This window comes from Actinoplanes palleronii (assembly GCF_016862315.1).
In the GTDB taxonomy this organism is placed as follows: domain Bacteria; phylum Actinomycetota; class Actinomycetes; order Mycobacteriales; family Micromonosporaceae; genus Actinoplanes; species Actinoplanes palleronii.
In genome coordinates, this window is the sequence record NZ_BOMS01000051.1 from 56769 (window position 1) to 170754 (window position 113986).

Annotated in this window: 104 protein-coding genes, 1 tRNA gene and 1 pseudogene (2 of these 106 only partly in view); 67 read left to right on the forward strand and 39 right to left on the reverse strand. The window is 70.6% G+C overall.

Going from position 1 to position 113986, the window contains the following annotated elements; genetic code table 11:
• The 14 genes from Apa02nite_RS18800 to Apa02nite_RS18865 all read left to right on the forward strand — a co-directional run.
• Positions 1 to 553: the 3' portion of an NADH-quinone oxidoreductase subunit C gene (locus tag Apa02nite_RS18800; RefSeq protein ID WP_203826156.1), read on the forward strand. Its footprint begins 143 nt before the window's first position; 553 of the gene's 696 nt are visible here — the last part of the coding sequence; the start codon falls outside the window, past its left edge; it ends in the stop codon at positions 551 to 553.
• Positions 550 to 1875, forward strand: a complete 1326-nt coding sequence (locus tag Apa02nite_RS18805; protein WP_203826157.1) for an NADH-quinone oxidoreductase subunit D — start codon at positions 550 to 552, stop codon at positions 1873 to 1875. The genes Apa02nite_RS18800 and Apa02nite_RS18805 overlap by 4 nt, the downstream gene beginning before the upstream one ends.
• Positions 1875 to 2957, forward strand: a complete 1083-nt coding sequence (gene nuoE, locus Apa02nite_RS18810) for an NADH-quinone oxidoreductase subunit NuoE (RefSeq protein ID WP_203826158.1) — start codon at positions 1875 to 1877, stop codon at positions 2955 to 2957. Before Apa02nite_RS18805 ends, nuoE begins: the two co-directional genes overlap by 1 nt.
• A complete protein-coding gene (gene nuoF / locus Apa02nite_RS18815; protein WP_067687815.1) occupies positions 2954 to 4270 on the forward strand; it encodes an NADH-quinone oxidoreductase subunit NuoF in 1317 nt (438 codons plus the stop codon). Before nuoE ends, nuoF begins: the two co-directional genes overlap by 4 nt.
• A complete protein-coding gene (locus Apa02nite_RS18820) occupies positions 4270 to 6765 on the forward strand; it encodes an NADH-quinone oxidoreductase subunit G (RefSeq protein ID WP_203826159.1) in 2496 nt (831 codons plus the stop codon). The genes nuoF and Apa02nite_RS18820 overlap by 1 nt, the downstream gene beginning before the upstream one ends.
• Positions 6762 to 8129 carry an NADH-quinone oxidoreductase subunit NuoH gene (gene nuoH / locus Apa02nite_RS18825; RefSeq protein ID WP_067687819.1) on the forward strand — a complete coding sequence of 456 codons (1368 nt, stop codon included), beginning with the start codon at positions 6762 to 6764 and terminating at the stop codon, positions 8127 to 8129. Before Apa02nite_RS18820 ends, nuoH begins: the two co-directional genes overlap by 4 nt.
• A gap of 1 nt (position 8130) precedes the next feature.
• Positions 8131 to 8712 carry an NADH-quinone oxidoreductase subunit NuoI gene (gene nuoI / locus Apa02nite_RS18830; protein ID WP_083971120.1) on the forward strand — a complete coding sequence of 194 codons (582 nt, stop codon included), beginning with the start codon at positions 8131 to 8133 and terminating at the stop codon, positions 8710 to 8712.
• The gene (locus Apa02nite_RS18835) at positions 8709 to 9452 is read left to right on the forward strand and encodes an NADH-quinone oxidoreductase subunit J (protein ID WP_067687822.1); all 744 of its coding nucleotides are present in this window, start codon (positions 8709 to 8711) and stop codon (positions 9450 to 9452) included. Before nuoI ends, Apa02nite_RS18835 begins: the two co-directional genes overlap by 4 nt.
• On the forward strand, positions 9449 to 9748 hold the full coding sequence (gene nuoK, locus Apa02nite_RS18840; protein WP_067687823.1) for an NADH-quinone oxidoreductase subunit NuoK: 300 nt from the start codon (positions 9449 to 9451) through the stop codon (positions 9746 to 9748). Before Apa02nite_RS18835 ends, nuoK begins: the two co-directional genes overlap by 4 nt.
• A gap of 10 nt (positions 9749 to 9758) precedes the next feature.
• Positions 9759 to 11687: an NADH-quinone oxidoreductase subunit L gene (gene nuoL, locus Apa02nite_RS18845; RefSeq protein ID WP_203826160.1), complete on the forward strand. Its 1929-nt coding sequence runs from the start codon at positions 9759 to 9761 to the stop codon at positions 11685 to 11687.
• Positions 11684 to 13225, forward strand: coding sequence for an NADH-quinone oxidoreductase subunit M (locus Apa02nite_RS18850; protein WP_203826161.1), 1542 nt, complete (start codon positions 11684 to 11686; stop codon positions 13223 to 13225). The genes nuoL and Apa02nite_RS18850 overlap by 4 nt, the downstream gene beginning before the upstream one ends.
• 2 nt (positions 13226 to 13227) lie before the next feature.
• The gene (gene nuoN / locus Apa02nite_RS18855) at positions 13228 to 14760 is read left to right on the forward strand and encodes an NADH-quinone oxidoreductase subunit NuoN (protein WP_067687832.1); all 1533 of its coding nucleotides are present in this window, start codon (positions 13228 to 13230) and stop codon (positions 14758 to 14760) included.
• Positions 14761 to 14856: 96 nt separating this feature from the next.
• Positions 14857 to 15783, forward strand: coding sequence for a pyridoxamine 5'-phosphate oxidase family protein (locus tag Apa02nite_RS18860; RefSeq protein ID WP_203826162.1), 927 nt, complete (start codon positions 14857 to 14859; stop codon positions 15781 to 15783).
• Positions 15784 to 15907: 124 nt separating this feature from the next.
• The gene (locus Apa02nite_RS18865; protein ID WP_198170707.1) at positions 15908 to 16867 is read left to right on the forward strand and encodes a polyprenyl synthetase family protein; all 960 of its coding nucleotides are present in this window, start codon (positions 15908 to 15910) and stop codon (positions 16865 to 16867) included.
• Here the strand turns inward: Apa02nite_RS18865 and Apa02nite_RS18870 are convergent.
• Positions 16864 to 18045 carry an MFS transporter gene (locus tag Apa02nite_RS18870; RefSeq protein ID WP_203826163.1) on the reverse strand — a complete coding sequence of 394 codons (1182 nt, stop codon included), beginning with the start codon at positions 18043 to 18045 and terminating at the stop codon, positions 16864 to 16866. The two genes, Apa02nite_RS18865 and Apa02nite_RS18870, sit on opposite strands and share 4 nt — an antisense overlap.
• Before the next feature lie 153 nt (positions 18046 to 18198).
• On the opposite strand from Apa02nite_RS18870, the gene Apa02nite_RS18875 reads away from it, so the two are divergent.
• The gene (locus Apa02nite_RS18875; protein WP_067687838.1) at positions 18199 to 18993 is read left to right on the forward strand and encodes an IclR family transcriptional regulator; all 795 of its coding nucleotides are present in this window, start codon (positions 18199 to 18201) and stop codon (positions 18991 to 18993) included.
• Between the two features lie 152 nt (positions 18994 to 19145).
• Positions 19146 to 19241 (forward strand): annotated as a pseudogene (locus Apa02nite_RS52360) (zf-HC2 domain-containing protein); the annotation flags it as partial.
• 547 nt (positions 19242 to 19788) lie between these two features.
• Here Apa02nite_RS52360 and rarD read toward each other — a convergent pair.
• The 3 genes from rarD to Apa02nite_RS18895 form a co-directional block, all read right to left on the reverse strand.
• A complete protein-coding gene (rarD, locus tag Apa02nite_RS18885; RefSeq protein ID WP_203826165.1) occupies positions 19789 to 20718 on the reverse strand; it encodes an EamA family transporter RarD in 930 nt (309 codons plus the stop codon).
• A gap of 118 nt (positions 20719 to 20836) precedes the next feature.
• Positions 20837 to 21217 carry a phage holin family protein gene (locus Apa02nite_RS18890; protein ID WP_203826166.1) on the reverse strand — a complete coding sequence of 127 codons (381 nt, stop codon included), beginning with the start codon at positions 21215 to 21217 and terminating at the stop codon, positions 20837 to 20839.
• A gap of 92 nt (positions 21218 to 21309) precedes the next feature.
• Positions 21310 to 23385 (reverse strand): type VII secretion protein EccE, encoded by a 2076-nt coding sequence (locus Apa02nite_RS18895; protein WP_203826167.1) that lies wholly within the window; start codon positions 23383 to 23385, stop codon positions 21310 to 21312.
• Positions 23386 to 23668: 283 nt separating this feature from the next.
• Between Apa02nite_RS18895 and Apa02nite_RS18900 the strand changes: the two genes are divergently transcribed.
• From Apa02nite_RS18900 to Apa02nite_RS18920, 4 genes are all read left to right on the forward strand, one after another.
• Positions 23669 to 23986 (forward strand): WXG100 family type VII secretion target, encoded by a 318-nt coding sequence (locus Apa02nite_RS18900; RefSeq protein WP_067687848.1) that lies wholly within the window; start codon positions 23669 to 23671, stop codon positions 23984 to 23986.
• Positions 23987 to 24005: 19 nt separating this feature from the next.
• Positions 24006 to 24299, forward strand: coding sequence for a WXG100 family type VII secretion target (locus Apa02nite_RS18905; RefSeq protein WP_067687850.1), 294 nt, complete (start codon positions 24006 to 24008; stop codon positions 24297 to 24299).
• Positions 24300 to 24640: 341 nt separating this feature from the next.
• Complete coding sequence (locus Apa02nite_RS52550) at positions 24641 to 28009, forward strand: SseB family protein (RefSeq protein WP_239164395.1); 3369 nt, start codon at positions 24641 to 24643, stop codon at positions 28007 to 28009.
• On the forward strand, positions 28006 to 28371 hold the full coding sequence (locus tag Apa02nite_RS18920) for a UCP033725 family protein (RefSeq protein WP_067687853.1): 366 nt from the start codon (positions 28006 to 28008) through the stop codon (positions 28369 to 28371). Before Apa02nite_RS52550 ends, Apa02nite_RS18920 begins: the two co-directional genes overlap by 4 nt.
• Here Apa02nite_RS18920 and Apa02nite_RS18925 read toward each other — a convergent pair whose 3' ends face one another.
• The 4 genes from Apa02nite_RS18925 to acs form a co-directional block, all read right to left on the reverse strand.
• Entirely contained in the window at positions 28372 to 29286 is a 915-nt protein-coding gene (locus tag Apa02nite_RS18925) for an alpha/beta fold hydrolase (protein ID WP_203826168.1), read from the reverse strand. It abuts the gene before it with no gap.
• Positions 29287 to 29346: 60 nt separating this feature from the next.
• Positions 29347 to 29847 carry a hypothetical protein gene (locus Apa02nite_RS18930; RefSeq protein WP_239164396.1) on the reverse strand — a complete coding sequence of 167 codons (501 nt, stop codon included), beginning with the start codon at positions 29845 to 29847 and terminating at the stop codon, positions 29347 to 29349.
• A gap of 134 nt (positions 29848 to 29981) precedes the next feature.
• The gene (locus Apa02nite_RS18935; RefSeq protein WP_373872997.1) at positions 29982 to 32375 is read right to left on the reverse strand and encodes an immune inhibitor A domain-containing protein; all 2394 of its coding nucleotides are present in this window, start codon (positions 32373 to 32375) and stop codon (positions 29982 to 29984) included.
• Between the two features lie 248 nt (positions 32376 to 32623).
• Positions 32624 to 34609 carry an acetate--CoA ligase gene (gene acs, locus Apa02nite_RS18940; protein ID WP_203826169.1) on the reverse strand — a complete coding sequence of 662 codons (1986 nt, stop codon included), beginning with the start codon at positions 34607 to 34609 and terminating at the stop codon, positions 32624 to 32626.
• Between the two features lie 213 nt (positions 34610 to 34822).
• Here acs and Apa02nite_RS18945 point away from each other — a divergent pair, with 213 nt between their 5' ends.
• Both Apa02nite_RS18945 and Apa02nite_RS18950 read left to right on the forward strand, forming a co-directional pair.
• On the forward strand, positions 34823 to 35554 hold the full coding sequence (locus Apa02nite_RS18945; RefSeq protein ID WP_373872981.1) for a Fic family protein: 732 nt from the start codon (positions 34823 to 34825) through the stop codon (positions 35552 to 35554).
• Between the two features lie 33 nt (positions 35555 to 35587).
• Positions 35588 to 36070, forward strand: a complete 483-nt coding sequence (locus tag Apa02nite_RS18950; RefSeq protein WP_203826171.1) for a PH domain-containing protein — start codon at positions 35588 to 35590, stop codon at positions 36068 to 36070.
• Positions 36071 to 36573: 503 nt separating this feature from the next.
• Here Apa02nite_RS18950 and Apa02nite_RS18955 read toward each other — a convergent pair.
• Both Apa02nite_RS18955 and Apa02nite_RS18960 read right to left on the reverse strand, forming a co-directional pair.
• Positions 36574 to 37377, reverse strand: coding sequence for an HAD family hydrolase (locus Apa02nite_RS18955; protein WP_067687863.1), 804 nt, complete (start codon positions 37375 to 37377; stop codon positions 36574 to 36576).
• Positions 37378 to 37712: 335 nt separating this feature from the next.
• Entirely contained in the window at positions 37713 to 38078 is a 366-nt protein-coding gene (locus tag Apa02nite_RS18960) for an STAS domain-containing protein (protein ID WP_203826172.1), read from the reverse strand.
• A gap of 200 nt (positions 38079 to 38278) precedes the next feature.
• On the opposite strand from Apa02nite_RS18960, the gene ssd reads away from it, so the two are divergent.
• The 7 genes from ssd (at position 38279) to Apa02nite_RS18995 (ending at position 43196) form a co-directional block, all read left to right on the forward strand.
• On the forward strand, positions 38279 to 39349 hold the full coding sequence (ssd, locus tag Apa02nite_RS18965) for a septum site-determining protein Ssd (protein WP_203826173.1): 1071 nt from the start codon (positions 38279 to 38281) through the stop codon (positions 39347 to 39349).
• On the forward strand, positions 39346 to 40506 hold the full coding sequence (locus tag Apa02nite_RS18970) for a TadA family conjugal transfer-associated ATPase (RefSeq protein ID WP_203826174.1): 1161 nt from the start codon (positions 39346 to 39348) through the stop codon (positions 40504 to 40506). Before ssd ends, Apa02nite_RS18970 begins: the two co-directional genes overlap by 4 nt.
• Entirely contained in the window at positions 40503 to 41288 is a 786-nt protein-coding gene (locus Apa02nite_RS18975; RefSeq protein ID WP_239164397.1) for a hypothetical protein, read from the forward strand. The genes Apa02nite_RS18970 and Apa02nite_RS18975 overlap by 4 nt, the downstream gene beginning before the upstream one ends.
• Before the next feature lie 79 nt (positions 41289 to 41367).
• Positions 41368 to 42102 carry a type II secretion system F family protein gene (locus Apa02nite_RS18980; RefSeq protein ID WP_373872998.1) on the forward strand — a complete coding sequence of 245 codons (735 nt, stop codon included), beginning with the start codon at positions 41368 to 41370 and terminating at the stop codon, positions 42100 to 42102.
• 77 nt (positions 42103 to 42179) lie between these two features.
• Complete coding sequence (locus Apa02nite_RS18985) at positions 42180 to 42335, forward strand: DUF4244 domain-containing protein (protein WP_275412495.1); 156 nt, start codon at positions 42180 to 42182, stop codon at positions 42333 to 42335.
• 13 nt (positions 42336 to 42348) lie between these two features.
• On the forward strand, positions 42349 to 42723 hold the full coding sequence (locus Apa02nite_RS18990) for a TadE family type IV pilus minor pilin (RefSeq protein WP_373872982.1): 375 nt from the start codon (positions 42349 to 42351) through the stop codon (positions 42721 to 42723).
• A complete protein-coding gene (locus tag Apa02nite_RS18995; RefSeq protein ID WP_203826176.1) occupies positions 42720 to 43196 on the forward strand; it encodes an Rv3654c family TadE-like protein in 477 nt (158 codons plus the stop codon). The genes Apa02nite_RS18990 and Apa02nite_RS18995 overlap by 4 nt, the downstream gene beginning before the upstream one ends.
• 185 nt (positions 43197 to 43381) lie before the next feature.
• Here Apa02nite_RS18995 and sftH read toward each other — a convergent pair whose 3' ends face one another.
• Positions 43382 to 45805, reverse strand: a complete 2424-nt coding sequence (gene sftH, locus Apa02nite_RS19000) for a DEAD/DEAH box helicase (RefSeq protein WP_373872983.1) — start codon at positions 45803 to 45805, stop codon at positions 43382 to 43384.
• Between the two features lie 148 nt (positions 45806 to 45953).
• Between sftH and Apa02nite_RS19005 the strand changes: the two genes are divergently transcribed.
• From Apa02nite_RS19005 to topA, 6 genes are all read left to right on the forward strand, one after another.
• Positions 45954 to 46310, forward strand: coding sequence for an STAS domain-containing protein (locus tag Apa02nite_RS19005; protein ID WP_067693084.1), 357 nt, complete (start codon positions 45954 to 45956; stop codon positions 46308 to 46310).
• Positions 46307 to 46747, forward strand: coding sequence for an ATP-binding protein (locus tag Apa02nite_RS19010; RefSeq protein ID WP_067693086.1), 441 nt, complete (start codon positions 46307 to 46309; stop codon positions 46745 to 46747). Before Apa02nite_RS19005 ends, Apa02nite_RS19010 begins: the two co-directional genes overlap by 4 nt.
• A gap of 401 nt (positions 46748 to 47148) precedes the next feature.
• Complete coding sequence (locus tag Apa02nite_RS19015) at positions 47149 to 49578, forward strand: sodium-translocating pyrophosphatase (protein ID WP_203826178.1); 2430 nt, start codon at positions 47149 to 47151, stop codon at positions 49576 to 49578.
• Positions 49579 to 49705: 127 nt separating this feature from the next.
• Complete coding sequence (locus Apa02nite_RS19020) at positions 49706 to 50236, forward strand: hypothetical protein (protein ID WP_083971480.1); 531 nt, start codon at positions 49706 to 49708, stop codon at positions 50234 to 50236.
• Positions 50233 to 50985: a hypothetical protein gene (locus Apa02nite_RS19025; protein WP_157441474.1), complete on the forward strand. Its 753-nt coding sequence runs from the start codon at positions 50233 to 50235 to the stop codon at positions 50983 to 50985. Before Apa02nite_RS19020 ends, Apa02nite_RS19025 begins: the two co-directional genes overlap by 4 nt.
• A gap of 201 nt (positions 50986 to 51186) precedes the next feature.
• The gene (topA, locus tag Apa02nite_RS19030; protein WP_203826179.1) at positions 51187 to 54015 is read left to right on the forward strand and encodes a type I DNA topoisomerase; all 2829 of its coding nucleotides are present in this window, start codon (positions 51187 to 51189) and stop codon (positions 54013 to 54015) included.
• Here topA and Apa02nite_RS19035 read toward each other — a convergent pair whose 3' ends face one another.
• Complete coding sequence (locus tag Apa02nite_RS19035) at positions 54016 to 55311, reverse strand: D-arabinono-1,4-lactone oxidase (protein ID WP_203826180.1); 1296 nt, start codon at positions 55309 to 55311, stop codon at positions 54016 to 54018.
• Positions 55312 to 55476: 165 nt separating this feature from the next.
• Between Apa02nite_RS19035 and Apa02nite_RS19040 the strand changes: the two genes are divergently transcribed.
• Positions 55477 to 56106 carry a TetR/AcrR family transcriptional regulator gene (locus tag Apa02nite_RS19040; RefSeq protein ID WP_203826181.1) on the forward strand — a complete coding sequence of 210 codons (630 nt, stop codon included), beginning with the start codon at positions 55477 to 55479 and terminating at the stop codon, positions 56104 to 56106.
• A 25-nt stretch (positions 56107 to 56131) separates the two neighbouring features.
• Here the strand turns inward: Apa02nite_RS19040 and Apa02nite_RS19045 are convergent, their stop codons facing one another.
• On the reverse strand, positions 56132 to 57337 hold the full coding sequence (locus tag Apa02nite_RS19045) for an amino acid deaminase/aldolase (RefSeq protein WP_203826182.1): 1206 nt from the start codon (positions 57335 to 57337) through the stop codon (positions 56132 to 56134).
• 197 nt (positions 57338 to 57534) lie between these two features.
• Here Apa02nite_RS19045 and tmk point away from each other — a divergent pair, with 197 nt between their 5' ends.
• On the forward strand, positions 57535 to 59556 hold the full coding sequence (gene tmk, locus Apa02nite_RS19050) for a dTMP kinase (RefSeq protein ID WP_239164398.1): 2022 nt from the start codon (positions 57535 to 57537) through the stop codon (positions 59554 to 59556).
• Here the strand turns inward: tmk and Apa02nite_RS19055 are convergent.
• Positions 59546 to 60790 (reverse strand): SGNH/GDSL hydrolase family protein, encoded by a 1245-nt coding sequence (locus tag Apa02nite_RS19055; RefSeq protein WP_203826183.1) that lies wholly within the window; start codon positions 60788 to 60790, stop codon positions 59546 to 59548. The genes tmk and Apa02nite_RS19055 overlap by 11 nt on opposite strands.
• Before the next feature lie 196 nt (positions 60791 to 60986).
• On the opposite strand from Apa02nite_RS19055, the gene Apa02nite_RS19060 reads away from it, so the two are divergent.
• Positions 60987 to 62036 (forward strand): endo-1,4-beta-xylanase, encoded by a 1050-nt coding sequence (locus tag Apa02nite_RS19060; protein ID WP_067693108.1) that lies wholly within the window; start codon positions 60987 to 60989, stop codon positions 62034 to 62036.
• 60 nt (positions 62037 to 62096) lie between these two features.
• Here Apa02nite_RS19060 and Apa02nite_RS19065 read toward each other — a convergent pair whose 3' ends face one another.
• The gene (locus Apa02nite_RS19065) at positions 62097 to 63296 is read right to left on the reverse strand and encodes a DNA polymerase III subunit delta' (RefSeq protein WP_203826184.1); all 1200 of its coding nucleotides are present in this window, start codon (positions 63294 to 63296) and stop codon (positions 62097 to 62099) included.
• Between the two features lie 200 nt (positions 63297 to 63496).
• Here Apa02nite_RS19065 and Apa02nite_RS19070 point away from each other — a divergent pair, with 200 nt between their 5' ends.
• From Apa02nite_RS19070 to Apa02nite_RS19085, 4 genes are read left to right on the forward strand one after another with little or no spacing between them, the layout of a single operon-like run.
• Positions 63497 to 63823, forward strand: coding sequence for a YbaB/EbfC family nucleoid-associated protein (locus Apa02nite_RS19070; protein WP_067693115.1), 327 nt, complete (start codon positions 63497 to 63499; stop codon positions 63821 to 63823).
• Between the two features lie 41 nt (positions 63824 to 63864).
• A complete protein-coding gene (locus Apa02nite_RS19075) occupies positions 63865 to 64161 on the forward strand; it encodes a type VII secretion target (RefSeq protein WP_203826185.1) in 297 nt (98 codons plus the stop codon).
• On the forward strand, positions 64161 to 64772 hold the full coding sequence (locus Apa02nite_RS19080; protein WP_203826186.1) for a hypothetical protein: 612 nt from the start codon (positions 64161 to 64163) through the stop codon (positions 64770 to 64772). Before Apa02nite_RS19075 ends, Apa02nite_RS19080 begins: the two co-directional genes overlap by 1 nt.
• A 52-nt stretch (positions 64773 to 64824) precedes the next feature.
• A complete protein-coding gene (locus Apa02nite_RS19085; RefSeq protein WP_203826187.1) occupies positions 64825 to 65352 on the forward strand; it encodes a pyridoxamine 5'-phosphate oxidase family protein in 528 nt (175 codons plus the stop codon).
• 256 nt (positions 65353 to 65608) lie between these two features.
• Here Apa02nite_RS19085 and Apa02nite_RS19090 read toward each other — a convergent pair whose 3' ends face one another.
• The gene (locus tag Apa02nite_RS19090) at positions 65609 to 67036 is read right to left on the reverse strand and encodes a hypothetical protein (RefSeq protein ID WP_203826188.1); all 1428 of its coding nucleotides are present in this window, start codon (positions 67034 to 67036) and stop codon (positions 65609 to 65611) included.
• A gap of 157 nt (positions 67037 to 67193) precedes the next feature.
• On the opposite strand from Apa02nite_RS19090, the gene Apa02nite_RS19095 reads away from it, so the two are divergent.
• Positions 67194 to 68036 carry a PSP1 domain-containing protein gene (locus Apa02nite_RS19095; protein WP_067693130.1) on the forward strand — a complete coding sequence of 281 codons (843 nt, stop codon included), beginning with the start codon at positions 67194 to 67196 and terminating at the stop codon, positions 68034 to 68036.
• A 131-nt stretch (positions 68037 to 68167) separates the two neighbouring features.
• Here the strand turns inward: Apa02nite_RS19095 and Apa02nite_RS19100 are convergent, their stop codons facing one another.
• Positions 68168 to 69961, reverse strand: coding sequence for a metallophosphoesterase family protein (locus tag Apa02nite_RS19100; protein ID WP_373872985.1), 1794 nt, complete (start codon positions 69959 to 69961; stop codon positions 68168 to 68170).
• Positions 69962 to 70029: 68 nt separating this feature from the next.
• Between Apa02nite_RS19100 and Apa02nite_RS19105 the strand changes: the two genes are divergently transcribed.
• The 3 genes from Apa02nite_RS19105 (at position 70030) to Apa02nite_RS19115 (ending at position 71611) form a co-directional block, all read left to right on the forward strand.
• Positions 70030 to 70106 (forward strand) — tRNA-Thr (locus Apa02nite_RS19105).
• A gap of 98 nt (positions 70107 to 70204) precedes the next feature.
• Positions 70205 to 70378: a hypothetical protein gene (locus Apa02nite_RS19110; protein WP_203826190.1), complete on the forward strand. Its 174-nt coding sequence runs from the start codon at positions 70205 to 70207 to the stop codon at positions 70376 to 70378.
• A gap of 93 nt (positions 70379 to 70471) precedes the next feature.
• The gene (locus tag Apa02nite_RS19115) at positions 70472 to 71611 is read left to right on the forward strand and encodes a geranylgeranyl reductase family protein (protein ID WP_239164399.1); all 1140 of its coding nucleotides are present in this window, start codon (positions 70472 to 70474) and stop codon (positions 71609 to 71611) included.
• Positions 71612 to 71643: 32 nt separating this feature from the next.
• Here Apa02nite_RS19115 and Apa02nite_RS19120 read toward each other — a convergent pair whose 3' ends face one another.
• The 5 genes from Apa02nite_RS19120 to Apa02nite_RS19140 form a co-directional block, all read right to left on the reverse strand.
• Complete coding sequence (locus tag Apa02nite_RS19120; RefSeq protein ID WP_239164400.1) at positions 71644 to 72162, reverse strand: DUF6226 family protein; 519 nt, start codon at positions 72160 to 72162, stop codon at positions 71644 to 71646.
• Between the two features lie 56 nt (positions 72163 to 72218).
• Positions 72219 to 72419 carry a DUF397 domain-containing protein gene (locus Apa02nite_RS19125; RefSeq protein WP_067693139.1) on the reverse strand — a complete coding sequence of 67 codons (201 nt, stop codon included), beginning with the start codon at positions 72417 to 72419 and terminating at the stop codon, positions 72219 to 72221.
• Positions 72420 to 72629: 210 nt separating this feature from the next.
• Complete coding sequence (locus tag Apa02nite_RS19130; protein ID WP_067693143.1) at positions 72630 to 72824, reverse strand: DUF397 domain-containing protein; 195 nt, start codon at positions 72822 to 72824, stop codon at positions 72630 to 72632.
• A gap of 59 nt (positions 72825 to 72883) precedes the next feature.
• A complete protein-coding gene (locus tag Apa02nite_RS19135; protein ID WP_232344227.1) occupies positions 72884 to 73750 on the reverse strand; it encodes a helix-turn-helix domain-containing protein in 867 nt (288 codons plus the stop codon).
• 231 nt (positions 73751 to 73981) lie between these two features.
• The gene (locus Apa02nite_RS19140; RefSeq protein ID WP_203826192.1) at positions 73982 to 74428 is read right to left on the reverse strand and encodes a DUF6232 family protein; all 447 of its coding nucleotides are present in this window, start codon (positions 74426 to 74428) and stop codon (positions 73982 to 73984) included.
• Positions 74429 to 74828: 400 nt separating this feature from the next.
• Here Apa02nite_RS19140 and Apa02nite_RS19145 point away from each other — a divergent pair, with 400 nt between their 5' ends.
• Positions 74829 to 75311, forward strand: a complete 483-nt coding sequence (locus Apa02nite_RS19145; protein WP_067693152.1) for a DUF2231 domain-containing protein — start codon at positions 74829 to 74831, stop codon at positions 75309 to 75311.
• Positions 75312 to 75337: 26 nt separating this feature from the next.
• On the opposite strand, the gene Apa02nite_RS19150 is transcribed toward Apa02nite_RS19145, so the two are convergent.
• Both Apa02nite_RS19150 and Apa02nite_RS19155 read right to left on the reverse strand, forming a co-directional pair.
• A complete protein-coding gene (locus Apa02nite_RS19150; RefSeq protein WP_203826193.1) occupies positions 75338 to 76222 on the reverse strand; it encodes a helix-turn-helix domain-containing protein in 885 nt (294 codons plus the stop codon).
• A gap of 292 nt (positions 76223 to 76514) precedes the next feature.
• Complete coding sequence (locus tag Apa02nite_RS19155; protein WP_203826194.1) at positions 76515 to 77411, reverse strand: LysR family transcriptional regulator; 897 nt, start codon at positions 77409 to 77411, stop codon at positions 76515 to 76517.
• 102 nt (positions 77412 to 77513) lie between these two features.
• Here Apa02nite_RS19155 and Apa02nite_RS19160 point away from each other — a divergent pair, with 102 nt between their 5' ends.
• Positions 77514 to 78401 carry an NAD(P)H-binding protein gene (locus Apa02nite_RS19160; RefSeq protein ID WP_203826195.1) on the forward strand — a complete coding sequence of 296 codons (888 nt, stop codon included), beginning with the start codon at positions 77514 to 77516 and terminating at the stop codon, positions 78399 to 78401.
• 79 nt (positions 78402 to 78480) lie between these two features.
• Here the strand turns inward: Apa02nite_RS19160 and ligD (Apa02nite_RS19165) are convergent, their stop codons facing one another.
• Positions 78481 to 79383, reverse strand: coding sequence for a non-homologous end-joining DNA ligase (gene ligD / locus Apa02nite_RS19165; RefSeq protein WP_203826196.1), 903 nt, complete (start codon positions 79381 to 79383; stop codon positions 78481 to 78483).
• Positions 79376 to 80314 (reverse strand): non-homologous end-joining DNA ligase, encoded by a 939-nt coding sequence (gene ligD, locus Apa02nite_RS19170; protein ID WP_203826197.1) that lies wholly within the window; start codon positions 80312 to 80314, stop codon positions 79376 to 79378. The genes ligD (Apa02nite_RS19165) and ligD (Apa02nite_RS19170) overlap by 8 nt, the downstream gene beginning before the upstream one ends.
• A 93-nt stretch (positions 80315 to 80407) precedes the next feature.
• On the opposite strand from ligD (Apa02nite_RS19170), the gene ku reads away from it, so the two are divergent.
• From ku to Apa02nite_RS19185, 3 genes are read left to right on the forward strand one after another with little or no spacing between them, the layout of a single operon-like run.
• The gene (gene ku / locus Apa02nite_RS19175; RefSeq protein WP_203826198.1) at positions 80408 to 81304 is read left to right on the forward strand and encodes a non-homologous end joining protein Ku; all 897 of its coding nucleotides are present in this window, start codon (positions 80408 to 80410) and stop codon (positions 81302 to 81304) included.
• Between the two features lie 14 nt (positions 81305 to 81318).
• Positions 81319 to 81807: an NUDIX domain-containing protein gene (locus Apa02nite_RS19180; RefSeq protein ID WP_203826199.1), complete on the forward strand. Its 489-nt coding sequence runs from the start codon at positions 81319 to 81321 to the stop codon at positions 81805 to 81807.
• A gap of 58 nt (positions 81808 to 81865) precedes the next feature.
• Positions 81866 to 83164, forward strand: a complete 1299-nt coding sequence (locus Apa02nite_RS19185; RefSeq protein WP_203826200.1) for an MFS transporter — start codon at positions 81866 to 81868, stop codon at positions 83162 to 83164.
• A gap of 842 nt (positions 83165 to 84006) precedes the next feature.
• Here Apa02nite_RS19185 and Apa02nite_RS19190 read toward each other — a convergent pair.
• The gene (locus Apa02nite_RS19190; protein WP_203826201.1) at positions 84007 to 84474 is read right to left on the reverse strand and encodes a YcxB family protein; all 468 of its coding nucleotides are present in this window, start codon (positions 84472 to 84474) and stop codon (positions 84007 to 84009) included.
• Positions 84475 to 84536: 62 nt separating this feature from the next.
• Here Apa02nite_RS19190 and Apa02nite_RS19195 point away from each other — a divergent pair, with 62 nt between their 5' ends.
• Positions 84537 to 84881 (forward strand): PadR family transcriptional regulator, encoded by a 345-nt coding sequence (locus tag Apa02nite_RS19195; RefSeq protein ID WP_067693175.1) that lies wholly within the window; start codon positions 84537 to 84539, stop codon positions 84879 to 84881.
• Positions 84878 to 85348, forward strand: a complete 471-nt coding sequence (locus Apa02nite_RS19200) for an HAAS signaling domain-containing protein (RefSeq protein ID WP_203826202.1) — start codon at positions 84878 to 84880, stop codon at positions 85346 to 85348. Before Apa02nite_RS19195 ends, Apa02nite_RS19200 begins: the two co-directional genes overlap by 4 nt.
• Here Apa02nite_RS19200 and Apa02nite_RS19205 read toward each other — a convergent pair.
• A complete protein-coding gene (locus Apa02nite_RS19205; RefSeq protein ID WP_067693464.1) occupies positions 85345 to 87006 on the reverse strand; it encodes a DNA repair helicase XPB in 1662 nt (553 codons plus the stop codon). The two genes, Apa02nite_RS19200 and Apa02nite_RS19205, sit on opposite strands and share 4 nt — an antisense overlap.
• A gap of 148 nt (positions 87007 to 87154) precedes the next feature.
• On the reverse strand, positions 87155 to 89542 hold the full coding sequence (locus Apa02nite_RS19210; RefSeq protein ID WP_203826203.1) for a helicase-associated domain-containing protein: 2388 nt from the start codon (positions 89540 to 89542) through the stop codon (positions 87155 to 87157).
• A 78-nt stretch (positions 89543 to 89620) separates the two neighbouring features.
• On the opposite strand from Apa02nite_RS19210, the gene Apa02nite_RS19215 reads away from it, so the two are divergent.
• From Apa02nite_RS19215 to Apa02nite_RS19225, 3 genes are read left to right on the forward strand one after another with little or no spacing between them, the layout of a single operon-like run.
• The gene (locus Apa02nite_RS19215; RefSeq protein ID WP_198170902.1) at positions 89621 to 89788 is read left to right on the forward strand and encodes a hypothetical protein; all 168 of its coding nucleotides are present in this window, start codon (positions 89621 to 89623) and stop codon (positions 89786 to 89788) included.
• Positions 89785 to 90411 carry an HAD family hydrolase gene (locus Apa02nite_RS19220; protein ID WP_203826204.1) on the forward strand — a complete coding sequence of 209 codons (627 nt, stop codon included), beginning with the start codon at positions 89785 to 89787 and terminating at the stop codon, positions 90409 to 90411. Before Apa02nite_RS19215 ends, Apa02nite_RS19220 begins: the two co-directional genes overlap by 4 nt.
• A 46-nt stretch (positions 90412 to 90457) precedes the next feature.
• Positions 90458 to 90856: a cold-shock protein gene (locus Apa02nite_RS19225; protein ID WP_067693185.1), complete on the forward strand. Its 399-nt coding sequence runs from the start codon at positions 90458 to 90460 to the stop codon at positions 90854 to 90856.
• Here Apa02nite_RS19225 and Apa02nite_RS19230 read toward each other — a convergent pair.
• Positions 90853 to 91668: a 1,4-dihydroxy-6-naphtoate synthase gene (locus tag Apa02nite_RS19230; protein WP_203826205.1), complete on the reverse strand. Its 816-nt coding sequence runs from the start codon at positions 91666 to 91668 to the stop codon at positions 90853 to 90855. The genes Apa02nite_RS19225 and Apa02nite_RS19230 overlap by 4 nt on opposite strands.
• A 172-nt stretch (positions 91669 to 91840) precedes the next feature.
• Here Apa02nite_RS19230 and Apa02nite_RS19235 point away from each other — a divergent pair, with 172 nt between their 5' ends.
• Genes Apa02nite_RS19235 through Apa02nite_RS19245 form a run of 3 tightly spaced genes read left to right on the forward strand, consistent with a single transcriptional unit; the run spans position 91841 to position 96467 of the window.
• A complete protein-coding gene (locus tag Apa02nite_RS19235; RefSeq protein ID WP_203826206.1) occupies positions 91841 to 93868 on the forward strand; it encodes an amidohydrolase family protein in 2028 nt (675 codons plus the stop codon).
• Positions 93865 to 95106 (forward strand): MFS transporter, encoded by a 1242-nt coding sequence (locus Apa02nite_RS19240; protein ID WP_239164402.1) that lies wholly within the window; start codon positions 93865 to 93867, stop codon positions 95104 to 95106. Before Apa02nite_RS19235 ends, Apa02nite_RS19240 begins: the two co-directional genes overlap by 4 nt.
• Positions 95107 to 95117: 11 nt before the next feature.
• A complete protein-coding gene (locus tag Apa02nite_RS19245) occupies positions 95118 to 96467 on the forward strand; it encodes a GH1 family beta-glucosidase (RefSeq protein ID WP_373872987.1) in 1350 nt (449 codons plus the stop codon).
• Here Apa02nite_RS19245 and Apa02nite_RS19250 read toward each other — a convergent pair.
• The 4 genes from Apa02nite_RS19250 to Apa02nite_RS19265 all read right to left on the reverse strand — a co-directional run bounded on the left by Apa02nite_RS19250 (position 96442) and on the right by Apa02nite_RS19265 (position 101069).
• Entirely contained in the window at positions 96442 to 97044 is a 603-nt protein-coding gene (locus Apa02nite_RS19250; protein WP_203826207.1) for a TetR/AcrR family transcriptional regulator, read from the reverse strand. The genes Apa02nite_RS19245 and Apa02nite_RS19250 overlap by 26 nt on opposite strands.
• 256 nt (positions 97045 to 97300) lie before the next feature.
• Entirely contained in the window at positions 97301 to 98455 is a 1155-nt protein-coding gene (locus Apa02nite_RS19255) for an MFS transporter (protein ID WP_232344231.1), read from the reverse strand.
• Positions 98456 to 98604: 149 nt separating this feature from the next.
• Complete coding sequence (locus Apa02nite_RS19260; RefSeq protein ID WP_203826208.1) at positions 98605 to 99240, reverse strand: futalosine hydrolase; 636 nt, start codon at positions 99238 to 99240, stop codon at positions 98605 to 98607.
• Positions 99237 to 101069 (reverse strand): MFS transporter, encoded by a 1833-nt coding sequence (locus tag Apa02nite_RS19265; RefSeq protein WP_203826209.1) that lies wholly within the window; start codon positions 101067 to 101069, stop codon positions 99237 to 99239. Before Apa02nite_RS19265 ends, Apa02nite_RS19260 begins: the two co-directional genes overlap by 4 nt.
• An 85-nt stretch (positions 101070 to 101154) precedes the next feature.
• Between Apa02nite_RS19265 and Apa02nite_RS19270 the strand changes: the two genes are divergently transcribed.
• Positions 101155 to 101994 carry a DUF3027 domain-containing protein gene (locus Apa02nite_RS19270; protein WP_067693475.1) on the forward strand — a complete coding sequence of 280 codons (840 nt, stop codon included), beginning with the start codon at positions 101155 to 101157 and terminating at the stop codon, positions 101992 to 101994.
• Here the strand turns inward: Apa02nite_RS19270 and Apa02nite_RS19275 are convergent.
• Complete coding sequence (locus Apa02nite_RS19275) at positions 101991 to 102203, reverse strand: DUF2530 domain-containing protein (protein ID WP_067693478.1); 213 nt, start codon at positions 102201 to 102203, stop codon at positions 101991 to 101993. The genes Apa02nite_RS19270 and Apa02nite_RS19275 overlap by 4 nt on opposite strands.
• 233 nt (positions 102204 to 102436) lie before the next feature.
• Between Apa02nite_RS19275 and Apa02nite_RS19280 the strand changes: the two genes are divergently transcribed.
• From Apa02nite_RS19280 to Apa02nite_RS51085, 4 genes are all read left to right on the forward strand, one after another.
• Positions 102437 to 103861: an NCS2 family permease gene (locus Apa02nite_RS19280; RefSeq protein ID WP_067693203.1), complete on the forward strand. Its 1425-nt coding sequence runs from the start codon at positions 102437 to 102439 to the stop codon at positions 103859 to 103861.
• Between the two features lie 101 nt (positions 103862 to 103962).
• Positions 103963 to 104409 carry a MarR family winged helix-turn-helix transcriptional regulator gene (locus tag Apa02nite_RS19285; RefSeq protein ID WP_373872989.1) on the forward strand — a complete coding sequence of 149 codons (447 nt, stop codon included), beginning with the start codon at positions 103963 to 103965 and terminating at the stop codon, positions 104407 to 104409.
• Positions 104410 to 104478: 69 nt separating this feature from the next.
• Positions 104479 to 105939 carry an MFS transporter gene (locus Apa02nite_RS19290; RefSeq protein WP_203826210.1) on the forward strand — a complete coding sequence of 487 codons (1461 nt, stop codon included), beginning with the start codon at positions 104479 to 104481 and terminating at the stop codon, positions 105937 to 105939.
• Between the two features lie 168 nt (positions 105940 to 106107).
• Entirely contained in the window at positions 106108 to 106653 is a 546-nt protein-coding gene (locus Apa02nite_RS51085) for a hypothetical protein (protein WP_373873000.1), read from the forward strand.
• Between the two features lie 539 nt (positions 106654 to 107192).
• Here the strand turns inward: Apa02nite_RS51085 and Apa02nite_RS52605 are convergent.
• From Apa02nite_RS52605 to Apa02nite_RS19315, 4 genes are all read right to left on the reverse strand, one after another.
• Complete coding sequence (locus tag Apa02nite_RS52605; protein ID WP_486303508.1) at positions 107193 to 107567, reverse strand: 2'-5' RNA ligase family protein; 375 nt, start codon at positions 107565 to 107567, stop codon at positions 107193 to 107195.
• Between the two features lie 188 nt (positions 107568 to 107755).
• Positions 107756 to 108832: a septation protein SepH gene (gene sepH / locus Apa02nite_RS19305; protein ID WP_067693212.1), complete on the reverse strand. Its 1077-nt coding sequence runs from the start codon at positions 108830 to 108832 to the stop codon at positions 107756 to 107758.
• A 258-nt stretch (positions 108833 to 109090) separates the two neighbouring features.
• Positions 109091 to 110212 carry a phosphoserine transaminase gene (serC, locus tag Apa02nite_RS19310; protein ID WP_373872990.1) on the reverse strand — a complete coding sequence of 374 codons (1122 nt, stop codon included), beginning with the start codon at positions 110210 to 110212 and terminating at the stop codon, positions 109091 to 109093.
• A gap of 2 nt (positions 110213 to 110214) precedes the next feature.
• A complete protein-coding gene (locus Apa02nite_RS19315; protein ID WP_203826212.1) occupies positions 110215 to 111321 on the reverse strand; it encodes a citrate synthase 2 in 1107 nt (368 codons plus the stop codon).
• A gap of 165 nt (positions 111322 to 111486) precedes the next feature.
• Between Apa02nite_RS19315 and pdxH the strand changes: the two genes are divergently transcribed.
• The 3 genes in view from pdxH to Apa02nite_RS19330 are tightly spaced (at most 29 nt apart) and all read left to right on the forward strand, a layout consistent with a single transcriptional unit that may run on beyond the window.
• On the forward strand, positions 111487 to 112155 hold the full coding sequence (pdxH, locus tag Apa02nite_RS19320; RefSeq protein WP_373872991.1) for a pyridoxamine 5'-phosphate oxidase: 669 nt from the start codon (positions 111487 to 111489) through the stop codon (positions 112153 to 112155).
• Between the two features lie 29 nt (positions 112156 to 112184).
• A complete protein-coding gene (locus tag Apa02nite_RS19325) occupies positions 112185 to 113435 on the forward strand; it encodes an MFS transporter (protein ID WP_373872992.1) in 1251 nt (416 codons plus the stop codon).
• A 10-nt stretch (positions 113436 to 113445) separates the two neighbouring features.
• On the forward strand, positions 113446 to 113986 hold the 5' portion of the coding sequence (locus Apa02nite_RS19330; RefSeq protein WP_067693227.1) for an aldose 1-epimerase family protein. 377 nt of this gene lie beyond the right edge of the window; only the first 541 of its 918 coding nucleotides appear in the window; the start codon lies at positions 113446 to 113448; its stop codon lies off the right edge, out of view.

A 113986-nucleotide genomic window follows, 5' to 3' on the forward strand; every position in this document is an offset into this window, starting at 1 on the left:
TGTTTTTGACAGCCCGCGGCCGTACGGCGGGTATTTCGACGACGTCTATGACGCGTTGGAGGAAGCTTATCCGGCGTTCTCCGAAGCCATCGAGAAAGTGGTGGTGGATAGGGCGGAACTCACACTTCACATCAGGCCCGAGAGAATCAAGGACGTCTGTCAGGTAATGAGGGACGACGGGTCCCTGAAGTTCGAGCTCTGCTCCTCTGTCGACTGCGTCGACTACCTGGCCACCGACGAGCGCCGGTTCCACATCGCGTACCAGCTCACCTCGATGACGTACCGCCGGAGGGTCCGTCTCGAGGCCGCCGTCGCGGACGGTGTGCCGCTGCCCAGCGTGACCAGCGTCTACCCGACCGCGGACTGGCAGGAGCGCGAGGTCTACGACATGTTCGGCGTGGTCTTCACCGGCCACCCGAACCTGACCCGGATCCTGATGCCGGACGACTGGGAGGGCCATCCCCAGCGCAAGGACTACCCGCTCGGCGGGGTGCCCGTGGAGTACAAGGGCGCCGAAATTCCGCCGCCCGACCAGCGGAGGGTCTACCAGTGACAAGTTCTGAGTACGCGAGCGCACGCGAGACGACCGAGGGCCGGGTCTTCACGGTCACCGGCGGCGACTGGGACAGCGTCACGTCCAGCATCGACCCGCTCAGCAACGAGAAGATCGTCGTCAACATGGGTCCCCAGCACCCGTCCACGCACGGCGTGCTCCGGCTGGTGCTGGAGCTCGAGGGCGAGACGGTGATCGAGGCCCGCCCGGTGATCGGCTACCTGCACACCGGGATCGAGAAGAACCTGGAGTACCGCACCTGGACGCAGGGCGTCACGTTCGTGACCCGGATGGACTACCTGGCCAACATGTCCAACGAGGCGGCGTACTGCTTCGCGGTGGAGAAGCTGCTCGGGATCGAAGATCAGATCACCGAGCGGGCCAGCACGATCCGGGTCATGTTCATGGAGCTGCAGCGGATCGCCTCGCACCTGGTCTGGCTGGCCACCACCGGCATGGAGCTCGGCGCGATCTCGATGATGCTGTACGGCTTCCGGGAGCGGGAGTACATCCTCGACATCTTCGAGGAGACCTCCGGGCTGCGGATGAACAACGGCTACATCCGGCCCGGCGGCCTGGCACAGGACCTGCCCGACTCGGCGGTCAAGAAGATCCGGGACCTGCTGGTCTACCTGCCGAAGAAGCTCAAGGAATACGAGGCGATGCTCTCCGGCCAGATCATCTGGCAGAAGCGCACGCAGGGAATCGCCGTCCTGGACGTGACCGGTTGCCTGGCGCTGGGCATCACCGGACCGGTGCTGCGGGCCGCCGGCCTGCCCTGGGACCTGCGCAAGACCATGCCGTACGCGGGTTACGAGACGTACGAGTTCGACGTGCCGACCGCGACCACGGCGGACGTCTGGGGTCGTTATCTGGTCCGGCTGGCGGAGATCAAGGAGTCGCTGAAGATCGTCGAACAGACGCTCGACCGGCTCAAGCCCGGCCCGGTCTGGGTCGCGGACAAGAAGATCGCCTGGCCCGCGCAGCTCGCGCTGGGCGTGGACGGTCTCGGCAACTCCCTGGAGCATGTCGCCAAGATCATGGGCCAGTCGATGGAATCGCTGATCCACCACTTCAAGCTCGTGACCGAAGGCTTCCGGGTGCCGCCCGGTCAAGTCTATGTCGCGGTGGAACACCCGCGTGGCGAACTCGGCGTACACGCGGTTTCTGACGGTGGCACCCACCCCTACCGGGTGCACTACCGCGAGCCGAGCTTCGTCAACCTCCAGGCCATCCCCGCGATGGCCGAGGGAGCACTGCTGGCCGACGTGATCGCCGGCGGCGCCTCCCTGGACCCGGTTATGGGTGGGTGTGATCGCTGATGTCCGACACAGAGCTTGCCGGGCGGCTCCGCCGCACTGCAGAAAAAAACGACGATGGAGTTGAATTCTCCCCGGCCGCGGCTCCGCTGGCGGAGAAGCTGCTGGGGGCCGCGCAGGAGATCCTGGCGCGGTACCCGGCCGGCCGGGAGCGCTCGGCGCTGCTGCCGCTGCTGCACCTGGTGCAGACCGAGGACGGGTTCGTCACCCCGGCCGGGGTGTCCTTCTGCGCCGAGATCCTGGGCATCAACAAGGCCCAGGTGGGCGCGGTCGCCACCTTCTACACCATGTACAAGCGCCGGCCCACCGGTGACTACCTGGTCAGCGTCTGCACCAACACGCTCTGCAACGTGCTCGGCGGTCAGGAGGTCTACGACCAGCTGACCGAGCACCTCGGCGTCGGTCACAACGAGACCACCGCCGACGGCAAGATCACGCTCGAGCACGCCGAGTGCCTGGCCGCCTGCGACTACGCGCCGGTGGTGACGGTCAACTACGACTTCACCGTCGACCAGGCCACGCCGGACTCCGCGGTCGAGATGGTCGACAAGCTGCGTAACGGCGAGCAGCCGACGCCCAGCCGGGGCGCCCGGATCTGCTCGCTCAAGGAGATGCAGTTCCAGCTGGCCGGCTTCGCCGATCCGCGCGAGGGCGCGGTCGGCGACGGGGTGGCCGGCGCGCCGACGCTGCGCGGGGTGCGTCTCGCCCAGGAGCACGGGATCGCGGTGGCCGGCTTCAACCTGGACACCCCGATCACCACCACCAAGCCGGCTCGCGAGGAGCAGCCCGGCAAGGTCGCGACCGCGGTGCAAGCGGTGAAGGCGGCGGTCGGCACGGTCGCCGAAAAAGCCGCCGAGAAGGCGGGACAGGTCGGTGACCGGGTCAACGCCGGGAAGAAGACCGAGGACCCGCAGATCCGTACCGCGGAACTCCGCAATCCCACCGCGAGCGAACCGGCGAAACCGGAAGCGAACGCGGGCGCGACGACCGGCGTCGCGGGCAGCGCGCCGGCCGGCGACGCCAAACCCGCGGGCGACAGCCCGCGCACGCCCGACCCGACCCGTGGCTCGGAGGAGGAGAAATGACCCAAATCCGACCTGAGGTGCTGCAGAAGCTGACCCCGGTGCTGACCAAGCGCTGGCTCTCGCCGGACGCCTGGCAGATCGGCGTCTACGAGCGCCTCGACGGTTACCAGGCGCTCCGCAAGACCCTCGACGTGCACCCGGACGACATGATCCAGCTGATCAAGGACTCCGGGCTGCGCGGCCGTGGTGGCGCGGGGTTCCCGACCGGGCTGAAGTGGGGCTTCATCCCGCAGGGCGACGGCAAGCCGCACTACCTCGTGATCAACGCGGACGAGGGCGAGCCGGGCACCTGCAAGGACCTGCCGCTGATGACGTACGACCCGCACTCGCTGGTGGAGGGCGCGATCATCGCGTCCTACGCGATCCGGGCGAACCGCGCGTTCATCTACATCCGCGGTGAGGCGGTGCACGCCGCGCGGCGGCTGCGCAACGCGGTGCAGGAGGCGTACGCCGCCGGTTACCTCGGCAAGAACATCCTCGGCTCCGGGTTCGACCTGGACCTGGTGGTGCACAGCGGCGCCGGCGCGTACATCTGCGGCGAGGAGACCGCGCTGCTCGACTCGCTGGAGGGGTTCCGCGGCCAGCCCCGGCTGCGCCCGCCCTTCCCGGCCATCGCCGGCCTGTACGCCAGCCCGACCGTGGTCAACAACGTCGGCACGATCGCCAGCGTGCCGTACATCGTGCTGGGCGGCGCGGACTGGTGGAAGAGCATGGGCACCGAGAAGTCGGCCGGCCCGATGATCTATTCGCTCTCCGGCCGGGTGGTCAACCCGGGCCAGTACGAGTGCGGCCTCGGCATCACCCTGCGCGAGCTGATCGAGATGGCCGGCGGCATGCAGCCGGGCCACGAGCTGAAGTTCTGGACGCCGGGTGGCTCGTCGACGCCGATCCTGACCGCCGAGCACATCGACACCGCGATGGACTTCGAGGGTGTCGCGGCGGCCGGCTCGATCCTGGGCACCACGGCGATGCAGATCTTCTCCGACCAGGACTGCCCGGTCTACAACACGTGGCGGTGGCTGGAGTTCTACCACCACGAATCGTGCGGCAAGTGCACACCGTGCCGGGAGGGCAACTACTGGCTGGTGCGTACCTACCGGCGGATCCTCGCCGGCCAGGGCACTCTCGCCGACCTGGACACCATGCAGGACACCGCGGACAACATCTTCGGCCGGTCCTTCTGCGGTCTCGGTGACGGCGCGGCGACGCCGGTCATCTCGACGCTCAAGTGGTTCCGGGACGACTACCTCGGCTACATCGAGGGCCGCACGGCTCCCCGGCTGTCCGAGAAGAGCCTGGTGGGAGCGCACTGATGACCGACGTAGCGAAGAGGGCCGACCTGGTCACGCTGACCATCGACGGCGTCGAGGTCACCGCGGAGAAGGGCGAGCTGCTCATCCGGGTGGCCGAGCGGATGGGCACCGCGATCCCGCGGTTCTGCGACCACCCGCTGCTGGCGCCGGCCGGTGCCTGCCGCCAGTGCCTGGTCGAGGTGGAGGGCCAGCGCAAGCCGATCGCCTCGTGCACCCAGACGGTGGCCGAGGGCATGGTGGTGAAGACCCAGGTCAGCTCGCCGGTGGCGGCCAAGGCCCAGGCCGGCGTGATGGAACTGCTGCTGATCAACCACCCGCTGGACTGCCCGACCTGCGACAAGGGCGGTGAGTGCCCGTTGCAGAACCAGGCGATGAGCAACGGCCGCGCCGAGTCGCGGTTCCACGAGCCCAAGCGCGAGTACGAGAAGCCGATCCACATCTCCAGCCAGGTGCTGCTGGACCGGGAGCGCTGCGTGCTCTGCCAGCGCTGCACCCGGTTCTCCGAGGAGATCGCCGGCGACAAGTTCATCGACCTGATGGACCGGTCCTCCGGCGAGCAGATCAACGTCTACCGGGACGACTTCTTCGGTGGCACGGGCACCGGGGACGGCCAGGTCGGCGAGGGCGAGGGGGACGTCGCGTTCAACTCGTACTTCTCCGGCAACACCATCCAGATCTGCCCGGTCGGCGCGCTGACCGGCGAGCAGTACCGGTTCCGCGCCCGCCCGTTCGACCTGGTCTCCTCGCCGACCACCTGCGAGCACTGCGCGGCCGGCTGTTCGATGCGAGCCGACCACCGGCGCGGCAAGGTGCTGCGCCGGCTGGCCGGTGACGACGCCGCGGTCAACGAGGAGTGGAACTGCGACAAGGGCCGGTGGGGTTTCCGCTACACCACGGCCAACGAGCGCATCACCACGCCGCTGGTCCGGGACTCGCGGACCGGGCAGCTGCGCGAGGCGTCCTGGAGCGAGGCGCTGCTCACCGCCGCGGAAGGCCTGAAGGCGGCCCGCGAGCGGGGCGTCGGGGTGCTGACCGGCGGGCGGCTCACCGTGGAGGACGCGTACTCGTACGCGAAATTCGCCCGGATCGTGCTGCGGACCAACGACATCGACTTCCGGGCGCGGCCGGTCCGAGCCTCCGGCTCGTCGGCCGAGATCACCGAGGAGGCCGATTTCCTCGCGGCCGCGGTGGCCGGGATTTCCGAGGTTTCGTACGCCGATGTCGAGGCCGCCCCGTCCGCTCTGATCGTCGGACTGGAGCCGGAGGAGGAGTGCCCGATCCTCTTCCTGCGTCTGCGCAAGGCGACCAACCGCCGCAAACTGCAGGTCACGGCGATCGCGCCGTATCTGTCCCGCGGCTTCGAGAAGCTCAGCGCCACGCTCGTCGCGGCGGTGCCGGGTGACGAGGCCCGGCTGCTGAACACCGACCCGGCGGTCGCCGAGGCGCTCAGCGCTCCGGGCAGCCTGCTGCTGGTCGGCGAACGCCTGGCCACCGTGCCGGGTGGGCTCTCCGCGGCCGCGGCGCTGGCCGCCCGGACCGGCGCCCGCCTCGCGTGGGTGCCGCGCCGGGCCGGTGACCGGGGTGCGGTCGACGCCGGCTGCCTGCCGAACCTGCTGCCGGGTGGTCGCCCGGTCGGCGACCCGGGCGCTCGCGCCGAGCTGTCGCTGGGCTGGGCGGTCGACTCCGGCGTGCTGCCGAGCCGGCCGGGCCGGGACGTCGACGCGATCATCGCGGCGGCGGCCGACGGGACACTCGGCGGCCTGCTGGTCGGCGCGGTGGACCCGGGCGACCTGACCGACCCGGTCCTCGCCGAGCAGGCGCTGGACGCGGTGCCCTTCCTGGTCAGCCTGGAACTGCGCACCAGCGCGGTGACCGAGCGGGCCGACGTGGTGCTGCCGATCGCGCCGGCGGTGGAGAAGTCCGGCACCTACATGGACTGGGAGGGCCGGCTGCGGTCCTTCGAGAAGGTCCTGGGCAGCACGGCGATGACCGACGGCCGGGTGCTGGAGGCGATCGCCGCGCTGCTGGACGTCACCCTGAACACCGGCGACGTGCAGGCGGTGCGCCGCGAGCTGGGCGCGCTGCCGGCCGGCACGGCCCGTCCCGAGCTGCCGTCGATCGCCGCCGAGGCGGTCGCCGAGCCGGGTGAGCGGGCCGCGGTGCTGGCCACCTGGCACCAGCTGATCGACCTGGGCACGCTGACCGAGGGCGACGCGGTGCTGGCCGGCACGGCGAGACCGCCGGTCGTCCGGCTCGGCAAGGAGCTGGCCGAGCAGCTGCGGGTCACCGACGGCGACCTGCTCACGGTCCGCAGTGATCGCGGCTCGGTGACGCTGCCGGCCGCGATCGCCGACCTGCCCCGGCAGGTGGTGTGGCTGCCGACCAACTCGCCGGCTTCGACGGTGCGCCGCAGTCTCGGCGTCACCGCCGGCGCGGTGGTCCGGTTGTCGGCCGGTCTGCCCGGTCCGATTCTCGCCGAGGGAGTTGAGCGATGAACGTCCTTCTCGCGGCGCACGCGGAGGACCCGACCCTGCAGACGTTCGAACAGGACGTCTGGTGGATCGTGCTGATCAAGCTGCTCGGGCTGTTCGTCCTGCTGCTGATCCTGACGCTGTTCACGATCAACTACGAGCGCAAGGTCGTGGCCCGGATGGCGGTCCGGCCGGGCCCCAACCAGGTCGGGTTCCGCGGTTATCTGACCAGCCTCAGCGACGGCCTGAAGCTGCCGTTCAAAGAGGAGATCATTCCGAAGACCGCCGACAAGATCGTCTACTTCCTCGCCCCGGTCATCTCGGCGACCACGGCGTTCACCGCCTTCGCGGTGATCCCGTTCGGTGGCGTGGTGAACATGTTCGGTCATCGGACCGCGCTGCAGCTCACCGACGTACCAGTCTCGGTGCTGGTGCTGCTGGCCTGCTCGTCGATGAGCGTCTACGGCGTGGTGCTGGCCGGCTGGGCGTCCGGGTCGACGTACCCGCTGCTCGGCGCGTTGCGGTCGAGTGCGCAGATGATTTCGTACGAGGTCGCGATGGGCCTCTCGATCGTCGCGGTGTTCATGACCGCGGGCTCGATGAGCACGTCGCAGATCGTCGCGGCGCAGGCGTCCGGCGAGCCGACGACGCTCTTCGGCGTCACGATCACCATGCCCGGCTGGTACTGCCTGCAGCTGCTGCCGAGCTTCCTGATCTACGTGATCTCGGCGGTCGGTGAGACCAACCGGGCGCCGTTCGACCTGCCCGAGGCGGAGTCCGAGCTGGTCGGCGGGTTCCACACCGAGTACTCGTCGTTCAAGTTCGCGCTCTTCTTCCTGGCCGAGTACATCAACATGATCACCGTCTCGGCGTTCTGCACCACGCTGTTCCTGGGTGGTTGGCGCGCACCGTGGCCGATCACCGCGATCTGGGAGGGCGCCAACTCCGGCTACTTCGGCCTGATCTGGTTCTTCCTCAAGGTCTTCACGCTGCTGTTCGGCTTCATCTGGCTGCGGGCCACGCTGCCCCGGATGCGGTACGACCAGTTCATGCGGTTCGGCTGGAAGGTGCTGATCCCGGTCAGCCTGGTCTGGATCCTCTTCCTGGCGTACTTCAAGGTCGCCCGCAGCGGCGCGCTCTCCACCGAGGCCCGGTGGATCTCCACCGGGGTGATCGCCCTGATCGTGCTGGTGGTCGCGTGGAAGTGGCCCTCGTCGGAGAAACCCGATCCGGTGCCCATCGAGGAGCAGTTGGCCGCACGTCCACCGGGCAGTTTCCCGGTCCCCCCGATGGACCTCCAGGTACCGCCCAGCCCGCGCGCCCGCCGTGCGGTCGCCGAGCGTGCCCCGGCCGCCGTCGGCGGCGACCCCGAGTCGAAGGAGGTGTGACGTGAACACGTTGACCGGCTCCTTCAAGGGTTTCGGCGTGACGTTCGCCCACATGTTCCGCAAGGTGATCACGACCGACTACCCGTTCTCCCCGCCGACGCCGGCGCCGCGCTACCACGGGCGGCACATCCTCAACCGGCACCCGGACGGCCTGGAGAAGTGCATCGGCTGCGAGCTGTGCGCCTGGGCCTGCCCGGCCGACGCGATCTACGTCGAGGGCGGCGACAACACCGACGAGCAGCGGTTCTCGCCGGGTGAGCGGTACGCGAAGATCTACCAGATCAACTACACCCGCTGCATCTTCTGCGGGCTCTGCATCGAGGCCTGCCCGACCCGTTCGCTGACCATGAGCAACGAGTTCGAGCTGGCCCGGGACAGCCGCCAGGACCTGATCTTCACGAAGGAACAGCTCCTGGCGCCGCTGCTGGAGGGTATGGAGCAGCCGCCGCACCCGATGCGCCTGGGCGAGACCGACAAGGACTACTACCTCGGCGCGCTCACCAACCCGGGTACGTCGGCCGGAGCGGAGCGGGCGCCGTGGTCGACGAACGCCGCGGAGGACGCCACCGGGGGTGCGGCATGACCCAGGTGTCCACCGGCGAGCAGGTCGCCTTCTGGATCCTCGGCTCGCTCGCGGTGATCGGGGCGCTCGGCATGGTGCTGGCCCGTAACGCGGTGCACTCCGCGCTCTGGCTGGTGCTCACCATGCTGAACCTCGGGATCCTCTACGTGGTCAACTCGGCGCCGTTCCTCGGCTTCGTGCAGGTCATCGTGTACACCGGCGCGATCATGATGCTGTTCCTGTTCGTACTGATGCTGGTCGGCCGGGACGCCTCGGACTCGCTGATCGAGTCGCTGCGCGGGCAACGGGTCGCGGCGATCATTCTCGGTCTCGGATTCGCCGGCCTGGTCGGTACCGGACTGGCCCGGGCGCTCGATGACACCCCGACCGCCGGCCTGGACGCGGCCAACCAGAACGGCAACGTGCAGGGCCTGGCCTCGCTGCTGTTCACCAAGTACGTCTTCGCGTTCGAGGTCACTTCGGCGCTGCTGATCACGGCGGCGGTGGGCGCGATGATCCTGGCCCACGTCGAACGCGGCAAGGGCGAGAAGGTGGACCAGGTGTCCCGGATGAAGGAGCGCTTCCTTCCCGGCAACTACCCCGGCCCGAAACCCGGCCCCGGCGTCTACGCGAACACTATGTCGGTGGCCGCGCCGGCCCGCCTGCCGGACGGCAACGGAGCGGAGAGCAGCATCTCGCCGATCCTGCCGGTCCGGGAGCTGACGATCTCTGAGGTAGCCCCGAAGGGAACCGAGAAGTGACTCCCGATTATTACTTGATCTTGGCGTCGATCCTGTTCACCATCGGCGCCTCCGGAGTGCTGATCCGGCGCAACGCGATCGTCCTGTTCATGTGCATCGAGCTGATGCTGAACGCGGCGAACCTGGCGCTGGTCACCTTCAGCCGGATCAACGGCGGCCTGGACGGCCAGATCATCTCGTTCTTCGTGATGGTCGTGGCAGCGGCCGAGGTCGTTGTCGGCCTCGCCATCATCATGTCGATCTTCCGTACGCGACGCTCGGCGAGTGTCGACGACGCGAACCTCCTGAAGTACTGAAGGGGCTTCCATGGCACTCTCATTGGAGTACGCCCCCGCGACGGGGGTGCTGAGCAGCGTCTGGCTACTCGTGGCCATCCCGCTGGCCAGTGCGGCGATCCTGTTGCTGCTGGGCAAGCGGGCCGACAAGTGGGGTCACTGGCTCGGCGTCCTGGCGGTGGCCAGCTCGTTCGTACTCGGGCTGATCTTCTTCCTGAGCCTGAGCGGCCTGGAGGAGACGAAGCGCTCGGCCGAGCTAAGCCTGTTCGACTTCATCCAGGTCGGCGCGCTGAAGGTCGACTTCGGCATGCTCTTCGACCCGCTCTCCGGGGTCTTCGTCCTGCTGATCACCGGTGTCGGTTCGCTGATCCACCTGTACGCGGTCGGCTACATGGAGCACGACCCGGGCCGGCGACGGTTCTTCGCCTATTTCAACCTGTTCGTCGCGGCGATGCTGTTGCTCGTCCTCGGCAACAACTACGTGATGCTCTACTTCGGCTGGGAGGGCGTCGGTCTGGCGTCGTACCTGCTGATCTCGTTCTGGTACACCCGCCCGTCGGCGGCCACGGCCGGCAAGAAGGCGTTCCTGATGAACCGGGTCGGCGACGCCGGCCTGGCGATCGGCGTCTTCCTGATGTTCACCACGCTGGGCAGCACTCAATATTCCGCGGTCTTCAGCGGGGTGACCTCGCTGAGCGCCACCACGGTGCTGGTCATGGGTCTGCTCCTGCTGCTCGGCGCGGCCGGCAAGTCCGGTCAGTTCCCGCTGCAGGCCTGGTTGCCGGACGCGATGGAGGGCCCGACCCCGGTGTCGGCGCTCATCCACGCGGCCACCATGGTCACCGCGGGGGTCTACCTGATCGCCCGGTCCAACCCGATCTTCTCGGCCAACGAGACGCTGCAGCTGATCGTGGTCAGCGTCGGTGCGCTGACGCTGCTGATCGGCTGCGTCATCGGCTCGGCGAAGGACGACATCAAGCGGATCCTGGCCTGGTCGACGGTCAGCCAGATCGGCTACATGTTCCTCGGTGTCGGGCTCGGCGGTGCGGCCTACGGGCTGGCCATCGTGCACCTGCTGGCGCACGGCTTCTTCAAGGCCAACATGTTCCTCGGCGCCGGTTCGGTCATGCACGGCATGCATGACCAGGTGGACATCCGCCGGTTCGGTGGCCTGTCCAAGCACATGCGGATCACCTGGCTGACGTTCGCCACCGGCTGGCTGGCGATCATCGGCATCCCGCCGCTGTCCGGCTTCTTCTCCAAGGAGCCGATCATCGCGGCCGCCTTCGAGCGGGAAGTGACCTGGCAGGCCTGGGTCTTCGGGCTGGCCGCGCTGCTCGGTGCCGGGCTCACCGCGTTCTACATGACCCGGTTGTTCGTGCTCACCTTCCACGGCCCGGCGCGCTGGACCGAGGAGAACAAGCACCCGCACGAGTCGCCGGCGCTGATGACGATCCCGCTGATCCTGCTGGCGGTCGGCTCGGTCGCGGCCGGCTGGGTGATGAGCACGACCGTGCCGGAGTGGCTCACCCCGGTTCTCGGTGGTGAGGAGGGCGAGGTGCACGGCGTGCTCTCGCACACGGTGATCACCGTGCTCTCGCTGGTGGTCACGGTCGCCGGTGCGGGTCTGGCCTGGTCGATGTTCCGCAAGGGCACCGCGCTCGAGCCGCAGCCGGCCGGGGTGCTGGTCACCGCGGCGCGGCGCAACCTCTACACCGACGCGTTCAACGAGGCGGTGTTCGAGCGGCCCGGCAAGTACCTCACCCGGGCGCTGGTCTACCTGGACGCCAAGGGCATCGACGGCATCGTCAACGGGCTGGCGGCGGCGGTCGGTGGCAGCTCCAGCCGGCTCCGGCGGCTGCAGACCGGCTTCGTCCGCTCGTACGCACTCTCCATGCTCACCGGCGCGATGCTCATTGTCGGCGCCTTCCTAGCGATCCAGTTGGGGTGGCTGGCGTGACGAACTTTCCCTTTCTCTCTGTCCTCACGCTGCTTCCCCTGGTCGGGGCGATCTCGGTGGCCTGCATTCCGCGGGCCAAGGCAGAGCTAGCCAAGATCGTCGCGCTGATCTGGTCGCTCGTCGTGCTGGTGCTCAGCATCTTCATGTGGGTCGCCTTCACGGTCGGCAGCCCCGACCGGTTCCAGTTCCACGAGAAGTACGCCTGGATCCCGTCCTGGAACGCCAGCTTCACCTTCGCCGCCGACGGCATCGCGCTCGTCATGCTGATGCTGATCGCGGTGCTGTTCCCGGTGGTCATCCTGGCGTCCTGGCACGACGTGGACCAGAGCAAGCGGTCTGCGCCGACCTACTTCGCCCTGCTGCTGGCGTTCGAGTTCACCATGATCGGGGTGTTCGCCGCGGCGGACGTCTTCCTGTTCTACGTGTTCTTCGAAATCATGCTGATCCCGATGTACTTCATCATCGGTTCGTTCGGCAGCGGCCAGAAGCAGTACGCCGCGGTCAAGTTCTTCCTCTACAGCCTGGTCGGCGGCCTCTTCATGCTGGCCGCCGTGGTCGGGCTGTGGGTGATCGGCGGGCACACCTTCGAGTTCTCCGCGCTCGTCGACGCGGCCAAGACGTTCGATCAGGACACCGCCCGCTGGCTGTTCCTCGGCTTCTTCGTGGCGTTCGCGATCAAGGCGCCGTTCTTCCCGTTCCACACCTGGCTACCGGACTCCGGTGGTGCCGCCCCGGCGGGTGCGGCCGCGCTGCTCGTCGGCGTGATGGACAAGGTCGGTACGTTCGGCATCCTGCGGTACTGCCTACCGCTCTTCCCGGAGGCGTCGCGCTGGTTCGCGCCGGCCGCGATGGTGCTGGCAGTGGTCGGGATCATCTACGCGGCGCTGCTGGCGGTCGGGCAGAACGACCTGAAGCGCCTGGTGTCGTACACGTCGATCGCGCACTTCGGCTTCATCGGCATCGGCATCTTCGCCTTCACCACGCAGGGCGGCACCGGCTCGGTGCTCTACATGGTCAACCACGGTCTGGCCACCGGCCTGCTGTTCATCGTGGTCGGCATGTTCGTGGCCCGGCGCGGTTCCTCGCTGGTCAGCGACTTCGGCGGGGCGGGCAAGATGGTGCCGGCCCTGGCCGGGGTGCTGTTCTTCGCCGGTCTGGCCTCGCTGGCCCTGCCCGGCACGGCGCCGTTCGTCAGTGAGTTCCTGGTCCTGCTCGGCACGTTCAGCACCAACAAGGCGTACGCCGTGATCGCCACCGTCGGGATCGTGCTGGCCGCCGCGTACGTGCTGTGGATGATCCAGCGGACCACCCAGGGCACGCTCAACCCGGCCCTGGAAGACGTGCCGGCCATGAAGAAGGACCTCAGCCTGCGGGAGAAGGTCGTCGTCGCCCCGTTGATCGCGCTCCTGCTGGTGCTCGGCTTCTACCCGAAACCGGTCACCGACGTGATCAACCCGGCGGTTGAGCAGACCCTGCTGGACGTCGGCACACAGGATCCGGGCCCGAGCGCGGTCGCGGATGGAAAGGCTGGCCGATAACCATGGGAGAGCTGAAACTTCCGGAGATCGACTACGGCGCGCTCGCGCCCATGTTGATCCTCTTCGGGGTCGCCTGCGTCGGGGTCCTGATCGAGGTGCTCGTCCCGCGTCGGGCCCGCAACCTGGTCCAGCTGGTGCTCGCGCTGCTCGGCGTGGTGGCCGCGCTGACCGTTCTGGTGATCAACCGGAACACCCGGATCGTCACGGTCGGCGGCGCGGTCGCGATCGACGGCCCGTCCGTCTTCCTGCAGGGCGCGATTCTGGTGCTCGGCGTGGTGTCGCTCTTCCTGATCGGGGAGCGGCAGGTGGAGCAGGGCGGCGCGTTCGTCGCCCAGGCGGCCGTCGTGGTCGGTTCGGACAAGGACGCCAAGCAGGTGACCGGCCAGAGTGGGCTCACCGAGGTGTACCCGCTGGCCACCTTCGCGCTCGGCGGCATGCTGCTCTTCGTCGCCGCAAACGACCTGCTCACCATGTTCGTGGCGTTGGAGGTCTTCTCGCTGCCGTTGTACCTGCTGTGCGCGCTGGCCCGGCGCCGGCGACTGCTCAGCCAGGAGGCGGCGCTCAAGTACTTCCTGCTCGGGTCGTACGCCTCGGCGTTCTTCCTGTTCGGCGTCGCGATGCTGTACGGCTTCGCCGGCAGTGTGCAGCTCGGCGCGATCCACGCCGCGGTGGCCAACCCGCAGCGCAGCCCGGTCCTGCTCTACGCCGGCTTCGGCCTGGTCGCGATCGGCCTGCTGTTCAAGAGCGCGCTGGCCCCGTTCCACGTCTGGACGCCGGACGTCTACCAGGGAGCGCCGACCCCGATCACCGCGTTCATGGCGGCCTGCACCAAGGTCGCCGCGTTCGGCGCGCTGCTCCGGGTGCTCTACACCGCGTTCGAGGGGGTGCGCTGGGACTTCCAGCCGGTCCTCGGCACGGTCGCGGTGCTGACCATGTTCCTCGGCGCGATCATGGCGGTCACCCAGACCGACATGAAGCGGCTGCTTGCCTACTCGTCGATCGCGAACGCCGGCTACCTGATGGTCGGTGTGCTGGCGCTCAACAAGGACGGCCTGGCCAGCACGATGTTCTACCTGGTCGCGTACGGCTTCTCGGTGGTCGCGGCGTTCGCGATCATCAGCCTGGTGCGTGACTCGGACGGCGAGGCGACCCACCTGTCCCGGTGGGCCGGCATCGGCCGGAAGAGCCCGCTGCTCGCCGGGATCTTCACGTTCATCCTGCTCACCTTCGCCGGTATCCCGCTGACCAGTGGCTTCACCGCCAAGTTCGCGGTCTTCGGTGCGGCGATCGACGGCGGGCAGACGTGGCTGGTCATCTTCGGCGTGATCACCAGCATGCTGCTGGCGTTCCCGTACCTGCGGGTGGTTGTGCTGATGTGGCTCTCCGAGCCGGGCGAGACCACGCCGGCGGTGTCCATCCCGGGCTTCCTGACGTCGGCCGCGCTCGGCCTCGGTGTGATCGTCACGGTGGTGCTCGGTGTCGCGCCGGCCCCGCTGATCGACCTGACACGTGAGGCTTCTCAATTCGTGCGTTGAGCACACGTCAATCCGTCCTGACCAGCGGCTCCGGCACTCTGCCGGAGCCGCTGTCGTCTGACCGGACGGTGTCGTGATCCACCTAGGATGATCACCGTGGATGCGCTCGTTACCGGAAAACCGCTGGCCGACGTGATCGATGCCTACCGCACCTGCGAGCTGGCGACCCTGACCCGCGACGGCTCACCGGTGGCGTGGCCGACCTCGGGGCTGCGCCGGGACGACGGGACGCTGCTGCTGACCACCTCGCTCGGCTACCCGCAGAAGGCGTTCAACATCCGCCGGGACGGCCGGGTGGCACTGCTCTTCTCCGAGCCGACCGCGAGTGGCCTGGACCTGCCTGAGCAGGTGCTGGTGCGCGGCGTCGCCACCTGCCCGGACGAGGTGTACACCGCGCCGGTCGGCGATCTGGGGCGGCTCTGGGCGCTGCTGATGGAGCGCCAGCCGCACAGCCAGGGCTACCTGAACTGGCCGGCCACCAAGATGGCCGATTTCTACTACATGCGCCTGCTGATCGACGTCGAGCCGGCCGAGGTGGTCGCCCGGCCGCTGCCGGTCGCCGCGAACACCGGGCTGGCCGGCAGCACGCTGCTCGGCGCCGAGGTGCTGGCCGGGTACCCGTCGGTGGTGCTGATCGCGCTCGACGCGGCCGGGGCCCCGCTGCTGGTGCGGACCACGGTCAGCGCGACGCCGGACGGCTACCGGGTCGAGGTGCCCGCGGACGTGCCGGTCGTGGCGGGCCCGGCCGGGCTGCTGGTGCACCGGCACGACGACAAGCTGTCCGGTCTGCACAACGCGAACGTGCGCGGCCGGCTCGTACGCGACGGCGACGGCTGGCTGCTGCGCCCGGTGAAGCTCGTCGAGCCGGGCACCCGGCACCGGGCGAGCCTGCTCGACCCGATCCGAATCGGTCGCGAGTGCCAGGCCGCCACCCGCCGGTACCTGGCTCAGCGCAACCTGGACCGCCCGGCCGTCCCGTGGGCCGCCTATCGCGCCATCCGGGCCGGGCTCCGGAAGCCCTGATTATTTTGATCTTGTCGCCTGCACCCCTGGGACTGAAAGGGACGGGCCGGTATGGCATCGTGGGAGCGTGGTGAGCACCGGTGATCTGACGCTGTCGTCGCTGGGCCTCGACGTCGATCCCGAGATGGACGCGTCGGTGTCCGCGATGTTGTTTGCCGTGGAGGAAGCGCTGCGGGTGCACGTCGCCAGCGCCGACCCGCTGGTGACCGAAGCCGCGCGCCATCTCGCCGACGCCGGGGGCAAGCGGCTCCGGCCGATCCTGGTGGCGCTGAGCGCGCAGTTCGGCGATCCGGCCCGGCCCGAGCTGATCGACGCGGCCAACGTGGTCGAGCTGACCCACCTCGCGACGCTCTACCACGACGACGTGATGGACGAGGCCCAGGTCCGGCGGGGCACCCCGAGCGCGAACGCGCGCTGGGGCAACTCGGTGGCCATCCTGGTCGGCGACTACCTGTTCGCCCAGGCCGCGGAGCTGGCCGCCAAGCTCGGCACCGAGGCCGTGCACCTGCAGGCGCGGACCTTCTCGCGCCTGGTGCACGGGCAGATCGCCGAGACCGCCGGCCCGCGCGGCACCGATCCGATCGAGCACTACCTGCAGGTCATCGCGGACAAGACCGGCTCGTTGATCGCCACCGCGGCCCGCTTCGGCGGCATGTTCTCCGGTGCCCGGCCCGAGGTGGTCGAGGCTCTCGCCGGGTACGGCGAGGTCATCGGCATGGTCTTCCAGCTCTCCGACGACCTGCTCGACATCGCCTCCGAGTCGGTCCAGTCCGGCAAGACACCCGGCACCGACCTGCGCGAGGGCGTGCCCACGCTGCCGGTGCTCTACGCGCTGGCCGGGGACGACGCGGACGCCGCCGCGGTCCGGCTGCGCGAGCTGCTCTCCGCCGGGCCGATCACCGACGACACGTTGCACGCCGAGGCGCTCACGCTGCTGCGCGAGTCGGCGGCGATGAAGCGGGCCCGGGAAACGGTCCGCGGTTATGCGGACGAGGCGCGGGCCCGGCTGGCGCCGCTGCCGGACGGCCAGGCCAAGAGCGCGATGGAAGCGCTCTGCGACGTCATCGCCGACCGGACGACCTAGCTCCGGTACCGGCCCAGCAACCGGCTGCCCAGCAGCATGAGGGCCGCGGCCAGCACCATCGCGATCGACGCCGCCGTCCACATGGCCGGATATCCCGCTGTGCCGGCGATCGCGCCCAGCCCGAGCGGGCCGACACAGCCGCCGGCGTAGACCCCGGTCTGGGTGATCGAGGTGGCTGCCGCGGGGGACTGCGGGTGCAGGCGCACCACCGCGAAGGTCATCAGGCCCGGCCACGCCCAGCCGAAACCGAAGCCGAGCACGACGCCGGCGATCAGGGCGCCTTCCCCTCGTACCGAAAGAAGTGCCAAGCCGAGCGCGCCGCAAGCGAGCAGCGCGGCGATCGTGCCCACCTGCCGGTCCGGCCGGCGATCGGCCTGGGCGCCGCCGACGATCCGGGCCAGCCCGCAGATCGCGCCGCCCAGGGTGAGTGCGAGCCCGGCCGGGGCCGGGCCGATGCCGTGCGAGACGGCCGAGGACACCAGGAACGTGCCGAGTGCGTTGGCCGAGGCGGCCGCGAGCATGGCGGCCAGGCCGATCACCACGAGGGCGCCGGTCGCCTGCCCCTGCTCGCGCTTGCGGGTCCCGCCGAGCTCACCGGCCGGCACCGCGGCGATGGCCACGCACGCCAGCAGCCCGGCCAGGACGAACGCCCAGCGCCAGCCGACGGTCAGAGCCACCAACGGCACCGCCGCACCGGCCAGCAGCGTGCTGATCGGGATGGCGGCCTGCTTCACGCCGAAGGTGAAGCCCTGTCGATGGGCCGGCACCTGCCGGGACAGGCTGGTGTTGCTGGCCAGCTGACCCATCGCGTTGCCGGCCGCGCCGATCGCCAGGATCACCATGAGGCTCCACAGTGAGCGCGCCCCGACCGCGACCGCGATCAGCGCGACCGCGGAGAGCCCGATGCCGGCCCGGGCGATCCGGGTGGCGCCGTGCCGCTCGACCAGAGCGCCGGCCGGGATCGAGGCCAGCGCGCTCACTCCGAAGTACGCCGAGACCACCAGGCCCAGACCGGCCGGGCTGAAATCGAGTTCCTCGCGGACCTGAACCGCCAGTCCGCCGACCAGGAAGACCGGTATCGAAACAGAAATGGTCGTGGTCAGCGCGCCGACCGTGGCGCGGGTGGCGTTTGACCTGGTCGGTGCCGTTTTCGGGGTCTGTTTCGAGGCAGATGGCATCGGACGCAGACTAAGCCAATTCGGGCACGCTCCGACACGCCCCGTTCTGTTGATCACACCCGCTGTGCAAATCGATCGTGATCCACATGCTTTTGGCATTCCGTCGCCGGATGTTTCTTCATATGGTGTATGTCCCTGGCCTCGGAGGTAGCTGTGCGTGACCCCCTAGCGGAGCCGTCAGATCTCATCCGGAGCGTGTCGCGAGCGTTACGCGTGCTGGAGTCGGTCGGCCGCGCGCCACGCGGGCTCACGGTGAAACAGATCGCCCGGCGGTGCGAGTTGACCGTCGCGACGACCTATCACCTGGTGCGCACACTGGCCTATGAGGGCTACGTGATCCGGCGCGAAGACGGCACCTACATCGTCGGTCTCGAGATCGCCGATCGGTACCGCGAGCTCGTCTCGGCGTTCCGCGGCCCGCCCGCGGTCGGCGACGCGCTCCGCCGTGCCGCGATCGACACCGGATACAGCCACTACCTCGGCCGCTTCGTCGGCGGCCGGATCGCGGTGACCGCCTCCGCCGAGGGTGCCCGCTCGCCGTTCCTGGACGACGTCGCCCCCGGTTTCGACGAGGGTGGTCACGCCACCGCACTGGGCAAGGCGCTGCTCGCCACGCTCACCCCGGACCAGCGGTCGCGTTACCTGCGCGACTACGGGATGCGGGCGTTCACCCCGACCACGCTCACCACGCCGGAGGCGCTCGAGGGCGACCTGGCGGCCGGCGAGCGACGCGGCATGCAGATCGAAATGGGACAGTTCCGGCAGGGGCTGGCCTCCGCCGCGGTGGTCGTGGTCGCCGACCGGGACATGGAGCGGCGGCTCGTGCTCGCCTGCTCGATGCCGGCCGCCGAGATGCTCACCTCGGCGCGGGTCGTGCGGGCCAAACTGACCGCCGCCGCGCGGAATGTGGCCGAGGCGCTGTCCGGCGGCGAGTCCGCCACAGCGTGATCTTCTTCGATCGCGTTTTGCCTGCACCGGGACTGTTCAGTCACCGAGTCGCTACAGCTTGAGGTGCGGCTTTAAGAGATATTTGAACCTCCAGGGCGGTTGTCGCGTACCAAAGACCGGATGACGGGGACGCCGGCTGGAGGCAGGACACCATGCGCTGTGAGGACGGGCACGACGACGCCGCCTACGTCCTCGGCGCGCTGTCGCCGGCAGAACGCGCCGCCTACGAATTACACCTGGCGTCGTGCTCGTTCTGCCGCGAGGCGGTCGCCGATCTGGCCCGCGTTCCGGACATGCTGGACCGGCTCGACGCGGACGAATTCGCGAGGTTGCTGGACCCGTCGCTCTCGGCCGCGCCACCGGCCCGTGGCTACCGGCCGGCTCCGCCGCCGGTCAAAGCGTTTCCGGTACGCATGTTGAGCACCGTAGCGGCATTGGTGCTCATCGTCGTTCTGGGCGGTGGGGCCACCCTGTGGCTGCTGCGCCAGCCCGAAGCGGGCGCCGCGGCGAGTGGTCCGGCCGTCGCGATGAGCGCGGTGGAGGTCAACTCGCCGATCACCGCCACCATCCGGCTCACCGGGACGGCGGGCGGCACCAAGGTGGAGATGCTCTGCCGGTACGCGGCGTCGGCCAAGCCGTACACGTACCGGCTGATCGCTTACGGGCCTGACGATCAGAGTGAGCAGCTCGGGTCGTGGACGCCGCAGCCCGGGGCGGAATTCCCGATGCAGTCGGTCACGCACTTCGCCGAGGCCGGACTGGACCGGTTCGAGCTGGTGCGCTTCGACGGCAAGGTCATGCTGTCGTACCAGCCTCGCTGATCTGCTTCTCGGAGCTTCTGGCGGTGGCGCGCAGGCGTGCGCTGCGGAGCCCGTCGACGGTGAAGATGATCAGAGCGATCCAGACCAGTCCGAAACCGGCCAGCCGGGCGGCGGGCATCGGCTCGTGGTAGATCAGCACACCGCAGGCCAGCTGGAGGATCGGCGCGACGTACTGCAGGATCCCCAGACCGACCAGCGGCACCCGGTTCGCCGCACCGGCGAAGAGCAGCAACGGTACGGCGGTGGCCACACCGGAGAACAGCATCAGCGCCGTGTGCTGTGCCGAGACGTGCCCGAACTCGGCGTCCCCGGTCAGGTTCAGCCAGGTCAGATAGCCCAGCGCGGGCAGTGCCAGCACCGCCGACTCGACGAACAGCCCCTCGGCCGGCGGTAGCGACATCCGCTTCTTGATCAGGCTGTACGAGCCGAACGAGGCGGCCAGGATGAGCGCGATGTACGGCAGGTGCCCGTAGTCGACGGTCAGGATGGCGACCGCCAGGCCACCGATGCCGACCGCGATCCACTGCCAGGCGCGCAGCCGCTCCCGCTGCACGGTCACGCCGAGCAGGACCACGACCAGCGGGGTGATGAAGTAGCCGAGCGCGGTCTCGACGACCCGGGACGAGTTCACGCCGTAGATGTAGGTCGCCCAGTTCACCCCGATCAGCAGCGCCGCGACCGAGATGCCGCCGAGCAGGCGCGGGGTACGCAGCACCCGGCCCAGGAAGCGCCAGTTGCGCTGGACGGTGAGCAGCAGGGCGACGAAGAGGACGGACCAGATGATCCGGTGCGAGAGGATTTCCAGCGGGGGCGAGGGCCGGAGCAGCTTGAAATAGATCGGGAAGAAGCCCCAGAGCACGTACGCCGTGAGGCCGTACAGATATCCGCGCCGCTCGTCGCTCATGGCACACACCGTAAGGGCCGGAAACGGTCACGGTCCTTGCCTATGCTCCAGCTCACGAGGCCAATCAGCCCCCGCTGGCCTGCATTCCCGCGGGGGCTGTCCGGTGGCTTTCGCTAGCTCAGTCGTCGCCTCCGTCGGGGACCAGCATGTTGAGGACCCAGCTGACGATGCCCACGAGGAGCGCGCCGAGGATCGCGGCGACGAAGCCGTCGACGTGGAAGCCGAGGTCGAGCTTGTCGGCGATGAAGCTGGTCAGCAGGAACAACAGTCCGTTCACGACCAGCGCCATCAGGCCGAGGGTGAGGACGTAGAGCCCGCAACCGATCGTCTTGATGATCGGACGGAGAACCGCGTTCACCAGACCGAAGATCGCCGCGACCGCGAGCAGAGTGCCGGCTTTACCGGCTGCGGTGCCCGCGGTGAGCTGGATCCCGTCGATGACCAGGGTCGTGATCCACAGCGAGATGGCCGTGATCACGAGCCGGATGATGATGCCCATGGCAGGGGATGGTGCCACGGCCGTGCCAGTGATGGGTACGACACTCCGCGATCTTCATCCGCCTGCCGCCGGATATTCCGGCATATCGAGATCTATCGCTCATCCGCCGACCGGCGGGAGTCGCCGATCAGGACCTTCTCCACCGAGGTGGGTGCGAGCATCGCCCAGCGGACCGCCTGCCTGTTGATGACCGCGAGCATGCCGGGACGCATCCGGGTGAGCAGCGGCGCGGTGTCGCCCAGTTCGAGCGCGGCGCCGATCAGGTGGGCCTCGTCCGGCCGCAGGGTCTGCAGCAGGAGCAGATCGGCGTCGTTCGCGGCGGCGACGTCCGCCGCGCGACATTCCTCCCGAAGGGACAGCGTCGCCCGCCACGGCCCGGCATCCGTCGCGCCGGCCGGTAGCGGTGCGGGGGCGTGGCCGATTCCGGTCACTCCGAGGGGAAGCCTGGTCTCCACTCCCGGCTGGACCGGGCCGGCCGGGAGTGGAGTGGCGAAGACGGGCGGGGCCGGGGTGAGCGGTCCCAGGTCGAGAATGATCAGTAGCGGACACAGCGGTGAGCTTGGTGGCGCCTCGACCGGCTGGTCCGGCGCTTTGAGGGTGATCGAGCCGCTGGGTGCGGCCGTGCCGCGGGCGAACGGCTCCCAGGCCCGTGGGCGGTAGGTGCGCACCAGCACCCGGGCACCGAGCGCCATCGCGCGGAACGTCACCACCTGGGCGCAGCGGAGCCCGCCGACCAGGACGACCCGGGTGTGGTCCGGGCGGAACGGCCGGATCAGCACCGGCTGGCCGTGCCGGTTGTGCCCCACGACCAGGCCGGCCCGGTCGGTCGGCAACGCCAGACGGCCGAACCCCTCCGCCGGTGACCGGGGATCGCCGGGCCGGGACAACGCGTCCGGGTGAGTGCGACGGCCGGGGACGGTCCGGGTGACCTGCCGGTGACCGCTGGGCAGGCCGGCCGTGTCGGACGCGGCGAGAGGCAGGGTGGCGGCGAGGCCGGGCAGGTGGTCGCCGTCCCGGCGGCGGAGGTGGAGGTGCTCTCCGGCCGCCAGTTGTCGCAGGAGGTTGATGGCGGGCTCGAGCGCGGCCGGTTCTGGCGCGGCCAGGCGGATGGCCAGGCTGAGCCGCGGCTGCTCGCCGAGCTCAGGTGCGGCGGCGGAGGAGGTGGACGTGGCGGCGGCTGAGGCGGATCTGCGCGCGGGTGCGGAGCGGGTGGCGGGTGTGGGTGTGACCGGGGCGGTGGCCGGTAGAGCGGCGGTCAGGGTCAGCGTGGTGGCTGTGGTGGGTAGGTGGAGCAGGTGGGTGAGGAGGTCGGCTGACGGGCACTCCCCGGGCCGTGTGCGGCCGTGGAAGGTCACTTGGGACAGCTCGCCGACTCGTAGGGACGTCCACTGCTCGTGGACTTCGGCGGCGGGCTCGGCGTACGCGAAATCGGTCATGGCCCGCACCGCCGCGGTCCGGTCCAAGGGGCGGGCCTTGAGGCGTTTGGTGAGTTTTCGCGCCTGGCCCGTCAGGGCCCGGTGCAGGTCGCGGTCGGACCAGCCGTCGGTACGGGCCACGCGGACCGCGAGCAGCGCCCGGGCGTGGCCGAGCGCCCGGCCCCCGGTGAGCATCCGGTAGGAGCCGGCCGCCGGATCGTTCCCGGCCGGGCCGGCGGGCGCGGGCACGGCGGTGAGCAGGAGCTGGATCCGGACCGGTGGTCGCTCCCGGCCGTCGGCGGGCAGCAACTCCCAGGGCGCGGGCAGCTCGGGCCGGGACTCGGCCAGCAGGGCGGCCGGATCACCCAGGTCGAGGAGCGCGGTCAGGCCGGCGCCGTCGGCGAACACCGCGGCCGGCCCGGCGGGTAGCTCGATCGAGGTGATCCGGGTTTCCGGTGCGACGAGCGCGAGCACCGTGGCGCTGCCTTGCCGGCCGTCGGACCGGCGCCGGGCGCGGAAGTGCAGGACCGCGGTGAGCTGCTGGAAGGCCCAGCGGTCCCGGAAGCGGAGCCAGGTCAGCGCGAGCAGGACCGGGGCGCAGACCACCGCCGCGAGTCGGGCCGGGCCGCCGGCTGCGGCGCCGATCAGGGCCAGGACCGCGGCGGCCTGGGTGGCGAGCACCTGATGAAGGCCGAGGTGGTGCGACCGATCGGGCCCGACCGTGGGCGCGCCGGTCAGCGAGGTCGTCGCCATGGCCGCCCCCTCGACCGTTCCGGACATCGATCAATGTGCGCGCCTAATCGTAGGACGACATTCGGATCAGCCGTGTCCGTCATCCACAGGGGGAGTTATCCACAGGTTGGAAATCGGGGCTTTCGCCGACCTCCGCCCATCCCCTAGCGTCGGAGCCCAGAACGTGACCAGACGATCACGCACCGGTGCGACCACCTGCCCGTGATCGATTTACTCGTTGATCCACGTCAATGCATGGCTTGTCGCGACAAGTGTCCAAATCGGAATAGGGGGTGGCCTGGAAATGGCTCTGACTCAGGCCGAGTCCGCGGTGATGGTCAGCACCGCCGCGAAATTCGATCAGGCCAACGGCGCACTGCAGTCGATGCTCAGCACACTGATGTCCGAGCTGTCCGGGCTCAGCGGGTCCTGGAGGGGGCTCGGCGCGAACGCTTTCGAACGGGTCAAGACGCAGTATGCGACCGACCTGCGGAGCCTCAACGACGCGCTCGCCGAGACCGCCCGGGCGATCCGGGCGTCCGGGGCGGGCTATCACGCCACCGACTCCGGCGCCGCGAGCCGGGTCGCCCGAACCGGTGGCACCTTCACCCTGCCGCTCTGACTTCTTCCGGAGGATTTTCATGAACGACGGAGTTCTGCTCGTCAACTTCGGCGCCCTGCAGCAGGCCGGCGCCGACATCGACAAGGCGCTCGGCACCCTGCGCTCCCAGCTCGATCAGCTCGAACGTGACGCCGCGCCGCTGGTGGCGACGTGGGCCGGTCAGGCCCGGGAGGCGTACGGGCAGCGCCAGGCCACCTGGCGGGCCGCCTCGGCCGACCTGGAGGCCATCCTGCGCCAGATCAAGGGTGCGGTGGACGAGTCGGCCGCCGACTACGCGTCGACCGAGCGGACGGCGACGCAGCGGTTCCAATGACGTCAGGTCGTACCCGTTCGGGGTGGTCAGTGGCCCGAGAGGGGTGCTCGGCGCGCCGAGAGGGGTTGCCGATGCTCCGGAAGGGTTGCCGCCGGTCCGACAGGGGAAGGTGGGGGTCGCCCGTTCGCGTACTGGCCCGGGTGGTTGACACGGCTACCATCGGTTGTTGGATCATTGCGCCGGGCGATCGGGGTGCGGGTACCTGCTCGGCGCGGCTGAACTCTGGGCGCGGCCGGACACAACTCGGCCACCAGCACACTGCCGCCCATTGTCATTGCGGTCTGGCCTTGTAAGTTATATGCGTTGCGTTGGCTCAGTCGCACGCGTGGGGAGAGGTGGACGTGTCCGAGTGGGATCCGGCTACGGACGCCGAGGTTGCGATGCGCGATGCGTTGCGCACCGACGACCAGGAGTCCTATTTCCGCATTCTCGCCGGTGTCGACCTTCTGTTACCGGTGTCAGCCGACGCGTTAGCGGGTCTGGCGCCGCTCGGTTGGGGCACCTGGAGCACAGGCGGACGCACCCATGTGCTGGCGTTCACCTCGCAGGAGTCGTTGCACGCCTGCCTCTCCGACTACACCGGCTCGTCGCGCCGGGTTCCGTACGCGGAACTCGCCAACACGTGGCCGAACCTGGAGTGGTGGCTGGCGGTCAACCCCGGTCTGCCGATCGAGGGGTACCTGCCGGCCTGGTTCGTCGCGCAGCTCGCGCGGGGTGACCTGAGGCTCCCCACCCGGGGGCCGGGCCGTGAGGTGCACGGCACTTCCAAGATTCAGGAGCTCGGTGCGGCCGCTCTGGCGGCCAGCCGTGGCACTGAGGGCCCAGGTGGGCCCACCTATGACTCGCAGACGCCGGCCGCTGCCGCCGCGTCCGGCTATCCGGCCTACCCCGCCGGTTCGTCACCGGGTGGTCCCGGTGGCGGCCAGCAGGCGCCGCAGCCGGGTCCGGCCCAGCCCGGGCGGAACCCGTCCGGGCTGCCGCAGCGTGGTGCCCAGCCGGTTGCGGCGGGTGCCGCGCAGTTCAGCCCCGGCGGAGCGCCCGGTCTGTCGCAGTTCGGTCCGGGCAGCGTGCCCGGCGCCGCGCCGTACGGTTCCGGTCCGGCGCAGTTCGGTCCGGGTGCGGCGCCGCAGTCGCCGGCCGGTCAGTCCAGTGGGCTCCCGGCGCGTGCGCAGGGCGGGACTCTGGCCGCCCGGCAGGGCATGTCGTCCGGTCTGCCGGTGCGGACCCCGACTCCGGCCCCGGCCGAGCAGCAGCTTCCGGCGTCCGGCAACCCGGCCGACCAGGTGCCGGCGGCGTACCAGTCGCCCACCATTCCTCGTGACTTCCCGGGCTCGCCCGCTCCGGTGTCCCCGGCGCAGCCCACTCGTGGCACCTCGGGCAGTGGCATGGCCACGCCGGGGTGGCATTCGGACTCGGTGCCCTTCGGGCCGGAGAACGACCCGCGCGGGCCGCTGCAGGACCTGGGCGCGCCGTTGCCGGTGCGGACCCCGATGGCGAACACGCCGCCGGTCCCGGAGCACGTCCAGCCGTATGACCCGGCGGAGGCGCTCGTCGACCAGAGTTGGGCGGTCGGCACCGGCCGTAACCCGAACGTGGGCGCCGGTCCGGCTCCCGCGTCCCCGGCCGGTCCGGGCGCGAGCCCGTTGCCGACCCGGGGTGGCGTCGAGCCGCTCCCGACCCGGGGTGGTCTCGACCCGCACGCGCCGGCACCGGCCGCAAACCCGCTGCCCAGCCGTGGCGGCGACCTGCCCAGCCGTGGCGGGGATCTCCCGAGCCGTGGCGGGGATCTCCCGAGCCGTGGTGGGGATCTCCCGAGCCGTGGTGGGGACCTGCCCAGCCGTGGTGGGGACCTGCCTGGCCGTGGTGGGGCTGATCTGCCGCGTCGGCGGCCCGGGCAGACTGCCGGGGCCAGCCAGACGACGTCGTTCTCCGGGTTCACCAACGCGCGGACCAACCCGGTGCCTCCCGAGGCGCCGAGCTTCCCGCAGGGCCCGGCCTCACCGCAGGCAGCGGCCGCGCAGACGGCTCCGATGAGCGCGCCGCCACTTGCCGCACCGGCCTCGAGCGCTCCGTTGCCCGGCGCGCCGGGCAACGGGCTGCCCCGCCGTCAGGTGACACCGGCGTCGGAACGTCCGTCGTCGATGGCGGCCGCGGCGCAGGCGCTCACCGGTGGGCACACGCCGGCTCCGGACCCCGGCCTCGCCCAGCGCGAGGTCTCGGCGGCGGATCGGTTCGGTCCGTCCGGGCCGGCGCCGACACTGCCGCGCTCCGACTCCGGCCTGGCCGGTGGTGACCGGACGGCGCAGGGTGGCCGTCCCGGCCTGCTCCCGCCGGTGATCCCGGGTGCGCCCGGCGCTGACCGGGGACCGGGTCACGGCGGGTTCGCCGCTCCGGCGTCCGGCGCTCCGGCTCCGGGTTATGGCGGCGCCGGCTCGGCTGCCGACTTCGTGCCCGGTTTCGGGCCCGGTGCTCCGGGCAGCCCCGTCTCCGGCTCTCCTGCCGCTCCCGGCAGCCCGGCGGGCTACGGCTCGCAGGGCGGCGCCGTGGAGGCGTACGCGGCACCCGGCCCGGCCTTCGGCATGCCGCCGCAGGGCAGCCCGGCGTCGGCGTACGCGAACCAGGCGTACGCGACACAGATCCTTCCGTTGCCGTCCACGGTGACGCCGGCCGCGGTCGCGCCCACCTCGGGCGCCTCGGGTCTCGGTGTCGCGGGTTCGGCGACCGGCGGAGCCGGCGGCGGCCACGAGAACTTCGTGGCGGCCAACGACACCGAGCGGGAGCTGCAGGACGCCGCGGACACCGGCAACACCGACGTCTTCCTCTCCACGCTGCTGCTGGCCAACGTGCTGGTGCCGGTGGCGCACCACTCCCGGCCGGGCAGCGCGCCCGGCGAGTCGGGCTTCGCGTTCCAGCCGGAAGAGGTCGAGGGCGAGAAGTTCCTGATCGTCTTCACCAGCAAGGACCGGCTCTCCGAGCACTTCGGCGAGCCGACCCGCACGGTGGGCGTCCGCTTCTACGAGCTGATCCGGAACTGGCCCGACCCGCACTGGTCATTCGCGGTCAACCCGGGTACTCCGGTCGGCGCGAAGTACCCCGGCGCGCAGATCATCGCGCTGGCCAACTGGGCCACCGAGGCCGGTCTCGGCGCCGACCCGATCGACACCCCGTCGACCGAGGAGACCGCCGCGCCGGTTCCTGCACCGGAACCGGCCAGCGACGAGACCCAGCACGCGACGGTCATGCAGAAGACGATCGCCGCCGAGCAGGTCGACTACTACCTGGACCGCGGGTACGACCGGGTGGCCGGGTTCGTGCACCGGGCGTCCGAGGTCGAGCATCTGCGCACGCCGGCCGAGCTGTTCGGCGCGCTCGGGCTCAACTACGACTCCTCGCCGTTCCAGGCGGACGCCAAGGAGGCGTTCGTGCTGCGCTGGCCGGCCTTCCGGCCCAGCCTGTACCGGATCCCCTACGGCGGGCAGAACGAACAGGCGCTGCGCGCGATGGACGGCTGGGTGATCGAGCGGCCGCCGTTCCGGGGCAACGGGTTCGCACCGGGCGAGAGCCGTGACGTGGTGGCGGAGTTCAAGGTGGACAGTGTTCGGCTGCCGCACGGCGCGCAGCTCTGGCGCCTCGACGCGGACGGGAACGAGCGCATGTTGGCGATCTTCGACGCGGACGGGCCGCTCTGGCGCCGGGTGGGTGAGCAGTGATGCGCGACGGTTACGTGGTGACCTGGCAGGGCCAGGAGTACGACGCGGTGCCGGACCGCGACCAGGTCCGAATCTACGCGACCGCACCGGCCGAGGGCTTCAGCGAGGTCAAGCCGGGCCGGTACGTGCGGGTGCTGAACGCCGACGAGTACGACGAGATCGCCTACGTCCGTACCGTGTGCACCTGGCGCGGCGAGCCGTTCATCGTGCTCGCCGAGGCGGACACCTGGCTGCGGCTGGAGTACACCGGCGGCCGGGCCCCGGTGGCCCGGCAACTGGGCCTCGAGGAGTTCGACTACGGGGTCTACCAGGGGTGGGCCCCGGCCGGCGAGATCCGCGACCGGTCCGAGCACCGGGTCTGATCAGGCCGGCGTCTTCAGCCAGCGCAGGATCTCCCCGGTGACCACGTCCGGCGCTTCCTGGTGCAGGAAGTGGCCGGCGCCGGGGATCAGGCGCCATTCGTACGGCGCGGTCACGTAACGGCCGGAGCCCTGGGCGGTGCGCGGCAGGATCGCCTTGTCCAGGGCGCCGTGCAGTTGCAGGGTGGGCATGCTGAGCGGCTGCTGCATCAGCTTGACGAACCGGTACCCCTGCAGCCGGAGCGCGCTGCGGGCGACCCAGCGGTACGCCTCGAGCGCGCAGAACGACGCCTGCGGGATCTGCATCGCCTGGCGGCACCGGTACGAGTAGTCGGCGAACTCCGGGGTGGCCGCCCACTCCGGGCTGCTCCAGTGCTCCATCAGCTCGCCGATCAGGGCGGCGTCGTCCTTGGTGAGCACATGTTCGTACCGTGGGACTTGGAATTTGAGAATGGCGGCGGACGCGGAGAACTGGCCCCGCGGATCGGCGAACAGCGCGGCCCGCAACCGCAGCGGGTGCGCCGCACCGAGCACCACCAGGCGGTTCACCATCTTCGGGTGGAATGCGGCGGCGGCCCAGCCGACCATGCCACCGGCGCCCGCCCCGACGATCGTCGCGGAGCGTTCGCCGAGGGCACGGATCAGGCCGGTGACGTCGGCGGCCATCGTGTAGCCGTCGTAGCCGCGTGGCGGCTTGTCACTCGCGCCGTAACCACGAAGGTCGATGGCGGCGGCGCGGAAGCCGGCGTCGGCGACCTGGGTCATGATGTCGTGCCAGGCCCACCAGAACTCCGGGAAGCCGTGCAGGAAAAGGACGAGCGGTCCGGCGCCCGCCTCCACCACGTGGAAGCGGCTGCCGTTGGCACCGACGAAACGGTGGGTCCACGGCCCCTCTTCCAACACCACCGACTCGTCCATGCGGCCAGCCTATGCTCCGCTGTCACGGGCGACGCGAGGCACTCGTGAACCGATTCGGGATCATCCGATCGGTTGCGCCTCGGTCATCGCCATCAGGTCGCCCGGACCGCAGTAGATCTTCAGCAGGGTGGTCTCCAGCTTGACCTTGACCCGATCGCCGGCGGTCAGCTTGATGCCGGCGGCGGAGTAGAGCGCGTACTTGGTGCCGTCGTCGGCCGTGAGGCCGTAGCAGGGGCCGGAACCGCCCCGGGTGACGTTGCCGGCCACCCAGCCCTTGTCCGGGAGGTTGTCGGTCGGCTCACGGGGCGGCGCGGTCGGTTTGGTGAGGGTCGGCAGTGCGCCCGGACTTGTCGACTCCGAAGCCTCCGGGACCGTCGTGGACGGTGCGCCGCCGGCCGACGGCGCGATGCCGGAGGGCGCAGCGGGTGCGGAGCCGGAGGGGGCCACCGAGGCCGGAGCGGGCGACGCCGACGAGGAGGTGCCGCCGGTGCTGCCGCATCCTGCGGCGAGGGCCCCGATGGCTACGGCGATGCCGATTCGGTACGTGTGGTGACTGCGCATCAGATCATCCTTCCGGCGCGGAGCGTCAATGGTGGGACGAATCGCGGCGCGCGTCGGTTCCCGAGTTTCGTGACGGAAAAGGGGCAGCGCCCGGGGAGTAGGGTCCCCGGGCGCTGCTGGTGGTGCGGTTCGAATCAGTACACCGCGACAGTCATCGAGGTGCCGAGCTGGCCCAGCACCGCGATCTTGACGCCGACCGCCGGGAGCTTGACACCCGCGTTCGGAGTCTCGTCGTAGTAGTACTTGTCCTTGTCGCTGAAGGTCGGGTCACCGAACTGCGGCTTGATGACCGACTTCGCGCCGTTCAGGTGCAGGGTCATGCCGTCCGTCGGGTACAGGCCGAACGGAGCGTCGTACACCTGGACCCGGGCCCGCCACGGAACACCGGTCGGGTTGATGCTCGGCTTCGGGTGCGCGTCGATGATGAGGTTGCGACCCGAGCCAGGGTGCTCGTTGGTGTTGTTGTCGACCTGGGAGGTGTCCCAGTACGAGATCAGCAGACCGGTCTGGTAGTTGTAGTGCTCCACCCAGTCCGGCTTGGTGCTCGCCCACCCGAAGTTGTACGGGCCGGTCGCCAGGTACTTGTCGTACGAGGTGTAGCTCCGGTAACCCGCGATGTAGTAGTTCGGGAAGTCGCTGGTGCTGGTGGAACCGACGATCGTGAAGCCGGCCGCGGTCCACGTCGAGGTGCCCTCGGCGCCGTCCGTCGAGATGACCGTGCCGTCGGTGGTGACCGTCAGGTCGTCGCCGAAGAAGCCACCCTCGGAGACGCCACCGTCGGTCACGTAGTGCAGGCGGAACTGGATCGCCTTGCCGGCGTACGCGTCGAGCGAAACCTCGATCGGCTTCCACGCGTTGTCGGACGAGCCGGTGATCGCCGGGCTGCCGCTGCCGTCCTTGACGAACGGCTCGCCGCCGACGGTGCCGTCCAGCTTGGTCCAGTTGGCGCCGCCGTCCGTGGAGGCCTCGGCGTACAGGTAGTCGTAGTCCTCTTCGATCGCGTACCGGCCCTGGAGCGAGACGCTCCCGGTGGTCTTCCCGGTCAGGTCGATCGCCTTGGACAGCGACACGTTCAGGTCGTCCGCGTTGCCGGAGTAGAACTGCTTGGCTCCGTCGAACGGCGCGCCCAGATCGGTGGTCACCTTCTTGTCCGGAAGGTTCACCACCAGAGCCTGCTTCTTGTCGGAGTTGTACTCCTGCGGGCCGAGCTTGACGATCTTCTTGGTACCGGCCTTGACCGACTCGTAGTTCAGCCAGCCGAGCTGCAGCTTGTTCCACGCGCCGAGGTCGCCCGGCCGAGTGCCGATGCCCTTGTCGGTGGCGGCGCTGAGACGGCTCTGCGCCATCAGCGTCCAGTACTCGTTGCTGTTGTCACCCAGGCCGCTGGTGTCGTAGTCGTCCGGGAGGCCCAGGTCGTGGGTGTACTCGTGGACGAAGACGCTCAGGCCACCGTTCTCCGGCTGGATGGTGTAGTCGCCGACCCAGATGCCGGACGTGCCGATCTGGGCGCCACCGAGCTTGTTGTCGGCCGGGCCGGTACGACCGGCGTCGGTCGAGTACGCGTACCAGCGGTGACTCCAGACGGCGTCCTCACCCTGGGACGGGTCACCGTCGGCCTGGTCGCCGCCGGAGTGCACGATCTGGAAGTGGTCGAGGTAACCGTCGGGCTCGTTGAAGTCGCCGTCACCGTCGAAGTCGTACCGGTCGTACTTGTCGTACTGCTGCAGGTCGGCCTTGATGGCGGCGTCGGACATGCCGGACGCCTTCTTGTCGGCGTACCACTGCGTGACGGCGTCGTTGACCAGCGCCCACACGTTGGTGCAGTTGCTGCTGGCGCAGACGGCCGGGTCGTCGCCGTTGGCGTCGGTCGGGTTGTCGTTCGACCGGCCGTACCGGGCCTCGTTGTACTTGACCTTGACCCAGTCGGAGACCTCGCCGTCGACGCTGTAGCGCCCGGACGACTGGGTCTCGAAGTAGGTCTTGACCGACTCGGTGTTCTTGCCGGTGCCGAAGTACAGGTTCCGGAAGTACTCCGGGGTGTAGTCGGCCTGCCAGATGGTGGAGTTGTCCAGCTTGCGGTCCGGCGCCGGAATGGCGTTGTGCAGCGGACCCTCGAAGGTCGTCGGCCCCGCGGTCGCCGTCGTCGTGTCCTGGTCCGGGAACGACGGGTGCCGCTCGTTGCCGAACTCGGTGAGGATCACGAAGATCTTGTCGGTCTTCTCCCGAGCCAGCTCGACGTACTGGTTCTTGCCCGGGTGGCCGAAACCACCGTTGCCGTACGTCTTGCCCAGGTTGACGATCTTGCTGCCGTTCCGGGTCTCCACCTTGGACTCGCCGCTGACCACCTGGGAGACAGCCTCTTCGCGCAGCGCGCGACGCTTCTCCTCGAGGGGGTTGGGCAGGTCATCGACCGGGGCGTTGTCCCCGGACTGTGCCACCGGAGCCAGATCCGCCGGCGGGGCCGCCACGGCCATCGCCGGAGCCATCGCTCCGACGGTGGTCACCATCACGGCGCCGAGTAGTCCCACGACCACCTTGCGCACTACGTTTACCTCCGTTTTAGCGGCTGAGCGTGGTGTGCCGCGCCCAGCGTCAAACGGCCCCGGGGTTCGGGACTGTAGGTGAACGTATGCAAACGAACCGATGTTCGGGGATCGTGCAGCGTATTGATGACCAACAGTTATCTGATATGGCCAGGCCATAACACGATAGTCGGCATAAAGGACAAAAAAGGCTGGTGGTGCAGGGTGCACCACCAGCCCTAAATCGGTCAGGATCAGTCTTCGGACTTGGCCGAATTCATTCCGGACGAGATCAGGTCCATCACTGCCGAGTCCTGCAGGGTGGTGACGTCGCCGAGTGAACGGTTCTCCGCGACGTCCCGCAGCAGCCGCCGCATGATCTTGCCGGAGCGGGTCTTGGGCAGCTCGGTGACCAGCATGATCTGCCGCGGCTTGGCGATCGGGCCGAGCGTCTTGGCCACGTGGTTGCGGAGCTCCTTGATCAGCTCCTGGCCGGCCTCGCCCTCGGTCACCACGTTGCCGCGCGGGATGGTGAACGCGACGATCGCCTGCCCGGTGGTCGGGTCGGTCGCGCCGACCACCGCGGCCTCGGCCACCGCCGGGTGCGACACCAGCGCCGACTCCACCTCGGTGGTGGAGATGTTGTGGCCGGAGATCAGCATGACGTCGTCGACCCGGCCGAGCAGCCAGAGCGCGCCGTCCTCGTCCTTCTTCGCGCCGTCACCGGCGAAATAGACCCACTTGTCGCCGTTGCCGGCGCCGGCGCCGAAGCGCGACCAGTACGTGTCGATGAACCGCTTGTCGTCGCGCCAGATGGTGCGCAGCATCGACGGCCACGGCTCGGTCAGCACCAGGAAACCGCCACCGCCGTTCGGCACCGACTCGGCCTGGTCGTCGACCACATCCGCGCTGATGCCGGGCAGCGCGGTCATCGCCGAACCCGGCTTGGCCGCGGTCACGCCGGGCAGCGGCGAGATCATCACGGCGCCGGTCTCGGTCTGCCACCAGGTGTCGACGATCGGGGTGCGCTCGCGGCCGACGTGCTCCCGGTACCACATCCAGGCCTCGGGGTTGATCGGCTCACCGACGCTGCCCAGCACCCGCAGGGAGGACAGGTCGTACTTGGCCGGGATGTCGTCGCCCCACTTCATCATGGTGCGGATCAGCGTCGGGGCGGTGTAGAGGATCGACACCTTGTACTTGTCGACGATCTGCCAGAAGCGGCCGCGGTCCGGGGTGTCCGGGGTGCCCTCGTACATCACCTGGGTGGCGCCGTTGGAGAGCGGGCCGTAGACGATGTAGGAGTGGCCGGTCACCCAGCCGATGTCGGCGGTGCACCAGTAGACGTCGGTCTCCGGCTTCAGGTCGAACACCGCGTTGTGGGTGTAGGAGGCCTGGGTCAGGTAGCCGCCGGTGGTGTGCAGGATGCCCTTCGGGTTACCGGTGGTGCCCGAGGTGTAGAGGATGAAGAGCGGGTGCTCGGCCTCGAACGGCTGCGCCTTGTGCTCCGGGCTGGCCTGCTCGACGGTCTCGTGCCACCACTTGTCCTTGTCGGTCCAGGCGACCTCCTGACCGGTGCGCCGGACCACCAGCACGTGCTCGATGCTCGCGCAGCGGGCCACCGCCTCGTCCACGGTGGGCTTGAGCGCGGACGGCTTGCCGCGACGGTATCCGCCGTCGGCGGTGATCACGACCTTGGCGTCGGCGTCGTTGATCCGGGTGGACAGCGCCTCCACCGAGAAGCCGCCGAACACCACGCTGTGCGTGGCGCCGATCCGGGCGCAGGCGAGCATGGCCACCGCGGCTTCCGGGATCATCGGCAGGTAGATGGCGACCCGGTCGCCGGCGACGACCCCCAGCTCGGTCAAGGTGTTCGCGGCCTGCGAGACCGATATCAGCAATTCCGCGTACGTGACGGTGCGGGTGTCGCCCGGCTCGCCCTCCCAGTGGATGGCGACGCGGTCGCCGTTGCCGGCCTCGACGTGCCGGTCCACGCAGTTGTACGCGACGTTCAGCTCGCCGCCGACGAACCACTTGGCGAACGGCGGGTTGGACCAGTCCAGCACCTGGTCCCACGGCTTCGTCCAGCTGAGCCGTTCGGCCTGGCGCTCCCAGTAGGCGAGCCGGTCGTCGGCGGCCTCCTGGTATGCCTCGGCTGTCACGTTGGCGGCGGCCGCGAGGTCGGCGGGCGGCGGGAACTGCCGCGTCTCGGAGGAGAGATTCTCCAGGGTTTCGCTCATGAGGGCGGCTCCTCTTGCCTGACCGGGGGTCTCTACGTTGCACATTAGTTCTGGGCGGTGGCTCCGGCGAAGAGTTGCGCAGTGGATGCGCGCTCGACGGTGCCATACGCGCGCTGAATGACGCTCGCGTGATCGGTACTGCGCGAATCTTGCCATTTCCACTCGTGTTTGTGCACCCCGTGTTTCCACCGCTTTACCGGTTACCGTGTTCGGGTGGATCCACTAGCACCCTTGCTCGAGCTCGCTGATGTCGCTCCGGCCCTGGCCGAGGCCCGGGAGAGCGTCGACGCCGCCATGCGGCACCGGGCCCTGCGCCGGCACGGCGGTCAGGTCGCCGCCGAGGCCAGCCTGCGCGCCGCGGTCGCCAGCGCCGCCCTGGAGGGCAACAAGTACGAGCTCGACGACGTCCGAGCCGGCACCGTCACCGACCCGGTCCTGCAGGGCGCCCTGCGGGTGGCCGAGGGGATCGGCGGCCTGGTCGACCTCTGGCCCCGCGCGCCCCGTCAGGTCCTGGCCAAGCTGCACGTGCTCGCGGCCGGTGGCGTGGTGCCGGCCGAGCACCTGGGCCGGCTCACCGGCGGTGCCGAGCGGATCGACGCGCTCGCCGGGCTGGTGGCCGGCAACGAGGAGACCCCGCCGCTGGTGCTCGCCGCGATCGTGCACGCCGAGCTGATCACGCTGCGCCCGTTCGCCGGGCCGGCCGGGGTGGTCGCCCGGGCCGCCGCCCGGCTCACCCTGATCGGGCGCGGGTTCGATCCGCGCGGCCTGGTCGCCGTCGAGCTGGGCCACCTCGCCCGGGAGCCGGAGTACGTCGGATCGGCCGGCGCCTACGCGACCGGGACGCCGGACGGGGTGCGCTCGTGGCTGCGGCACTACGCGTCGGCGATCACGGCCGGCGCGCAGGAGATCACCACGATCGGTGACGGAGTATTGGCAACCGTCTGACCTCTGATCAATTCGCCGTCGCATAATTTCGGGGTGGCTGACAACTGGGTGCGTCCGTACGAGCCCGGCCCCGGACGGTGGCTCGTCATTGCCTGGGAGGCGTTCGCTCTGGCGATGCTGACCTGGGCCACGATCCGGCAGTTCGACCTGATGGGACACGGCTTACGGGTGGTCGCCTGCCTGCTCGCCGCGGTCTGGGTGGTCGGCGCCTGGCGGATCCTGCAGCTCGGTGTGTACGTGAGCCCGGAGGGCGTGCTGGTCCGCGGGCTGGTGCGCTCCCGGGCGATGCGGTGGCGGGAGATCGCCGGGGTGCGGCTGCACCGGTCGACCCACCGGCTCGGGCCGTTCGAGATCGAGAACGGGAACACGGTGCTGCTGGAGCGGGTCGACGGCGCGACGGTGAACACCGAGCTGTGGGAGAAGGGGATGGACTTCCACACCCGGCCCAAGGTCTTCCGAGCCGTCTACCAGGAGATCCGCAAGCGGCACCAGAGCGCGGCCTCCGGCACCGCCTAAATCCGCTCCGGGGAACGGAGAGGGGCCGCGGTCCGCGAAATCGCGGGCACCACGGCCCCTGCCACTCCTGCGCGTCCATTCCGGGTTAACAAGCGTGCACCTGGGTCGTTGTCGACAGTCCGGCGGCCTGGTGGCGATGATCCCCGTGGAGGCGGAAGCACCACCTGTGGCGCAAGTCCCGTCGCAACGTGCCTGCCGTGGCTGATCGCGCGTGGGTTCCCGGTGGCCGTGCACGGGTCCGATTTTCGGTGACTCCCGATCCTCGTTGCCCCGCGATTCATTTCTACGCCGGTACCGGCTTGATCACCAGGTATCAGCCCGGCAAATCTGGCGTTTCACTATTACTCAGACCAATGGCATTTGTGCTGGTCGTTGCGTTGCGCCCGCCGGGCGGCCTCATGGGCGGGACTCGGCTCGTAGCCTACGGACGGGCGCTGGGTATTCGTACCGTAAAAGGACGGTCGTGCGGAAAAGCGGTCCGGAGGCGTGATGGGCGGTTTCGGTCAGGCGACCGCGGCGCGGGCGCGGCGGTGGCGACCGTAGAGGGCGAAGCCGATCGCGACGCCGACACCGACACCGAGAGCCGCCGCGGCGACCGGGACGGCCGGGCGGTCCCGCAGGCGTTTGCCGAGGGCGATCGGATGGCGGAACTCCAGCACCGGCCAGGAGCGTTCCAGGGCGGCGCGGCGCAGAGCGCGGTCCGGGTTGACGACGCTCGGGTGGCCGACCGCCTCGAGCATCGGCAGGTCGCTGCTGGAGTCGGAGTAGGCGAAGCACTGGCTGAGGTCGTAACCACGGGCGGCGGCGAGCTCGTTGATGCCGACGACCTTGGCCGGGCCGGCCGAGTAGAACTCCACCTGGCCGCTGTAGCGCCCGTCGACGATGGCCATCCGGGTGGCGATCACGTCGGTGATGCCGAGCAACTCGCCGATCGGGCGGACCATCTCGTCGCCGGACGCGGAGACCAGCACGACGTCGCGGCCGGCCGCCTGATGCTCCGCGATCAGCGCGGCAGCCTCGGCGTAGACATACGGATTGATCAGCTCGTTGAGCGTCTCGGCGACGATCTGCTGCACCTGCTCGACCCGCCAGCCCTTGCAGAGGGCGGCCAGATAGTCGCGGGTGCGGGCCATGGCCTGCTCGTCGGTGCCGCCGCCGAGCCGGAACATCAGCTGGGCATAGGCGGACTTCACCACATCGCGCCGGCTGATCAGGCCATCGCGATAGAACGGCCGTCCGAAGGCCAGAGCGCTGGACTTGGCGATGACGGTCTTGTCGAGATCGAAAAAGGCGGCGCTGGGGCCCACGGGCCGAAAGTGTAGCCGCAACCCGCTCGGTGGCGGGCACCCGTTCGCCGTGACGCGCAGTGAAAACGGTCAGACGGGCAGGGACCTTGCAGTGAGTCACATTTCAGTACTCGACGGCTGCCTCAGACTGAGGCAGACTTGTGTTTGCGACCGGGAATAGTGTTGTTACCGTCGCGTCCCGTGAACTCGTTGAGCCGGCGTCGGTGAGTCAGCGTTCAACGATATGCGCTCGGTGACTGCGCCCCCCGCGGTCATCCGAGTTGATTCGGCTCGACCCCCCCCGGAGCCGAATCCCAGAACGGCCCCCGTCTCCCCCGACGGGGGTCGTTCCCTCTTCAGGCGCTTGCCGCGCGGTCCGGCGCGGTCTCCCACTGGGGCGCGCCCGCCTCGGCGAGGCCGAACAGGTCGGAGAGGCCGGTCACGGCGAGCACCCGGCGGAACGGCACGCTCGGGTTGACCACCACGAATCGGACATCGCGCTCGGTCGCGGTCCGGTAGCCGTCGATCAGAGCGCCGAGGCCGGTCGAGTCGATGAAGGACGCATCCCGCAGATCCACGTAAACGGTCGGCGGCGGTCCGTCGGCGATCACGTCCCGGAGGCCGTCGGCCACCTCGTCGGCGTTGGAGAAATCGATCTCACCAACCACCGTGACGGTGACCGTGCCGTCATCCGCCAGGGCGGTCCGGATCGAGCTGTCCATGTCGAATCTCCCGATCTGTGTCGGGACAACATACCCAACACCCGCCGATCCACTCCGCGCCCGGATACCAGATCTCGGCGTCCCGGCGGAGTTATCCACAAGCTGCGGAGTTGTCCACAGCCGGGGCGGCGGCGATTGCCCGCGCCGGGCCGGGCCGGGAGTTTGGGCGGGCCCGAACCGCCCGCCGCTGGGAGAAGACGATGCCCCTGCCGCCCCGCCCGCTCCTGATCACCGCCGACGCCGACCTGCTCGACGACCTGCTGCGGCTGGCCGCCGCCGCGGGCAACGAGGTCGACGTGGCGCCCGACCCGATCGCCGCCCGCCCCCGATACCTGCCCGCGCCGGTCGTCCTGATCGGCGCCGACCAGGTCCTGCCCGGCCTGCGTGCCCGGCTGCCCCGCCGGCCCCGGGTGATCGTGGTGGCCCGGGGCGCGCCCGGCGACGAGATCTGGTCGGCCGCCGAACCGCTCGGCGCGGACCACGTCGCGGTGCTCCCGGACGCCGAACCCTGGCTGGTGGAACAGCTCGACGGCCGCCCGCGCCCGCCCGCGGTCTCCCGCACCCTCGCGGTGATCGGCGGCCGGGGCGGCGCCGGGGCGAGCATCCTCGCCGCCGGGCTCGCCCGGATGTCCGTCGACGCGGGACACCGCACCCTGCTGATCGACGCCGACCCGCTCGGCGGCGGGCTCGACCTGGTCCTCGGCTGGGAACGGGTGAACGGCCTGCGCTGGCCCGGTCTGGCCGGCGCCGGTGGCCGGGTGGATCCGCCCGCCCTGCTCGACGCCCTGCCCCACCGCGGTGACCTGGTGCTGCTCTCCTTCGACCGGGACGAGCTGCCCGGCGTGCCGGCCGAGGCGATGGCGGCCACCCTGGACGCCGCCCGCCGCGGCCGGGACGTGATCATCGCCGACCTGCCCCGGCAGCTCGACGACGCCGCGGTACTCGCGCTGCAGGCCGCCGACCGCACGCTGCTCGTCGTACCGGCCGAGCTGCGCGCCACCGCCTCGGCCGCCCGCACGCTCGCCCAGGTCCGGCCGCACTGCGAGGACGTCGCGGTGGTGGTGCGCGGGCCGGCGCCCGGCCGGCTGCGGCCCCGGGAGATCGCCGACACGCTCGGGGTGCCGCTCGCCGGGACGCTGCGCCCGGAACCGTCGATGTGCCGGGAGCTCGAACGCGGCACCGCGCCGACCACCGGCGGGAAGGGGCCGCTCGCCGACCTCTGCCGGCGGCTGGTCAACGAGCTGATGGGCACCCGGGCGGTGACGGCGTGAGCGTGGTGGACCGGGTACGGCGGCAGTTCGCGTACGAGGGGGTGGAGGCGACGCCGGCCGCGGTGGTGAGCGCGGTGCGCCGGGAGAACGGGGTGCTCGGCGACAAGGCGGTGCTGCGCCTCGCCGACCAGGTGCGGGACGAGCTGATCGGGGCCGGGCCACTGGCGCCGCTGCTCGCCGACCCGTCGGTCACGGATGTGCTGGTCAATGGCGCTCAGGTCTGGGTGGACCGGGGCGCTGGTCTGCAGCGGGCGGCTGTTCGGCTGGGGGAGACCGCGGACGTACGGCGGTTGGCACAGCGGCTGGTGGCGGCGTGCGGGCGGCGGTTGGACGACGGGCAGCCGTACGCGGACGCCCGACTGCCGGACGGCACCCGCCTGCACGCGGTGCTGCCGCCGGTGGCGACGCAGGGGCCGTACCTGTCGTTGCGGACGTTCCGGCAGCGGCCGTTCAGCCTGGCTGACCTGGTCGCGCACCGGACGGTGCCGGCCGTGGTGGCGCCGGTGCTCGAGGCGGTGGTGGGGGCGCGGCTGGCGTACCTGGTCACCGGTGGCACCGGCAGCGGCAAGACCACGCTGCTGGCGACCCTGCTCGGGCTGGTGCCACCGACCGAACGGATCGTGCTGGTCGAGGACGCGGCCGAGCTGCGGCCGGTGCACCCGCACGTGGTGGCGCTGCAGGCGCGTACCGCGAACGTGGAGGGCGCCGGCGCGGTCGGGCTGACCGACCTGGTCCGGCAGGCGCTGCGGATGCGACCGGACCGGCTGGTGATCGGCGAGTGCCGGGGCGCGGAGATCGTCGACCTGCTCGGTGCGCTGAACACCGGGCACGAGGGCGGCGCCGGGACGCTGCACGCCAACGCGGCCGGCGACGTGCCCGCCCGGCTGGAGGCGCTCGGGCTGCTCGGCGGGTTGCCGCGGGCGGCGCTGCACGCGCAGGTGCTGGCGGCGCTGCAGGTGGTGCTGCAGGTCCGGCGGAGCGGGGGTGGCCGGGCGCTGGAATCGGTGAGCGTGCTGCTGCCGTCCGGGGTGGAGCGGGTTCCAGCCGTGGTGTCGGCCTGGGATCGGGACGGCGGCGTGGGGCCGGGGGCCGGAGTGCTGGGCCGGATGCTGCGGGACCGCGGGATCGAGGTGCCGTCGGTGCTGGGGGCGACGTGATCGGGGTGGTGGTCGCCTGTCTGGCCGGGTGCGTGGTGGTGATCGCTTGGCCGGGGGCGGGAGTGCTGGCGCGGCTCGGCGGGCCGGTGGTCGCCGGGGACGGGGCGCGGCGGGCGGGGGCTGGTGATCGCGTTCGTGCCGTTGTCCGGGCTCTTGCTCCGGACCGGCGGGCGGTGCTCGGGGTGGCCGGTGTCGTCGCGGTGCTGGGGCTGGTGCTGGGCGGGCCGGTGGCGGCGCTGGTCGGGGCGGTTTATGCCGGTCTAGGGATGAGTGAGTGGGTGCGCCGGGCCCGGCGCAAGCGGGCGGCGGCCGGCCGGGCGGCGGCGTTGGACGGGTTGGCGGCGCTGGTCGCGGATCTGCGGGCCGGGCTGCCGCCGGCGCTGGCGGCGTCGTCGTCCGGTTCTGTTGCGACCGGGGCTGTCGGATCTGTCGGGACGCTGGACGGGGATGGGCGGGTTGCCCGGCTGACCGGGGCGGTGTGGCGGCTGGCGGAGCACACCGGGGCGCCGGCGGCGGACCTGCTGGAACGGATCGAGACGGATGCCCGGGCCGCGGATCGGGCGGCGGCCTCGGCGGCCGCCCAGGCCGCCGGAGCGCAGGCGACGGCGTTGCTGCTCGCGGCTTTGCCGCTGGGCGGAATCGGTCTTGGATACGCGATAGGCGCGGATCCGCTGCAGGTCCTTCTGGGTACGCCGGTGGGCGCGGCCTGTGCGGTCGCCGCGGTGCTGCTCCAGTGCGGTGGGCTGCTGTGGGCGCAGCGCCTCGTGAGCGGGCCGCGCTGATGGGGACGTCGTGCGGTGCGGCGTGCGGAGCCGCGGCCGTGCTGCGGCCGGGTGGGCCGGTGCGGGTGCCGCTGCGGGAGTGCTGCGTGGCCGCGCTGCTCGGAGCCCAGGCATCGGCCAGCGTGTGCCAGGCGTCGGACCGTGTGTTCCGTTCCGTGGTGGCGTCCCCGCCGAAACGCCGTGGCGAGACGAGGGCTCGGTGATGGCCCGCTCGCCGGGTGAGCGGCGGACTCAAGTGCTGCTCGGGGTGCTCGTCGCGGTCGGGGTGGCCGGGGTGATCGGGAGCTGGTGGGGCGTACCGATCGGGGTGGGTGCGGGGATCGGGACCGAACGCTTCCTGCGCCGGCGGGAGCCCGCCGAGGTCCGGCGGGAGCGCCGGGAGGCGCTCGCCGACCTGTCACTCGGTGCGGACCTGCTGGCCGCGGCGCTACGAGCGGGCGCGCCGGTGGACCGGGCGGCGGCCGCGGTGGCCGACGCGCTGGACGGGCCACTCGGCGCACGGATGCGGCGGACCGCCCGGTCGTTGCGGCTCGGCGCGGGACCGGCCGAGGCCTGGACCCACCTGGCCGACGTGACCGGCGCCGAACGGCTGATCGCCGCGGCGGTGCGCTCCAGCGCCAGCGGCGGCGCGCTGGCCGGCGCCCTCGAACGGCTCGCCGGTGACCTGCGGGCGGACCGTTCGGTCGCGGCCGAGGCAGCCGCCCAGCGGGCCGGGGTGCTGATCGTGCTGCCGCTCGGGCTCTGCTTCCTGCCCGCCTTTCTGCTCGCCGGCCTGGTGCCGGTGCTGGTCGCCGTGCTCGGCGACGTGCTGTGAAACCCAGGGTGCGGCGCCGGGCCGCGCCCCCAGTCGAGGAGGACCACGTGCATCAACTCGTCGCAGCGTTCCGGCGTCTGCGTACCGAAGCGGCCGACGCCGGCATGAGTACCGCGGAGTACGCGGTGGGCACGCTCGCCGCCGTCGCCTTCGCGGGCATCCTGTTGAAGGTGGTGACCAGTGCCGGCGTGCAGAACGCGCTGTCCGCCCTGATCACCAAGGCTCTGAAGTGATCGGGGTCGTGGCGTGAGGGTGCGCCGGCGGCCCGGCCGGGACCGGGGGTCGTTCACCGCTGAACTCGCGGCCGGGCTGCCGGCGCTCATGGTGTTCCTGTTCGCCGGTCTCACCGCGGTCACCGCGGTCCTGACCAAGGCGGAGTGCCTGGACGCCGCCCGGGAGGCGGCGCTGGCCGAGGCCCGGGGCGACTCGGGAGCCGCGGCGGCCGGACGGATGGCACCGGACGGCGCCGAGATCCGGCTCAGCGGTGACCGGGAGAGTGTTACCGCGACAGTGTCCGTGCGGGTCAGCGTGCTCGGCGCGGACCTGCCCGGCGCTTTCACGGTCACCGGCACCGCCGTCGCCGCCCGCGAACCGGACCTCACCAGCCCGGGCTTGAAATGACCGGCCCGGCCGCGCGGCCCGAGCCCGCGACCGATTTCGCCCACTGGCTGGCCTTGTCGCCCGAGCCCGCGACCGATTTCGCCCACTGGCCGGCCTTGTCGCCCGATCCTGCGACCGATTTCGGTCATGGGTCAGAGCGGGGAGCGGCGTCGATCTTTGTGTTGGCGGTGGGGTTGTTGCTGGTGGCGGCGGGGATGGCCGGAGCCATGGTGGTGGCCGCCCGGGTGGCTGGGCACAGCGCGCGCAACGCCGCGGATCTGGCCGCGCTGGCCGCGGCCCAGCATGCGATCGAGGGGTCGGGGCCGGCTTGCGCGGCCGCTGCGCGCTACGCCGCCGCGAACGGCGCGCGGCTGGCGGCGTGCCAGGTCACCGGCTTGGAGGTGGTGGTCCGGGCCGAGGTCCCGGTCACCTCGCTGGCAGCCGTCGCCACGGCCGCCGCCCGAGCCGGCCCGGTCACCGCCGCCGGCTCGTGAGGGGTTACGTGGGGACTTTCGGCGCGCTGCGCGCCGAAAGTCCCCACGTAGTTGTTGTGTCGCGGTTGTGTGGGGAGTTTTGGTGCGCTGCGCGCCGAAAGTCCCCACGTAGTTGTTGGGCTGGGGTTGTGTGGGGAGTTTTGGTGCGCTGCGCGCCGAAAGTCCCCACGCAGTTCGGGTGGCGGTTATGCGCGGGGGTGGGGGACGGCGGGGTGGGAGTGGGTGGGTTCGGTGGTGGGTGGGAGGGCGGCCAGGACGGTGGTGAGGACTTGGACGGCGCCGGGTTTGTCCAGGGGGTTGTTGCCGTTGCCGCACTTCGGGGACTGGACGCAGGACGGGCAGCCGGTCTCGCAGCCGCACGATGCGATCGCTGAGCGGGTCGCTTGCAGCCACTCGGCCGCGGTCGCGTAGGCCCGTTCGGCGAAGCCGGCGCCGCCGGGGTGGCCGTCGTAGACGAAGACCGTCGGGGCCTCGGTGTCCGGGTGGTTGGCCGTGGACAGGCCGCCGATGTCCCAGCGGTCGCACGTCGCGATCAGCGGGAGCAGGCCGATCCCGGCGTGTTCGGCGGCGTGCAGGGCGCCCGGCACGTCGGCCCATTCCACCCCGGCGGCCGCCAGGGCCTGCGGGGACACCGTGAACCAGACCGCGACGGTACGCAGTTCCCGCACCGGCAGGTCCAGTGGCTTCGTGTCGATCACCTCGCCGCTGCCCAGGCGTCGCCGCTGGTACGACACCACCTGGTTGGTCACGTCCACCTCGCCGAGGAACAGGCCGACCGGGCCGGCGTCCACGGACGAGCGCACCGACACCACCGACAGCTCCGTGACATCCCGCGCCTGGGTGGTCCAGTCCGGCTCCTCCTGGTGCACCAGCGCGATGGCGTCGTCCAGGTCCAGCTCGTCCACCAGGTACGTGACGCCCTGGTGCAGGTGGACCGCCCCCTCGTGCAGCATGGCGTGCGACGACCCCTGATCGACCGTGCCGAGCAGCCGCCCGGTCGCCGCCTCCACCACCGAGACCGGAGCCCCGCCGGTGCCGCGCAGGTCCACGTCGGGCCGGCCGCGATGGGTCCAGTACCAGCCGGACGGCCGCCGCCGCAGCACACCCTGCTCGACGAGTGACCGGATCGCCTCCAGGGCCGGAGCGCCACCGAACAGTGCGAGATCATTCTCGGTCAGCGGGGCTTCGGAAGCGGCGCAGCAGAGTTGCGGGCCGAGAACGTACGGGTTGGCCGGGTCCAGCACGGTCGCCTCCACCGGCCGGCCGAACAGCGCCTCCGGGTGGTGCACCAGGTACGTGTCCAGCGGGTCGTCCCGGGCGATCAGCACCGCGAGGGCCTCCCCGCCGGCCCGTCCCGCCCGCCCGGCCTGCTGCCACAGCGACGCCCGGGTTCCCGGCCAGCCGCAGATCAGTACGGCGTCCAGCCCGGCCAGGTCGACGCCGAGCTCGAGCGCATTCGTCGAGGCCAGCCCGAGCAGCTCGCCGGAGAGCAGCGCCCGTTCGATCCGGCGCCGGTCCTCGCGCAGGTAACCGCCCCGGTACGCGGCGACCCGGTCGCCCAGCCCGGGCACCGCCTCGTCCAGGGAGCGCCGGGCGATCGTGGCGACCACCTCGGCGCCCCGCCGGGAGCGGATGAAGGCGAGCGTCCGGGTGCCGGCCACCACGGCGTCGGTGAGCAGATCCGCGGTCTCCCGCAACGCCGACCGCCGGATCAGCGGCTCCTCCCCGGCGGCAAGGTCAGCGCCGGCGGTCCGAGACGCGAGGCCGGTGCCGGCGGAGGAAGAACGGTCGGGGGAGGACGGCGGGAGCAGGGGCGGCTCCCAGAGCGCGAACGTCACCGGCCCGCGCGGCGACGCGTCGTCGGTCACCGCGCTCACCGGCACCCCGGTCAGCCGGGACGCGCTGCCGGCCGGATCACCGGAGGTCGCCGAGGCCAGGATGAACGTCGGTGAGCTGCCGTACCGGGCCGCTGTCCGTCGCAGCCGGCGCAGCACGTGCGCGACGTGCGAGCCGAAGACGCCGCGGTACGCGTGGCATTCGTCGATCACGACGTACGAGAGGCGGCGGAAGAAGACCGCCCACCTGGCGTGCCCGGGCAGCAGGCTGTGGTGCAGCATGTCCGGGTTGGTGAGGACGAACCGGGCGTGCTGGCGGACCCATTCCCGCTCCTCGCGCGGGGTGTCGCCGTCCAGGGTGGCCGGGCGAACGCCGTCCAGGCCGAGCCGGGTCAGGCCGCGCAGCTGGTCGGCGGCGAGCGCCTTGGTCGGCGAGAGGTACAGCACGGTGGCCTTCGGATCGCCGGCCAGCGTGGTGAGCGCCGGGAGCTGGTAGGCCAGCGACTTGCCGGAGGCGGTTCCGGTGGCCAGCACCACGTGCGTACCCTGCCACGCGAGGGTGGCGGCGTCGGCCTGGTGGTCCCACGGTGCGGTGATTCCCTGTCGCACGAAGGCGTCACGCACTCCGGCGTCGGCCCACGACGGCCAGGCCGACACCCGGCCGGCGCGGGCGGTGACGTGTTCGATGTGGGTGATCGGCGACTGGGCCGCGGCACCGCTCCGGGCACGTAAGCGATGGAGCAGCTCAGCGGGGCCGGAAGCGGTGGCAGTCACGCCATGCACTCTGACACCGCAAAGGCGTCCCGCCCAAACAGCGGATGCGGTATGCGCCCGGCCCCAAAAGGGTAGGACGGTGGGTGCCACGCGTCGCCCGATGCCGGTCGGTGGTTAGATTCGCGGGGGAGATCAGGGAGGAGGACCGATGGAGCTGTCGCTGGCGACTCGTACCGTCGCTGAGCACACGGTGCTCGAAGTCGGTGGCGAGGTTGACGTTTACACCGCTCCTCGGCTGCGTGAGCGGTTGATCGAGCTGGTCGACGCCGGGGCTCGTGACGTGGTGGTCGATCTGGAACGGGTCGAGTTCCTCGATTCCACCGGGCTCGGCGTGCTTGTCGGCGCGCTGAAACGACTACGCACCGCACAGGGCACGTTCGGCCTGGTGTGCGCGAAGGAACCACTTCTCAAGATTTTCCGGATCACCGCGCTGGATCAGGTGTTCCCGATTTTCCCCACGGTCGAGGCCGCCACCGAACGCACCGGCAGCGGTCCAGCTTCGTGATGGCGACTGTTCGGTTGTCCTTCTCCCCGGCTCCGGTGCACGTGCGCACCGCCCGGCTGGTCGGTGTCGCGGTGGCCCGGCGGGCCGGGGTCGACGAAGGCCTGCTGGACGAGGTGCGCCTGGCGATCGGTGAGGCCTGCACGCGTGCGGTGGCATTGCACCGCCAGTACGGCCTGGCCGACCTGGTCACGGTGGAGATGTCCGACTCGGGGTCGTACACCGTCCGGGTCATCGACCATGCTCCGATCGAGGCCAGCATCGGTCTCACCAAGCTGCCGCCGGACGAGCTGGCCGCCGAGTCGCTGACCGAGGACGCGCTCACCACAGGGGTGGGCTTCGCGCTGCTGGCCGGGTTCGTCGACGATCTGCAGGTGCGACCGGTCGAGGACGGGCCGGGCACCGAGGTCCGGATGGTCTGGCCGGTCACCCGACGCTGATCGTGCCCTGATCGTACGAAATAGATCTTTAAGGCCGCCCCCGAGGGCGGCCTTTTCGTTTCGGCGTGTGTAGCCCGAAGATCTCTGTTCCTGACCCTATCCTCAATTCGGGCATTTCGCCCAATATTCGGAACCGGGTGCTGTCAACGCCCTGGCCAGGGAAAAGATCAACCCGCGCCGATATGTCCCGTCCGCCGGTCTAACACAGCGGTAAACATCATCGCGACACGGCCGGGTCGCCATGTGACGATCGCCACGCCAGACCTATACAGTACGCGAGTTGTCAGCTACTGCTGGTCCCGCGTCCGCGGGTCTGGTTGGTCGTCCCCGGCTCCCCGGGGAACGCGCCCACAGGTCACGTCCACCTGTCGGGTGCGGTCGGTGCGTGTAGGAGGACATTGATGTCCGGGACCTCGATAGACCTCGCCGCCGAGGGTGGCGGAGTGTCCCTGAGCGGATCCAACGTCACATTCGTCATCGTCGCGCTGGTGTTCGCCCTGATCGCTCTGGGCTTCGCCGCGATGTTCGTCCAGTCGGTGCTGCGCGCCGGCCGGGGTACCGCGAAGATGCAGGAGATCGCCGGCGCCGTGCAGGAAGGCGCGTCGGCATACCTGTTCCGGCAGTTCAAGACGCTCGCCGTGTTCGTGGTGATCGCGGTCGTGTTGCTGTTCCTGTTGCCGGTGCACGACACCGACAACGAGACCTGGGTGAAGATCGGGCGCTCGCTCTTCTTCGTCGTGGGCGCGGTGTTCAGCTCGTTCATCGGCGGTGCCGGGATGGCGCTGGCCACCCGGGCCAACCTGCGGGTCGCCGCGGCGGCCAGTGAGGCCGGTGGCCGGGAGACCGCGATGGGGATCGCGTTCCGCACCGGTGGTGTGGTCGGCTTCCTCACCGTGGGCCTGGGCCTGTTCGGTGGGGCGCTGGTGGTGCTGATCTTCTCCAGCGACGCGCCGACCGTGCTGGAAGGCTTCGGCTTCGGCGCCGCCCTGCTCGCGATGTTCATGCGGGTCGGTGGCGGCATCTTCACCAAGGCCGCGGACGTCGGCGCCGACCTGGTCGGCAAGGTGGAGAAGGGCATTCCCGAGGACGACCCGCGCAACGCCGCGACCATCGCCGACAACGTGGGCGACAACGTCGGCGACTGCGCCGGCATGGCCGCGGACCTGTTCGAGTCGTACGCGGTGACTCTGGTCGCCGCGCTGATCCTGGGTCAGGCCGCGTTCGGCCAGGACGGCCTGATCTTCCCGCTGATCGTGTCCACGATCGGCGTGGTGATCGCGATCCTGGGCGTCTTCATCACCCGGCTCCGTCCGTCCGACCGCAACGGTCTGACCGCGATCAACCGGGCGTTCTACATCTCCGCGGCGGTCTCGGCCGTCGCGGTCGGCGTGGTCACCTTCCTCTACCTGCCGAACAGCTTCGCCGGGTTCAACGACGCCGGCATCGCGCCGGAGATCGTGGACAGCGGCCGCAACCCGCAGTGGGTGGCGATCGGCGCCGTCGTGATCGGCATCGTGCTGGCCGCCGCCATCCAGGCGCTGACCGGCTACTTCACCGAGACCACCCGGCGTCCGGTGCAGGACATCGGCAAGTCGTCGGCGACCGGCGCGGCCACCGTGGTGCTGGCCGGCATCAGCGTCGGCCTGGAGTCCGCGGTCTACTCGGCGCTGCTGATCGGCGCCGGCGTGTACGGCGCGTTCCTGCTCGGCGGCACCTCGATCACCCTGTCGCTCTTCGCGGTGGCGCTGGCCGGAACCGGCCTGCTCACCACGGTCGGCGTGATCGTGGCGATGGACACCTTCGGTCCGATCTCGGACAACGCGCAGGGCATCGCCGAGATGTCCGGTGACGTCGACGAGAAGGGCGCGCAGATCCTCACCGAGCTGGACGCCGTCGGCAACACCACCAAGGCGATCACCAAGGGCATCGCGATCGCCACCGCGGTGCTCGCCGCGACGGCGCTGTTCGGGTCGTACACGAACACCCTGGCCAGCTCGCTGGCCGAGGCCGGGATCGCCGGTGACCAGGTGCAGAACCAGATTCTGAACCTGCTCAACATCTCCAACCCGCGCAACCTGGTCGGCCTGCTGATCGGCGCCGCGGTGGTGTTCCTGTTCTCCGGTCTGGCGATCAACGCGGTGTCCCGTTCGGCGGGCGCGGTGGTCATGGAGGTCCGGCGGCAGTTCCGCGAGTTCCCCGGGATCATGGATTACACCCAGCGTCCCGAGTACGGCCGCGTCGTCGACATCTGCACCCGGGACGCGCAGCGTGAGCTGCTCACGCCGGGTCTGCTGGCGATCATGGCGCCGATCGCGGTCGGTTTCGGCCTGGGCGCGGGCGCGCTGGCCGCGTACCTGGCCGGCGCGATCGGCACCGGCACGCTGATGGCGGTCTTCCTGGCCAACTCCGGTGGAGCCTGGGACAACGCCAAGAAGCTGGTCGAGGACGGCGCGTACGGCGGCAAGGGTTCCGAGGCGCACGCCGCCACGGTCATCGGCGACACCGTCGGCGACCCGTTCAAGGACACCGCGGGCCCGGCCATCAACCCGCTGCTCAAGGTGATGAACCTGGTCTCGCTGCTGATCGCCCCGGCCGTGGTGGCCTGGAGCATCGGCAACGAGGAGAACACCCCGCTGCGGGTGAGCATCGCGCTGGTGGCGTTCGCGATCGTCACCGCCGCGGTGATCTGGAGCAAGCGCAAGCCGATCTCCATGGGTGAGGACGCGGACACGGCGGTTGCCGCCGGTGCCGCGGACACCGCCAAGGCGGCTCAGGAAGCACGGCACGACGACGCCGCCGCCCAGTCCCGGATCAAGGACAACGTGGGCTGAGCGAGGTCTGTCCACAGGCGGGCACCCGGCGATTGCCGGGTGCCCGTCGGCGTTGCCGGTATCGAGGGAGAGAACTGCCCCCCATCGAGGCGTGTGGAGTGTCCTGCCGAGGCCGTACGCTGCTCCCATGCGCGCGGTCCGAACGATCTCTCTCGCTCTCGCCCTCGTGCTCGCAGCACCGCTCGCGGCCTGTTCCGCGGAGCATGGCGCGGATGCCTGGGCCGCCTCGGTGTGTACCGCGCTGGCGCCGTGGCGCAGCGAGATCAACACGTTGACCACCCGCACCCAGCAGCAGATGACCATGCGCACCACGCCCGGCCAGGCGAAGGAGAACCTGGCCCGGCTCTTCGACGGCGCCCGCGCCGCGAGCGAGACGGCCCGGGCCGGTGTGGAACGCGCCGGGGTGCCGGACGTCGACGGTGGCAAGGCCATCGCGGCGGCGTTCGTCGGCTCGCTGACCGGCATGCGCGACGCGTACGGCACCGCACACGACGGCATCGAGTCCCTGGCCACCACGCCGACCAGCACCTTCTACACCGAGGTCGACAAGGTCGTGACCCGGCTCAACACCGAGTACGAGAAGAGCGGCCTGGACACCTCGAAACTCGACTCGGTCGAGCTGAAGGAGGCCTTCGAGTCGCTGCCCGAGTGCCAATGACCGAGACCGGCTGGCCGCTGATCCCGCGGGAGGTGCTGCCCCCGCCGATCCCGGTGGAGCGGCGCACACCGCACCGGGACACGCCCGGCCGTTCCGGTGGCCGGCAGCTGTCGATGTTCGGCGCGGAGACCACCGAGCCGTCGCCCGCCGATCTCGCCGGTCTGCTGGCCGGGCCGGGTGTGCTCGGCCGGATGGGCGGCACGGCCCGGGTGTCGGTGGTGGTGGACGACGCGTGGCGGGTGCACGTCCTGGTGGCCGAGCTGGTGGCCCGGGGCCTGGCGGCGACGTGGGCGCCCGTTGTCGACACACCCGTCATCGAGGCACCCGTTGCACAGCCCGTCGTGACCTCTCAAGATCAAGACCCGGAAGAGATCCTGGACACGCCCGAGCCGTCACCGCCGCCGCGATTCGAAGTGCGCACCGCGTACTCCCGGAGATTGAACGCACTGGCGCGCGCCTGGCCGGACGCCGCGGCCCAGCTTTTCCTCTCCGGCCCGCGGCTGCGGCTCTGGGTGGCCGCCGCGGGCAGCCCCCGCCCGGGAGGCTTCCGGCTCGGCCTCGACCCGGCCAAGGACCCGCTCGCGGTGGACGCCACGCTGGTAAGAGCAGGTCTCGCCGGACGGGTGTCGGATGACGGACGGTCATATCTGATCGCCGGCCGGCGCCGGGTGGCGCGCCTCGCCGAGCTGGTCGGTGAGTGCCCCGAGGCCGCCCCGGCGGAACTTTGGCCAGGCAGCGCGACTGCGTGATCTTCCGGGATTGTGTCCGACATAACACCGTCGTCCCGGTGTACGGTGTCGCGGTCGGACGCATGCGGTGGCCGGACCGTTACCATCCGACTGCGGGTTCCCCGGGAATGAGGGCTCCTCCGGCGCGTTACGTTGAACATCTGTGCCTCGCCGGGCGGGCCGACGGGGAGCGCCGAGGATCTCGAAACTACTGGGAGTGCCGTGCCGAGTGAAGCCAGGACGATCCGTCTGGTCATCGTCGAGTCTCCGTCGAAGGCCAAGACGATCGCCGGTTATCTGGGGCCCGACTATCTGGTCGAGGCCTCCGTCGGCCATATCCGAGACTTGCCGAAGAACGCCGATGAGGTGCCGGCCAAGTACAAGGGCGAATCGTGGGCCCGCCTCGGCGTCGACGTCGACAACGGGTTCCACGCGCTCTACGTGGTCGCGGATAACCGTAAGCAGCAGGTGGCCAAACTGCAGAAACTGGCCAAAGAGGTGGACGAGATCTTCCTCGCCACCGATGAGGACCGCGAGGGCGAGGCCATCGCGTGGCACCTGATCGAGACGATCAAACCCAAGGTGCCGGTCAAACGGATGGTCTTCCACGAGATCACCAAGCCGGCCATCCAGGCCGCGGTCGCGAACCCGCGTGACATCGACCGTTCGCTGGTCGACGCGCAGGAGGCGCGCCGGATCCTGGACCGGCTGTACGGCTACGAGGTCAGCCCGGTCCTGTGGAAGAAGGTCATGCGTGGCCTCTCCGCCGGCCGCGTGCAGTCCGTCGCCACCCGGATCGTGGTCGAGCGCGAACGCCAGCGGATGGCGTTCCGCACCGCGGAGTACTGGGACATCCAGGCCCAGCTCGCGGTGCAGGGCCCGGTCGAGGGCGCACGTGCCTTCCAGGCCACGCTGATCGCGCTGGACGGCGACCGGATCGCCACCGGCAAGGACTTCGAGCCGACCACCGGTCAGCTCAAGCCGGGCGCCTCGGTGGTGCAGCTGGACGGCGACGGTGCCCGTGGGCTGGCCGCCCGTCTCGAGGACCGGCCGTTCACGGTCACCCGGGTCGAGGAGAAGCCGTACCGGCGCAAGCCGTACGCGCCGTTCATCACCTCGACGCTGCAGCAGGAAGCGTCCCGCAAGCTGCGGTCCTCCTCGAAGCAGACGATGCGTACCGCGCAGAGCCTGTACGAGAAGGGCTACATCACCTACATGCGTACGGACTCGGTGAACCTCTCCGAGACCGCCATCGCCGCGGCCCGCCGGCAGATCGCCGAGCTGTACGGCGCGAACAGCGTGCCGCCGCAGCCGCGCCGCTACACCACCAAGGCGAAGAACGCCCAGGAGGCGCACGAGGCGATCCGGCCCGCCGGTGACAACTTCCGCACGCCGGGCGAGGTCGCCAAGGAGCTGAGCTCCGAGGAGTTCAAGCTCTACGAGCTGATCTGGCGCCGGACGGTCGCGTCGCAGATGACCGACGCGGTCGGCAACTCGGTGAGTGTCCGGATCCGGGCGATCTCGACGGCGAACGAGGAGGCCGACTTCGGCGCCTCCGGCAAGACGATCACCGACCCGGGCTTCCTCCGGGCGTACGTGGAGTCCTCCGACGACGCGGACGCCGAGGCCGAGGACGCCGAGCGTCGCCTGCCGAACCTGGTGAAGGACCAGCCGCTGACCGCCGACGAGCTGGCCGCGGTGGGTCACCACACCTCGCCGCCGGCCCGCTACACGGAGGCCTCGCTGGTCAAGGCGCTGGAGGAGCTGGGCATCGGCCGGCCGTCCACGTACTCGTCGATCATGCAGACCATCCAGGACCGCGGGTACGTCGAGAAGCGTGGCCAGGCGATGATCCCGTCGTTCCTGGCGTTCGCGGTGATCGGCCTGCTCGAGGGGCACTACCCGCGGCTGGTGGACTACAACTTCACCGCCGCGATGGAGGGCCAGCTCGACGACATCGCCTCCGGCGACCACACCCAGCTGGACTTCCTCACCGCCTTCTACTTCGGCACGCAGACCGGTGGCGTGGACGACGAGATCGCCCGGGCCGGTGGCCTGAAGAAGATGGTCACCGAGAACCTCAGCGCGATCGACGCCCGCGAGGTCAACTCGATCCCGCTCTTCACCGACGAGTTGAACCGCAAGGTCCTCGTCCGGGTCGGCAAGTTCGGGCCGTACCTGCAGCGCAAGGTGCCGCTGAACAGGCCGCTGGAGGAGGGCGAGGAGGAGCCGCCGGAGGACCGCGCGTCGATCCCCGAGGGTGTCGCTCCCGACGAGCTGACGCCGGAGAAGGTGGCCGAGCTCTTCCTGGCCGGCAACGGCGACCGTGCGCTCGGCGACGACCCGGGCACCGGCGAGCCGGTGACGGTCAAGTCCGGCCGCTACGGGGCGTATGTGCAGAGCGGCGAGCGCAGCTCGTCCCTGTTCAGCTTCCAGACGCCGCAGGAGCTCACGCTCGAGGAGGCGCTGCGGCTGCTGTCGCTGCCCCGGGTGGTCGGCAAGGACCCCGACGGCAACGAGATCATCGCGCGCAACGGGCGCTACGGCCCGTTCATCCAGCGGCTCAAGGACTCCCGCTCGCTGGAGAACGAGGAGCGGCTGTTCACCGTCACCCTGGACGAGGCGCTGGCCATGCTGGCCGAGCCGAAGCTCCGGGGCGCGCGGGGAGCGGCCAAGCCGCCGCTGCGTGAGCTGGGTGTCGACCCGGCGACCGAGAAGCCGATGGTGATCAAGGACGGCCGCTTCGGGCCGTACGTGACCGACGGCGAGACCAACGCGACGCTGCGGCGCGGTCAGACGCCCGAGGAGATCACGGTCCAAGAGGCGATCGAGATGCTCGCCGAGAAGCGCGCCAAGGGGCCGGTGAAGAAGACCGCCCGCAAGGCCGCGCCGAAGAAGGCACCGGCCAAGGCCGCCACCGGCACCACGGCAGCGAAGAAGACCGCCGCCAAGAAGACGACCGCCGCCAAGAAGGCCACCCCGGCCAAGAAGGCGACGCCCGCGAAGAAGACGACGGCCGCGGCCAAGAAAGCCACGGCCGCCTCCGAGTAACTAGCCCAAGACCCGGTCCAGGTAGTCATTCGTGAAGACCCGGGCCGGGTCCAGGCGGTTGCGCACCGCCACGAAGTCGTCGAATTTCGGGTACGCGGGGCGCAGGTCGTCGGCCGTCCGATAGTGCAGCTTGCCCCAGTGCGGCCGGCCACCGAGCGGCTCGCAGAGTGCCTCAAGGGCCTTGAAGTACGGCTCGTACGGGCTGCCGAGGAACTGGTGCACCGCGATGTAGGCGGACTCCCGGCCGTACCCGTGTGACAGCCAGACGTCGTCCGGGCCGGTGAACCGCACCTCGACCGGGAAGAGCACCTTGAACGGCAGCGCCTCGATCAGCCGGGGCAGCGCGTCGATCACCTCGGGCAGGGCCTCGCGCGGGATCTCGTACTCCATCTCGGTGAAGCGGACCCGGCGGGAGCTGCAGAAGACGTGGTCGGAGCGGCCGGTGTAACTGCGCGCGGTGAGCGCCCGGGCGGCCATCGCGCTCATCCGCGGCACCGTTGCCGGCCACTTCTGCCCGATTTTGCAGAGACCCTCAAAAACGGTGTTCGACAGAAACTCGTCGTCGAGCCAGCTGCGGAACTTCGGCAGCGGCCGGTCGTGCACTGTCACCCGATTGTTGATCTTCAGCTGGGCCCGGTCGGTGTACGGGTACCAGTAGAACTCCACGTGGTCGTTCGCCGGGATCCAGTCCACGAGGCCGGCCAGCACGTCGGCGAGCGGCATCGGCTTCTCGTCGGCGAGCAGGTTGAACGCCGGCACGCAGCGCAGGGTCACCTCGACCAGGACACCGAGGGCGCCCAGCCCGGCCCGGGCGGCGGGGAACTCCGGTGACTCCAGGTCGTACCGTCGGATTGTGCCGTCCGCGGTGACCATGGTGACCGCTTCCACGCAGGACGCCAGCGTGCCGTGCTTGATCCCGGTGCCGTGCGTGGCGGTGGAGATCGCGCCGGCCACCGTCTGCAGGTCGATGTCGCCGAGGTTGGGCATGGCCAGGCCGTGCTGGGCCAGCACGGCGTTCAGAGTGGACAGCGGCATGCCGGCTTGCACGGTGACCAGGGGTCCGTCCACCGCGATCAGCTGATTCAGGCGGTGCAGCAGCATCCGCTGGTCGTCGGCGACCGCGATGGCCGTGAACGAGTGCCCGCTCCCGACCGTCTTGATCCGTCGTCCGGCGTCGGCGGAGGCGGTGACCATGGCCGCCACCTCGTCGATGCTGCCAGGGCTGAGCACCTCCGCGACGGACTCCTGGTTGGTTCCCCAGTTGGTCCAGCGACGGGAGTTAACGGGTGTAGTCATTCCGGCTTTTGTCCTCCGTCCGAGGGGACACCACTACTTGGCGTCCCGTCGATGTGCCTCGCTCGTTGATCCGAGTAACGTTCGATTTATCACTGAGCTTTATTCGCGACTCACCTTGGTTCATGGCCGCGAATAGATCTCACTGCTGAGAGGGAGTGGCGACGCGTGTCGACACCAACCGTCAGCACCGGACCGCTGCGGCGGGTTCCGGTGCAGGGCAGAAGCGTTGCCCGGGTACAACGCATGCTCGACGCCTGCGCCGATCTGGTGGACCAGGTCGGCTATGAGGGCTTGACCACGACCCTTCTGGCCGAGCGGGCCGAGGTGGCCATCGGCTCGGTCTACCAGTTCTTCCCGGACAAGCGGGCCATCGTGCAAGCGCTGGCCCTGCGGAACATGGACGCCTACCTGCAGAGCCTCTCCGACCGTTTCGCGGCGGAGACGTTCACCCACTGGTGGGACGCGGTGGATGCGGCCATAGACGGTTACATCCACATGCACCGCAGCGTGCCGGGCTTCCGGACGCTGCACTTCGGCGACGTCGTCGACCTGCACCTGCTCGACGCGGAGCGGGACAACAACGCGGTCATCGCGGAACGCCTCGCCGAGCTGCTGATGGAGCAGTTCCAGCTGATGGACCGGGCGCGGATGCGCTTCGCCCTGCAGATCTCGGTGGAAGCCGCCGACGCGCTGATCAAGCTGGCTTTCCGGCGCGACCCGAACGGCGACGAGGCGGTGCTCACCGAGTCGAAGGCGCTGATCCGGGAGTACCTCCACCGGCACGTCTCGGTGTAAGAACCGGCGCAAACCCCGCCCGGGGTCAGCCGAGAAACGCATGACCTTCTCCCCGGTACGTCGGGGCCGGCGTCAGTGTGTCCCCGTCGATCAGCTGCAGCTCGTTGACGTGTTCACACAGCTCGCCGGCCTTGGCGTGCCGGAACCACACCCGGTCGCCCGGGCGCAGCTGCTCGGCGGCCTCGCCCAGCAGGGGCGTCTGCACCTCGCCCGGCCCCTCGTCAGCCTTGAACGAGAGACCCTCGGGCAGGTACGGCATCGGCAGCCGGGACGCCTCGGCCGGTCCGGACGCGATCCAGCCGCCACCCAGCACGGTCGCGATCCTCGGGGCGGGGCGGCGGACCACGGAGAGCGCGAAGAACGCCGCCGGGGTGGGCCGCCAGTTGCGGTACGAGTCGAAGAGGGTCGGGCCGTACAGCCCGGAGCCGGCGGTGACCTCGGTGACCGACGGGTCGGCGCTGGTGGCGGCGATGCTGCCGGTGCCGCCGCCGTTCACGTACTCCAGATCGGCGTGCTCCCGGACCGCCTGGACCGCGGCGGCGCGCCGGCCGAGCAGTTCGGGGAGGGCACGGCTCTGCATCAGCCGGATGGCGCGCCCGCGCAGCGTCCGTCCCGGCGGGGCGTCACCCACGCCGGCGATGTGCGCCTCGTACGACATCATCCCGACCAGTGTGAACCCCGGCCGGGCGACGATCCGGCGGGCCAGCGCACCGGCCTGTACGGCGGAGTGCACCGGTGAGCGCCGGACGCCGACGTGCAGCGGCCCGGCCGGCTTCCAGGACGCGTCCAGGTCCAGGCAGAGCCGGACGGCCGGGCGCTTGCCGGGCGGGGTCACCTGGTCGGCCAGGTCGAGCTGCGAGGGGTGGTCCACCATGATCGAGATTGCGGCGGCCAGTTTCTCGTCGCCGGCCAGCTCGCGCAGCGCCGCCCGGTTCGCCGTCGGGTACGCCACCAGCACGTCGTCGGTCACTCCCGCGCGGACCAGCCAGATCGCCTCGGGCAGCGTGTACGCCATCACGCCGTGCCAGCCAGGCCGGGCCAGCACCCGTTCCAGCAGCGCCCGGCAGCGCACCGACTTGCTCGCCACCCGGATCGGTTTGCCGGCCGCCCGAGCGGTCAGCCGGTCCGCGTTGTCGTCGAACGCGGCCAGGTCGACCACGGCGAGCGGGGTCTCCAGATGGTCGGTGGTCTTCTCGAGTCGCCGGCGGAGGGCATAACGATCGGTGAGCACACGCGCACGCTATCCCGATCCGCAGCAACACGAAAGACATTCATCTCTACTCCACTCGTTGGTGCGTACCCCCGATGACCAGGGGTGGCCGGATACAGTGCTCCGAGCAGTGACCACGGGGAGGTAGCGCCATCAACACGGAAAGCCGCGAGGAGACCGCGCCGGTCGAGCTATCGGGTGCGGCCGCGCTGCGCTCCGTGCTCCGCATCCGTCCGTTCCGCCGGCTCTGGCTGGTACTCGGCGCAGCTTCGTTCGGCGACTGGATCGGCCTGCTCGCCACCAGCCTGTTCACCGCCGCGCAGTTCTCCAAGCCGGCGGCGCAGGGCCTGGCGTTCAGCGCCACCATCGCGGTCCGCCTGCTGCCGGCGCTGTTCCTCGGCCCGATCGCCGGCGTGCTGGCCGACCGGTTCGACCGGCGCTGGACCATGGTGATCACCGACCTGCTGCGGTTCGTGATCTACGGGTCGATCCCGATCGTGCCACTGCTCGGCGCGTCGCCCGGTGTCATCGCCACCTGGGCCACCATCGCCACCCTGCTCGGCGAGACGATCACCCTGATCTGGATCCCGGCCAAGGAGGCCGCGGTCCCCAACCTCATCCCGAAGGCCCGGATCGAGGTCTCCAACCAGCTCACCCTGGTCACCACGTACGGGATCACGCCGATCCTGGCCGCGCTCACCCTCTCCGCGCTGACCGCCGGGGTGCAGAACTCCGGCGCCTCGCTGCCGGACTGGGCGCAGCCGGTGCAGCTGGCCCTCTACATGAACGCGCTGTCCCGGCTGGCCACCGCGCTCGTCGTCTTCTTCGGCATCCGGGAGATCGGCGGCAAGAGCGCGGAACGCCAGCAGGCCGCCGCGCAGAGCATGTCCCGGCAGTTCCTGGACGGCTGGAAGTACATCGGGCGTACCCCGCTGGTCCGGGGCCTGGTGCTGGGCATCTTCGGCGCGTTCGCGGCCGGCGGCGTGGTGATCGGCTCGGCCAAGACGTACGCGGTCTCGCTCGGCGCCGGTGAAGCGGCCTTCTCGCTGCTCTTCGGCGTGATCTTCCTGGGTCTGGCGCTCGGCATCGGGCTCGGCCCGATGATCGTCAAGGATCTCTCCCGGCGGCGCTGGTTCGGCATGAACATCGTGCTGGCCAGCGGCTCGGTGATGTTCCTCGGTCTGGCCTTCCACCTGTCCATGGCGCTGCTCGGCGCGCTGCTGGTGGGCGCCGGCGCGGGCATGGCGTTCCTGGCCGGCACCACGCTGCTCTACGGCGAGGTCGACGACGCGGTCCGTGGCCGGGTCTTCGCCGTGGTCCAGATCGGCGTCCGGATGGTCCTGCTGCTCGCGATCACCCTGGCCGGCCTGCTGGTCGGCCTGGGCAGCTCGCGCCGGGTCGACCTGGGCGCGTTCAGCTTCGACGTCTCGTTCACCCGGGTGCTGCTGCTGGTGGCCGGCGCGATCGGGATCTGGGTCGGCATCGGCGCGTTCCGCCAGATGGACGACAAGAAGGGCGTGCCGGTCCTGGCCGACCTGTGGGGTTCGGTCCGTGGCCGCCCGCTCGCCCCGCCGGAGGAGTTCGCCCGGGCCGGGGTGTTCGTGGTCTTCGAGGGCGGCGAGGGCGCCGGCAAGTCCACCCAGGTGAACCGGCTGGCCGAGACGCTGCGCGAGGAGGGCCGGGAGGTGGTGGTCACCCGCGAGCCGGGCGCCACCGACATCGGCTCCCGGATCCGCGGGCTGGTGCTCGACAAGGAGCACGGCGCCGGGCCGTCGCCGCGCGCCGAGGCCCTTCTGTACGCCGCTGACCGGGCACACCACGTCGCCACCGTGGTCCGTCCGGCGCTCGGCCGGGGCGAGGTGGTGATCAGTGACCGGTACGTCGACTCGTCGCTGGCGTACCAGGGCGCCGGTCGTACCCTGCCGGTCCAGGAGATCTCCTGGCTCTCCGCGTGGGCGACCGGCGGCCTGAAACCCGACCTGGTGGTTCTGCTGGACGTGGACCCGACCGTGGGCCTCACCCGGGTCAGCTCCCGGGGCGAGGGCACCGACCGGCTGGAGAGCGAGTCCAAGGCCTTCCACGACCGGGTCCGGTACGCGTTCCTGGACCTGGCCGCCGCCGACCCCAAGCGCTATCTGGTGCTGGACGCGGCCCGCCCGCCCGAGGCGCTGGCCGCGGCGGTGGCGTCCCGGCTGGCCGACGTGCTCGGCCCGGTCCCGGTGACCGCTCCTACTGCCTGAACAGTCGCAGCGGCACCGCGGCGGCCATCCGAGCCATCCCGGCATCGTTGGGGTGCAGGTGGTCGCCGCTGTCGTACGCCGGGTTCAGCCGCAGCGGATCGGCCGGATCCCGGACCGCCTCGTCGAAGTCGATCACCGCGTCGTACTCGCCGGAACGGCGGATCCACCGATTCAGCGCGGAGCGTTTGCGCTCGTTCTCCGGGCTGTAGAAGCCGAGCGTGTCGTCCTTGAACGGCAGCACCGTCGCTCCGTACGCCCGCAGCCCGGCCTGGTGCGCCCGCGCGATCAGCTGCCGGTGCCCGCCGATCAGGTCGTCGGCCGAGACCACCTCGTCCGGCGGTGCCGACGTGCCCGGATGTCCGAGATCGTTCACCCCGAGCAGCACCACCAGATACGCCGCGCCGGGCTGGGCGACCACGTCCCGGTCGAAGCGGCGCAGCGCGCTCTGCCCGAAGTACGCCGCGTACGCCACCGCGGGGCTGCCGGCCGGCGGGTTCGGGTCGTGCAGCAGCCGGTTGCCGGAGACGCCGACGTTGGCCACCCCGCGGCGGTAGGACAGCCGGGCGGCCAGCAGGTCGGGCCAGCGGTGGTTGGCGTTCGCGACGGTGTTCGCGCCGTTCGTGATCGAGTCGCCGAGAGTGACGATCGCCTGCTCCGGCGACCGGACGCTCACCCCGGACAGGAACAGGTACTGCTGGATCGTGCTGGTCGGCGTCACGTGCCGGGCGCTGGTCACGTTGCCGGCGGCGATCACGTTGTCCTGGAACGCGAACGCCGCGAGCGTGGTGACCGGGGTACGCGCCGGCAGGTAGACGCTGATCACCAGGTCGGCGCCGCCGGTGACCGGCAGGTCGACCGGGTCGCTGACGATCGGCGCGCCGGCCGGGACGGTGACCGCGCCCTGTCCGCCGAAGGTGACCCGCCGATCGGTGCCGGGCCTGGTGTCGTTGCCGGCCGCACGGATCGCCACACGTACCTCGCCGATCCGCAGTGGCGTCTCGCCGAACTCGTTGGTGAGCCGGATCCGCAGCCGGTCGCCGCCGAGGCTGAGGTGGACGACCTGCCGCACGGTCTGGTCGGCGAGGACCAGGGGTGGTGCCGGCGGGACGGTGGTCGGCACCGCGGCCCAGCTGGCGGTCCAGGCCGCCGTCGCCGCGGCCGCCGGGCTCGGCGGGAGGGCGCCGGTCGCTGCGGCAGCTCCGGTCAGGGCAAGTAGCTGGCGTCTCGTGGGCATGTCACCCTCCGGAAGTTTCGGAAATCTCCGGGACAGATCTCCGTAACGTAGAGCTGCTCATCGATGTCGTCAAGGGGCGGGTATCGGCTGCTGCGCCATCTTCACGGTCCGATAGTGATCGATGGACATGGTTGACGCGGGTGGGCAGTGTGCATAACGTTTCGGCTTGTCCTCGTAACTTTCGGAGGCACTTCTGATGAGACTTGGTCGCATCGCCGCGTTTCTCGCGGTCAGCCTGGCCGTGGCCGGTTCCGCGCCGGCCGACGCGCATCCGCGGTCGGATGACGGGTCGCTGCGGGCCGCGGCGCGAGGTACTGGCGTACGGATCGGCACGGCCGTCGACATGTCGGCCCTGGCCGCCGACGCGCCGTACCGGGAAGCGGTGGCCCGCGAGTTCGACACGGTCACCCCGGAGAACGTGATGAAGTGGGAGGCCGTCGAGCCTCAGCCCGGCGTCTACGACTGGGCCGCCGCCGACCAGCTCGTCGACTTCGCCCGCAAGAACGGGCAGCTCGTCCGCGGGCACACCCTGGTCTGGCACAGTCAGAACCCGGCCTGGCTGACCGAATCCGCCTACACCCCGGCACAGCTGCGCACCCTGCTGCGCAAGCACATCCTCGACGAGGTCGGCCACTTCAAGGGCCGGATCTGGGCCTGGGACGTGGCGAACGAGGTCTTCAACGACGACGGCACGCCGCGGGACACCATCTGGCTGCGAGCGCTCGGGCCGGGCTACATCGCCGACGCGTTCCGCTGGGCGCACCAGGCCGACCCCAAGGCGCTGCTGTTCCTGAACGACTACAACAACGAGGGCGTGAACCCGAAGAGCGACGCGTACTTCGCCCTGACCAGGCAACTGCTCGCGCAGGGCGTCCCGGTGCAGGGCTACGGCATCCAGGGCCACCTGGCGCTCCAGTACGACTTCCCGGACAGCGTGCTGGACAACGTGCGACGCTTCGACAAGCTCGGGGTGCGGACCGCGTTCACCGAGGTCGACGTGCGGATGCTGCTGCCGGCGGACACCGCGAAGGTGCGGGCGCAGGCCGAGGGATTCGGCTTGCTGCTGCGGGCGTGCCTGCTGGTGAAGCACTGTGTGTCGTACACGGTGTGGGGATTCACGGACAAGTACTCGTGGGTGCCCGGGGTCTTCGACGGGGAGGGGTCGGCGACGCCGTTCGACGAGAACCTGCGGCCCAAGCCCGCCTACGCCACGTTGCGGGACACGTTGCTGCTGGCCCGGCGCTGATCCGCGGCGGACGATGAGGACCAGGCTGCGCCGGCACCGTCCGTCGGCGCAGCCTCCTCGTCAGCCCTTCCAGAGGTTCAGCATCATCGTCTCCACCGCGATCTCCGGCTTGACGTTCAGGTTGATCGACTCGCGGCAGGCGAGCACCGCCTCCAGCCGCCGCAGCGTGCTCTCCGGCGACCACTTCCGCGACGCCGCCTCGGACTGCGGAGCGACGTCGCCGTGCACCACCGCCACCGGGGCGCGCAACGCGGTGACCAGCACGTCCCGGTAGAACCCGGCAAGGTCGACCAACTGCCGGTCGAGCACGTCCCGCTGGGTCCGGGTGGACCGGGACTTCTGCCGGCGCTCCAGGTCCTTGATCTGGCCGGCCGCGCCGCGCATCGCGCCGGTCGCGCCCCGCCCGGTGCCGCCCGCGCCCAGCGCCTGCTCCAGCGCCGACCGCTCGGACGCGTCCGAATCCACCACGCTCGTCGCCGCCTCCGACTTGGCCGCCGCGACCATGCCCGCGGCCACGTCGAAGCAGGCGCCCACGCCGGTCAGTCGTTTCGGCACGGCCAGCACCGCCTCGCGGCGGGACCGGGCCTCCGGGTCGGCGGCCAGCAGCCGGGCCCGGGTGATGTCACCCTGCGCCGCGGCGGCGGCCCAGGCCGCGGTGTCGGCGGCCATGCCGTCCCGGGCGATCAGCGCCGCGGCGACCGCGTCGGCGGGCGGCTGGCGCAGCGCCACCACCCGGCACCGCGAGCGGATCGTCACCGAGATGTCGTCCGGGTGGGTGGACGGGGTGCAGAGCAGGAACACCGTGCGGGGCGGCGGCTCCTCGATCGCTTTGAGCAGCGCGTTGCCGGCCGCCTCGGTGAGCCGATCGGCATCCTCGATCACCACGACCTGCCAGCGTCCGCCGCTGGGCGCGGTCGCCGCCCGCAACACTAGGGCGCGCATCTCACCGACCCCGATCGACAACCCTTCCGGTACGACGAAGCGCACGTCGGCGTGCGTCCTGCCGAGCACGGTGCGGCAGCCGTGACACTCGCCGCACCCCTGCCCCTCGCGCTGGCACTCCAGCGCGGCGGCGAACGCCCGCGCGGCCAGTGAACGCCCCGATCCGGGTGGACCCGTGAAGATCCACGCGTGGGTCATCGCCGCGCCGCCGGCGGTGTCGCCGACCACCACTCGCGCGGCGGCGGCGGCAGCCCGGCGCAGCGTCTCCACCGGCTCGTCCTGGCCGACCAGGTCAGAGAACACATCATGCGGACTCACCCGACGATGGTATTGCCAAGCCCCGACAAATCCCGGACCGGTTGACCCGTCCCGGGGCGTGACTTCCTGGAGTGACGGATGAGTTACTCTGTGTTGCGCCTTGGAAGTTATCCACAGAGGACTCCGGGGATGCCGGGGGAGCGGTAGATTCTGATGTCGGAACGCGACGGCGACATGACACGTGGTGAGGAGCCGGGTGCATGGCTCGGGAGATCGACGAGGCGTGGATCGATGAGGCGATCGGTCGTTATCGGCGCGTCGAGGGCCTGCGTGCCGAGTTCGACACGGCGGTCGCGGCGCACCAGGTCACGGTGCACTCACCCGACCAGTCGATCGAGGTGGTGGTCACCGCGTCGGGCGAGATCGTCGACGTGCGGGTGCACGGCGGCCTGCGCCAGCGGGATGCCGTCGAGTTCTCCCGCGAGCTGAAGGCCGTGGTCACGAGCGCGGGGGAGGCGGCTCGCTGGGCGCGGGAGAAGTTGCACGCCGAGGTGTTCGGCTCGCTCCACTCCCTGGACGACCCATGATCTGCCGGAGCTTTTCGACATTCCCCGGGAGGGGCGCTGACATGGACCGGCTCGCCGACCGCATCGACCAGGCCGCCGCCGCACTGACCACGATGGACCGGCGCGTGCCGGAGCTGCTGCCGGTCGTCGGCGCGTTCGGCGCGGATGACGCCGGGCGCCCCGGCCGGATCGGGCAGCGGTTGCACGAGAGCTGGTCTGCGGTGCTGCAGGCCCGGTCCGCCGAGGCGGCCGGGCTGGCCGGGCGGTTGTCCGAAATGGCCCACTCGGTGCGGGCCAGCTCCCAGGACTATGCCGAGACCGACGCGGCGGCGCAGCGCCGCCTGCTGCGGGGGCTCTGATGGACCAGCTCGATCGCCTGCTGACCGTCGCCGAGCCGCTGCTCAGCCGGGTCGACCAGGTGCTCTCGGCGGCCGGCGCCCCGGAAGGGCACCAGGTCTGGCCCGAGTTGCGCCGGGTCCGGCTGCTCCCGGGCGACGCGGCCCGGTCGGTCGGTGCCCTGCGCCCGGCCGCGGTCGCCGAGGCGGTGCCCGAGCTGCGCGCCCAGGCTCGGGCCTGCGCCGACACGGCTGACGCGCTGCCGCTGGCCACGTCCTGGACCGGCGACGCCGCCGACGCCTACGAGGCGCTCCGCCGCCGCACCGCCGAGCAGCTCAACGCCGGCCCGAACAGCCTCTCCCGCCGGATGACCGCCACCGCCGACCTGGCAGACACCCTCACCGACTGGATGACCCACTCCCGCAACGCCCTGGCCAGTGCCTTGGCCGAAGCCCTGACCTCCGCCGAGTCCCTGATCCTGACCACCCCTGGCGCGACCTTTCCCGGCTTGCCGGAGACCCGCGCCGCCGCCGACATCGCCGCGCTGCTCCTGCGCACCATCGCCGACCGCTACGACCTGGCCGAAGACCTCCTCGCCGAGATCGGCCCCCTGAGGTCCCCCCAGCCGGTCTGACTCGACTCCCCGCCCGCCGCGCCCCGCCGCGGATGGTCGATATCGTTTGGCGATGCCGTTGACGAACCCCTGGCTGGCCGACCCGACACCCACCCGGAAACTGCCGCCGGACCGGCTCGAGGAACGCATCCGCAACCTGCTGTCCAGCCAGAACATGTGTGTCCTGGCCACCACCGGCCCGGACGGCCCGCTGGCCACGCCGGTGCGGTTTTACGCCCTGGACCTCGCGGTGATGTTCACGGCCTCGCCCCGCTCGCCGAAGATCCGCAACCTGATCGCCGACCCGCGCGTCTCGGTCGGCATCTTCGCGCCCCTGGTCGGCCTGGCCAGCAGCCGGGGCGCCCAACTCTTCGGCCGTGCCCGCCTGCTCGGCCCGGAGGACCCGGAGCAGATCCGCTACTGGGAAGCGTTCCGCTGGGAGAACGAACACGCCGAACGCGGCCGCCCCCTCACCGAGCCACCCGCCGAAACCCTGATCGTCATCGACCCCGACCGGATCGTCTACACCGAACACTGGCTCCGCCGCGACGGCTTCGCCCCACGCCAGACCTGGCACCCCACCCCAGCTCCCCACGCATGACGCTGCTGCCGCTCGTGTGGGGACTTCTTGCGTGGGGACTTTAGGTGCGCTGCGCGCCCCAACTCCCCACGCACGGCGGTTCGGCGGTTGGTGTGGGGACTTTCGGTGCGCTGCGCGCCGAAACTCCCCACGCCTGATGGTGCTGCCGCTTGTGTGGGGACTTTCGGTGCGCTGCGCGCCCTAACTCCCCGCGCGACCGCGCGACCGCGCGACCGCGCGACCGCGCGACCGCGCGACCGCGCGACCGCGCGACCGCTCAGGCCTCTGGTCGGCGTCGACGTGCCCCCAGCACGAACGCGCACACCCCGCCCACCAACAACCCCGCCCCGGTGATGAACAGCGGAGCAACCCGCGGCCCGGTGACCGGCAGCGTGTCCGCCGACGTATCGGTGGCCACCGACTTGCGACCCGGCTCCGGCGCCACCGCGGCCGCCTCCAGCATCCCGATCCCCAGGTCCGCGACCACTGCGGACGGTTCGTACCCGGCCTCACCCCGGCCCGCCGCGGAAACCCGCAGCACGGACACCTTGATCGCGGTCGCCCGCGCGGCCAGCGCCCGCCCCTTCGACGCCTGCCGCACCTCACCGAGCGAGATCCGCACGATCGCCTTCCCGCCCGGCACCCTCTCCAGCGGCGCCACCGCACCCGGCCCGGAAGAAGCCGACTTGGACGGCACCGGCAACCCGGGAATCGAGGGAACCGGTGACGACTCGGGCGGCAGCACCGGCACCGTCCCGGACTCCGTAGTCGGCCCCAGATCACTGATCGTCACATCGACCTGGTCACTGGGCGTGTCGAGCTTCGTACCGGAAATCCCCGGCCCGGACACCTCGACCACCGCGGGCTGATAGCGGACCTGGCCGCCGTCGGCGGCGGACATCGAGACCCGCAGGGTCGGCGCGCGCAGGATCCGGATCCGGACCTTGCCGCCGGCGAGGTCGATCCGGCCGGTGTTCACGGTCGCCGACGCGACCGACCGGATGTGGCCGTCCCGCCGGTTCAGCGCCGTGCTGCTCCGGCTCGAGGCCTTCTCCGGTACGCGGACCAGCTCCCCGTTCGCGCCGGTCAGCGTGATCCGGCCGAGCTCGGTCGTGGAGCGGGAGATGTCCCCACCGGAAGCGCCGCAGCCCACCGTGGCGTCCCAGCGGGCCTGCGCGGACATCGCCCCGGAGTCCACCTGGATCGGCCCGAACCGCTTGACCCCGGTGTGCTGCTCGGTCGCCTTGGTGCGCGACGGCGGCGCCTGCTGCAGCACCTGTTCGGCCGCCGGAGCCCCCGGCACCCGCCCGTTCAGGATCAGCCCGGCCGCCGCCGATTTCACCGGCGCATCCGCGATCATGACGCTCCGTGAGTCTCCGAGCCCGACACCGCTGATCAATTGCTGGGTGTCACTGTCCGAAACGACCGCACCCCCGGCCTCACCCCCAGCGGGGGAGGAAGAAGGCGTCACCGTCGGCCGCTCCCCGCTGTCCCGCTTCGTGATCCCGGCACCGTGCTCCCGCTTCACCACCCCGCGAAGATCCAGCCGTTCGATCCGCAGCAACTCCGCCTCGGACTGCGCCGCATACCGCTGAGTGCCCGCACAGGGGGCCGGCGCCCCCGCGAATGCCGGGCCGGGCACGCCCAGCACCCCCGCGAACCCGATCGCAGCGACACTGGCGGCCAGCGATGTAGCGCTCGTCATGTGGCAGGTCCTTTCGACGTGGGCCGCCGGGGCGGTGTCTACGGGACTGGCCAACGAGGGTCGATGAGGCCGGATGCGCGGCGTCTATGCGACAACCCTCGCGGGTAGTTCAAATCCGGCATTTGGTGCAGCTTGTCCGGGGTCGTAGGGTTACCGCATGGGCATGCTGTGCGCGGTCAGCTTCAACCGATACGGCCGCCTCTACTACCTCGATCCGGGTGAGTTCACGCCCTCGGTCGGCGACCGCGTGCTGGTCCCCACCGACGACGGCCCCGAGGTGGCGGAGTGCGTCTGGGCACCCCAGTGGGTCAGCGAGGAAACCGACGGTTTCCCCAAGGTCATCGGCCTGGCCGTTGACGACGATCTGCGCCGCGACGAGCTGCTCCGCAAACGCAAGGCCGAGGCCAAGGTCGCCGCCAAAAAGCTGATCAAGGCGCACGAGCTGCCGATGAAAGTGGTCGCCGTCGATCACGTCCTCGATCAGGGCAGCGCCAACGGCCCCCGCACCACGATCTACTTCACCGCGCCGCACCGGGTCGACTTCCGCTCGCTGGTCCGCGATCTCGGCGCCACCCTGCACTGCCGGGTCGAGCTGCGCCAGCTCTCGGCCCGCGACTCGGCCCGCGTCCAGGGCGGCATCGGCTCGTGCGGTCGCGACCTGTGCTGCGCCACCTTCCTGACCGATTTTGAGCCGGTCACCATCCGGATGGCGAAGGACCAGGACCTCCCGCTCAACCCCCTGCGGATCTCCGGCGCCTGCGGCCGCCTGATGTGTTGCCTGAAATACGAACACCCGCTCTACCAGGCATTCCAGGCGACCGCCCCGGCCATCGGCACCCGCGTGACCACCCCCGAGGGCGGCGACGGCCGCGTCGTCGCGCACAGCGTCCCGAAGGACTCGGTCGTGGTCCGCCTCGACTCCGACGGCTCCCGTTGCTCCTGCTCCCGCGCCTCGGTCTGCGCCCCGCGCCAGGCACACGACGCCGAATACAACCCCTAAAACCTATTTTGTACGACCTGGGCACAGCCCCGCCGAGCACACCCCACGCCGTGACCGGTCCTGACCGATTCAGGGCCGCCGGGGTGTGCTCCCGGGGCCGACCCGGGCTCGCTCCGCTTCGCCGGCAATCGTCACGGTCGTGAAGTCCCCGGCCCGGCGACCGCGATCGGTGGCTCGATCCGGTGCACGGTCAGCGGCTGCTCCGGACGCAGCCACGGCGTGTGCACCTCGCCCTCCGGGTCGGCGGCCCACTGGTGGCAGACCTGGTCGACGCCGAGCGGGTGGATGGTCAACGTCCCGTCCGCGGCGATGTGCATCCGCAGGAAGCTCTTCGCGTCCTCGATGCCCTGGCCCGCGTACAGCTCGTTGAGGTTGACGTCGAACGTCGACGCGACGAGCAGGTACAGCGCGACCAGCTGGGTCGACAGGATGGCGATCACCGGCCCGTAGAGGATCGCCGCCACCACGAACGGCCCCGGCCACGCCCACTCCTGGAACGGCAGCCGCAACCACACCCAGGTGCCCCCGGCGGCCAGCGCGATCTGCGCCAGCCCGTGCGAGACCCCCAGGATCCAGTGCCGCGCGTGTTTCGCCGAGGACGCGCCCGGCGGTTTCGCGAACAGCACCGTCCCGGCCAGGATCAGCACGAGCATCAGCAGCAGCGGGATGCTGAACAGCCGCTGGATGCTGCCACCCTGCCGGGCCGCGCCGGCCATCGGCAGCATGGTCAGCGTGTGGATGATGCCGAGCATGGTGGCGAACCCGGCGTTGCGCCGCTGAATCCGGTGGAACACGCCCCAGCCCAGTTTCCGCGACGTCGACGGGTCCGGGAAACGGGACACCAGTTCGTACTCCCGGCTGCGGGAGCGGCTGCGGGTCATCGTCTCCCGGGGCGGCACAACCAGTTTCGGTGGCAGCTTGTGCGTGCCCAGCAGGTACGCCCCGCCGCCACCGCAGGTGATCAGCTCCCGGTCCTCGCCGGTGTAGCGCGCGTAGTGGTGCAGGTCGCCGGAGACCAGCACCCGCACCTGCGCCCGGGTCGGCGCCAGGATGGTGCGGATGAAGTAGTCGACAGCGTCGTACGCCTCGGGGTTGTCCTTCGCCTTCACCCACGTCGGCGACGGCGCCATCAGGATGATCCGGTCGTCCGGCCCGACCTCCCGGGCGGCTTTCTCGAAATAGAGCAGCTGCGGGTCGTCGATATACGCCCCGAACTGCTCGTCGACCGCGAACAGCCACCAGTTGCCGGGCAGTTTCACCGCGAAATACGACCGGCGCTGCTCGGTGCGCCACCCGCCGATGTGACCGTCCTTGCGGCGGGCGAACAGGCGCAGGAACGCGGTCAGACCGTCGTACCAATCATGGTTTCCAGGCAGGGCGAACAGCGTGGGCCGTGGCTCACCGGGCGGCGCCTCCGGCAACGCCGCGCGGTACGGCCCCTTCATCCGGCTCTCGTAACCGTCGCCGCTGGCCAGCGGATAGACCTGGTCGCCGCCCATCAGCAGCAGCCGGCCCCGCGGCAGCGCCGCGCCGTCCACGGTCAGCTGCGGCTGGGCCAGCAGCCAGGCGATCGAATACGTCGCGTCGAACCCGTCACCGAGATCGGCGACGTAGTCCAGCCACAGCTCGCCGTCGGCGGTCGCGGAATGATCGAAGAAGTCCGCGTCCAGCGCGTTCTGCAGCTCGCGCTTGTCGAGGTACGCCCCGAACAGGATGGCCAGCAGCGCCCGCAGCCCGGTGCTCAGCAGCAGGAGCGGGGCCAGCCACCCGATCGGCTTCTTCGGCGTGAACCCCAGCTCCTGCGGATCCAGCCCGGTCGGCCGGGCCGGCACGGTGTGCTCCGCCTCGGCAGACCCGCCCGGGACAACGACAGGCATCGACTGATCGTCCGTCACGTGAGGCACATTAGTCCCGCCGTACGACATCGGCCCGTCGAGCGCCCCCGGCCCTCTCGCAAAAGAGATCCCCCGATGTCGTACACTTGGGAACTGTTGCCGCCTTAGCTCAGTCGGCTAGAGCGACGCACTCGTAATGCGTAGGTCGACGGTTCGATTCCGTCAGGCGGCTCCACAGGAAAGCCCAGGTCAACGACCTGGGCTTTTCCCTTTTCCCCGGCCGTCGAGCACCCATCGTGGTCCCGGGGCAGGCACCGGGCACACTTCCTCACCATGGAAGAAGCGTTTGTGCTGGTTGCCGTCGGTGGCGCGCGCTGGGTCGTCCGACCGCCGCAGGATCCCTACGGCGACGGCTACGTCTTCACCGTCGAGACGGAGCTGCACGAGGACGGCATGCGCGCGGCGACGGTCGCCAAGATAGATGGGTGGAAGCGGGGGAGGAACTGACCCGCCTCGCCGCCGATCTGGGCCACCTGCTCGCGGCTAGCGCGGAACCGTGCCCAGGTCGTACAAAAAAGAAATTCTGCCTAGACTCGGGGCGTGCACGGGGAACCGGAGTGGGACGTCGCGGTGATCGGGGCGGGGCCCGCCGGGCTGGCGGCCGCGCATGCTGCCGCGTCGCACGGGGCGCGGGTGGTGGTGCTGGAGCGGGCCGAGCATCCGCGGTACAAGACGTGTGGTGGTGGCCTGCTCGGCAGCTCGCTGCGGCTCAGCGCGGAGCGCCTCACGGTTCCGGCGCGGGACGTCGTCAGCAGCATCACCTTCACCCTCGACGGGCGCCGTGAGTTCACCCGGACGTCGGCGGGGGAGCCGCTGGTCACGCTGGTCCGGCGGGACGAGTTCGACCTCGCCTGGTGCGAGGCCGCCGAGAAGGCCGGCGCGACGGTACGCCAGAACACCCAGGTCCGCGCGCTCGAGCAGGACGAGCACGGGGTCACCGTGACGCTCGCCGACGGGTCGACGGTCACCGCCCGGGTGGTGATCGGCGCCGACGGCTCGGCCGGGATCACCAGCCGGCACGTCGGTGTCGTCGCCGAGCAGCAGGATCTCGGCCTGGAGGTGGAGCTCGCGGCCACCCCGGCCGACCAGGAGCGCTGGCGGGGCCGGGTGCTGCTCGACTGGGGCCCGTTCCCCGGTTCGTACGGCTGGCTCTTCCCGAAAGAGGACGAGCTCACCGTCGGCGTCATCATGGCCAAGGGCCAGGGCACGGAAACCAAGCGCTACCTGCGGGATCTCGTCGAGCGGCTGGGGCTCGCCGACCGTGCTGTGCTCCGCGACTCCGGGCACCTGACCCGCTGCCGCACCGACGCGTCACCGCTGCGCAACGGCCGGGTGCTTGTCGTCGGTGACGCGGCCGGCCTGCTCGAACCGTGGACCCGCGAGGGCATCAGCTACGCGCTCCGCTCCGGCACGTGGGCGGGCCGGATCGCCGCGGAAAATCAAGACCTTTCCGGGTACGACCAGATCGTCGCCGAGCAGCTCCAACCCGAAATGGTCGCCGGTCGACGGCTGCTCGGAGTCTTCGCCCGGCACCCGTCGGTGGTGCACACCGCGATGTCCAGCGCGCTCGGCTGGCGCGCGTTCAGCGGCTTCTGCCGCGGTGACTTCTCGATGGCGGGGGCGCTCGGCCGTCCCGCGGTCCGCACCGCGCTGCGTCTGCTGGGCAGCCGGCCGGTGTGACTCCGGCCGGCCGCCGATCCGTAGGGACTGGGTCAGGTGCGAACCTGCCATGGCGCCCACTGCACCGGCGCGGCGAACCCGCCTCGCCGGGCGTCCCGGGCGCCGGCCGTGGAGAGCGGCCCTTCCCGGTCGGCTTTCACTCCGGTGCCGATCAGCCTGGTCTCGTACCAGGATCCGCTCAAGCCACGACGGACCCGCTCCCACAGGCCGCCCTCGGTCAGCGCGGCGGTGTGGTCACGCAGCTGCTCGGCGAGCAGCTTGGGGTCCTCGTCACAGGAGTCGCACCCACATTCCGGCAGGGTTTCCCTCCACCACCGGCCGAAGTGCAGGTGCAGGCCGGGGTCGGTGAAGTAGATCGCCATTGGCGCCGCTGACGGGATCCGTGGGATGAGCCGGACGGTACGGACGAGCGCGTCGCCGTGCCCGCGCGCTTCCTTTGTCTCCCGGCGCTCCACTTGATAGCGCTCGGTGAGCTCGTCCAGCACGTGGTCGGCCGCTTCGTACAGCGTGGTGAAGCGGTCCGGGTCGGTGGCGTGCAGGTAGCCGTCCACCACTGCAGTATGCCGCGCTCGGCCCGCGGCAACTAGCTGCTCCGGTGGGTTCGGTTTCACGCCCGGCCGAACTCGTCGGCCTTGACTCCGGCGACGAACGCCTCCCATTCCTCCCGGGTGAAGGTCAGGTGGGCCGCATCGACGTTCTTGGAGTCCCGGATCAGGAACAGCTCACCGACTCTCGCGACCTCGACGCATGAGCCAGTGGCACACCGTTTACTCCGTCGCCAGCGCGCTTCCCCGGTTGTTTTGATCATTTCTGTACACCTCCGTGGTAGTTCGAATTCCACGGTAAGCGACGAATACCGGCCTGGAAGCACGGTGACATGAGTGAAAACACAAAGACGCCGCTTATCTCACAAATGTGAGTTATGCGGCGCTCGTTGCAGATGAAATATGTATTTTGCGAGTATTTGTGGACGGCTCGCACCGCTGGGAACGGGCCGTCCACGCGGCTTCATAAGCCTTCAGAAACGGAACTCGCCCGCGTTCACGCCCTCGACGAAGGCTTCCCATTCGGCCTTGGTGAAGGCCAGGGCAGCGGCTTCGGGGTTCTTTGAATCGCGGATCAAGTAATTTTCGTCGACTTTCGCAACCTCGACGCAGGTCGACGTGCCACAGCGGCTGCTCTTCCGCCATGCGGGCGCGTTCATGTTCTCCATCTTGGTGACTCTCCACTGTTCATTGCCGGGCCCAGCGCTGGGCCCGCCCTTGGGTGTATTCATGAATGCGCCCTGGTCGAGCTGTAGCCGAACTCCAGGGCTGTGATCTGCTGCCGGATGAAAGCGATCGTGTCGTCCTCGTCGGCAGCGTCATGCCAGACCTTGTCGAAGCGCGCGCGATGTTTCGCGGTCGCCTCGCGGTCTTCGATCATCTCGTCACCGAGCCCGGTTTCCCGGTAGAGCACCTCGCCCTCGTGAAAAGCGAGGAGATCAAAACTGGCATTGTTGGTGACCGCCGCGTCGAGCCGGAACGGGACCATCCGCATCCGGATGGCGCCGTTGGTGGCCAGGCCGGCCAGCTCGCCGAGTTGCTCGGCGAAGACCTCCGGACCGCCGATGGTGCGGCGCAGCACCGACTCGTCCACCATCACCAGGATCTCCACCTGTCCGGAGGCGGCCCGGGAGAGCAGCGCGTCGCGGCGCAGCTTGCGAGCCTGGATACGCCGGCTGGTCTGGCGCGCGCTGAGCTCGTCCTCGAACCGGGTCATCAGGGCGGTGGCGTACCGGGGCGTCTGCAGATGCCCGGGGACGTAGTAGATGGAGTACGAACGGATCGCGGTGGCCTCGTTCTCGTACTCCACGAGCTTGCGGGTCGCCTCGGTGAGGTTCTCCCGGAAGTCCGGGCTGTGATACCAGGCCTCACGCTGCCGGGTCCGGGCGATCCGGGTGTCCGCGATCATGGTGGTGACCAGCGGGCGGTCCCGGATGCCGAGCAGGCCCAGCAGGGGGCGCAGGTCGTTCGGCGAGATGGACACGTCGCCGTTCTCGATGCGGATGACCTTGCTGAGTGACCACTCCATCTCGTCGGCGACCTGGAGCTGGGTCAGATCGGCCCGCTCCCGAGCTTCGCGAAGTGCGAGACGCACGCGCCGGCGCGCGACAGTGGGTGAGTCACCCTCAGCCATGGGACCTTCATCGTTGAAGTGATCTATCGAGTCATGGTGGAGCCTAGTCAGTTTGCTACCTCGCTGACTGACACTTGGCAGTCAGCGAGGTCGCGGACATCCTACTTACTGTCCTATCAGAACGAGACGTGTGGGGCGGGGTTTTGGTTCGAATCCGCGCTGTCACCCGTTAGGAAATGCGGCCCGGGCTGGTCAGGCTGCGGCCAGCCCATAACCCCACGGAGTGCGCCGCCCGTCCTCCATGGCCCGGCGCAACGCGCGGCCGACCTGGTTGAAGACTCGAACGTCACTCGACGAATAGAGCACCACCGCGACGCCGTGGTACTGGGCGTGCAGCTCCCAGCGGCGTGGCTGACGCCAGAAGAAGGCGATGAGCGGTCCGGAGGTCGCGAGGAAGCCGAACACGTACAGCGTCGGATCGGCCAGCAGGGTCCAGGCGGCGGCCACGGCCAGGAGTGCGCCGCCGGCGAGGTGCGGAGCGTACGGCCGGGTCCGCGCCGGGGACTGGACGAGCCCGACGTGGCGCAGATCAGCAATGGCGAAGCTCAATGACTCCGGCGAGGTGTGCCAGGTGAACAGGGCTTCGGTGACCTCAGCGTCCGACCCACGGTAGTAAGTGCGGTTGCCTCGTGTGCTCATGGCGCACTCCTTCACGCGTTACCTTGCGAGGGGGAGAGGGCCGGGGCCACCATTGGCTCGAGAGACTTTCCCCGCCTCGCTTCGTGCACTGGAACAGTCGCGATGAGAAAGAGCAGGTAGGGCGGCAGAGGCAGACAACGGCACCCGTTTGCCGCCGGGTGCCGTTGTTTGTCTCTCCTACTAGTTCCGCCCTTTTGCTCTACGCTTAGTGAAGCACGCCACCTATCGCTTCGCCACTGGGCAATCTGCCATGTTGCAGATTACGGAGAACGATCGTGACGGACCGGGGGTGTGTCGCGGGGCACCCAGGGTGGCGTTTCATCGCCTGAGGTACCGGGTAGCCCAACCGAGGATGCCGCGACGAACCTGTATTTATGCAGGTAGAGGAGGGCGAAACCGGATGGAGAGTCGACTGAGGATCGCGGGACAGGCGGTACAACCCGTACTGGTGATGTTCCCGCTGGGCCTCTTCGCGATGGCCGTTTTGTTCGATGTTGCCGATTTGCTGGGGGGACCTAGCATCTTGGGGGCTCTGGCGTACTGGAACGTCGTCGCCGGGCTGGTGGCCGGGGTGCCGGTGATGCTGGCGGGTGCGGTCGACGTGATGCTGATCCGCGAGACGGAGGCCCGCCGGCTGGGCGCGCTCCGTACTCTGATCAACCTCGGGGTGCTGGTCGCCTTCGCGGTGATCCTGATGGTCCGGATCCGGGCGCAGGACCGGGTCGCCAGCGGTGGCCTGCTCCTGATCGAGGTGCTCGCGCTCGGGCTGGCCGGTTTCGGCGCCTGGTTCGCCGGCGAATTGGCGAACGGCCGCGCCCCGGCCTTCGCCCGCGCCGCGACCGGAGCCCGCACCTTCAAGGCGTCCGGAGCCCGCAACTTCTAGAAGCAGCGGGTTGGGAAAAGCGGCTGCTAGCTGCCGTCCTCCAGGATGGCGATCTGGCTGTTGATGAAGGCGATCGTGTTGGACTCGTCGGCCGCCTCGTGCCAGACCTTGTCGAAGCGCGCGCGGTGCTTCGCGGTCGAGTCCTTGTCCTCGATCATCTCGTCGCCCAGGCCGGTCTCCCGGTAGAGCACCTCGCCCTCGCCGAGAGTGAGCAGGTCGAAGCTGGCGTTGTTGGTGACCGGCGCGTCCAGTGAGAACGGCACCATCCGGATCGTCATGGTGTCGCTCTTGACCAGGCGGCGCAGCTCGCGCAGCTGCTCGGCGAAGACCGCGGGGCCGCCGATGGTCCGGCGCAGCACCGACTCGTCGACCATCACCATGATCCGCATCTGCGCGGTCGAGGCGCGGGCCAGCAGCGCGTCGCGGCGCAGCTTGCGGGCCTCGATCCGGCGCTCCCGCTGGCTCTCGGAGAGCTCGTCCTCGAAGCGGGTCATCAGCGCCGCCGCGTAGGCCGGGGTCTGCAGCGGGCCGGGGACGTAATACACCGAGTACGACCGCATCTGGGCGGCCTCGTTCTCGTACTCGATCAGTTTGCGGGTGGCGTCGGTGAGGTTTTCCCGGAACTCCGGAAGCTGGTACCAGACCTGGCGTTGCCGGGTCCGCGCGATCCGGGCGTCCGCGATCATCGCGGTGATGACCGTGCGGTCCTTGATGCCGAGATAGGTCAGCAGCGGCCGCAAGTCGTTCGGCGAGATCGACACGTCGCCGTTCTCGATCCGGATGACCTTGCTGAGCGACCATTCCATCTCGTCGGCGACCTGAAGCTGCGTGAGGTCGGACCGCTCACGCGCTTCGCGCAGTGCGAGCCGCACGCGGCGGCGTGCGACGGTGGGCGAGTCACCCTCAGGCATGGGTCCTTCATCGTCTGGTGGTCGGTGGCCTCGGCGAGCTGATGCCCGGGAGGCCAGGGTCATCACTAATTACTGTCCTATCAGAACAGCTGCCGCAAGCGCTCAGTAGTGACTACCGCACCACAAGTGCGGGGTCATCACAAGGAAACGGCACCCGGTTGCCGCCGGGTGCCGAACTGCTCCCCACTGCGCATCCGCCCGCGCAGCTCTGGAAATCCAGTCAAGCACGCTATCCGGCTGTTCGCCACCAGACAGAGTGCCATGCTGCAGGTTGCATCACGGCTTTTCGCCGTCAGACGGCCGAGGTGACCGAATTTTGGCTGGTCAGGGGCGGAAAAATCGCGGCAGCCACGGTGCCGCAGACCCGGACGAAAGCGGCCACCGCCGGTGAGTGGCTCTGCTGCGGCCACGCCACCGTCAGGGTGGTCGGGGCGAGGTCGCGGACCGGGCGGTAGGCGATCGTCGGCCGCTGGTGCCGGTCGGCCACCGAGACCGGGGTGAACAGGACCATGCTGCCCAGCTCGATCAGGTTGAAGATCTGGGCCAGGTCGAGCTGCCGGGCCGGCGGCAGGAAGTTGCGGGTCTCCCGGTCGGCCGGGTCGCCGTTCGGCAGGGTGCGCCCGGCCAGGTCGGCCAGGCAGAGCTCGGTCCGGGCCGCGAGCGGGTCACTCGCCGACAGGGCGGCCAGCCGTGGCTCGGTCATCAGTGCCTCGAAGTCCAGCCCGCGCTCGTCGAACGGGGTGGGCAACAGCGCCACGTCGGCCCGGCCGGCCCGCAGCGCGGTCACCTGCTCGCCGCGGCCGCCGAGCAGCACCTCGACCGGCAGGGCGGCCGGGTCCCGCCGGTATTCGTCGAGGATTCGGGGCAGCAGGCCGGCGTCGAAGTCGGCCTTGAGGGCCACCCGCAGGGCCGGCTCGGTCCGTCCGGCGTTGCGGGCCCGCTGGGTGGCCGCCTCGACCGCGTCGAGCGCTGTCCGGGCGTCGCGCAGCAGGCCGGCGCCGGCCGGGGTGAGCGCGACCTGCCGGGTGGTGCGCTCCAGCAGCTGCACGCCGAGGTGCCGTTCCAGCTCGCGGATCGCCCGGGAGAGTGGGGGCTGGGCCATCCCGAGGCGGACGGCCGCCCGCCCGAAGTGCAGTTCCTCGGCGACCGCGACGAAGTACCGGAGCTGGCGGACCTCCACGTCACTCATACCACCACGGTATCAATCACGTCCGGATCGGTCCTTCACGCTGTGTCGGGGTGGCGGTTGACTGGGGAGCAAGAAAGCCCGTACCGGAAAATTGGGGTTAAAATGATCGTGGTTACCGCTCCCACCAGTCAGATCGGCTCGCAGCTGCTCGGCCACCTGCTCGCCGCGGACGCCGAAGTACGCGTGATCGCCCGCGATCCCGATCGGCTGAAACCCGAGATCAGGGACCGAGTCGACGTGGTCCGCGGCTCGCACGGCGACGCGGACGTGGTGAACGCGGCGTTCGACGGCGCCGAGTCGGTGTTCTGGCTGGCCCCGCCGGACGACCGGGCCGACGACCTGCGCGCGGTCTACCTGGATTTCCTGGAGCCGGCCCGGGTGGCGTTCGGCAAGCGGGGCGTGGCCCGGGTGGTCGGCGTCTCGGCGCTCGGCCGGGGCACCCCGATGGCCGCGAACGCCGGGCACGTCACGCTCTCGCTGGCGATGGACGACCGGATCGCGGAGAGCGGCGTGGCCTACCGCGCGCTGACCATGCCGTCCTTCATGGACAACCTGCTCGGCCAGGCCGGAGCGCTGCGGCAGGGGATGTTCTTCTCGCCGATCCCCGGCGACCTCAGGGTTCCGACCTGCGCGACCGCGGACATCGCCGCGGTGGCGGCCCGGGAACTGCTCGACGACAGCTGGGCCGGCGCCGGGTTCGCCGAGGTGCCGGTGCTCGGGCCGGAAGACCTGTCCAACAATGATCAGGCACGGATCCTGTCCGAGGTGCTGGGCCGGGAGATCCGGTTCCAGCACGTGCCGATCGACGCGTTCCGGGCCAACATGATCGCCAACGCCGGGATGTCCGAGGCGGTCGCGCAGGGCATGGCCGAGATGATGGCGGCCAAGGCCGCCGGGATGGACAACGCGCAGCCCCGGACGGCGGCGAACACCACGCCGACCACGTTCGCCGCCTGGTGCGAGGAAACCCTGGTCCCGACCCTCTGGTGAGCCGCGACGGCGCCGGACCGACTGTGGTCCGGCGCCGCTCGCACGCAGGGAAGTTGCGCCCCTGGATCGACCTTGTCGATCATGGGAGGGCGGGGCCGGGGCGGAGCAGATCGGCGAGCAGGTCGCCGTGTTCTTCGGCTCGGGCGAGGACCTCGGCGGGGGTGAACTGGCGGGCCTGCGCGTCGCCGGTGGCCATCGCCTCGGTTTCCGGCCAGGTCAGCGGGGTCGAGGCGGTCGGGGTGGCGCCGGCGCGCAACGAGTACGGCGTGACAGTGGTCTTCGCCGCGGTGTTCTGACTCCAGTCGATGAAGATCTTGCCGGGGCGCAGCTGCTTGGCCATCTTCGCGGTGATCGAGCCGGGCACCATCGCGGCCAGCTCCTCGGCCACCCGCTTGGCGTACCCGGTCACGACGGCGGCGTCCTGGGTGCCGGAGATCGGGCAGCACAGCTGCATACCCTTCTTGCCGGACGTCTTCGGGTACGCCGAGATCCCGTCCGCGGCCAGCCGATCGCGCATCAGCACGGCCACCGCGCAGCACTCGGTGAGCCCGGCCGGCGAGCCCGGGTCCAGGTCGACGACGAGCAGGTCCGGGTCCGCCCCGATCCGCCACTGCGGGGTGTGCAACTCGATCGCCGCCAGGTTGGCCAGCCAGACCAGGGTGGGCAGGCCGTCGACGACCACGAACTCGATGGTCTCCCGGCTCTTCGTGGAGCCGGGCACCGGCAGGGTCTCCAGGCGTACCCAGGACGGAGTGCCGCCGGGTTTGTTCTTCTCGAAGAAGTGCGCGCCCTCGACACCGTTCGGGAACCGGATCCGGGTCGCCGCCCGGTCCCGCAGGTGCGGCAGCATCACCGGGGCGATCCGGGTGTAGTAGTCGATCACCTCGCCCTTGGTGAAGCCGGCCGCCGGGTACATCACCTTGTCCAGGTTCGACAGGGAGAGCTCGCAGCCGTCCAGGGTGACCAGGACTCGATCAGGCATCGTCGGCACACTCCGCCGCCGGCTTGTCGTCACGCAGCCGCAGGAAGCGCGGGAATCGCAGCCGCCGATCCGGGGTCTGGTTGCCATAACGGATCTCGGCGACGAGCTCCGGTCGTACCCAATGGGCTCCTCTGGCATCCTCGCGTGGCACCGCACCGGGAGCGAACGGCGAATCTCCGGACGCGAGCGGCGCCAGCCGCGAGAGCAGGTTCTTCTCGGCCACCGCGCCGATCCCGCCGCCCACCCGGCCGCGGAACGCCAGGCCCTCGTCGGTCGGTACGCCGATCAGCAGGCCGCCGAGCTTGCGGACGCCGGGACGCCAGCCGCCGATCACGAAGTCGCCGGTCCGGTCGAACTTGACCTTGACCCAGTCGGGGGAGCGCAGGCCGGGCAGGTAGACCGAGTCGGAACGCTTGGCCATCACACCCTCGAGGTGGTTCTCCCGGGCGGCGGACTCGGTGGCCGCGCCGTCGCCGAACGAGGGCGGCACCATCCAGCGGGGGCCGGCCAGACCCAGCTCCTCCAGGCGCTCCCGGCGGGCCAGGTAGGGCAGGCCGGTGTAGTCCATGCCGTCCAGGTAGAGCAGGTCGAAGATCAGGTAGGTGGCCGGTACGGTGGCGGCCAGCCGATCGGCCCGGACCTGGTCGCGGACGTGCATGCGCTCGGCCAGAGCGGTGAACGACGGACGGCCGGCCGCGTCGAAGCAGACCATCTCGCCGTCGAGAAGGGTGCCCTCCGGAAGGTGCAGATCGGCGATCTCCGGGTATGCCGCGGTGACCACCGCTCCGGAACGGGCGAACAGCTGCGGCGCCCCGCCGCTGAACAGCGCGAGGACCCGGACGCCGTCCCACTTGAACTCGTAGCTCCAGTCGGCGCCCACCGGAAGCCGGCCCGCGGTCGCGAGCATCGGGGACAGCGGCGATCCGGGCACCCGATCACCATAGGCAAAAGCATTCACCTTACGCAGGGGTCTCAGTAATGCCATCCTGATCAGGTGCCGTGACAGCTTGATATGGAGACGATCATGAGAGCGATCTGGAAAGGTGCGGTCTCGTTCGGTCTGGTGTCGATCGCCGTCAAGCTCTACTCGGCGACCGAGGAGAAGGACATCCGCTTCCACCAGGTCCATCGCACCGACGGGGGACGGATCAAGTACCAGCGCACCTGCTCCGTCGACGGTGCGGTGGTCACCTACGACGACATCGCCAAGGGCTACGACATCGGTGGCGGCGAAATGGTGATCTTGACGGATGACGACTTCGCCGAACTTCCGTTGAGCACGTCCCGAGCCATTGACGTCCTGGAATTCGTCCCGGCCGAGCAGATCGACCCGATCCTGTTCGCCAAGGCGTATTACCTGGAGCCGGAGGGACAGGCGGCGAAGCCGTACATCCTGCTGCGCGACGCGCTGCGGGACGCCGACCGGGTGGCCGTCGTGAAGATCGCGATCCGGCAGCGGGAGCAGCTCGCCACCCTGCGGGTCCGCGACGACGTGCTGGTGCTGAACACCATGCTCTGGCCGGACGAGGTGCGTACCCCGGAGTTCGGCTTCCTCGACGACGACATCGAGACCCGGCCGGCCGAGCTGGCGATGGCCAGCTCCCTGATCGACTCGATGGCCGCTGACTTCCAGCCGGACGACTTCACCGACAACTACCGGTCGGCGCTGCAGGAGGTCATCGACGCCAAGGTCGAGGGGCGCGAGGTGGTCCAGCCGGAGGAGGCCGAGGATGCGGCGCCGGCGGCGATCGACCTGATGGCGGCGCTGAAGGCGTCGGTGGAGCGGGCGAAACAGGCCCGTGCTTCATCAGAGAAGGCCGAGCCTGCAAAAAAACCTGCCAAGAAGACCGCTCCCGCCAAAAAAGCCGCCGCACCGCGGAAATCCGCAACGCCTCGGAAGGCCGCCAAGAAGTCCGCGTAAGTAGGCTCTGACCCGTGGCATTGACGTGGGCAGAGTCTTACCTGGGCAAGGTGCGCGCGAGCATCGGCGACACCGACACGATCTTCTTCGTCGGCGCGCGGACCGTGCTCTTCGACGAGCAGGGCCGGCTGCTGCTGATCCAGCGCTCGGACAACCTCCGCTGGGCCATTCCGGCCGGCGCGATGGAACTCGGCGAGAGCATGGAGCAGTGCGCGGTCCGGGAGTTGTGGGAGGAGACCGGGCTGAAGGCGACCTCGCTCACGCCGTACGCGTTCTACACGGCGTACACGTACACGAACGACTACGGGCACACGTACCAGCAGGTGCTGATGACGTTCCTGGTGCACAGCTGGGAGGGTGAGCTGCTCCGGGAGACCGAGGAGAGCGTGGACGCCGGGTTCTTCGCGCTCGACGAGCTGCCCGGCGGGAAGTCGTTTGTGCTCGACGAGGCGCTGGCCGACCTGGCGACCTTCAAGGAGACCGGTCAGCTGGTCATGAAGTAACGAGACGTGGCTTATATCGCGGTGCGGGAGAGGGTTTTCCCGGGCAGGATGGCCCCTCGTGACCGACCGCAAACGCCGCTTGAGCGTGGATCTGACCCCGTTACGCACCTCCCGGGACTTCCGGCTCGTCTTCTTCAGCGGCGCGGTGACCAGTTTCGGGTCGTTCATCAGCTACGTCACCATCCCGTACCAGGTGGCGAAGCTGACGAACGACCCGCTGATGGTCGGTCTGATCGGCGTCTGTGAACTCGCCCCGATCCTGATCATGGCGTTCGTCGGCGGTGCGCTCGCCGACTACCTGGACCGGCGGCTGCTGGTCCGGGGCAGCGAGGCCGCGCTCGCGGCGATCTGCGGCATCCTGCTGATCAACTCGCTCTCCGACGAGCCGCACCTGTGGTTGCTCTACGTCTGCGCGTTCCTCACCGCCGCGGTCGCCGGACTGCAACGACCGGCCATGGGCGCGATGGTGCCCCGGCTGGTGAAGACCGAGCAGCTGCCGGCCGCGATGGCCCTGCAGTCGCTGAGCATGCAGTTCGCCCAGCTGATCGGCCCGTCGCTGGCCGGCCTGCTGATCGCCTCGCTCGACCTGCACTGGGTCTACCTGTTCGACCTGCTCACGTTCGCGGTCTCGCTGGTCCTGCTGACCATGGTGCGGGCCGTGCCGCCGCCCCCGGCCGCCGATCGCCCGTCGCTGAACAGCGTGGTCACCGGGCTGAAGTACGCCAAGTCCCGGCCCGAGCTGCTCGGCACGTACCTGGTCGACATCAACGCGATGTTCTTCGGCATGCCGTCCGCGCTCTACCCGTTCCTGGCCGAGCGGCTCGGCGGCCCGCAGGTGCTCGGTCTGCTCTACGCCGCGCCGGCGGTCGGCTCGCTGCTGGCCACCGTCGGTTCCGGCTGGACCCAGCGCGTGCACCGGCACGGCCTCATGGTGATCATCGCAGCGGCGTTCTGGGGCGTCGGCATCATCGGCGTCGGCCTCTCGAACTGGCTCTGGCTCACCCTGTTCTGCCTGGCCTTCGCGGGCGCCGCCGACATGGTCTCCGGCCTCTTCCGCATGATCATTTGGAACCAGACGATCCCCGATCACCTGCGCGGCCGGCTGGGCGGCATCGAGATGTTGTCGTACACCACCGGCCCGCTGCTGGGCCAGCTCCGCTCCGGCATGATGGCCCGCACCTCACTCGGCGTGGGCGGTTCGATCTGGGTCGGCGGCGTGCTCTGCGTCGCCGGCAGCCTCGCCCTGGCCGCGGCCCTGCCCAAGTTCGTCCGCTACAACGGTGAACACGGCGTAGCCCTCAAACAGGCCGCCGACGAGGAATGGGCTGCTACCGCTGCGGCCCGCACGGCTTCCTGACTTTCCTTCGGTACGAGTACGGAGCGTCCCGCCGCAGGCTACAAGCCACGTCCCGCGATGGTCTCGCGCAACGCCGCTGCCACTCCGGACCGCAGCGCGGGTCCCGGCCCCGGCTGGCGCTCAGGGCTGCCTCCGGCCATGTGAAACAGCCCCCAGCACCAGCCGGAGTTGCGCGCGATTCGCCGGCGCCCCGGTGATGCGGGCCGGATGACCTCCATGGGCGCTCGCCAGGCGGTCCCGGCGAGCGCCGGTGGTTGTTATGGCGGTCTGGTTACCACGATGGCTGCTCGCCGGGCCCGCGCGGCGAGCACTGGTGGTTCTGTCGGGCCTGATAGGGCGGTGACGGCCAGCTGGACTGGCTCGGCTGGTGCTGGAGGCCGGTATGGCGGACCTGGAAGGGCCGTGACGGCCAGCCGGATTCGCTCGGCTGGTGCTGGCGGCCGTTAAGGCGTGCCCAAAAGGGCGGTGAAGACCAGCCCGGCTGGTTCGGCTGGTGCTGGTGGTCCTTGAAGCGGGCTCGATAGGGCCGTCAGGACCAGCCGGGCCGCGACGTGTGCGGCTTTGCCCTCGAACCGCGGATATCGCGTGGCGCGCCGTGCGCCCGCTCCGCCTTCGGCCGGCCTGAATCGGACCACATACCGGGACGGCCGACCACCGGCGGCGTGACTGCCGGCTTCGGCTGGTCTTCAGGGGTGTCTCCGCCCTGCGGAGGCACCCCTGGGAGCCAGCCGGGGCCCTGGGGCGCGCCTCGGTCGGGAGCGGCGCGGACGTGGCGCGAGGCCATCACGGGACTCGGCTCGTAGCCTGCGGCGGGGCGCTCCGTATGCGTACCGGAAAGGGGTCTAGGCGGTCTTGACGCCGGCGGTGAGGGAGTCGATCGCGGTCTGGTCGGCGGGGGTGAAGGCGGCGCGGGGGATGGCGATGGTGGCGGCGCCGTGGCGGAGGAGCCACATGTCCGGGCGGGTGCGGACCCAGGTGAGGCCGGACCAGGCGACCTGGAAGGTGCTGCTCGCCGAGCGGATCTCGGCGCCGGTGTCGGTGATCGTGTAGCGGAACGGGTGGGCGAACATCCGGCGCTGGGTGAACCAGCTGACCAGCGCGGCGAGGTCGGGTGCCGCGGTGGCGAAGAGGCCGCAGAAGAGGATCGCCAGGATCTGGCCGTCGAGGCCGCGGAGGATCAGGCCGAGCAGGCCGGCCAGGGCGACCACCGGGCCGGCCATGCGCATGATCCGGCCGTTGCGGCCGTAGGTCTCGACGACCATCCGCCGCAGCGCGCCGAACGTGTACTGAAACTCCCCGTTGACCTGCACGGCCGCAGTATCGCACGTATCGATTTCCGCTCTACCTTGCGCCGCCAGGTACTCTGTAGCGCATGGCAGAGGGAGCGCAGCTGGCCTCCGGGCTCCGGCGCGGCACATTGGAGTTCTGTGTGCTGGCGATGGTCGAGTTCGAGGATCGGTACGGCACCGAGATCGTTCGGCGGCTCGCCGAGGAGCAGACGCTCGCGGCGACCGAGGGCACCATCTATCCGTTGCTGTCCCGGCTGCGCCGTGGTGGCCTGCTGGACAGCAAGTGGGCGGAGTCGCCGAGCGGCCCGCCCCGGCGCTACTACAGCCTCACCCCGACCGGGCGGTCCTCGCTCGCGTATTTCCGCACCGAGTGGGTGTCGTTCCGTCAGACCGTCGACCGTCTCGTGGGAACCGGTGAGATCGCATGAAACCTGACCAGACCGACGTGGTCACTGAGTACCTGCGCGAGGTGGAGCTGCGGCTGAGCGGCCTGCCACTGTTGCAGCGCCGCGAGCTGCTGGCCGACCTGGCCGCGCACATCGAGAGCGAGCGCGCCGACCGGAACGCGATCAGCGAGGGCGCGCTGATCGAGATCCTGGAGCGGCTGGGGAGCCCGGAGGTGGTGGCGGCCGCGGCTTATGAGGAGGCGGGCGCGTTCAGCGCGCCCTCGGGCGGCGCCTTCGGCGGCGCGCCCGTGGGGCCGCCGCCGGTTGCGCCGCCGCCCTTCATCCGGCCGGCCCCGGCGGCGCCGCGACGGAACCTCTGGATCTTCACGGTGCTCGCCGTCGTCGGTGTCGTGGTGGTGCTGTGCCTCGGCATGGCCCTGACCATGAGCCGCGACGCCGGCCCGGCGGAGCAGGGCCCGCCGCAGCCGGCGCCGACCGCGAGTTTCTAGTCGACCTGCGGCAGCGGCGGGCCGAGCACGTCGTCCGCGTCCACGATCTTGTACGCGTACCCCTGCTCGGCCAGGAACCGCTGCCGGTGCGCGGCGTACTCGGTGTCGATGGTGTCGCGGGAGACCACGGTGTAGAAGTGCGCCTGCCGCCCGTCGCCCTTGGGCCGCAGCACCCGCCCGAGCCGCTGCGCCTCCTCCTGGCGGGACCCGAACGTGCCGGAGACCTGGATCGCCACCGCGGCCTCGGGCAGGTCGATGGAGAAGTTGCCGACCTTGGACAGCACCAGGGTTCGCAGCTCACCCGCGCGGAACGCGTCGAAGAGCCGCTCGCGCTCCTTGTTCGTGGTGGAGCCCTGCACGATCGGGGCGTCGAGGTATTCACCCAGCTCGTGCAGCTGGTCGAGGAAGCCGCCGATCACCAGGATCTGCTCCTCGGGGTGCTTCTCGAGCAGGGCCTTGACCACCGGGAGCTTGGTACGCGCGGTGGCCGCCGTCCGGTAGCGCTCCTCGGCCTCGGTCACCGCGTACGACATCCGCTCCGCGTCGGTGAGCGTGACCCGGACCTCGACACACTCGGCCGGGGCGATCCAGCCCTGCGCCTCGATGTCCTTCCACGGGGCGTCGTACCGTTTCGGGCCGATCAGCGAGAAGACGTCGCCCTCCCGCCCGTCCTCCCGGACCAGCGTCGCGGTCAGGCCGAGCCGGCGGCGGGCCTGCAGGTCGGCGGTGAAGCGGAAGATCGGGGCGGGCAGCAGGTGCACCTCGTCGTAGATGACCAGGCCCCAGTCCCGGGCACCGAACAGGTCCAGGTGGGTGAAGGCGCCGCCGCGCCGCGACGTGAGAACTTGGTACGTCGCGATGGTGACCGGCCGGATCTCCTTGCGCTCGCCGCTGTACTCGCCGATCTCGTCCTCGGTCAGGTTCGTCCGGGCGATCAGCTCACGCTTCCACTGCCGGCCGGCGACGGTGTTCGTCACCAGGATCAGCGTGGTGGCCTTCGCGGTGGCCATGGCGGCTGCCCCGACCAGGGTCTTGCCGGCGCCACAGGGCAGCACCACGACGCCGGAGCCGCCGGCCCAGAAGCCGTCGACGGCCTCCTGCTGGTACGACCGCAGCGTCCAGCCGTCCTCGGCCAGCGAGATCTCGTGGGACTCGCCGTCCACGTACCCGGCCAGGTCCTCGGCCGGCCAGCCCAGCTTGAGCAGCGCCTGCTTGAGCCGCCCGCGCTCGGAGCCGTGCACCGCGATGGTCTCGTCGTCGAGGCGCGCGCCGAGCATCCCGGCCAGCTTCTTCGACTTCGACACCTCGAGCAGCACGATCTTGTCGAGGCCGCGCAGGACCAGCCCGTGCACCGGGTCGTTGACCAGCTGGAGCCGGCCGTACCGGTCCATCGTCTCGGCGACGTCGACGAGCAGCGCGTGCGGCACCGGGTACCGGGAGTACTTGATCAGGGAATCGACCACGCTCTCCGCGTCGTGCCCGGCGGCTCGCGAGTTCCACAGCCCGAGCGGGGTCAGCCGATAGGTGTGCACGTGCTCCGGCGAGCGCTCCAGCTCGGCGAACGGTGCGATGGCCATCCGGCACGCCTGCGCGTCCGGGTGGTCGACTTCCAGAAGCAGGGTCTTGTCCGACTGCACGATCAGTGGTCCGTTGGTCACCCGTTTGCCCTTCATCGAGCTGTCCGTGGCCGCAAAGCCAACCATTCAGTTTGCCACGGAATTCAGGTGCAACATTTCCGGTCACCTGAGCGTGTAACTATCTGCCGGGTCGTGACGCAACGGGGGCGTACACGGCCCGGCAATACCACTACTCCTCGGTCACCGCGGCGGTGATCCGGTGCAGGGCGAACGTGTGCAGGCTCTCGCCCCGCTCGTCCTCGGCCCGCAGGTACCCCGCGCTCAGCGACACCGGCCGGACCAGCCGGGACAGCGTCGCACCGTGCGAGTCGACGTACCCCACCCAGACCTTGACCCGGTCCCGGACTGCCTGCTGCAGCACCGCCATGGCCTGGCTGTGCTGCTGCACCGCGGTCAGGCCGGGCACCGCCTGACCCTGCGCGGCCCGCACGGTGATCGGCGCGCGCCGGGCCGCCCGGGTCGCGATGTCGCCGCGCCGCAGCTGTTCGACCACGCCGGCCAGGCGCGGGCCGAGCAGCGTCGGCGGCCCGGACGGCTCGACGATCCGCGGGGTGCGGGTCGGCGCGCGCCGGGTCTTCGGCCGGGTCAGCACCGCGGCGCCGCCGGCGTCCTCGGCGACCGGCGCGAAGCCGGACTCGCGCAGCGCACCCAGCAGCCGGGCCACCGGTCGCGGGCTGACCAGCACGGTCGGCGCGATCCGCCGCAGGTCCAGAACGGTCAGCCGTTTGTCGGCGAGCACCTCGGCGAGCAGCGCCTCGTCGTCGCTGCGCAGGTAGGAGCCGGCCGAGCCGCTGCGGAGCCCGCCGTGTTTGCGGGCCGCGTCGTCGATCAGGTATTCCAGCGTCTGCGGCACCGGGGTGCGCGACCGGCGGCGGAAGACCGAGTGCAGGTCAGCGGCGGTGTAGCCGACGTCGAGGGCACGCCGCACGCTGGCCGGGGTGACCCGGAAGACGCTGGCGCCGCCGGCCGACTCCGGCTCGGCGATCGCGTCCAGCTCGGCGGCCAGCTCCGGCTCCGGCGGGCCGGGCACCACCACGGTCAGGTCCGCCTGCACCAGGATGTGGTCGACCGGTGCGGGCAGCAGGTGGTCCAGGGCGCGGACGGCGTCCGCGGAGGCATCCTCCGGATGCAGACCCAGCGGATCACTTTCGGTCGGCTCGTGGTCACTGAGCATCAATTTTCCGTACGACGTGAGCGCGCCCAGCCCGGTGATCCCGAGCTGTGCCGCCCCCGCGTACCCGTCCCGGTGTCCCACCTCGCGGCCGCGCGCCCGCCGTGGCGTCTGCCAGGCGAGCAGGGCCAGCAGGTCGTCGACGGCCGGAGTGGCGCCCGGCTCCAGTGCGAGCAGCGCGTCGAGCGCCTCCCGCCTGGCCTGCGGCGCGCCGGCCCGTTCGGCGTCCGGGGCGAGCGCGTTGATCGGCCGGTCCCGTTCGTCGCGCTTGCCGACCAGGCCGGGCTGCCGGGTCATGGTCAGCCAGGCGCGGGCCAGCACGGTCCAGCGGTACGCCGTACCGGCCGCCCGCCACATGTCGTACGCCACGGTGGGCAGGAAGATGTCCTGCACCGCGCCGGGCGCCTTGCTCACCGAGGTCTCCGACTCGCCGAGCAGCCCGGCCGCGTACGCCACCTCGACCAGCAGCGCCGCACCGGACTCGTCCACCCCGGCCGCCTTGGCCAGTCGCTTCAGGTCGCGTACGCCGAGCCCGCCGGTCTTCAGCAGCGCGGCCGGTTCGGTCGCCAGCGCCTCGAGCACCGCCTCGGTGGCCCGGACCGCCTCCATGGTCTGCCCGGCGCCGGCCGAGTCCACCGCTTTCGGGTCGCGCATCGGCGCGGCCGGCAGCGGCGGGTCCGGACGCAGCACCCCGAGCGGCCCGGTGTCGCGCCGCAGCAGCAGTCCCACCTCGCGGGGCAACTCGACCAGGTCGCCGTCGGGCCGTGGTGCCCGCCCGGCCTCCGAGATCGGCACCAGGATGTGCTGGTCGACCAGCCAGCGGATGGGTTCGGCCTTGGTCTCCCGGCCGAGCGCGCCGACCGGCGGCCCGGCGGCCAGCCGGTCCAGCACCGCGCGGGCGCCCGGCGGCGCGGCCAGCACGGTGCGGCGCAGCTTGGCCCGGTCGGCGACCAGGGCGGCGGTGTGCGGGTCCAGGTAGTCGGCGGGCCGGCCGAGTCCGGCCGGGTACGCCGACGTCACCTCGTCGACCGCGCCGACCACCTGCAGGGCCTCGGGCGGCCCGTGCAGCAGGAAGCGCGTCCGGAGGCGGTCGATCGCCGCTCGGACGTCGTCCGCCGGCACCCCGGAGGCCAGCTCCAGGATGGCGTCCGCCGAGGTCAGGGCGGTGTCGGCGGCCCGGGTGACCCGGGCGGCGTCGAGGATGGTCAGGGTGAACTCGTCCAGCCCGTCCAGGCAGCGGGCGACCGACCCGCGCGACTGTGCGCGCACGGCCAGTGCCGAGATGTCGGCGGGGACCGGAACGACGAGGTCAGGGCGCAGTTGTAGGAGTGCGCCCAGCGCCTCGTCGGGCAGCGACCGGAGTTGATCCGCAAATGTGGTGGCCATCGTCTTCAACGCTAACGTTCATGGGACGATGGTGACGGGTCCGGGCGTGGCCGGACCTCGATCAGAGGAGGACCGAACGTGGCGTCCAAGGCCAAGAAGCTCCAGAACCCGGCTGAGAAGGGGCACCTTCAGGTCGCCGAGCTGGTCTCCGACCGTGCCGCCGCCCCGTCGCCGTTCGGTGACGACCAGGCCTTCCCGCTGCCGATCGACCGCCTCAAGCACCTCCCGCAGCCGTCCGCGCATTGATTCCGGCGGTCGGTTTCGACCTGGACATGACGTTGCTCGACTCCCGGCCGGGCATCCGGGCGGCGTACCGGGCACTCACCGCGCGGACCGGTGTCTTCGTCGACGTCGAGCTGGCGGTCAGCCGGCTCGGCCCGCCGCTGCGGACCGAGCTGCGCGAGTGGTTCCCGGCCGAGGACGTCGAGGAAGCGGTCACCACCTATCGCGCGCTCTACGCCGAGCTGGCGATCACGCCGTCGGTGCCGATGCCGGGTGCGGTCGAGGCGCTCGCCGCGGTGCGGGCGGCCGGTCTGCGGGTGGTCGTGGTGACCTCGAAGCTGGGCCGGCTGGCCCAGTTGCACCTCGATCACCTCGGCATGCGCGCCGACGAGCTGGCCGGCGACCTGTTCGCCGAGGGCAAGGCGACCGCGCTGGTGGAGCACGGCGTGCGGTGGTATGTCGGTGATCACCAGGCGGACATGGTCGCGGCCCGGACCGCCGGCGTGCCGGGCATCGGCGTGGTCACCGGGCCGTGCTCGGCCGACGAGCTGCGGACCGCCGGAGCTTCGCACGTGTTGTCCGATCTGACCCGCTTCCCCGCCCTCCTGGATGAGATTGCAGTTGGGTCCGAGCCGTCCGCTGGATAGGCTCCCCGTGAGCAGTTGTGTCCATTGAGTGAAGTTGAGGTCAGCGGTGCCCACGGGTCGAGTGAAGTGGTACGACGCGGCGAAGGGATTCGGATTCGTCACCAGCGATGAGGGCGGTGACGTGTTCCTGCCCAAGGGTGCGCTACCGGCAGGGGTCACCGAGCTGAAAACCGGTCAGAAGATCGAGTTCGGCGTGGTGGACAGCCGTAAGGGCGCGCAGGCGCTCGGTGTGAAGCTCCTCGACGCCCCGCCGTCGCTGGCGCTCCGGGATGCCGAGGCTCGCCGCCGCCCGGCCGAGGAGACGGCCAGCATGATCGAGGACATGATCAAGGTGCTGGAGACCTCCGTGCAGCCGGTGCTGCAGCGTGGTCGGTACCCGGACAAGAAGAACTCGCTGAAGATCGCGCAGCTGTTGCACGCGATAGCCACCGAGTTCGAGAGCTAGCAGATCAGGGACGGCACCGCAGGCGTCAGACCCGCCGCCGCCGCACGCCCGAGCAGGGCGTCGGCGGCGGCGAGTCCGTCTTTGCCCAGCTCCAGGGTGAACTCGTTGACGTAGAGCTCGATGTGCTGCTTGACCACGGCGGGTTCCATCTCCTGCGCGTTGGCGAGGATGAACTCCTGGCTGGCGGCTGTGTCGAGCCAGCCCTTGCGCAGCGACTCGCGGATCCACTCGGTGGCCTGCGCCGGGTCGACGGTGCCCTTCCGGGCCAGGATCGCGCCGAGCGGGATCGGCAGGCCGGTGTCGGCCTCCCACCACTCGCCGAGGTCGGCCAGGGCGGTCAGGCCGTAGCGCTGGTAGGTGAACCGGGCCTCGTGGATGACCAGGCCCGCGTCGTACGTCCCGTCGGCGACCCCGGGCATGATCTGGTGGAACGGGACCACCTCGATCTTCGCCGGCGGCTTCCCCTCCGACCAGAGGCGCATCAGCAGGTATGCCGTGGTCCGGTCACCGGGCACCGCAACGGTGGCGCCGGTCAGGTCGGCGCGCGGCTCACGGGTCAGCACCAGCGGGCCGCAGCCCCGGCCGAGCGCGCCGCCGCAGTGCAGCAGCTCGTACTTGTCGAGCAGCCACGGCAGCGCCGCATAACTCACCTTGACCAGGTCGAACTCGCCACGCTCGGCGGCCGTGTTGGTCACGTCGACGTCGGCGAAGGTCAGGTCGATCTCGGGTGCCCCGTCGACCAGGCCGTGGATCAGCGCGTGGAAGACAAACGTGTCGTTCGGGCATGGGGAGACCGCGAGAGAGAGCGCCACGGGGTCCACGCTAGTCCCGCGCGGCCCATGACGCTCGGCAGCCGTGTTGTCCAGTGCGCCACACCCACGTTTACCGCCCATAAAAATATTCACATTCACCTCTGGCTTAAACGGCATGTGAATTTCTACACTCCGCCTTGCAGGATCAACTGATCTACCAAGGGGGTGTCCCGTGGCTCGCAAGCTGCTCGCGGGCGTCCTGGTGCTGGGCCTCGTCGGTGGGCTGTCCGCGCCCGCCGAAGCCGCGGCTACCTGGACGCCCGCAAATGACCTGGAGGGCTCGTGCGTCACCCTCCAGGTGTTCAACGGAACCGCATCGCTCGGCTACGTCTTCAAGGACTCGGTCGGCTACGGCTTCACCGGCACCGCCACCAAGGCCGAGCCGTTCCGCTTCGAGGCCACCCAGCTCGGCCGCTACCAGCTGCGTGACCACACCGGCGCGCCGCCGTACCAGAGCACGGTCGGCTGGGTCTGGGCCGGCGACAAGTACGGCGACCGGGCGGACTGGACGGTCAGCTCCTCCGAGGGCAAGTACAAGCTGGTCAGCACGGCCACCGGGCAGCAGATGGGCTCCTACCTCGGCGGGCTCGGCGCGGGCAGCGGGACCGTGGCGTTCGCACCGGCCACCGGCTGCGCGGCGATCCCGGACATCACCACCGGGGTGAGCGGCACACCGAACCCGGCGGTCGACTCCAGCGGCAAGCTGGTCGGCTGGATCGACGCGCACGCGCACATCACCGCGGCGGAGGCGTTCGGCGGTTCGCTGCACTGCGGTGACGCGTACGCCGCCGGCGGCGCACCGGTCGCCCTGGCCGGCTGTGCCTCGCACGCCACCCTGGGCTGGGGCGCGCTGCTCGAGGCGATCATCGCGGGCACCGACCCGATCAACTCGTCCGAGCAGGGCTGGCCGAGCTTCACCGACTGGCCGCAGAACGACACGATGCTGCACGAGGCGTCGTACTTCCGCAGCCTGGAACGGGCCTGGCAGTCCGGCCAGCGGGTGCTCAACGTGCTGCTGGTGGCGAACCGGGTGATCTGCGGGCTGACCCTGGAGCACACCTCCTGCGACGAGATGGACCAGATCCGGGCGCAGTCGACGTACCTGCGGAAGATGCAGGACTACATCGACGCCCGCAGCGGCGGACCCGGCAAGGGCTGGTTCCGGCTGGCCACCACGCCGGCCGAGGTCCGGGCGATCGCGGCACAGGGCAAGCTCGCCGTCACCATCGGCGTGGAGAACTCGGAGATCTTCGGCTGCCGCGAGGTCAACGACGTGCCGCAGTGCACCACCGCGCAGATCGACGCCGGGCTCAACGAGCTGCAGGCCATGGGGGTCAGCGGGTTCTACCCGGTGCACAAGTTCGACAACGCGTTCGGCGGCACCCGCTTCGACGAGGGCGTCACCGGCGCCGCGGTGAACGTCGGCAACCTGATCTCGACCGGTCACTGGTGGCAGGCGACCAGCTGCACCGGACCGTCCGACAACGAGCAGCCGATCGTCAGCGACGACCTCGCGAAGCTGCTCGCGCTCGGCGTCGACCTGCCGGCCGGCGCGATCCTGCCGGTCTACCCGAGCGGCAAGATCTGCAACGTCCGCGGGCTCACCGCGCTCGGCAAGTACCTGGTCCAGAAGATGATGGACCGCGGCATGGTCATCCACATCGACCACATGAGCGTGAAGACCGCGACCGCGGTGCTCGACCTGGCCGAGCAGGCCGGGTACGCCGGGGTCACCTCGGTGCACACCTGGGCCGACCGGACCCTGGTGAACCGGGTTCTCGGGCTCGGCGGGTTCGTCGCCTCCTACGCGTTCGCGGCCACCGACGACGGCACCGGCACGCCGACGTTCCTCGACGAGTGGCGCGCCAACAAGGCCCTCGCCAACGGCACGAAGATCACCGGGTACGGGGTCGGCTCGGACGTGAACGGGCTGGGCCCGCAGGCCGCGCCCCGCCTGACCGCCGGCGCCAGCCCGCTCACCTACCCGTTCACCGCCACGAACGGCACCAAGGTCGCCAAGCAGGTCTGGGGCACCCGCACCTTCGACCTGAACACCGACGGCGTCGCCCAGTACGGCCTGTACGCCGACTGGATCACCGACCTGACCAACCAGGCCGGCTCGGACAAGGCGTTGCTCACCAAGCAGTTGATGAGCGGGGCCGAGGCGTACGTGACGATGTGGGAAAAGGCCCGCTCGTGACGGAAGTCGTCACCGAAACGCCGGTGCGTACGCGATGGATGGTCGCGTACGCACTGGCGATGATCGGGGTCGCGGCCGGCTGGTTCGGCCCGATCCAGATCCTGCTGCCCGAGCATGCCGCCCGGCTGGCCGGCGAGGGTGGCAAGGAGTCGTTGCTCGCACTGGTCACCGCGGTCGGTGCGGGCGCCTCCCTGATCGCCAACCCGCTCTGGGGGGTGCTCTCCGACCGGATGGGCGCCCGGCGCCGGCCGATCTTCGTGGCCGGCACCGTGATCGGGGTGGCCGGCCTGCTGGTCCTCTCGGCCGCCGACTCGCGGGCGCTGATGATGACCGGCTGGGTGCTGGTCCAGGTCGGGCTGAACGGCCCGCTCGCCGCGCTGGCCGCGATGATCGGCGACCGGGTGCCGGAACGGCAGCGCGGCACGGTCGGCGCGCTGTTCGGCGTCGCCCAGATCGTCGGCGTGGTGCTCGGCACCGCCCTGGCCGTCGCGGTCGGCCAGGGTGCGCCCGGCTACATCGCGGTGGCCGTGGCGGTGCCCGCGCTCGGTGCCGCCCTGCTCCTGCTGCGCGACGGGCGCGATGGGCGCGACGGGCGCGATGGGCGCGATGGGCACGACGGGAGCGGCGTCGCGCGGGTCGCGGCCGGGCCGACGAACTGGTCGGTGCTGCTGCGCCCGGGCGCCCAGTTCGCCTGGGCCTGGCTGATCCGGTTCCTGCTCAACCTGGTCAACGCGCTGGTGCTGGTCTATCTCTTCTACTACCTGTCGGACCGGGTCGGTGTGACCGACGCGGCGACCTGGGTGCTGATCCTGACCGTGGTGAACGTGCTGTTCGCCGGGCTGTTCGGGTTCGCCGGCGGGGTGCTGTCGGACCGCTGGCAGCGCCGCAAGGTGTTCGTCGTGGCGGCCGGGGTGATTCTGGCCGCCGGGACCACGCTGATGGCCCTGTTCCCGGTCGTCGCCGTGGTGATCGTCGCGTCGGTGCTGGTCGGCGCGGGGTGGGGCGCGTACGTGGCGGTCGACATGGCGGTGATCACGCACGTCCTGCCGGACGCCGAGACCCGGGCCACCATGCTCGGCGTCGCCAACATCGCCGGCACCCTGCCGCAGCTGCTCGCCCCGGTCGTCGCCGCGCCGATCGTCACCCGGCTCGGCGGCTATCCCGCGCTCTACCTGCTCACCGCGGGTTTTGCCGTGCTGGCCCTGCTGTGCCTGCCCCGCCTGAAAGCGTTGTCGTGAAAGGACCTTCCTTGATCCAGTTTCCCCCCGGTTTCCGGTTCGGCATGGCGACCTCGGCGTACCAGATCGAGGGCGCGGCCGACGTCGGCGGCAAGGGCCCGAGCATCTGGGACACGTTCACGGCCCGCCCCGGCACGGTCCGGCACGGCGAGGACGGCCGGACCGCGATCGATCACTACCACCGGTACGCCGAGGACGTCGGCCACATCGCCGAGGCCGGTGTGCAGGACTACCGCTTCTCGATCTCCTGGACCCGCGCGCTGGCCGACCCGGACTTCTACGACCGGCTGGTGGACGAACTGCTCACCGCCGGGGTCCGCCCGGTTCCCACGCTCTACCACTGGGACCTGCCGCAGGAGCTGGAGGATCGGGGCGGCTGGCTGAACCGGGACACCGCGCACCGGCTCGCCGACTACGCCAGTGCCGTGGCGCTGCGGCTCGGTGACCGGGTCCGTGACTGGATCACGATGAACGAGATGAACGTGCACACCCTGTACGGGTACGCGCTCACCGATCACGCGCCGGCCCGGGGGCTCGGCCTGGCCGCCCTGCCCGCCGCCCACCACCAGCTGCTCGCGCACGGGCTGGCCGTCCAGGTGCTGCGCACGCATGGTGCCGGCGCGATCGGCATCGCCAACCAGCACTTCCCGGTCTCCGCGGCCGGCGACGACCCGGCCGACCAGTTCGCCGCCGAGATGTTCCGCAACCTGACCAACTGGACGTTCTCCGACCCGATCCTGCTCGGTGACTACCCGGACGAGATGATCCGCGCCGGTATCGGCACGTCCGGCGCACAACTCGACCGCGACCTGGAACTGATCGGCGCCCGGCTGGACTTCTACGGCGTCAACTTCTACGAGCCGACCGCGGTCGAGGCGCCCCGCGAGGGCAAGGACTACGCCGGGGTGCTGGAGGTCGACATCCCGGAGGGGCTGCCGTTCTCGCCGGTGCCGGTGAAGAGCGACGAACGCACCGACTTCGGGTGGGCGATCGTGCCCGGCGCGCTCACCGAGATCCTGGTCGCGCTGCGCGACAGGTACCCGGCGCTGCCGCCGGTGATCGTCACCGAGAACGGCGCGTCCTTCCACGACGCGCCGCCCGGTCCGGACGGGCGGGTGCACGACCCGCGCCGGATCGCGTATCTGGACGCGCACCTGCGGGCGGTCAAGGCGGCCATCGACGCCGGCGTGCGGGTGGACGGTTTCTACGTCTGGTCGGCGTTCGACAACTTCGAGTGGGCCGCCGGTTACGACGAACGGTTCGGCCTGGTCCACGTGGACCAGGAAACCCTTACCCGGACGCGGAAGGACTCCTGGTACTGGTACCGCGACCTGATCAGCGGGTGTGGCGCAACTGACTGACGAAGTCGTCGGCGAGGCGGGTCAGGCGTTCGGCCCGGCCCTCCTCGGCCCAGCCGTCCACCAGGCTGAGCAGCGAACTGCCCTCGACCAGGATGATGAAGTCGTCGATCACCGCTTCATCGGTCACCCCGACCCGCAGCTCGTCCAGCTCACGGGCCTCGCGCAGGCAGGTGCGCAGGTGCACGCGGATCGCCCGGTGCGACGCGCGGCGGGACTCGGCCAGCAGCGGATGCGACAGTGCCGCACCGGCGAAGGCCACGTTGACGTGCGCGTCCGCGGCCCGCTCCTCGTCGATCGGCAGCACCGCGTCGAGGGCGGCGCGGAGAGCGGCTAATCCGGATCGGTCACCGCCGATCCGGAAGGCGCGCTCCACGATCTGCTCGTAGACCGCGTGCTGTGCCGCGACCAGGATGTCGTCCTTGCCGCCGAGGAAGTGCGCGAGAACGCTGAGCGAGCAGCCGGCCTCGTCGGCGATCGCCCGGGTGGTGGTGCCCTCGACGCCGCGCGCCCGCACCACCCGCCAGGTGGCCGCGAGGAGCTGCGCCTTCCGCACCTCGTGGTCCACCAGCCTAGGCACCCGCCCAGCTTATCCAGCGAGTGTTTCCCCTCCCGCCCCACACCTCCGCGACACCGTGCCACTCGAGGCCCGGCCGCGACTCCCGACTTTGGCTGGCTCTCAGGGGTGCCTCCGCGGTGCGGAGGCACCCCTGAGGCCCAGCCGGGACCTGGAGGCGCGCTGCGGTCGGGAGTGGCCACGGGCTCGCGTCCGCCTCACGGGCGGGACTCGGCTTGTAGCCTGCGGACGTGCGCTCCCTATTCGTACCAAATAGGGGTTATGAGACCGGAGCGACCGTGAGGTGGCGCAGGCGGCGGGCCAGCGGGAGGGTGAGGATCACGCCGAGCACCGGGATGAGGAAGGCGATCCGCAGGCTGATCGGTTCGGAGAGCGCGCCGAGCAGGACCGCGCCGAGCAGTGCGCCGCCGTAGTTGAACAGGTTCACCCGGGCGATCACCTCGTCGCTGCTCTCCGCGGCGGCCTCGCCGGCCGCGCTGAACGCCAGCGGGACCAGGACGCCGACACCGATGCCGGCGATCGCGAAACCGACGACCGCGGCGGGCACCGACGGCAGCAACACCACCAGGGCGCAGCCGGCGCCGGAGACGGCGAGCGAGCCGACCGCCATCGCCACCCGGCCCGCGCGCGGCACCATGTGGTCCGCGAACAGGCGGCTGACCAGCACCATCGCCTGGTAGGCGGCATAGCCGAGCGGGACCACCGAGGCCTTCGCGGCGAGCGAGTCCTTCAGGTAGACCGAGCTCCAGGTGCTCACCGCGGAGTCCACCAGGAACGCCGTGAAGATCAACATTCCGCAGACCCAGACCACCCGGCGCACCGCGCGGCCGCCGGCCTCGTGAACCACACTGGAGCGTTCGGTACGAGCCGGCTCGAAGCCCCGCCAGCCGGCCAGCCCGACCAGCACGGAGAACCCGGCCGCCGCGCCGACCGCGATCGTCGCCCCGCTGCCCCGGCCCAGCGACCAGGACATCAGCAGCGCCGCCACGATCGCGGCGGCCGTGTACGCGGCGAACAGCCGGCTCATCACGCTGCGACCCAGCCGGGCCTGCACCAGCACGCCCTGCATGCTGAGCGAGGCGTCCACCGTGCCCAGACCGATCCCGTAACACAGCAGGATCACCACGAAGAGCGCGTTCGGCGTGCCGACGGTCGTCCCGGCGAGACCGGCGCCGACCAGGAACAGGCCGCCGGCCAGGGCGTACCGGCTGCCCCAGCGGGCCGCCACCTTCTCGGCGATCACCGAGCCGCCGGCCGCGACCACGCAGACGAGCAGCAGGATCGCGGACACGAACGCGTCGTCGATGCCCTGTCGCTCCTTGAACGCGGGCAGTGCGGTGACCACCGCGGCATACCCGAGCCCCTGGGCCGCATAGCCGGCACCGATCAATCGGGCCCGGGCCCCGGCGCTCATGTCGCTCATCCTGCTGCCTCGCTCACGGTCCAGCGACGAAAGTCACATTCTTCAGCGCAGCATGCCGGGCCCGATCATCAACAGCAACAACTTCTTTGTAAAAGAATTCACGTTCTTGCCATGCGGTCTTCCAGGACGGTGTAAAGCGGTCAGGGCAGCTGCCCCAGGGCCGGAGCGGCGGCGCGCAGGGCGGCGAACGCGTCGGCCAGACGCCACGCGGCCCGGTCCCGGGGACCGATCGGGTTGGAGATCGACCGCAGCTCGGCGAACGGCACACCGGCACCGGCACCGGCCGCGGCGGTGGCGACGCCGTAACCCTCCATGGCCTCGGCGACGGCCTGCGGGAAGCGGGCCGCCAGCCGGGCGGCGGTCTCGGCGGTGCCGGTGACCGTGCTGAGCGTGAGAACGTCGCCGGTGACCGCGTGTGGCAGCGCGGCCTGCAGCGCCTTGAGCAGGGCCGGATCGGTCTCCAGGGTGCTGCTGCCGAAGCCGAGCTCCTCGATCGGGAGGAACCCGCCGGGTGACTCGGCGCCCAGGTCGGCGGCGATGGTGCGGGTGGCGAGCACCGTGCCGCCGACGTCGGCGCGGCCGGGGAAACCGCCGGCGATGCCGACGCTGAGCACGGCGCGGTAGTCACTCCGGGCGAGCAGGCGGGCGGTTCCGGCGGCGGCCGCGGCCGGGCCGACGCCTACGGCTTCGACCACTACCGCATCGGCCAGGACCGCGCGGAGGGCTTCGGCTTCGGCGTCGACCGCGGTGACGACCAAGATTGGGTACGGGGTCACGAGTCCTCGCCGGTGTGTGCGCTCTGGTCAGCCGACGAGGGCCGGTAGACGTGGAAACCCGGCGGAGCGGGCGGGGTCGCCTTCTCCACGGGGGACTCGGTCTTCGCCACCGGGGCCGGGGCCGGCTCGGTCTTCTCCGCGGCGGGCTGCTCGGCGGTGGTGGGCTTGGGCTTGCGCCGGCCCGGCCACCAGCCACGGCTCGTGCGGGGCTTCTCCACCAGCGTCGTGTCGGCCTTGCCGGGGCGGGACTCCCGGGGCACTGGGTCGAAGTCGCGGGTGCCCGGCGGCGGGGCGTCGGCGGGACGGCGTGGGGTCGGCGGCTGGTGCCCGGCCCGGTGCGGCACCGTCGGGGCCTCCGGCCAGGGGTCGGTCGGCGCCGGGACGGCCAGGTCGGTGGTCATCGTCGTACCGGAAACGGCGCGGTCGGAAGCATCAGCGGCCTTGACGTCGCCCTCGATGTCTCCCGTGCCTTCCGGCCGGCCCGCGAGGCGCTCGTTGTGCAGGCGGGCGGCCATCCAGGCGGCCCGCGCGGCGGCCAGCACCGCGAGGACCGCGGCCAGGGCCACACCGAGGCGGCCGGTCAGCGGGATCAGGCCGATGCCGCCGCCGGTCACCCAGGCCAGCATCAGGACCGTCTCGGAGTGGGCGAACGCGGTGGCGCGCAGCCGCTCCGGGACGCGTTCCTGGATGCTGGCGTCGACGGCCAGCTTCGCGATGCCGCTGAACGTGGCGGTGAGCAGCGCCAGCAGGGTGATCGTGGCCAGGTTGTAGAAGACCGTGGCCAGGATCGCCATCGCGGCGGTCACGATCAGGCCGCTGGACTGCAGCGCGAGCGGGCGGCGGATGCGCAGACCGGTGCCGGCCGCGGTGGACAGGAACGTGCCCAGGGCCAGCGCGCCGCCGACCAGGCCGACCGCGGCGCCCTTGGTGAGCTCATAACCGAGCACCGTGGTGCTCAGGTCACCGGCCATGATCGCGAAGGTCAGGTAGAGCAGCAGGAAACCGTAGAGCAGGCGCAGGCCGGCGCTGCCGATCAGGGTGGCCAGCACCAGCCGGCCGGAGAGCGGACGGTCCGAGCCGCGGCCCAGGCCGAGCACGGTGCGCCAGGCGCGCGGCATGGTCTCGGGCGGGTCGGAGTCGGCGCGGGGCGGCAGACGCAGCGCCACCACCATGCCGACCAGGAAGATCAGCGTGGCCACCCGCAGCGGCCACTGTGGCCCGAACGTGAAGGCCAGCAGGCCGATCGGGGCGACCAAGGCGCCGGCGAACGTGCCGTAGACGCTGGCCCGGGCGCCCACCTGGGACAGGCCGACCCCGTCCGGGAGCAGGCGGGGAACGGCGGCGGAACGGGCCACGCCGTAGGCCCGGGACAGGGCGAGGATGCCGAAGGCGGCCGGATAGAGCGCCCAGGTGTGCAGGTTGTCGGAGAGCACGTAGGCCAGGAACGCCCGGCCCAGCATGGTCACGGCCAGCGCATAGCGCCGGCCGTGCCGGAAGTGGTCGAGCAGCGGGCCGATCACCGGGGCCAGCAGCGCGAACGGGATCATGGTGATCAGCAGGTAGAGGCCCACCTTGCTGCGCGCCTCGCCGAGCGGGACGCTGAAGATGGTGCCGGCCAGGCCGATCGCGATGAGCGCGTCGCCGGCACAGGACACCGCGTGCAGGTCGAAGAGTCGGATCATGCCGATCTCGTTGGCGGCGCCGCGGGCCCGGGCGGTGCCGACCCGGCGGGTCGCCCACGCTCCGGCGCCGAGGGATCCACGCACCACCAGGCGCACGGCTTTGACGCCGGTGCCGACGGTGCGTCCGATTGTGGGAAGCAGCGGCATGGGAACCATCCTGACTGATCCGGTCGACTCGCGTCCCCCTCTGTGCACAGGTATCTGGGGAGTCGTTGCGGTGGCACCGGGTGGCATAGGCAACAATGGGTGGGTGACCTCCAGGACCGCTGTGCGCGCCGCCCGACTCGACCAGGTCTGTGCCGATGCCGTCGGGGTGGCCCGGGGTGCGATCACCGATGTGGACCCCACTGATGTCGGCGATCACTTGGAAGCGGTGGCCGAGGGCGACCGCCTGGTGACGCACTTCTTCGAGTCGCACCTGGCCGGCTATCGAGGCTGGCGCTGGGCGGTCACCGTGACCCGGGTGCCGCGCAGCCGGCACGTCACCATCTGCGAGACCGTGCTGCTGCCCGGCCCCGACGCGCTGCTCGCCCCCGGCTGGGTGCCGTGGAACGAGCGCGTGCAGCCGGGTGACCTCGGCGTCGGTGACCTGATGCCGACCGCGCCGGACGACGACCGGCTCGCCCCGGGCTACGTGCTCAGCGACGACGCCGCGGTCGAGGCGGGCTCCTGGGAGCTGGGCCTGGGCCGGTCCCGGGTGATGTCGAAGGAGGGCCGGATGGAAACGGCCCAGCGGTGGTATGACGGCGACTCCGGCCCGGAAGCGCCGATCTCGACCGCCGCCCCGCGCAACGCCCGCTGCGGCACCTGCGGTTTCTACCTGCCGCTGGCCGGTTCGCTGCAGCAGGTCTTCGGCGTCTGCGGCAACCTGTACGCGCCGGACGACGGCCGCGCGGTGAGCGCCGACCACGGCTGCGGAGCGCACTCCGAGGCGCTGCTGGCCACCGCCGAGCACCCGGTCGACGAGCTGCCGACGGTCTACGACGACAGCGAGGTCGAGACGGTCGCGGTCAGCCGCGGCCACGGCTCGGTCGAGTCAGGCGAGCCCGCCGAGGACTACGGCCACAGCTAGGAGCTCTCCTCGACACGGAACGCCGGGTGCGACAGCGCCCGGCGCCGTTTCCGGTGCCGGTCGTGGACGATCATCGTGCTCAGGCCGGGTGCGCCCAGGACGAGCCCGGTCAGGCTGGTGTGCAGCCACGCCGTCGGCGCGTCGGCCAGCCAGCAGACGAGCGAGGCGATGGCGAACGCCACGATGCCGGCGATGGCGAACGGAACCATCGGCGGGTCGAGCGGCTCGGGGCGCGGCTTGGTGCCGGTCACGACGCTCAGACCGGCCAGCGGATCGTCAGCCCGGGTCGCGGGAGACAGGTCACTCACTCCGACAGGGTACGACCATTACGGAACGTCTCGGCGCGGGACGTGAGAGTTGTAACACCACTCCGCTTTTGCCGAGGTCAACTCGGGTCTGGCAGCATGCGCGGGTCCTCAGTGTGCCACCCGAAAGGGCAAGCATGTCCCCGACGAACGGTTTCGACCGCTTCTTCCAGATTACCGAGCGCGGCTCAACGCTGAGCCGCGAGATCCGTGGCGGCTTCGTCACGTTCTTCACGATGGCCTACATCGTGGTGCTCAACCCTCTGATCCTGGCCGGGGGTGCCGACCAGAAGGGCGCCCACCTGCCGCTGGCCGCCCTCGCGGCGGGTACCGCGCTGGTCGCCGGCGTGATGACCATCCTGATGGGCGTGGTGGCGCGGTTCCCGCTCGCGCTGGCCGCCGGGCTGGGGGTGAACGCGCTCGTCGCGTACGAGATCGCACCCCAGATGACCTGGGCCGACGCCATGGGCCTGGTGGTGATCGAGGGTGTACTGATCGGCATCCTGGTGCTGACCGGCCTGCGCACCGCGGTCTTCCGGGCGGTGCCGACCCAGCTCAAGACCGCGATCGGGGTGGGCATCGGCCTGTTCCTGATGATCATCGGGCTGGTCGACTCGGGCTTCGTGCACCGGGTGCCGGACGCCTCCAACACCACCGTCCCGGTCGAGCTGGGCCTCGGCGGCAAGCTGCTCACCTGGCCCACCCTGGTCTTCGCGATCGGCCTGCTCTTCACGCTGGTGCTCTTCGTCCGCAAGATCAAGGGCGCGATCCTGATCGGCATCCTGGGCACCACGGTGCTGGCCATCGTGGTGGAGGCGATCACCGGCGTCGGTTCGGTCGTCACCAACCCGCACGGCTGGTCGCTGAACGTCCCGCGGATGCCGGAGAAGGTCGTCGACACCCCGGACCTCTCGCTGCTCGGCCACTTCAACGTGCTCGGCTCCTGGCAGCACGCCGGCTGGCTGGTCGCGCTGATGTTCGTCTTCACGCTGCTGGTGGCGGACTTCTTCGACACCATGGGCACGATGGTCGCGGTGGGTCAGGAGGGTGAGCTGCTCGACGATGAGGGCATGCCGCCGAGGACCCGGGAGATCCTGCTCGTCGACTCGATCGCGGCGGCGGCCGGTGGCGCGGCAAGCGTCTCCAGCAACACCTCGTTCGTGGAGAGCGCCTCGGGGGTCGGTGAGGGTGCCCGGACCGGAGTGGCGAACCTGGTCACCGGCGGGCTGTTCCTGCTGGCCATGTTCTTCGCGCCGCTGGTGCAGGTGGTGCCGTTCGAGGCCGCGTCGACCGCGCTGGTGGTGGTCGGCTTCCTGATGATGACGGCGGTCCGGCAGATCGACTGGTCGGACTGGACCCTCGCGGTGCCGGCCTTCCTGACGATCACGTTGATGCCGTTCACGTACTCGATCTCCAACGGGATCGGGGCCGGGATCATCTCGTACGTCGTGCTGAAGGCGAGCACCGGCAAGGCCCGGGAGATCCACCCCATTCTGTACGGCGTGGCCGCCCTGTTCGTCCTGTACTTCGCCCGCGGTCCGTTGGAGACTTGGGTGCTCTGAGGTTTTCTGTCGTCACCGGGCGCGCGCCTGCGGGCCCGGTGACGGCTGTCATAGGTGTCTACACATGTCGTTAGCCATGCTCATTAGCTAGGCTAAGTATCGTGACGGAGCGGGTGATGACGACGGAGCGCACGGCAGACCTGCTGGCCAAAACGCTGCGGGATGCGATCATCCGGTTCAGCCGGCGAGTCCGGCAGGCCCGCCCGGTCGGTGACCTGACGTTCAGTCAGCTTTCCGCGCTGACCAGCCTTCAGCTGGCCGGTGCGCTGACTCCGCGTGAGCTCGCCGACATGGAACGGGTGCAGCCCCCGACGATGACCAAGATCGTCGGGAAGCTGGAGGAGCGCGGGCTCGTGGCACGGACACCGCATCCCACCGACGGGCGCCAGGTCATCCTGGCCGCCACCGACGAGGGCCGGGCGGTCTACGCGTTGCACGAGCGGGCCCGCAACGAGTGGCTGGCCGTGGAACTGGACCGGCTCACCCCCGAGGAACGGGAGACCCTGGCGCGCGCCGCGGAGATCATGCAGCGCGTCGCCCGCGGCTGATCTTCGCCGGTCGTTCCGCTTCGTCACACGACGATGACGCGTACGACCGAGGCGAGGGGGCACAACCGCATGCGGGCAGTGCTGCACACGACATTCCGATCCCTGCAAGTCCGGAACTATCGCCTCTTCGCCGGTGGCCAGCTGATCAAGCTGATCGGCGTCTGGATGATGTTCACGGCCCAGGACTGGCTGGTCCTGGAGCTCTCGAACAACTCGCCGGCCGCACTCGGCCTGGTCACCGCCCTGCAGTTCGTCCCGGTGATGCTGCTGACCCTCTACAGCGGGCGGCTGGCCGACCGGTACGACAAGCGCAAGCTCCTGATCGTCGCGAACACCGTCTTCGCCGTCACCGCGGTCGCCTTCGCGATCATCGTGTCCGCCGGCATTGTCCAGCTCTGGCACGTCTACCTGTTCGCGGTGCTCCTCGGCATCGCCAACTCGGTGGAGACCCCGGTCCGGCAGGCGTTCGTCTCCGAGCTGGTCGAGCTCCCGCTGCTGCCGAACGCGCTGGCCCTCTCCGCGGCCACCTTCAACACGGCCCGGATCGGTGGCCCGGCGCTGGCCGGTGTGCTGCTGTCCCTGCTGTCCACCCGGGGCGTGTTCCTGATCGCCACCGCACTGGCCATCGCGCCGGTCTTCACCTACCTGCGGATGAACACCACCGAGCTGTACGGGCTGGAGCGCGCCTCTCGCGGTGACGCCCGGGTGCTGGACGGCCTGAAATACGTCGGCAAGCGCACCGACCTGCTGCTCCCGATCGCCCTGATGGCCGTGGTCGGCATGATCGGCTTCAACTTCCCGGTCACCCTGGCCGCCCTCGCAAAGATCAACTTTCACGCCGGGGCGTCGTCGTTCGGCCTGCTCACCACGGCTCTCGCGGTCGGCGCGCTCGGCGGTGCCCTGGCCGGCAGCGCGCGGCGGGCCCGGCCCGGTGCGTACCGGGTGATCGGCGCCGCGCTGCTCTTCGGAGTGTTCGAGTTCGCGGTCGGCTTCGCGCCGAACTTCGTGGTCGCCATGGTGCTGCTCGTGCCGACCGGGTTCTTCTCGATCTACCTGGCCCAGGCGGCGAACCACCGGGTGCAGATGGGCGTGGCCGCGGAGTACCGCGGCCGGGTGATGTCGCTCTACGTTCTGGTGTTCCTCGGTTCCACGCCGATCGGCGCCACGCTGGCCGGGTGGTGGGGTGAGCAGTACGGGGTGCCGTCGAGCATCTGGATGGGCGGGCTGATCTCGTTCCTGGCGTCGGTGGTCGCTCTGGTCTGGCAGTTGCGGGCCAGCGGGGATCGGCTGGCGTTCGACCTCCACCCGCGGCCTCGGGTGCATCTGGTGGAGGCGGCGGCCTCTTCTGGACCGGCCTCTTCTGGACCGGAGGCTTCTGAGCCGGCCTCTTCTGGACCGGAGGCTTCTGAGCCGGCCGCTTCTGGATCGGCCGCTTCTGGATCGGCCGCTTCTGGATCGTCCGCTTCTGAGCCCGCCGTGGTCCGGATTCACGTGAAACCGCTTCCTGGCAAGCCGGTCGCCCGGGTCTGAGGGTGTCACCCGTTCGTGGTCGACCTTGGTGGGTGATTTGTCGGATATATTGACCGGACAGGGTGCCCGATGTCGGTAAGGAACCTGGCATTTAGGTAGTTGGCAGATCCAGTCCGCCGAACGGGTGTTCCGACTCGGCCGATCCGGGTTTAGCGTCGAATCGTGGCGATGGCGCAACTGGTCGTGATTTCGGCGGCGTGGGTAACGCTGCTCGGCCTGTCGTGTGCCCGCATCGTGCGGCGGCGCTCCACTCCACCCCGGCCCGCGACCCCATTGCCCTCGGGCCGCCGCCCCCGGCGCCACGCCGGGTTCCGCCGGGTGCCCGCGCCGGGCCGTCAGCCCCGCAAGGGCTCGGCCCCGGCGCCTTGGGCCCGCCGTCCCAGCCCGCAGAACCGGGATCTTCGCCGGTTCGACCGCGACATGCAGGGGGTTGACGTGACCGTCCGGATGGACGAGCTGCCACCGGTTCCCATCGAACAGCTCGCTTACGACCTGCGCCGCCTCGATCACCAACGCCGCAACGGCCCGATGCGCTACTCGGAAAAGTGCCTGGCCGCGGTGATGCGCGCCTACGACATCCGGCTGCAGCTGGCCTGCCGCTGCCTCGGCGTGCCCGAACACCTCCAGCCCCTGACCGGCGTCGACCGCGAAATCGAACGCCTCCGGGTCGAGGATCGCCTGGAAGCTGCGGGTCTTGCCCTCCGCGGCCTTTAACTCCATTTTGTACGAATAGCGAGTCCCGTCCGCAGGCTACTAGCCACGTCCCGTGACAGTCTCGCGCGCGGCCGCGCGCCCTCAGGCCCCGGCCGCGCCTCCCGCGCCACCCCGCTCACCACGCGACACCCGCACCCCCCTCAGACCACTGCGCGCCTCCCTGTCATCGGCTGGCTCTCAGGGGTGCCTCCGCACCCCCGAGACACCCCTGAAGACCAGCCAGGCCCGCGCCAGTCCGGGCCGCGGGCACGTCGCCGGGCGTCGGCTGGTTGTCGGGGGTGTCTCGGCGTTTTTGAGGCACCTCTGGGGACCAGCCGGGGCCGCGGTAGTCCGGGCCGTGGGCACGTCACCGGCGTCGGCTGGTGGTGGCGGCTGTTTTCGGGCCTCCGAGGCAGCCGCTACCGCCGGCTGGTGGTGAGGGGTGTCTCAGGGGTGCGGAGGCACCCCTGAGAGCCAGCCGGTGGGCGGGAGGCGCGTGGCGGTCTGGGGTGCGGCGGCTGTCGCGTGGGTGCGTGGGTGGGGACTGTGTGGCGGCGGGGCTAGGGGAGGGGCCAGGTGTGGCGGGGGTGGTATTCGCCGTGGGTGCTTTCTACCAGGGCGAAGTGGGTGACCGGCCAGTCCGGGCCGACGTAGCCGTCGAGGGTCGGGAGCAGGTCGGTCGCCGCGCGGTAGGTGACGGTCAGGTGCGGCTGGAACGGGCGCGGGTCGATGGGGAGGCCGGCGTCGGTCAGCGCGACCCGGATCGACTCCCGCAGCGCCCGGAGCGCCTGGAGGTCACCGCCCAGCCCGGCCCAGCCGACTGATCCGAAACGGCCGCCACCGGTGAGCCGGAGTCGGAAGGACGGCGGCCGGGGAACGGCCTCGAGCACGACCTCGGGCGGGCGCGGGGCCTCGCCGGCGGGCCGGGGCGGCACCTCATCGCCGGGTGGGTGCGGTGCCGAGCCAGCGGGTGGGGGCGGCATCGTGCCGGTGGGGAGGGTGCCGAGGAAGGCGAGGGTGATGTGCCACGTGGTGGGGCGGGTGAGGAGGGTGCTGGGTGGGAGGTGGTGGAGCAGATCCTCGCGGGCCGCCTCCGGGGGGAAGACGGCGACGAAGAATCGGCTCAGGAGGATTCCCGGGCGGCCGGGCCGCCGCCGAAGAGGACGTCGTCCCAGCTCGGGAGGCGCTTGCGCGGCTTCGTCTCGTCGCCCTCGGTGCCGCTGGACTGTGCGGTCTGTCCGACCGTGCGGCGCGGGCGCAGCACGGCCAGGGACGGCACCGCCGGGATCTCCTTGGGCAGGTCGGACTCGTCGTCGAAGGCCGAGCCGGAACCGCCGCCGAGCAGCGCCGCGGCACCACCGGCGACCGGGCGGCGGGTAGCCGGGGAGACCGGTTCGAGGCCGCGGCCGGAGGAACTCTCCAACGGCCGGTCCAGCGAGGCGAGCAGCGCGTCGCGGCCGGCCCGGATCGGGTCGCGGGTCGGCCGGGCCTGGTCACGGTTGGGGCGACTGGGCGCGTCCATCGCGGGCAGGCCGTGGCCGCCGCGGGTCGGTTCGGCGCTGCGGACCGGACCGGGCAGGCCGTGACCGCCACGCTCGGGGGCCGGCTCCTGGCCGAGGATCTGGGTGGGGCGCTCGGCGCAGAGATACTGAGCCATGTCGTCGTGCGGGGCCACCACCTGGCGGCCCTTGTCCATGTCCCAGATGGCCTGGGCGGTGGCCTTGCCGGACGGCCAGGTGGCGACGATCCGCCAGGTGCCGTCCTCTTTGCGGAACGCGTCCCAGGAGATCTTCTCGGTGTCGATCCCGTGCTGCGCCAGGCGGCTGTCGACCACCTCGGACAGCGGCTGACCAGAATCGGACGTCTTCAGCCGGGTGCGGCGCGCGTGCTGGGCCAGCATGGCCCGCTCCTGCAGCACCGGACCGGCGTAGCGGAGGACCCGGTCGACCGGGACACCGGCGATGCGGGCGACGTCCTCGGCGGACTCGCCGCACCGGATCCGCGCCTGGATGTCCCGAGGGGACAGGGTGGCCATGTCCGGAGCGATCACCGCGACAGCAGTGCCCGGCGTCGCGGGGCTGTCGGTGAGCACTCCGGCGACCCGGTCGTCGAGAGGGAGTGCCAGCAAGCGGCCCACCTCGTCGGCGAGCACGAGAGCCTGCCCGTCTTCCGAGATGGCGACGAAGCGTACCGGCCGCATGCGTTGCCTCCGTCCCGTCGCGTTGGCCTGTCTTCCCGAGAGTCAGTCACCCGGGCGCGTTTCGGAACACGGTACGCGCCTCGGTCACCCGATGGGGGTAAGCCACGCCGTCAAATGAGCTGACCAGCGTAGATGATCTTCAACTTCGTACTCTCGATGGAGACCCTTCCATTCGTACGGACTATGCCTCGCCGAGGACAATGAGCCAAGTCACCGCGTCGGGAGAAACATTGCCCGTACGAATGATGATCGGAAACCTCAGAGCCGCTCGACGACGTAATCCACGCACGCGGTAAGGGCGGCCACATCGGTCGGATCGACGGTCGGGTAGAGCGCGACCCGCAGCTGATTACGGCCCAGCTTCCGGTACGGCTCGGTGTCCACGATGTCGTTGGCGCGCAGCACCTTGGCGATCATCGCGGCGTCCACCCCGTCGGCGAAGTCGATGGTGGCCACCGCGGCCGAGCGCAGCGCCGGATCGGTGATGAACGGCTCGGCGAACGACGAGCGCTCGGCCCAGCCGTAGATCGCGGCGGCGCTCTCCGCGCTGCGCTTGACCGCCCAGGACAGCCCGCCCTGCGCGTTCATCCAGTCCAGCTGCTCGGCAGCGAGGAAGACCGTGGCGAGCGCCGGCGTGTTGTACGTCTGCTCCAGCCGGGACTGTTCAATAGCGGTCACCAGATCGAGGAACTGCGGGATGTACCGCTTGCTCGCCTTGATCTCGAAGGCCCGCTCGATCGCGGCCGGCGACATCAGGGCCAGCCAGATCCCGCCGTCCGAGCCCAGCGCCTTCTGCGGGGCCAGGTAGTACACGTCGGTCTCGCGCAGGTCGACGTCCAGGCTGCCGCCGCCGGAGGTGGCGTCGGTGAGCAGCAGGGCGCCCGGGTCGGCGCCGGCCACCCGGCGGACCGGGACCATCACGCCGGTGGAGGTCTCGTTCTGGACGGTCGCGTACACGTCGACGCCGGCCTCGGCGGTCAGGTAGGCCGCCTGGCCACCCGGCGCCTTGTGCACGGTCGGCGGGGCCAGGAACGGCGCGTCCGTTACGGCCTGGACGAACTTCGCGCCGAACTCGCCGAACTCGGCGAACTGCGCCCGGTCCCGGACCAGGCCGAACGTCGCGACCTCCCAGAACGCGCTGGTGCCGCCGTTGGCCAGGACCACCTCGTAGCCGTCCGGCATCGAGAAGAACTCGGCGAGGCCGCGGCGCAACCGCCCGACCTGCTCCTTCACCGTCTTCTGCCGATGGGACGTGCCCATGAACGTGCGGGAGACGGCGGAGAGAGCCTCGACACCTTCCGGCCGGACCTTGCTCGGCCCGGAGCCGAACCGTCCGTCGACAGGTTTGATCTCGTCAGGAATCCGGATGTCAGCAGCCACGGTCACACATTATGCGTGAGCTGAGACCAGCCTTCGACCTCCGAGGGCTTGCGGGGCGCCGGCCCGAGGTAGCGCAGGCTGGGCCGCAGGATCCGGCCGAGCCGCTTCTGCTCCAGGATGTGCGCGCTCCACCCGGCCACCCGGGCGCAGGTGAACATCGAGGTGAACATGTGCGCGGGCACCTCGGCGAAGTCGAGCACCACGGCCGACCAGAACTCCACGTTCGTCCACAGCTGGTGGCCGGGTTTGCGCTCGTGCAGCTCGGCCAGCGCGGCGACCTCCAGGGCGGCGGCCACCTCGTACCGGGGGGCGCCCAGGTCCTTCGCGATCCGGCGCAGCACCCGGGCCCGGGGGTCCTCGGCCTGGTAGACCCGGTGGCCGAAGCCCATCAGGCGCTCGCCGCGGTCGAGGACGTCGGTCACGTACCCCTGCGCGTCGCCGCGGCGCTCGACCGCTTCCAGCATGTGCAGCACCCGGGTGGGTGCGCCGCCGTGCAGCGGGCCGGAGAGGGCGCCGATCCCGGACGAGATGCAGGCGGCCGCGTCGGCGCCGGTGGAGGCGACGATCCGGGTGGTGAAGGTGGAGGCGTTCAGGCCGTGCTCGGCCGCCGAGATGAAGTACGCGTCGACCGCCTTGACGTGCCGCGGGTCCGGCTCACCACGCCAGCGGCGCATGAACCGTTCCACGATGGTCTCGGCCTTGTCGATGTCCTTCTGCGGGACGGCCGGCAGGCCCAGCCCGCGGGCCGCTTGGGCGACGAACGAGAGCGCCGTCACCGAGACCCGGGCCAGGTCCTTGCGGGCCTGCTCGTCGGTGATGTCGAGCAGCTGGTCGAGCCCCCAGTACGGCGCGAGCATGGCGACCGCGGACTGCACGTCGACCCGGATGTCCCCGGAGTGCACCGGGACCGGGAACGGCTCGGCGGGTGGCAACCCCGGCCCGAACTTGCCGTCGACGAGCAGGCCCCAGACGTTGCCGAAGGAGACCTGGCCGATCAGATCCTCGATGTCGACGCCGCGGTAACGCAGCGCGCCACCGTCCCGGTCGGGCTCGGCGATCTCGGTCTCGAACGCGGTGACGCCCTCGAGTCCCGGCTTGAAGTCGGACACGGCACTCCCTGGAGAACGTGAGCTGCGGTGAGTGATTCATCTTGCCCGCCGGGTAACCGCACGGTCGACCCGTGGCGATTGTGCTCTCGGTGACACCCATCCTGGTTCAACTGACACTCGGCGGTCGCGGACTTACGGTCGTTGCAGCCGAAAGGAAGTCCCCCGATGCCCCCCGAACCGCCGTCCCCCGAACCGCCGTCCCCCGCGGGGATGCGCCGCGACTACACCGAGCACGGACCGCTGCTGGAGGGCTCGCTGGCCGCCGACTGGCCGGCTCAGTTCGCCATCTGGTTCGCCGAGGCGACCGCGGCCGGGCTGCCCGAGCCGAACGCCATGATCGTGTCGACCGCCGACGCGGACGGCCGCCCCTCGGCGCGGACCGTGCTGCTCAAGGGGTACGACGCGACCGGTTTCGTGTTCTTCACGAACTATGCGTCGCGCAAGGGCTCCGAGGCGGCTCAGAATCCGTACGCAAGCCTGGTTTTTCCCTGGTTTTCGATCCAACGCCAGGTGATCGTGGCCGGAGCCGTCGAGCGGGTCTCCCGCGCCGAGACCGAGGAGTATTTCGCGTCTCGTCCGCGCGGCTCGCAGCTCGGTGCGTGGGCCAGCCCGCAGTCGCGGGTGCTGCCCGGCCGGGACGCCGTGGACGCCGGCCTGGCCGAGGCGGTGGCGAGGTTCGGTGACGGTCCGGTGCCGGCCCCGCCGCACTGGGGTGGGCTGCGGGTGGTGCCGGCCACTGTCGAGTTCTGGCAGGGGCGGACCAACCGGCTGCACGATCGGCTGCGGTACCGCCTCAACGGCGACTCCTGGGTCGTCGAGCGGCTCGCCCCGTGACCGTTACGGGGGAGAAGAAGCGTTCTTGGATGATCGACACCACGCCGCTGCGGGTGGTGACGTTCCGCCGGATGTGGATCGGCAACGGCGCGTCGTACTTCGGCTTCCAGTTCACCTCGGTGGCGGTGCCGGTGCAGATGTTCGCCATCACCCGCTCGCCGTTCTGGGTCGGCCTGCTCGGGCTGGCCGGCCTGGTCCCGCTGCTGATCTTCGGGCTGTGGGGCGGCGCGGTCGCCGACGTGGTCGACCGGCGGCGGCTGCTGCTGTTCAGTTCCGCGCTGACCTGGGTGGTCACGCTCGGGCTGCTGGCACAGGCGGCTCTCGGCGTACGAAGTCCGCATTTGCTCCTGGCGCTCACCGCGGTGCAGGCGGTCGGCTTCGCGATCAGCTCACCGGCCCGCCAGTCGATCATTCCGCGGATCGTGCCGACCGGCATGGTCCCGGCCGCGAACACGCTGAACTACACCACGACCACGGCGGGCGGGGTGCTCGGACCGCTGGCCGCCGGTCTGATCATGGGGATCTGGTCGACCGGTACCGGCGTGACGGTGGCCTACGCGGTCGACGCGCTGCTGTTCACGGTCACCTACTGGGCGACCTGGCGGCTGCCGGCGATCCCGCCGATCGAACCGGACGACTCGGGCGAGAAGCCGACGGCCGGCCTGCACGGCATCGTGGTCGGGTTGAAGTTCCTGGTCACCCAGCCGGTGCTGCTGCTCTCCTTCGGCGTCGACCTGATCGCCATGGTGTTCGCGATGCCCCGGGCGCTGTTCCCGGCGGTGGCCGAGGAGCGGTTCGGCGGTGGCGCCGCGGTCGGCTGGCTGTTCAGCGCGATCGCGATCGGCTCGGTGCTCGGCGGGCTCACCTCCGGCTGGATCGGCCGGGTCCGCCGGCAGGGCGTCGCGCTGGTCGCCGCGGTGGTCGCCTGGGGCCTGGCGATCGGCCTGTCCGGTCTGGCCCATCAGCTCTGGCTGATGATCCTGCTGCTCGCGGTGGCCGGCGCGGCCGACCTGGTGAGCGCGGTCTACCGGCAGTCGATCATGCAGACGTTCGCGCCGGACCGGCTGCGCGGCCGGTTGCAGGGCGTGTTCACCGTGGTGGTGGCCGGCGGACCCCGACTGGGTGATCTGCGCGCCGGCGGCACCGCGAACGTGACCGGGGTCGGCGCCTCCTGGGTGGGCGGCGGCTTCGTGGCGGCCGGTCTGGCCCTGGTGCTGGCCGCGGCGTTCCCGGCACTGATCCGCTACCGGCCCGCTCAGCAGCCGGAGGAGAAGCACTAGTGTCCCTGGTATGACAGAGACAGCCGCGAAATCCGGGGTTCAGTGGTCGATCGAGGCCGACGGCCGCCGTGCCGTACTGGCCGAGGTCGGTGGCACGCTGCGTAGTTTCTCGTCCGGCGGGGTGGAGCTGCTCGACGGCTTCGGCACCGACGAGATCTCCCCGGGTTCCGCCGGCCAGATCCTCGCGCCGTGGCCGAACCGGATCCGCGACGGGCAGTACACCTTCGAGGAGAAGACGTACCAGCTCGCGCTGACCGAGCCGGCCCGGCACAACGCCATCCACGGCCTGGTCAACTGGTCGCGCTGGCGGGCCACCGAGCACACCGCGTCGGCGGTCACCCTGGAGTACGAGCTGCCGGCCCAGGTCGGCTACCCGTGGGGGCTGATCCTGCGGACCCGCTGGTCGGTCTCCGCGGAGGGGCTGCGCAGCGTGCAGGAGGTCGTGAACCTCAGCGACCAGAACGCGCCGTGGGGCTATTCGGTGCACCCGTACCTGCGGCTGAACGGGGTGACGGTGGACAACACCGTGCTCCAGGTGCCGGCCGGGACCC

Excerpts from the sequence above, each read along its gene's own strand:
- Apa02nite_RS19055 (WP_203826183.1), bottom strand. The coding sequence starts at position 60,790 with ATGCCCACGAGACGCCAGCTACTTGCCCTGACCGGAGCTGCCGCAGCG.
- Apa02nite_RS19150 (WP_203826193.1), bottom strand. The coding sequence starts at position 76,222 with ATGCCTGAGGGTGACTCGCCCACCGTCGCACGCCGCCGCGTGCGGCTC.
- Apa02nite_RS19145 (WP_067693152.1), top strand. The coding sequence starts at position 74,829 with ATGGAGAGTCGACTGAGGATCGCGGGACAGGCGGTACAACCCGTACTG.
- pdxH (WP_373872991.1), top strand. The coding sequence starts at position 111,487 with ATGCCCCCCGAACCGCCGTCCCCCGAACCGCCGTCCCCCGCGGGGATG.
- Apa02nite_RS18895 (WP_203826167.1), bottom strand. The coding sequence starts at position 23,385 with ATGGCGACGACCTCGCTGACCGGCGCGCCCACGGTCGGGCCCGATCGG.
- acs (WP_203826169.1), bottom strand. The coding sequence starts at position 34,609 with ATGAGCGAAACCCTGGAGAATCTCTCCTCCGAGACGCGGCAGTTCCCG.
- Apa02nite_RS19325 (WP_373872992.1), top strand. The coding sequence starts at position 112,185 with ATGATCGACACCACGCCGCTGCGGGTGGTGACGTTCCGCCGGATGTGG.
- Apa02nite_RS19020 (WP_083971480.1), top strand. The coding sequence starts at position 49,706 with ATGCGCGCGGTCCGAACGATCTCTCTCGCTCTCGCCCTCGTGCTCGCA.
- nuoN (WP_067687832.1), top strand. The coding sequence starts at position 13,228 with ATGGGAGAGCTGAAACTTCCGGAGATCGACTACGGCGCGCTCGCGCCC.
- Apa02nite_RS18820 (WP_203826159.1), top strand. The coding sequence starts at position 4,270 with ATGACCGACGTAGCGAAGAGGGCCGACCTGGTCACGCTGACCATCGAC.
- Apa02nite_RS19035 (WP_203826180.1), bottom strand. The coding sequence starts at position 55,311 with ATGACTACACCCGTTAACTCCCGTCGCTGGACCAACTGGGGAACCAAC.
- Apa02nite_RS18925 (WP_203826168.1), bottom strand. The coding sequence starts at position 29,286 with ATGGACGAGTCGGTGGTGTTGGAAGAGGGGCCGTGGACCCACCGTTTC.
- Apa02nite_RS19275 (WP_067693478.1), bottom strand. The coding sequence starts at position 102,203 with ATGGTTCCGTTCGCCATCGCCGGCATCGTGGCGTTCGCCATCGCCTCG.
- Apa02nite_RS19005 (WP_067693084.1), top strand. The coding sequence starts at position 45,954 with ATGGAGCTGTCGCTGGCGACTCGTACCGTCGCTGAGCACACGGTGCTC.
- Apa02nite_RS19090 (WP_203826188.1), bottom strand. The coding sequence starts at position 67,036 with ATGACGAGCGCTACATCGCTGGCCGCCAGTGTCGCTGCGATCGGGTTC.
- Apa02nite_RS18995 (WP_203826176.1), top strand. The coding sequence starts at position 42,720 with ATGACCGGCCCGGCCGCGCGGCCCGAGCCCGCGACCGATTTCGCCCAC.
- Apa02nite_RS19140 (WP_203826192.1), bottom strand. The coding sequence starts at position 74,428 with ATGAGCACACGAGGCAACCGCACTTACTACCGTGGGTCGGACGCTGAG.
- Apa02nite_RS19100 (WP_373872985.1), bottom strand. The coding sequence starts at position 69,961 with ATGTCGTACGGCGGGACTAATGTGCCTCACGTGACGGACGATCAGTCG.
- Apa02nite_RS19125 (WP_067693139.1), bottom strand. The coding sequence starts at position 72,419 with ATGATCAAAACAACCGGGGAAGCGCGCTGGCGACGGAGTAAACGGTGT.
- Apa02nite_RS18960 (WP_203826172.1), bottom strand. The coding sequence starts at position 38,078 with ATGGACAGCTCGATCCGGACCGCCCTGGCGGATGACGGCACGGTCACC.
- Apa02nite_RS19070 (WP_067693115.1), top strand. The coding sequence starts at position 63,497 with ATGGCTCGGGAGATCGACGAGGCGTGGATCGATGAGGCGATCGGTCGT.
- Apa02nite_RS19060 (WP_067693108.1), top strand. The coding sequence starts at position 60,987 with ATGAGACTTGGTCGCATCGCCGCGTTTCTCGCGGTCAGCCTGGCCGTG.
- nuoE (WP_203826158.1), top strand. The coding sequence starts at position 1,875 with ATGTCCGACACAGAGCTTGCCGGGCGGCTCCGCCGCACTGCAGAAAAA.
- nuoH (WP_067687819.1), top strand. The coding sequence starts at position 6,762 with ATGAACGTCCTTCTCGCGGCGCACGCGGAGGACCCGACCCTGCAGACG.
- Apa02nite_RS18930 (WP_239164396.1), bottom strand. The coding sequence starts at position 29,847 with ATGCGCAGTCACCACACGTACCGAATCGGCATCGCCGTAGCCATCGGG.
- Apa02nite_RS18835 (WP_067687822.1), top strand. The coding sequence starts at position 8,709 with ATGACCCAGGTGTCCACCGGCGAGCAGGTCGCCTTCTGGATCCTCGGC.
- Apa02nite_RS19290 (WP_203826210.1), top strand. The coding sequence starts at position 104,479 with ATGCGGGCAGTGCTGCACACGACATTCCGATCCCTGCAAGTCCGGAAC.
- Apa02nite_RS19015 (WP_203826178.1), top strand. The coding sequence starts at position 47,149 with ATGTCCGGGACCTCGATAGACCTCGCCGCCGAGGGTGGCGGAGTGTCC.
- nuoF (WP_067687815.1), top strand. The coding sequence starts at position 2,954 with ATGACCCAAATCCGACCTGAGGTGCTGCAGAAGCTGACCCCGGTGCTG.
- Apa02nite_RS19025 (WP_157441474.1), top strand. The coding sequence starts at position 50,233 with ATGACCGAGACCGGCTGGCCGCTGATCCCGCGGGAGGTGCTGCCCCCG.
- Apa02nite_RS19280 (WP_067693203.1), top strand. The coding sequence starts at position 102,437 with ATGTCCCCGACGAACGGTTTCGACCGCTTCTTCCAGATTACCGAGCGC.
- sepH (WP_067693212.1), bottom strand. The coding sequence starts at position 108,832 with ATGCGGCCGGTACGCTTCGTCGCCATCTCGGAAGACGGGCAGGCTCTC.
- Apa02nite_RS19095 (WP_067693130.1), top strand. The coding sequence starts at position 67,194 with ATGGGCATGCTGTGCGCGGTCAGCTTCAACCGATACGGCCGCCTCTAC.
- rarD (WP_203826165.1), bottom strand. The coding sequence starts at position 20,718 with ATGAGCGACGAGCGGCGCGGATATCTGTACGGCCTCACGGCGTACGTG.
- Apa02nite_RS51085 (WP_373873000.1), top strand. The coding sequence starts at position 106,108 with ATGGCGCAACTGGTCGTGATTTCGGCGGCGTGGGTAACGCTGCTCGGC.
- Apa02nite_RS19160 (WP_203826195.1), top strand. The coding sequence starts at position 77,514 with ATGATCGTGGTTACCGCTCCCACCAGTCAGATCGGCTCGCAGCTGCTC.
- ligD (WP_203826196.1), bottom strand. The coding sequence starts at position 79,383 with ATGCCTGATCGAGTCCTGGTCACCCTGGACGGCTGCGAGCTCTCCCTG.
- Apa02nite_RS19130 (WP_067693143.1), bottom strand. The coding sequence starts at position 72,824 with ATGGAGAACATGAACGCGCCCGCATGGCGGAAGAGCAGCCGCTGTGGC.
- Apa02nite_RS19195 (WP_067693175.1), top strand. The coding sequence starts at position 84,537 with ATGGCAGAGGGAGCGCAGCTGGCCTCCGGGCTCCGGCGCGGCACATTG.
- Apa02nite_RS19200 (WP_203826202.1), top strand. The coding sequence starts at position 84,878 with ATGAAACCTGACCAGACCGACGTGGTCACTGAGTACCTGCGCGAGGTG.
- Apa02nite_RS19080 (WP_203826186.1), top strand. The coding sequence starts at position 64,161 with ATGGACCAGCTCGATCGCCTGCTGACCGTCGCCGAGCCGCTGCTCAGC.
- ku (WP_203826198.1), top strand. The coding sequence starts at position 80,408 with ATGAGAGCGATCTGGAAAGGTGCGGTCTCGTTCGGTCTGGTGTCGATC.
- Apa02nite_RS19210 (WP_203826203.1), bottom strand. The coding sequence starts at position 89,542 with ATGGCCACCACATTTGCGGATCAACTCCGGTCGCTGCCCGACGAGGCG.
- Apa02nite_RS19085 (WP_203826187.1), top strand. The coding sequence starts at position 64,825 with ATGCCGTTGACGAACCCCTGGCTGGCCGACCCGACACCCACCCGGAAA.
- Apa02nite_RS18870 (WP_203826163.1), bottom strand. The coding sequence starts at position 18,045 with ATGCCATCTGCCTCGAAACAGACCCCGAAAACGGCACCGACCAGGTCA.
- Apa02nite_RS19255 (WP_232344231.1), bottom strand. The coding sequence starts at position 98,455 with ATGAGCGCCGGGGCCCGGGCCCGATTGATCGGTGCCGGCTATGCGGCC.
- nuoL (WP_203826160.1), top strand. The coding sequence starts at position 9,759 with ATGGCACTCTCATTGGAGTACGCCCCCGCGACGGGGGTGCTGAGCAGC.
- ssd (WP_203826173.1), top strand. The coding sequence starts at position 38,279 with ATGCCCCTGCCGCCCCGCCCGCTCCTGATCACCGCCGACGCCGACCTG.
- Apa02nite_RS18900 (WP_067687848.1), top strand. The coding sequence starts at position 23,669 with ATGGCTCTGACTCAGGCCGAGTCCGCGGTGATGGTCAGCACCGCCGCG.
- Apa02nite_RS19110 (WP_203826190.1), top strand. The coding sequence starts at position 70,205 with ATGGAAGAAGCGTTTGTGCTGGTTGCCGTCGGTGGCGCGCGCTGGGTC.
- Apa02nite_RS18905 (WP_067687850.1), top strand. The coding sequence starts at position 24,006 with ATGAACGACGGAGTTCTGCTCGTCAACTTCGGCGCCCTGCAGCAGGCC.
- Apa02nite_RS18865 (WP_198170707.1), top strand. The coding sequence starts at position 15,908 with ATGGACGCGTCGGTGTCCGCGATGTTGTTTGCCGTGGAGGAAGCGCTG.
- Apa02nite_RS19265 (WP_203826209.1), bottom strand. The coding sequence starts at position 101,069 with ATGCCGCTGCTTCCCACAATCGGACGCACCGTCGGCACCGGCGTCAAA.
- Apa02nite_RS19075 (WP_203826185.1), top strand. The coding sequence starts at position 63,865 with ATGGACCGGCTCGCCGACCGCATCGACCAGGCCGCCGCCGCACTGACC.
- Apa02nite_RS18890 (WP_203826166.1), bottom strand. The coding sequence starts at position 21,217 with ATGGGCATCATCATCCGGCTCGTGATCACGGCCATCTCGCTGTGGATC.
- Apa02nite_RS19155 (WP_203826194.1), bottom strand. The coding sequence starts at position 77,411 with ATGAGTGACGTGGAGGTCCGCCAGCTCCGGTACTTCGTCGCGGTCGCC.